Genomic DNA, 112,597 nt, shown 5'->3' with positions numbered 1-112,597 from the left:
CCCGCGCCCAGTGTGGCGGCGCCGGCGGTCCCGTCAGCGCCTTCGGCGGCGAAGGCTCCTGCCGCGACTTCGGCCCCGGCCGAGCCGGATCCGCCCGCGCAGGAGCCGCAGGCGGTACAGGGCTCCGTAGCTCCGCGGCCCGGGCCGACGTCCTCGGCCGCGGCCTCGGCCTCCACCGCTCCCGGTCCCGCGCCCTCCTCGTCCTCCTCGCCTTCGCCTTCGTCCTCGCCGAGTCGGGAGAAGGCCTCCCCCACGCCGTCCCCGGAACGGCCCTCACCGAAGCCGACACCGACACCGACGCCGCCCCCGAAGCCGCCGCAGGGGTTCCAGCTGGCCGGGCTCGCCCACTCGGTCCACGGGGACCACAGCGGCCCGGAACTGCAGACCTGGCGCAGCGGCTGGGTGTGGCAGCGGCACGGGTTGGAGGTGGGCGGCCGGCGCTTCGCGCACGGCATCACCGTGAACTCGCGGTCCTCGGTGGAAGTCACCCTCAACCGGCAGTGCACGAGCTTCTCGGCACGAGCGGGGGTGGACGGCCTGTCGCTGTTCACGGACGGTGCGGTGCGCTTCTCGGTGTACGCCGACGGGGAGCGGGTGTGGCAGTCCGGCGCCCTCGGGCACGAGGACCCGCCCGCATCCGTGCAGGTCTCCCTCGCGGGACGCAAGTCGCTGCGGCTGGTGGTCGAGAAGGCCGGGCCGGGCAGACTGCCGACGCTGGCGAGTTGGGCCGACGCCGTGATCAGCTGCCGCTGAACGCCGTGGTCAGCGTCGCGGCGAGGGCGGCCGGGGTGAGCGCGGCGCCGGCCTCCTCCTCCCGGCCGTAGCGGTCCGGGCCGAGCAGGGCGCGGGTCCGCTCCGGGAGGCCGTCCACGGCGCCGTGCTCCGGCACCGAGCGCGGATGCCCCGCACGCCAGGCGGTGGCCGCCGCGAGGGCCCGTACGGCCTCGGCCGGCCGGTCGGCGTCGGCCAGCAGCAGGGCCGCGGCCTCGGCCATGCCGGCCAGGACCCGCTCGGCGCACCGGGCCTCGACGGCGTCGGCCAAGGCCGGGCCGATCCTGGTCAGAGCGGGCACCGGGCCCTGTTCGCGGCCGGTGAGGACGGCGTCGACGGTCGCCAGGCCGGCGGTGAGCTGGGCGGGCACGGTGAACCGTTCGGCCTCGGCGCGGGCCCGGTCGCACTCCCGGCGGGCCCGGGCCCCGTCGCCGCGCTGGAGGGCGACGAGGGCGGCGAGGAGCCGGGCGAAGGTGCTGACGTCGTACACCCCGCCGTACCGGTCGGATTCCTTCTCGGCCGCCGCCAGCAGCCGCTCGGCGTCGTCGAGGTCCCCCGCGCAGTAGGCGGTCTCGGCGATCCGGGCCATGGCGAAGGGCGCCTCGACGCTGGCCCCGACCTCGCGGGCCAGGCGCAGGCACTCCTCGTACTCGATGCGCGCGTCGGCGTACCGGCCGCGCGAGAGGGCGACTTCCCCGGCGGCGCTCGCCACCTGGGCACGGGTCCAGCGGTCACCGACGCGATGGGCGAGCTCGTGGAGCTCGGCCAGGTCGGCGTCGACGTCGGCGAGGCCTCCGGTGACGTCGATGGCGACGTGGGCGCGGAGCATGAGGACGATGCCCAGTTCCCATTCCCCGGCGTGGACACGGCAGTTCGCGACGGACCGGTCGAGGTCGGCGTGGAAGTCGAGGGAGGTGCCGGTGAGGAAGGTCGTCGCGGGCCAGAGCATCCCGGGGAAGCGGGTGGTCTCCGGGGAGCCGTGCCGGAAGGTTTCCTTGATGCGGGTGGCGAGGTCCCGGTAGTCGGATGTACGGAACTTCTCGGCGGAATTACTCTCCGCGAGAAGGAACATGTCGAGGACGAGCAGGCGCATGAAGCGCCAGTACGCGGGGGTGCCCTCGGGAGGAACCTCGGGCGTGAGGGCGAGGGTCCGGGTGGTCCACTCGGCGCCTTCGGCGCGGTAGTTGCGCAGCCACCAGAACCAGCCGAGGGCGAAGACGAGGCGCTCGCCGGCCTCGGTGTCGGCGTTCTCGACGACGGTGCTGTGGAGGGCGGCCCGGAGGTTGTCGAGCTCGGTCTCGACGCGCCGGATCCAGGGGAGCTGGGCGGCGGAGCGGATCAGGGGTTCGGCTTCCTCGGCGAAGGCGAGGTAGTGGGCGGCGTGGCGGCGGGCGGTGGCCCGGGCGTCGGCGGGGTGGGCGGCGGCGCGCTCGGCGGCGTACTCGTGGATGGTTTCGAGCATGCGGTAGCGCATGCCGGGGCCGCCGTGGTCGCCGTGGCCCTGGTCCGGTTCGGCCAGGACGAGGGACTTGTCGACGAGGGAGCCGAGGACGTCGGCGGGGTCGTACGAGGCGTCGCGGGCGGGGTCGGACGGGTCGGCGCAGACGGCCTCGGCGGCGGCGAGGTCGCAGCCGCCGGCGAAGACGGACAGCCGGCGCAGGACGGTGCGCTCGGCCTCGTCGAGCAGCTCCCAGGACCAGTCGACGACCGCGCGCAAGGTCTGCTGGCGGGGCAGGACGGTACGGGCGCCGCTGGTCAGGAGCCGGAAGCGGTCGTCGAGGCGGTCGGCGATCTGGCGCGGGGTGAGCAGCCGCAGCCGGGCCGCGGCCAGCTCGATCGCCAGCGGCAGACCGTCGAGTCGGGCGCAGATCTCGGCCACGGCGGCCGGGTCGTCGGTGGGGCTGAAACCGGGGCGGGCGGCGGCACCGCGGTCGGCGAAGAGCTGGTGGGCGGGGTCGGGCGGCAGGGGCTCGACGGGGCGGACCGTCTCCCCCGGGACGCCGAGGGGTTCGCGGCTGGTGGCCAGGATCCGCACACCGGGGCAGTGCGTGAGCAGCCGCTCGGCGAGCTCGGCGGCGGCGCCGATGACGTGCTCGCAGTTGTCGAGGACGAGCAGCAGGCTGCGGTGGGCGCAGTGTTCGACGAGGCGGGCCGTGGGGTCGGTGGCGGCCGGGGTCGGGGTCTCGCGGGTGACGAGGGAGCTCTCGCGCAGACCGAGGGCGCTGAGGACGGCGCCGGGAACGGCGGCGGGCTGGTCCAGGCGGGCGAGTTCGACGATCCAGCCGGCTTCGGGATGGGCTGCGGCGGCGTGCTCGGCGAGGCGGGTCTTGCCCGAACCTCCGGGGCCGGTGAGGGTGACGAGGCGCAGGCGGGCCAGATCGCCGCGGAGGGCGGCCAGTTCGGGTTCGCGGCCGACGAAGGAGGTCAGGCGGGGGCGGAGGTTCCCGCGGGGCGCCGCGGGGGCGTCGATGACGCCGGACGCCTCGGGCCGGGGCTGCGGGGCCTGCGGAGGCAGGGACTGCGGCTGGAAGGGCTGCGGGGGCAGGGACTGCGGCTGGAAGGGCTGCGGCTTGAGGAGTTCCGCGTGCAGGGCGGCGAGTTCGGGACCCGGGTCGGTGCCGAGGCCGTCGGCGAGGACCCGGCGCGTGCGCTCGTACGCGGCGAGCGCCTCCGCGGGGCGGCCGGCGGCGCGCAGGGCACGGAGCTGCTGCGCGCGGAGCGATTCGTCGTACGGGGACTCGTCGACCAGCGTCTCGATCTCCGGCAGGAGCGCGGCCGGGGCTGCGGCGCCGCTGCGCAGGTCCGCCTCGATGCGGTGGCGGACGGCGCCGGAGCGGCGGGCCTCGGCGACGGCCGCATGGGCGGCGCGGGCGGGCTCGGGCAGGTCGGCGAAGGCGGGTCCGCGCCAGAGGGCGAGCGCGGTGCGCAGGGTGCGGGAGGCGGCGGCCGGGTCGGTGGCCAGTTCCTGGCCGCCCTGGACCGCCAGCCGGTCGAAACGGTGCAGGTCGATGTCGTCGCGGGCGGCGGCCAGGAGATAGCCGCCGGTGGGGGCGGAGTGGACGGCGTCGCGGCTGCCGAGGGCGCGGCGGAGCCGGGCGACGAGTGCCTGGAGGGCGGCGGGGGCGTCTTGGGGCGGGTCGTCGCCCCAGACGTCGTCGACGAGTTCGGCGACCGAGGCCGGGCGGCCGGCCCGGAGGGCGAGGGCGGCGAGGAGCGCGCGCAACCGGGCGCCGCCCACGGGGAGGGCGGCGCCGCTCTCGTCGCGCGCCTCGGTGACACCAAGGATGAGATACCTCACCGGGCAATTCTGCCCGGCGCGTTGGGGTGAGCGGCGCCCGGCCGGGGCCTCAGGTGATCGAGGTGTCCCCGTTCTCCTCCAGGAGCGTGCGCAGGGCCTCGGCGACCGTGGCGCACGTGGCGGGATCCAGCGGGGCGAGCAGCTCCGCGTAGCGGCCCAGGTGCTCGGTGATCATCGAGTTCGTCAGTGCGAGGCTCCGCTCGGTCAGCCGGATCCGCACCGTGCGGCGGTCCTGACCGTCCCTCACCCGCTCGACCAGGCCTTTGGCCTCCATGCGGTCGATGCGGTTGGTGATCGCGCCGGAGGTGACCATGGCGGCCGGGATGAGGGCGCCGGCGGTCAGCGCGTACGGGGGGCCGGAGCGGCAGAGGGTGAAGAGGATGTCGAGCTCACCCACCTCCAACTCGTGCTCGGCCGCGAAGGCCTTCAGGTGCTTGTCGATGACGCGGTTCATCCGCTGGATGCGGGCCACCACCTCCACCGGCCACAGCCCGGCAGCCAGATCCGGGCGCTCCGCCGTCCACTGGCCGACGATCGCGTCCACTGCGTCGCTCATGCGCTGTTCCTCCGTCGCTCGCTCGCGTCCCTCGCGCCCACCGCAGAATATCTCAACGTTGAGACACTTGACGTTGAGAGGACTCGATGTTTTTATCTTAACGTTGAGATTCTCAGCCTTGAGATGGATCGGAGCGGGCGCCACCATGACCACCACCAACGCCACCACGGCCAAGGCCACGGCCGCCACGGCCGCCACAGCCGCCAAGGCCACGACCACAGCCAAGGCCACCGCCGCCGCTCCCCGTACCGCGCCCCGGGTCGGCCCCGTTCCCGTCTTATGGCTGGCGCTGATGGCCACCCCCATGGCCGCCGGGGCCAACGCCCCCGTCCTGATCCTTCCGGACATGGCCCGCTCCCTCGGGGTGAGCGCCTCGACCGCCACCTGGCTCGTCGCCTCCTACGCCTGGGCCATGGCGGTCGGCACCCCCCTGCTGGCCGGACTGCTGCGCCGCCGGGGCCTGCGGGCAGCGCTCCACCTGGCCGGCGCCCTCCTCGTCGGCGGCACCCTCCTCGTCGCCGCGTCCCCCTGGCTGCCGCTCACCCTCGCCGGACGGGCCACGCAGGCCGCCGGTGGCGCCGGTCTGGCGGCGGTCGCCATGAGCCTGGCCGGCTCGGCGCGCCGGATGGGCGTGATCAGCGCCGGCTTCGGCATCCTCGGTGCGTCCGGCCCGCTCCTCGGCGCCCAGCTCTCCGAGGCCGTCTCGTGGCGGCTCTCGCTCTCCGTGTCCGTGATCGCGATCCTGGCGGTGCCCATGGTGGGCCGGTACGCGGCGGCCCCGTCGGCCCCGGCGGCCCCGGTGGCCGCTCCTCAGGACACGTTCGACGCCCGCGGCGCCGCTCTGCTGACGGCGCTCGCCACCGCCCTGGTCCTGCTGCCCCACGCACCGGCCGCAGCCCTCGGCTCCTCGGCACTCGCCGCCACCCTGCTCGTACTCCACGTACGCCGGCGCCCCGACGGTTTCGTACCGGCCGCGCTGATCCGGCGGCCCCTCTTCCTCGGCTCCGCGCTGCTCGCCCTCGCGCTCTCGGGCTCGTACTTCACCCTGCTGTTCTCCGTACCCCGGCTGCTCACCGAGCGGGCGGGCTGGGACGCCACCACCGCGGGCACCGGTCAGCTCGTGGCACTGCTCACCGGATCCGCGCTCTCCTGGCTGCTGGCCGCCGCCTCGGCGCGCATGAGCCGGGCGGCCGTCCGCGCCGTGCTCGTCGGCGTCGGAGCACTGGCCGCGACGATCGCGGTGTTCGCGAGCTGGGGCCCACTGCTGCTGGTCGCCACCCTGGGCGGGATATTCGCGGCGACCGGGTCCAACGCCGTGCTGTCGATGCACGCCGCGTCGAGCGCCCCCGAGCCCCAGCGCCCCACGGCCATCGGCCTGTTCGCCCTCTGCTACCAGCTGGGCGGGGCCTTCGGCCCGGCGATCGCGACCGCTCTGGTGCTCACCGCCTGAGCCGGGACCGGCGGCCCTGGCCGCCAGTCCGGGCGACCGATCCGGAGCCACCCACCCGGGGCCACCGGCCCCCTCCGGAGAACAGGACCGTCAGGACAGCGCCGGGCGGTGCACGGGGACTCCCTCCGGCACCGCCCGGCGCCGCGCCGTGGAAGTACCCGTCCAGCAGGTGCCGCGCCGGGCCAGCAGACGGCCCAGCCACAGCTCCATCGAGACCAGTTCCGCCAGGCCGTCCAGCGGGACCGGACGCCCTTCGGCCGCGTCAAGCAAGGCCTGGCGCACGACCCGGGCCTCGATCAGCCCGGCGTCCGCGAGCAGCGGCGACGCGAACAGGTCCAGCAGGTCGCTCAGGGCGGCGCGCAGCCCCAGCCGGGTCGCCGTCTCGTTCGGCACGCGGTCCGTGACACCCCAGCCCGGCGGGAACTCCCGCACCCCAGCCGAGGACAGGACGCTGCGCAAGATCGCGGCCCGGGCCCCTGGCTGGACCCGCAGGGACTCGGGCAGGGCGCGGGCGGCCCGTACGACCTGGTTGTCCAGGAAGGGGGCGTGCAGCCGCTGGCTACGGACCTCCACCGCCTGCTCGAAGACCCGGTGGTCGGCGGCGTGGCGGGCGAGCAGCGAGCGGGCGCGGGCCTCCCCCGGCCGCAGCGAGAGCGGCGGGCGGCCGGCCGCGACCGTCAGGCGGATCGATACTTCCGCCAGTGCCTCCCCCGTGAGCCAGCCCGCCGCCGGTCCCGGGCGGGACCAGGTCAGGGCGGCGAGGGAAGCGTCCACCGGACCGGAGGACCTCTCGGTGACCCCGCCCGCGCGGAGCCGGGCCGCGGCGGCCTCCATGCCCGCGCGGTACGTCGTACGGGCAAGTCTTCGGGCCGCCGAGTACACGGTGAGCGGGACCAGCAGGGACTCCCCGGGAGCTCCGGAGGCGGAGGCCGAACGGGCCAGCGCCGCCACCGGGCGCAACAGGTGCCGCCGCCGGCGGTCCATCAGGAGGTCGGCCATGCGGGCCGGGTGGGCGTCGAGGACCTGGCGGGCGCCGTGGCCGGTGAAGTGGTCGGCCGAGCCGGAGGCCAGCCGGCGCCGCTCGCGGGCGGCGAAGACCAGCGAGGGGCCTGGCTCGTCGGTGAGCGGGCCGTCGAGTTCGGCGTACGGGAGGGCTTCCGCGGCGGCGGCCACCACGACGTGGTGCAGGCGCGGGTCGGCCGCGATGGCCCTGGCCCGTTCCAGTTCGGCCTCGCGCCCCTGCGGGGTGGCCAGGTCGTTGAAGGTGACGGCCAGCAGCCGCGCCCCGGCGGGACTCAGCAGGCTGCCCGGCGCCCCCGGTAGACCGGCCGCCAGCAGCGCAAGCGTCGCGGAGGCGCTGCCGCCGGAGAGGTCGGCGCCCACCCCGGGGGCCGGGGCGCCGCGGGCCGCGCGCCGGTCGGCGGGGCCCATTCCGGGCACGGGGCCGGGATCGTACGGCGGAGCTGCGTCGGGAGCATGCCGCGGAGCCGTGAGCCGGGCGCGCACGGCGTCCACCAACGCTTCCCGTACGCCCTCCACCGCGCGCTCGGCATCGACCTCGGGGGCGGCCACGGCGAGCGAGGCGACCTGCTCGTAGCCGGTGATCTCGCGGGAGCCCTCGCGCAGGATGAGCGCGTGCCCGGGCGGGATGCGCCGGACCCCGGCGTACGGTGTGCCGTCGCCCAGCGCTTCGGGACTGTCCGGGCAGGCCAGCAGGGCGGCGAGGTGACCGATGTCGAGCTGGGCCTCGATGAGGTCGGCGAGCGGGAGGGCGGCGGTGGCGTACGCCGTGCCGCTCGCCCAGGGGGTGTAGAAGACGGGCCGGGCGCCCGCGAGGTCGCCGACGACGGTGATGCGGCGGCCGGCCTGGACGACGGCGGTGTAGCTGCCGGACCACTGGGTGAGGTGGCGCAGCGCGCCGCCGCGGGCGGCGTAGAGGGCGCGGCGCAGTTCGGCGTCGGTCGCGCCGCAGCAGCCGAGGACGGCGAGCCGGGTGAAGGGATCGGCGGGGTCGGCGGTGAGCGTGCGGATCTCGTCGGGGCGCCAGTCGCCGACGGCCCAGAGGGGGTCGGGGTCGCCCCAGAGCAGTTGTGCGCCGACGGGGTGGACGGTGCGTTCCGCGTCCGCGCCGGGGTCGTCCGGATGGGCGGCGTCCGCGAGGCCGCCGTGCAGGGGCGCGCCGCCGTCGCCGTAGACGCCGTAGCCGCTCTGGCCGTATCCGCCCTGGCCGGAGGCCTGCGCGGAGGTCTGACCGGAGACCCTTCCGGCCGTGCCGAAGCTCGCGGCGATACTGCTCCAACCCACCAACCAGCGCACCGCCGCCTCCCCAGCCCGTGGGCACATGACCGGGGCACAGGCAGCACGGACAGCGCTGAGGGCGCGGCCGCGGGACCCCGGGTGGCTCGGGGTCCATGCTGCCACGGGACAGGCGTGCGAGAGGGGCAAAAGGGGGCGCACATGCAAACGAACACGCGCCGGCTACTCGGTATTTGACGTTCCGTTCCCACCGCCCCATAGGTCGCTTTCAGCCATTCTTCGGCCGCCGGAGGGGCCGTCACGGGCCGCCGGCGCCCCCGCGCGGGGGCGCGGTCCGGAGGGCGCAATCCGCCCCCCGGACCGTTCCGCCACCCGCGGGGATTGGGGCAGCGGCGTCCCCCGACCCGCCCGGTCAGGCGGCGGGCCGACCCACGCACCGCACATCGAATCGCCGGGTCCGGGGACCGGCCAGAGCGCACGGGCGGGCGCACGGCCACACGGACGGAGCACGCGATGACACGTGCGCCCCGGCTCCGGGCCCGGGGCGGACTGTGCAAACGGACAACAATCCCGCCATACGGAAGTAAGGGCCTTAACGCTTGGGAGGCGGGGAACTACGCTGGGTTTACGAAATGCCGGGCGCCTATGCCCCGGCGGCGTCTGCGTTCCGCGTGTGACGAGGGGTGGCGCATGTCCAGGGAGCTCCGCGAGCCCAATGAGAAGCTCGGCGCCGTCCTCGCCCTCGCGGGCATCAGCAACGCAGGGCTGGCCCGGCGGGTCAACGACCTCGGCGCACAGCGCGGCCTGACGCTTCGGTACGACAAGACGTCGGTGGCCCGGTGGGTGTCGAAGGGGATGGTGCCCCAGGGCGCCGCCCCGCACCTGATCGCCGCCGCCATCGGCGCGAAGCTGGGGCGGCCGGTGCCGCTGCACGAGATCGGGCTGGCGGACGCCGACCCCGCACCCGAGGTCGGGCTGGCCTTCCCGCGCGACGTGGGCGCGGCGGTGCGCTCGGCGACCGACCTGTACCGGCTCGACCTCGCCGGGCGGCGCGGCGGCGGCGGGATCTGGCAGTCGCTCGCGGGCTCGTTCTCCGTGGCGGCGTACGCGACGCCCGCCTCGCGCTGGCTGATATCTCCCGCCGACAGCTCGGTGGCCAGGGAGCCGGCGGGCAGCCGGGCTGCGCACCTCACGGCCGGTGACGCGGCAACCGCCGGCGCGACGACGGACAACGCGACGACGACCGGTGCCGGAGCAACCGGTGGCGCGGCAACCGCCGACGCGGCAACCGACAGCCCAGCGACCGGCAGCGCGACGATCGCCGACCCGACGGCCGGCAGCGCCACGGCCGGCACCTCCGCGGCGCTCGACCGCGCGGCGCGGCACTCCATGGTCCAGAGCCCCGTATCAACGCCCCCCTCGCCTCACGGCGCGCCGGCGCGCGAGGCGACGGCAGCACCAGGTCCCCGGACCTCCCCGGACGGCCGCACGACCGGCCCGATGACAGGTCTGGCGGGCCCGATGGTGGGACCGTCGACAGGCCCGCCGTCCACCGTTGTGCCCGCCCAGCCCGGCCCCGAAACGCCGCGCGACCACGGCCAGCGCGTGGGCCACAGCGACGTGTCGAAGTTGCGCGAGGCGGCCGAGGACGCACGCCGCTGGGACTCCAAGTACGGCGGCGGGGACTGGCGTTCGTCGATGGTCCCCGAGTGCCTGCGGGTGGACGCGGCGCCGCTGCTGCTCGGCTCGTACACCGACGAGGTGGGCCGCGCGCTGTTCGGCGCGACCGCCGAGCTGACCCGGCTGGCCGGGTGGATGGCCTTCGACACCGGCCAGCAGGAAGCGGCCCAGCGCTACTACATCCAGGCGCTGCGGCTCGCCCGCGCGGCCGCGGACGTACCGCTCGGCGGCTACGTGCTGGCCTCGATGTCCCTGCAGGCGACCTACCGGGACTTCCCCGACGAGGGGGTGGACCTCGCGCAGGCGGCCGTCGAGCGCAACCGCGGCCTGGCCACCGCCCGCACCATGAGCTTCTTCCGGCTGGTCGAGGCACGGGCGCACGCGAAGGCCGGCGATTCGACGGCCGCCGGGGCCGCGCTGCGGGCGGCGGAGGGGTGGCTGGAGCGGTCCCGGGAGGGCGATCCGGATCCGACCTGGCTGGGTTTCTACTCGTACGACCGTTTCGCGGCAGATGCCGCAGAATGCTACCGGGACCTGAAACTGCCCCGGCAGGTGCGGCGGTTCACCGAGCAAGCCCTGTCGCGCCCCACCGAGGAGTACGTACGGTCGCACGGGCTGCGGCTGGTGGTGAGCGCGGTCGCCGAGCTGGAGTCGGGCAATCTCGACGCGGCGTGCGCGGCGGGCACCCGGGCGGTGGAGGTGGCGGGGAGGATCTCCTCGGCACGGACGACCGAATACGTACGGGACCTGCTGCACCGCCTGGAACCGTACGGGGACGAGCCGCGTGTAGCAGAGCTGCGGGAACGGGCCCGGCCGCTGTTGGTGGCGCCGGCGTAAGACCCGACTTCCGGGGGGCCGCGTGGCCGCATTGTCGGTGCCGGGGTGCAGTATGCAGGGGTGGGAGGTGTCAGCGTGGGTGGCGGCGTGGACTGCGATGTGCTGGTGATCGGCGGCGGGATCGTCGGCCTGTCGACGGCGCATGCATTGTCGCGCCTGGCTCCGGGGACCAGGATCGTGGTCCTGGAGAAGGAGTCGGGCCCGGCCCGGCACCAGACGGGCCGCAACAGCGGGGTGATCCACAGCGGGATCTACTACCGCCCGGGTTCCCTGAAGGCGCGCTTCGCGGTGAGCGGGGCCGCGGAGATGGTCAAGTTCTGTGCGGAGCACGGGATTCCGCACGAGGTGACGGGCAAGCTCATCGTCGCCACGGAGCGGGAGGAGCTGCCTCGGCTGCACGCCCTGGTCCAGCGCGGCCGGGAAAACGGCATTCCGGTGCGCGAGCTCGGCCCGGCGCAGATCACGGAGTACGAGCCGGAGGTGCGGGGGCTGGCGGCGATCCACGTCGGCAGCACCGGGATCGTCGACTACGGACGGGTGAGCGCCCAGCTCGCGGAGTCCTCCGGCGCCGAGATCGTCTACGGCGGCGCCGTGGACCTGATCTCCCGGCGCGCCTCGGCCGTGGCGGTCCGCACGACGTCCGGCCTGGTGGTCAGGGCGCGGGTGCTGGTGAACTGCGCGGGCCTCCAGTGCGACCGGGTCGCCCGCCTCGCCGGGGACGACCCGGGCATGCGGATCATCCCCTTCCGTGGCGAGTACTACGACCTGGCGCGGCCGGACTTGGTCCGGGGCCTGGTGTACCCGGTGCCCGACCCGGCGTTCCCCTTCCTCGGGGTGCACCTGACCCGGGGCATCGGCGGCGGCGTCCACGTCGGCCCCAACGCCGTGCCCGCGCTGGCCCGCGAGGGCTACGCCTGGTCGACGGTGCGGCCCGGGGACATCGCCGACGAGCTCGCCTGGCCGGGCTCCTGGCGCATGGCCGCACGGCACTGGCGGTACGGGACGGGCGAGATCCACCGCTCGCTGTCGAAGCAGGCCTTCACCCGGGCGGTGCGGCGCCTGCTGCCGGCCGTCACCGCCGCCGACCTGCGGCCCGCCGAGGCCGGGGTCCGCGCCCAGGCCGTGCTGCGCGACGGCACCCTGGTGGACGACTTCCTGATCCGCGACGCCCCGCGTACGGTCCACGTCCTCAACGCCCCCTCGCCCGCCGCGACCGCGTCCCTCCCGATCGGCAGGGAGATCGCCACCCGCGCCCTGCGGACCCTGGGCTCGGCCTGAGCGGACCCGAAGCCCGGGCCGCCGGCCGCGAACCTCCCGCTGCGCGGAGCCTTCTCCCCGACCCGGTCCTCGAGCGACGGACGGGCTGGATTTCAGCCCGTCCGGCGTTCGAGGACCGGGGACCGGCCGGAGCCCCAGGACGGGCGACCGCGCTGACCCCCGTCGTAGAATCAGCGCATTGTGTCTGAGTCCCTGAACCCCCAGTCGCCCCGCCTCCCGGACGCCGCACCGGAGACGAACGCGTACGTGCCGCCCAAGTGGCGCACCGAGCCCCGCTTCCCCGACGGGCCTTCGCCGGACCCGGCCGGCTCGCACCACGAGCGGCGGATCCGCAGCTTCCAGCCCCGGCGCAGCCGGGTCACCACCGGCCAGGGCGAGGCCCTGAAGCGCCTGTGGGGCACCTGGGGCCTGGACATCGACGGCCACCGGGTCCTCGACCTCGAGGAGCTCTTCGACGGCCTCCCGGTCGTCCTGGAGATCGGCTTCGGCATGGGCGAGGCCACGGCCCAGATGGCCGCCGACGACCCCGGCACCGGGATCCTCGCCGCCGACGTGCACACCCCCGGGCAGGGCAACCTGCTCGCCCTCGCCGAGCGCGGCGGGATGACCAACGTCCGGGTGGCCAACGGCGACGCCATCATCCTGCTCCGCGAGATGCTGCCGCCCGACTCGCTGGCCGGCATCCGCGTGTACTTCCCGGACCCGTGGCCCAAGGCCCGCCACCACAAGCGCCGGCTGATCCAGCCCGACTTCCTGACGCTGGCCGCCACTCGTCTGGCGCCCGGGGCCGTACTGCACTGCGCGACCGACTGGGAGCCGTACGCCGAGCAGATGCTCGAAGTGCTCACCGCGCACCAGGACTTCGAGAACACCCAGCCCGACGGCGGCTTCTCCCCGCGGCCCGCCTTCCGGCCGCTGACCCGCTTCGAGGGCCAGGGCCTCGACAAGGGCCACCTCGTACACGACTTGCTCTTCCGTCGCACGGAGAACTGACAAGGTCACCGCGCGTGTCAGACCGGATCGCTAGGGTCATGGTGTGTACCGAGCGCTCCAACTCGTGCTCCCACGTCCGTCCGGCACGGTCCGCACGTGCGTGCTCCTCGCCCTGCTCGCCGCGACCGGGGTCGCCATCCTCGAACTCGTGCGGGAACAGACCGGCACCTCGGGCTTCTTCGTCGGTCTCGGTCTGGCCCTGCTACCGGTGCCGCCGCTCATGGCGGCCTTCCGGTGGCTGGGCCGGGCCGCGCCCGCGCCCTGGTCTCAGCTGCTGTTCTGCTTCGGCTGGGGTGCCTGCACCGCGGCGCTGATCGCGATACTGGCCAACAACTTCGCCACCGAGTGGATAGCCGCGGCCACCACCGACGCCTCCGCCGCCGATCACCTCGGCTCGGTGGCCATCGCCCCGGTGGTGGAGGAGAGCGCCAAGGCGGCCGCCCTGCTGCTGGTGTTCTCGTTCCGAAGACGCCATTTCACCGGCCCCGCCGACGGGTTCGTGGTGGCCGGCTTCACCGCCACCGGCTTCGCCTTCACCGAGAACATCCTCTACCTCGGCAACGCCTTCGTGGAGGACCTGGCCGACCGCAGCGGCGTGCTCGAATCGGTGACGATGGCGACCTTCTTCGTGCGGATAGTGCTGTCGCCGTTCGCGCACCCGCTGTTCACCGTGCTCACCGGGCTGGGCTTCGGCGTGGCCGCCGTCAGTGCCCGCCGCTCGCGCAGGATCTTCCTGCCGCTGCTCGGCCTGGCGCTGGCCATGGGCATGCACGCGCTGTGGAACGGCTCCTCGCAGTTCGGGGAGCACGGGTTCTACGTGGTCTACAGCTGCGTGATGGTCCCGGTGTTCGGGCTGCTGGTGTGGCTGGCGGTGCGGATACGGCGCAACCGGTTGCGGGCCGTCGAGGGTGAACTCGCGCTGTACGCGGCCGCGGGCTGGCTCGGTGCGGCCGAGGTCCCGGCCCTGGCTTCGATGCCGGCCCGGTCGCTGGCCCGCGCCCTGGCCCGGCGCAGCGGGGGCCGGGCGGCCGGACGCACGGTCGCCCGCTACGAGGCGGACGCGGCGGCCCTGGCCCTCCTACGGAACCGGGCGCGCCGCGGCGGCCCCGTGCGGGAGCGGGATTTCGCGGGCCGGGAGCTGGAGTTGCTGCACCGGCTCTGGCAGTCCCGGGCGACGGCGGGTCCCGCACTGGCCCGGGCGGCGGTCATGGAGGAGCTGGTTCCACCGTGGTTCGACCCTCTGGACCCGGAACCGGACCCGGACCCGGCGGCCGCACGGACGGACGTACCCGGGCCGCGGCGGGCGGACCAGGACCGTGGCGCGCCGGACCCGATCCGGGGAACGGGCCCGGGGCCGACCCGGGGAACGGGCCCGGGGCCGACCCTGGAACCGGCCCCGGGAGCAACTCCGGGAACGGCCCGGGAGCCGGGTCTCAGACGTTCAGGCCCTTGGAGTTCAGCCACGCCAGCGGGTCCTGCGTCGATCCGCCCTTGCGTACTTCCAGGTGGAGATGAGGTCCGGTGACGTTGCCGGTGGCGCCGACGCGGCCGATGGTCTCGCCGGCGCCGACGGCGCCTGAGGTCACCGACATCGAGGAGAGGTGGCAGTACCAGATCTCCGTGCCGTCCGGGAGCTCCAGCACGATCCGGTAGCCGTACGCGCCGGACCAGCCGGCCGAGGTGATCTTTCCGGCGGCCACGGCCTTGACCGGGGTGCCGGTCGGGGCCGCGAAGTCGAGGCCGGTGTGGTGGCCGGAGGACCACATGGAGCCGGAGGCCCCGTAGTGCGAGGTGAGGGTGTAGGCGGAGGTGGGCAGGGAGTAGCTGCCGGACGGCTTGGCGACGCGCTCCTGCTCGGCCTTGGCCGCAGCCGCAGCCGCCGCCGCTTCCGCAGCCTTCGCCTCGGCCTCTTCCTTGGCCTTCACCTCCGCCTGCGTCTTCGCTTCCTCGGCGGCCTTGCGGGCCTCCTCCAGCTTCTCCTTGGCCTCCTGGGCGGCAGCCTGCTGCGCGGCCCGCTCGGCCTCCGCCCGGGCGGTCGCTTCAGCGGCGCCCTGCTGGGCCTCGGCCTGCTGGAGGATGCGGTTGCGCAACGCCTCGCCCGCGTCCGCGCCCTGGGCGGACTGCTGCGCGATGATCCCCGTCCGCTCGCCCGTCGAGGCCGCCGGTCCGGAACCGCCGTCCTCCTGCTGGGCCTTGTTCCCGGTCATCATGTCGGGCAGCGCCGGCAGGGATATCGCGACCTGGGGCCGGTCCTGTGCCGTGGCGATGCCGCCGGCGCCGACCGCCGCGATGACACCGACGCCGAGCACGGTGGAGCTGCGGGCAAGTCCCCCGCGCTGCTTGGCGACCCGGTGCTTGCCGCGGACCGGCCGCACCGAATCCTCGGTGGGATTCCACTCGCCCCAGGCACCCGCGGTGGGCGACTCCTGGATCTCGATGCCTTCAGGGGCAGGCAAGTTGGAGGCCACCAGGGCACGCTCCTCATCGACGCGCGGGGACGCGCGCGCGCACGGTGCCGTCTCTTGCGACGGCTGGGACGACCGCACTGCGTTATCGAAAGGTAATAGACGTAGGGGAGTGATTCCAAGCTGCCCCGCTTGATCGTTCCGACCAATCAGCCACGCACCGACGACCTTTGGCCATCCCTTTCTCCAGCAAATCACCTCAATTGAGGTGATAACCAAAGACCTCCCCCACCTCTTCAGCCACAGGCCGAAAATGACGGTCCGCCAATCCCCTTGCGGAGAGCACCCCCTCGACTACCCACCGTCACATCGCGTCGCCGCGGGGCACCACCGGCACGGTCCGCCGCCGCTCCGGCTCCCGCTCCCCCGGTCGGCCCACCGCGAGCAGCGCCATGTCGTCCGTCGCCCCGCCGCCCGTATGCCGGCGCACATCGCTGCTGAGCGCGCTGAGCAGCGCCTGCGGTCCGGGGAAGATCCGCCCGCGCAGCCGGTCCGCCGGATCGTAGAAGTCCCCCGCCCCGTCCCGGGCCTCGGTCAGCCCGTCCGTGTAGAGGAGCAGGGTGGTCCCCGCCGGGAAGGCCCACTCCTGCACCCGGTCCGGCCAGCCGCCCAGCTCCCCCATGCCGAGCGGCAGGGCCGGCTCCGCCGGGGCGAGGACCGCCAGCTGGCCGTCGGCGTGCAGCAGCAGCGGCTCGGGGTGGCCCCGGTTGAGCAGCCTCAGCACACCCGTGCCCGGCGGGATCTCCCCGAGCACGCACGTCGTGAACCCCTCCACCACGTCCAGGCTGTCGCGCCGGGTGCCCTCCCGGGCCAGCGCCCGCTCCAGCCGCTGCGCCAGCTCCTCCAGCGTGGGCTCGGTGTCCGCCGCCTCCCGGAACGCCCCGAGGACCACCGCGACGGCCTCCACCGCCCCCAGCCCCTTGCCCCGTACGTCGCCGACCGCCAGCCGCACTCCGTACGGGGTGTCCTGGACCGCGTACAGGTCGCCGCCGATGAAGGCGTCCGCCTGCGCGGCCTCGTACCAGGCGGAGACGTGCAACCCCCCGATGCGCTCGGCGGGCTTCGGCAGCACCGCCCGCTGCGCCGCCTCGGCGATCCCGCGCGCCGAGGCGAGCCGCTCGCCGCTGCGCCGCACCATGCGGTTGATCAGGAGCGCCAACCCGGCGACGGTCAGTACGGTCACCAGCTCGGTCAGCGCCTCGACCTTCCAGCTGGAGCCGTTGAGGAGGTGCAGCACGAACACCGCGAACACGGCCAGCGAGCCGGTCAGGGCGGTGGCCCAGAGGGTGAACAGCGGGGCGGCGATCAGCGGGGCCGCCGTGAAGAACGGGGACCCCGTGAAGCTGGGCGGGGTCAGCACGTCGAAGACCATTCCGAGGGCGATCAGCGCGACCGGCAGCACCCGGACCACGCGAGGGGTCACACCGCTCCTGCTCCCGTCCGCGCGCCCACCGCCGTTGCCCTGCCGGCCCAGCCCCACCACGTGCTCTCCTGCCGCCCGGTCCGCCGCACGGGTCGGGCCCGCCGCCTCCTCGCCCCTCAAGGCTGGCGGCAGGAGATCCGTGCGGCGACCTGACGGCAGCCGGACGGGTGACGGGGCGGCAGAAGGGGCCCGGCGGGCCGGAACACGACGAAGGCCCGGTTCCTCAAGAGGAACCGGGCCTTCGTACTGAGTAGCGGGGACAGGATTTGAACCTGCGACCTCTGGGTTATGAGCCCAGCGAGCTACCGAGCTGCTCCACCCCGCGTCGGTAAACACAACTGTACGCCATCCGGGGAGGGCCCTTTACCAATGAGGCGTCAGGGCCCTTCGCGTACCGCGTACGGCCGTCAGGCGACGGGATCCCGGCGGCGGGTCAGCACCCGGGTGGTGCTCCCGTCGTCCTCCCGCACGTCCCGGACGTGGGCGAAGCCGATGCGCTCCAGCAGGACCAGGGAGGCGGCATTGGCATCGGCGACGGTGGCGTGCACCTCGGTCAGGCCGAGGGCGCCGAAGCCGTATGCGACGACCGCCTCGGCGATCTCGGTACCGAGGCCCGCTCCCCAGGCCTCGGGGGCCAGGGCGTAGATGATCTCGTGGCCGTCGACCTCGTCGGTCCGCTTGATCTCGGCGTGCCCGACCAGCCGGCCGTCCCGGCGCACGGCCCACACGTCGAAGAGGTCCTCGGCGTAGACCTTGGTGAAGACCCGCCCGAAGAGCGCCCGGTCCTCGGCCTCGGACGTGGGACCGTCCCCCATCCACCGGGACACCCGGGCGTCCTGGAAGAGCGCGACGAAACCTTCCTCGTCCTCGGGAACGTACGGGTCGAGGACGAGGCGTTCGGTACGGAGTACGGGCGTCATGGTCGGCGACGCTACCCTCACCGGCCTGCGGGGTCACCGGATTTAGCGGTACGGCGAAGCGACGGAGCAGTGCGGGGAGCGCGTGCCCGAACTCAGGCAACGGCTGCGTCACTTCAGCGGGCGCGAGCGGGTACGGGCGGGCACGGGCCCGCGGCGGTCGGGCGGGCCGGGTTGACGGTGCACGCCACCACCGGCTTCGCCCCGGTCACGTGCGCGTGCCGGGTCAGAGTGCCCGTCTCCGACCGCGGGGCTCCGGGAGACGGGACGTCCGCCCACGCCCGGGCCCGGAAATGCCTCAGCGCCCCACCCGGCCGAAGCCGGGTGAGGCGCTGAGAAGCAGGTCAGGCGGGTCAACCCCGCTGCCTGCGAGCGGTAGGCCATGTCGGACTCGAACCGACAACCAACGGATTAAAAGTCCGCTGCTCTGCCAATTGAGCTAATGGCCCTCCAGGTGCTCACCCCAGAGCATAGCCGGACCGCGCCGGTCAGCCGATCGGGTATCCGCCGGCCGGCCTGTCGCCGCCGGTGCGGTGGGGCTCGGTAGGGGCTCGGGCCGGCCCCCGGAGGGGCGTTACGCACCATCAGTTCCCTGGAGCGAGGAAAGGGCCCGTACGACACCTAGGCGTCGTACGGGCCCTTTCTCAGGGGTTCAGCTCAACTGCGATCAGCCGTTGCGCTTCCAGCGCGGCTTGTCGTCGCGGCGGCCGCCGAAGCCGCCGGTGGAACCGGAACCGGAACCGGACGGACGGTGGTCGTCACGGCGGCCGTACGGGCGGTCGCCGCCGCCGGAGCGGAAGCCGCCGGCCGGACGGTCGTCACGACGGTCGCGGTTGAACGGGCGGTCGCCGCCACCGGAGCGGAAGCCACCGGAAGAGCGGTCGTCGCGGTTGAAGCCGCCCGAGGAGCGGTCGTCACGGTTGAAGCCGCCGGAGGGACGGTCGTCGCGGCGGAAGCCACCACGGTCGCCACCACGGTCATCACGGTTGAAGCCACCCGACGGACGGTCGTCACGACGGAAGCCACCACCGGACGGACGGTCGCCACCGGAGCGGAAGCCACCCGACGGACGGTCGTCGCGGCGGAAACCACCACGGTCGCCACCACGGTCATCACGGTTGAAGCCACCCGACGGACGGTCGTCACGACGGAAACCACCACCGGACGGACGGTCGCCACCGGAGCGGAAGCCACCCGACGGACGGTCGTCGCGGCGGAAACCACCACGGTCGCCACCACGGTCATCACGGTTGAAGCCACCCGACGGACGGCCACCGCGGTCACCGCGGTCGTCGCGGCGGAAGCCACCACGGTCGCCGCCACGGTCGCCGCCACGGTTGTCGCGACGCTCGAAGTTGCCACGGTCGTCGCGCTGGGCGCGGTGCTCCTCGCGGCGCTCCTGCGCCGCGATCTCGGCGGCAGCGGCGGCGGCAGCAGCCGCGACCTCGGCCTCGGCGGCCTCGGCCACCTCGGCGACAGCGGCCTCCGGGTCCTCGCCGCGCTCACGGGCGGAGCGGGCGACGAGGCGATCGGCCTCCTCGCGCAGCTCCACGGCACGCCGCGACAGGCGCTCGAGCTGCTTGGTCAGCTCGGCGACCTCACGCTCGGCCTGCTTGGCGGCGTTGTTCGCGGAGTCGGCCTGGACCTCGGTCAGCGAACGGGCACCGGTGATCTCGGCGACCTCCGGCTCGAAGGCGCCGGCGCCCTGGACGATGTGACGCGAGGCGTCGACGCCCGCGTCCTCCATCAGGCGGAAGATCTGGCGACGCTGGTGCGGCAGCGCGAGGGAGACCACGACACCGGACTTGCCGGCGCGGGCGGTACGGCCCGAGCGGTGCAGGTAGTCCTTGTGGTCGCCGGCCGGGTCCACGTTCAGGACCAGGTCGATGCCGTCGACGTGGATACCGCGGGCGGCGACGTCGGTGGCGACGAGCGCGTTGACGTAGCCGTCCTTGAAGTCGGCGAGGACGCGGGTACGGGCACCCTGCGTCATGCCGCCGTGCAGCGCGTCGGCCTTCACGCCGGCCTCGACGAGCTGCTCGGCGATGCGGTCGGCGCCCAGCTGGGTGCGGACGAAGATGATGGTGCGGCCCTTGCGGGCGGCGATGGCGGCCGTGACCGGCGCCTTGTCCTTCGGCTTCACGACGAGGACGTGGTGCGTCATGGTCGTGACGTTGCCCTGCGCGCTGTCGACCTCGTGCGTGACGGGGTTGGACAGGTAGCGCTTGACCAGGGTGCCGATCTCGTTCTCCATGGTGGCGGAGAAGAGCATGCGCTGGCCGCCGCCGGGGATCTGGTCGAGCAGCTCGGTGACCTCGGGCAGGAAGCCCAGGTCGGCCATCTGGTCGGCCTCGTCGAGGACCGCGACCTGGACGTTCTCCAGGGAGCAGGCGCCGCGGTTGATGATGTCGCGCAGACGGCCCGGGGTGGCGACGAGGACGTCGACACCGCGCTCCAGGGCGTAGATCTGGTTGCTCATGGAGGTACCGCCGCAGACGACCTTCATCTTCAGGCCGAGCACGTCGCCGTACGGCTGGAGGGCGTCCGCGACCTGCATCGCGAGCTCACGCGTCGGCGTGAGGATGATGGCGCGGGGCTTCTTCTTCTCGGTGAAACCGCCGGCGAGCTGCGCCAGGGTCGGCAGACCGAAGGAGAGGGTCTTGCCGGAGCCGGTGCGGCCACGGCCGAGGATGTCCTTGCCGGCCAGGGCGTCCGGGATGGTCGCGGCCTGGATCGGGAAGGGGGAGGTGACGCCGTTCTGCGCGAGCTTGCGCACGACGCCCTCGGGGAGACCGAGGTCGCCGAAGGTGATCGAGGGCTCCGCGTCAGCGTCAGCGTCCGCGTCGGTGTCGTCGTCGAAGTCGGTGGTCGAGTCCTCGAAGGACCCGTCGGTGTTCACGTCGGCCTCAAGAGCCTCGATGATCTCGTTGGCCTCAGCGGCCTCGATCGCCTCGGTGACCACGAGGGCCTCGGCGTCGATCATCTCGTTGGAGTCGTTCTCGGGCATGACGGAACGGTCAGAGCTGGAAATGGACATGCGAAATGCGAAACCTTCCGGAGTCTCGGCACGCGCCCAAACTCCGTGAATCGCAAATCGACCGCCTCAATGCGGTCAGCCACGGCTAGGGAGAGTACGCGCCACACGGCGCTCTTCGGATTCGGCGCCGGGCAATGGGATCAAACGATCTATAACCATACGCACCCTCCCCGGGGTCTGGCAAGTCGCTCCCGCAGAAACGTCCCTGACCTGCAAAGACGCCTCCGACATCGGTACCGGACCGGGCCCCGCCGGACCCGGCCGGGCGCCCGCCGGGCCTAGAGCTCGGGGACCGGCGGGGTGGTCGGCTCCGGCTGCGGACTCGGCGGCGGCGACGTGGGTTCCGTCACAGGGGGAGTCGTGGCCGGGGGCACCGGGGTCGGGCTCGCCGACTGCTGCCCGCCGGCCGAACCGCCCGAGCCACCGGATCCACCGCCCGACCCGCCCGACCCGCCCGTGGTGGGTTGCTGCGGGCCCTGCCCGCCCGCGCCGCCGCCCGGTCCCACTGACGGCGCGGGCACCCCCGGCCGACCGGTCGGCGCGCCCGGGCTCGGCGAGGCCCCGGTCGCACCGGAGGCCTTGCCGTCCTCCTTGTGCTTGCCGTCCTGGCTCCCCGTACCGTCCTTCGCGCCGTGCCCATTGCCGCGGACCCCGGAGCCCCGTCCGGCGGCGGTCCCCGCGCCCGCCTCGGCGCCGCTGCGGCGGTCCCCCGGAGCGGAGGGCCCGGGCTTCGCCGCGTCCTCACCGACACTCATGCAGCCGGCCGTTGCCGCGACCGCGAGCGCGGTGACGGCCAGTCGGAGGGAAGCGGACAACTGGCGCACGGGGGCACCTCCGGAGCCTGAGGGTGAACATTCCGCATGAGCGGGTCAATGTGCCCAACTCCCTTTGACCCGTAAGGGACACGCCCTCCGACGAACACCCGGGCCGGAGCCCGGGCCGAACCCCTCAGCCGAAGAGCTGCCGCGCCACCTGCGACCCGAGGTGCACCGCGCCGAGCCCGACCAGCACCGACATCCCCACGTTCGCCGCGGCCAGGAACCCCCGACCGCGCTCGGCCAGCCGCAGCGTCTCGTACGAGAAGGTCGAATACGTGCTGAGCGCCCCGCACAACCCGGTCCCGAGCAGCAACTGCAGCCGCGAGGAGGCGGCCCCCGCCAACGCCGCCCCGGCCAGCGCCCCGAGCACCAGGCAGGCGACCGCGTTGACCACGAAGGTCCCCCAGGGGAAGAGGGAGTCGTGCCGCGCCTGCACCGCACGGTCCAGCAGGTAGCGCAGCGGCGCGCCGACGGCCGCGCCCACCACCACGAGCAGCCAGTTCACCGCGGAACGCGCCCGCGTCCGGGCCCGCGTCCGGGCCCGCGTCCGGTCCCGTGTCCGGTCCCGCGTCCTGGCCCGCGACCGCCGACCACGAGCCGGGTCGCCGTGGCCGCCGTCCACACCGCGCCGAGCGCCGCCACCACCGTGAGCCCGCCGTAGGCCAGGGCGGTCCCCGTTTCCCCCTCGTCCAGGAGCCTCGAGAAGTCCACCGCGTAGGTGGAGAAGGTGGTGAAGCCGCCGAGCACGCCGACCCCGACGAAGGGCCGCAACAGCGGATGCGGGGCCGTCCGGCCGGCCTCGCTGATCAGCACCATGAGCACGCCGATCAGCGCGCTGCCGGAGGTGTTGATCCACAGGGTCGCCCACGGGAAGGCCCCGGGCCCGGCCGGCCACAGCAGGGAGATCCCGTACCGCGCCGCGCCCCCGACCGCGCCGCCCGCCGCCACCGCCGCGAGCACCCGGCCCTGCGGCTCGGCGCGCTGTGCGGGTACGTGCAGGTCGACGTCCGGATCGATCGCCTCCGCCGCCTGCGCCGCCCGCTCCGCCCCGTCACCCGGAACCGGGGCCGGGGTCGGCGAGGTCACCCGTACCCCAGCGCGTGCAGCCGCTCGTCGTCGATCCCGAAGTGGTGGGCGATCTCGTGCACCACGGTGACCTCCGTCTCCGCGACCACGCTCTCCCGGTCCTCGCACATGCGCAACGTGGGATTGCGGTAGATCGTGATCCGGTCCGGCAGCACCCCGGCGTACCACTCGCCGCGGTCCGTCAGCGGAGTCCCCTCGTACAGACCGAGCAGCTCGGGGTCGTCGGCGGGCGGCTCGTCCTCGACGAACACCGCCACGTTGTCCATCAGCCGCGTCAGCTCCGGCGGGATCCGGTCCAGGGCCTCTGCGACGAGCTCTTCGAACTCCTCGCGCGTCATCTCCAGCACCCGGCCATTGTCGCTCCGGGGGAAACCGTTTTGGCGATAGCTCCCCGGATCCCATATGCTTCTCACGTCCCCGACGCGCTGAGAAGTGCCCGGCGGGCCTTTAGCCCTCATCGTCTAGTGGCCCAGGACGCCGCCCTTTCAAGGCGGTAGCACGGGTTCGAATCCCGTTGGGGGTACGCATTACTGTGTGCAAGACTTGTTCTCGCACACTGCAAGGTCCTGTGGAGCAGTTGGTTAGCTCGCCACCCTGTCAAGGTGGAGGTCGCGGGTTCAAGTCCCGTCAGGATCGCTGAAGCCGGAAACGGTTTCGTGGCTGGGTAGCTCAGTTGGTACGAGCGATCGCCTGAAAAGCGATAGGTCGCCGGTTCGACCCCGGCCCCAGCCACCATCAAGAAGGCCCCGTCCATCGGACGGGGCCTTCTGTGGTTACTCCCCTTCGGTCTCGGCCGCCGCCGCCCGCTCCCTGCGGCGCCACTGCACCACGCCGACGGCCGCCGCCCCGGCGGCGATCAGCCCGAGCAGCGCCCCGTCCGGAACCGCGTCGGCCAGCGAGCGGACCCGCTGCTCCACGGCGAACGAGTCGTCCACGTCCAGCAGCCCCGGCAGCGCGCTCGCCCCGTCGTAGACGAGGAACAGCACGCCCAGGGTGATGAAGAACAGCCCGGACAGCAGCGAGGTGGTGTGCAGCTCGAAGCGGCCGACGCGCAGGGCCCGCCCGCGCAGCCAGCGCCGCCCGCCCAGGTCGAACCGCTCCCACAGCAGCGCCAGTACGAACAGCGGTACGGCCATCCCCAGGGCGTAGACCGCGAGCAGCAGGCCGCCGTAGACGGGGCTGCCGCTGACCGCCGCGACCGTCAGGACGCTGCCCAGGATCGGGCCGGCGCAGAAGCCGGCCAGCCCGTAGACCGCGCCGAGCGCGTACACCGACAGGGCGGTGGTCGGCCGGATCCGGCCCGACAGCTCCGAGATCCGCTTCGGGGCGAAGCCGAGGCCCAGGATCTGCGCGAGGCCGAGCGCGATGATCAGCCAGCCGCCGGCGAGGACGAGCTGGTCGCGGTTGCCGTGGAAGAACCGCCCGGCGTACGAGCCGGCCGCCCCCAGCGGTACCAGGGTGCTCGCGAGGCCCGCGTAGAAGATCCCGGTACGCGCCAGGAGCCGCGAGGTGGAGTCGATGGAGTACGCGAAGAAGGCCGGCAGCAGTAGGGCGCTGCAGGGGCTGAGCAGCGCGAGGAGGCCGCCCAGCAGGGCGGCCAGGTATCCGATGTCGGTCACTGCTTCGCCGCCTCGGCCTTCGCCCGTGCGATGGCGGCGGTGAAGGTGTCGAGCGGCTGGGCACCGGCGATGGGCTTGCCGTTCAGCAGGAAGGACGGGGTGGAGGTGACGCCGATGCGGTAGCCCTCCTCCTGGTCCTTCTTCAGGGCCGCCGCGGCCTGCTCGCCGGTCATGTCCGCCTTGAAGCGCTCCAGATCGGGCACCCCGGCCTCCCGGGCCAGCTCCACGAGCCGGGGCTCGGCGAAGCCCTTCTCCTTCGAGCCGCCGGCGTAGGCGGCGGCGTGGAAGGCGTCGAAGCGGTCCTGCTGCCCGGCCGCCCAGGCGGCCTTGGCGGCGGCCTCGGACTCGGCGCCGAAGATCGGGAAGTTGCGCCACTCGATGCGCAGGGTGCCGTCTTCGACGTACTTCTTCACCAGTTCGGGCTCGGTGTCCCGGGCGAACTTGCCGCAGTAGCCGCACTTGAAGTCGGAGTACTCGATGAGCACGACGGGCGCGTCGGCGCGGCCGACCGCGAGCTTGTCGCCGGACTCGCGCCGGGCCAGTGCCTTGAGCTCGGCGGCGGGGTCGGTCCGGGGCGCGGCGGCGGCGCCGGAACCGGAACCGTCGCCGGAACCGGCCGAAGCGGTCTCGGCGGGAGCGGTGGCCTGCCAGGAGACGAGGCCGAGGGTGATCGCGGCGAGGGCCACCCCGGCGGAGATCAGCAGGGGCTTCGCGGAGGACTTCTTGGTGGAGGTCTTCTTGGGCGTCTTGGAAGAGGGCATGCGGGTGCTCCGGTGCTGGGGCGGGCGGGCGGGACGGGACCGGTGGGACCGGTCCCGTCTGGGTCGTCTGTTTCGGATCTTGCCGGTGAGGCCCGCGGCGTCCGGTGCCCCGCCAACCCGGGGGTCGCCCCGGACGGAGTCCGGGGGATGAGGTGCGGTGCCGGCCGGCACGGGTCAGGCAAGATCCGGAGGAGACGGCCTAGACCCGCATCACGCAGAGCTCCAGCCGGTCGGGGGCCGGGCGGTCGGGGCCGCGTACGGGAGTCCGTACGGGCACGGCCGCGGCCGGACCGGCCTCCTCGGGCACCGCCCGGACCGGCGGGACCTGGGCGTGCTCACCGAAGGCGCGCGCGGGGACGGCGGGGACACCGCCGCGCTCGGGGCCCACCGGCGCGCAGGCGGGCCCCCCGGCATCGCCGGCGGCCGGGGCCAGGGCGGAAACCGAGGCCAGGGCCGAAGCCGTGACCGAGGCCAGAGCGGAGGCCGAAGTGGGAGCCAGAGCCGGGGCCGAGTCCACGGCGGAAGCCGGGGCCGGGGCCGAAGCGGGAGTACGGGCCGAGGTCGAGTCCGCCGCCGGGGCCGGGGCCAAAGCCGGAGCCGGGGGCGAGGTCGTTTGGGGTGTCGGGGCGGCCGCGCAGCCCAGGAGCACCGCCAGGACGACGCCTAGCAGGCGCCAGACGTGACGGGGGCGGGACAAGGTGGGCTGCCTCTCACTCGTACGACCGACGGACTCGTCCCGAAATGGTACGGGTCCACCCGACAAATGCGTTCGCCACCCGGAGGGCCCAGGTGAGATCCTCGATCAGGTATGTCTACTTCCTTCGCCGCCCTGCAGACGCTTCTCGGTGAGATCTCCCTCCGTGACGCGCACCGCCTCGGCCGCCGCCTCGAAGGCGCCCGCCGTATCCGCAAGCCCGAGGCCAAGCAGGCCGTGCTCGACGAGATCGCAGCGGAGGCCACCAAGGCCGCCGAGCGACTGGCCGGCCGTGCCTCGCGGATGCCGGAGGTCACGTATCCAGAGAACCTCCCCGTCAGCCAGAAGAAGGACGAGATCGCCGAGGCGATACGCGACCACCAGGTCGTGATCGTCGCGGGCGAGACCGGGTCCGGCAAGACCACGCAGATCCCCAAGATCTGCATGGAGCTGGGCCGCGGCGTCCGGGGCATGATCGGGCACACCCAGCCCCGCCGGATCGCCGCCCGCACGGTCGCGGAGCGCATCGCCGAGGAGCTGAGGTCCGAGATCGGTCAGACCGTCGGCTGGAAGGTCCGCTTCACCGACCAGGTGGACCAGGACGCGACCTTCGTAAAGCTGATGACGGACGGCATCCTGCTCGCCGAGATCCAGACGGACCGCGAGCTGCGCGCCTACGACACGATCATCATCGACGAGGCCCACGAGCGGTCGCTGAACATCGACTTCCTGCTGGGCTACCTGGCCACGCTGTTGCCCAAGCGTCCCGACCTCAAGGTCGTCATCACCTCGGCGACCATCGACCCCGAGCGCTTCTCCCGGCACTTCGGCGAGGCGCCGATCGTCGAGGTCAGCGGGCGCACGTATCCGGTGGAGGTGCGCTACCGGCCGCTCCTGGAAGAGGACGCCGAGGACGGCGACGACTCCGACCGGGACCAGATCACCGCGATCTGCGAGGCCGTGGACGAGCTCCAGTCCGAGGGGCCGGGCGACATCCTGGTCTTCCTCTCCGGCGAGCGCGAGATCCGCGACACGGCGGACGCCCTCAACAAGCGGAATCTGCGCTTCACTGAGGTCCTCCCCCTCTACGCACGCCTCTCGCACGCCGAACAGCACCGCGTCTTCCAGCAGCACACCGGCCGCCGGATCGTCCTCGCCACCAACGTCGCCGAGACCTCCCTCACCGTCCCCGGCATCAAGTACGTGATCGACCCGGGCACCGCCCGGATCTCCCGCTACAGCCACCGCACCAAGGTCCAGCGCCTGCCGATCGAGCGGATCTCGCAGGCCAGCGCCAACCAGCGCAAGGGCCGCTGCGGCCGTACCAGCGACGGCATCTGCATCCGGCTGTACTCCGAGGCCGACTTCGACGCGCGTCCCGAGTTCACCGACGCCGAGATCCTGCGGACGAACCTGGCCTCCGTCATCCTCCAGATGACCGCGGCCGGACTCGGCGAGATCGAGAAGTTCCCCTTCATCGACCCGCCGGACCACCGCAACATCCGCGACGGCGTGCAGCTCCTCCAGGAGCTCGGCGCGCTCGAGACGGGCGAGAAGTCCTCCCCGGAGGGGAAGAAGGGGCAGCGCCTGACCCAGATGGGCCGCCAGCTCTCCCAGCTCCCGGTGGACCCGCGCCTGGCCCGCATGGTCATCGAGGCCGACAAGAACAACTGCGTCCGCGAGGTCATGGTCATCGCGGCGGCCCTGTCCATCCAGGACCCGCGCGAGCGGCCCTCGGACAAGCAGACCCAGGCCGACCAGAACCACGCCCGCTTCAAGGACGAGACCAGCGACTTCCTGTCCTTCCTCAACATGTGGCGCTACATCCGCGAGCAGCAAAAGGAGCGCGGCTCGTCCTCCTTCCGCCGGATGTGCAAGCAGGAGTACCTGAACTTCCTGCGGATCCGCGAGTGGCAGGACATCTACTCCCAGCTGCGCACGGTCGCCAAGGGCATGGGCATCCACGTCAACGAGGCCGACGCCCCGGAGCAGGTCGTCCACGTCTCGCTGCTGGCCGGCCTGCTCTCGCACATCGGGCTCAAGGACACCGACAAGAACGAGTACCTCGGTGCCCGCAGCGCCAAGTTCGCGATCTTCCCGGGATCCTCGCTCTTCAAGAAGCAGCCGAAGTTCGTGATGTCGGCCGAACTGGTGGAGACCTCGCGGCTGTGGGCCCGGGTGAACGCCAAGGTGGAGCCCGAGTGGGTGGAGCCGCTGGCGCAGCACCTGGTCAAGCGCACGTACAGCGAGCCGCACTGGGAGAAGGACCAGGCGGCCGTGATGGCGTACGAGAAGGTCACGCTGTACGGCGTACCGATCGTGGCCCAGCGGAAGATCAACTACGGCCGGATCGACGCCGAGGTCTCGCGCGAGCTGTTCATCCGCAACGCGCTGGTCGAGGGCGACTGGCGCACCCACCACAAGTTCTACGCCGACAACCGCAAGCTCCTCACCGAGGTGGAGGAGCTGGAGAACCGGGCCCGGCGCCGCGACATCGTGGTGGACGACGAGACGCTCTTCGACTTCTACGACCAGAAGATCCCCGCCCACGTGGTGTCGGGGGCGCACTTCGACTCCTGGTGGAAGCACAAGAAGCGCGAGGAGCCCGAACTCCTCGACTTCGAGCGCGAGATGCTGCTGACCGAGAAGGCGGCCGGGGTCACCAAGGCCGACTACCCGGACTCCTGGCGTCAGGGTCAGCTGAAGTTCCGCGTGACCTACCAGTTCGAACCGGGCGCGGACGCCGACGGCGTGACCGTCCACATCCCGCTCCAGGTGCTGAACCAGGTCACCGACGAGGGTTTCGACTGGCAGATCCCGGGCCTGCGCGAGGAGGTCGTCACCGAGCTGATCCGCTCGCTGCCGAAACCGATCCGCCGGCACTACGTGCCCGCGCCGAACTTCGCCGGCCGCTTCCTGGACACGGCGGTGCCCCAGCAGGAGCCGCTGCCGGTCACCCTGGCGCGCGAGCTCCAGCGGATGGTGGGGGTCCCGGTCTCGGCCGAGGACTTCGACCTCACCCGGATCCCGGACCACCTGAAGATCACCTTCCGGATCGTCGACGAGCGCCGCAAGAACCTCGCCGAGGACAAGGACCTGGAGGCCCTGCGCCTGAGGCTGAAGCCGAAGGCCCGCCAGGCCCTCTCCAAGGCCGCCGCGGCCACCGCCGAGCGGGCGGGCGGGGAGTCGGTGGAGCGGACCGGGCTGACCGACTGGACGATCGGCACGCTGACCAAGGTCTTCGAGACCCGGCGTGCGGGCCAGCCGGTGAAGGCGTACCCGGCGCTGGTGGACGAGGGCTCGACCGTCTCCGTACGGCTCTTCGACACCGAGGCCGAGCAGCAGCGGGCCATGTGGCTGGGCACCCGGCGGCTCATCCTGCTGAACATCCCGGTGAACCCGGCGAAGTTCGCCTCGGACCACCTGACCAACCAGCAGAAGCTGGCCCTGTCCAGGAACCCGCACGGTTCCATCCAGGCGCTCTTCGACGACTGCGCGACCGCGGCGACCGACAAGCTGATCGCCGACCACGGCGGCCCCGCGTGGGACGAGGCGGGCTTCCGGAAGCTCTACGAGGCCGTCCGCGCCGACCTGGTGGACACGACCGTGCGCACGGTGAGCCAGGTTCAGCAGGTGCTGGCCGCATGGCAGGCCTGCGAGCGCCGCCTGAAGGCCACGGGCAGCCTGGCGCTGGTCGCGAACATCCAGGACGTCAAGACGCAGCTGGCGGCCCTCGTGCCGGCCGGCTTCGTGACGCTCACGGGGCTGCGCCGACTGGCGGACCTGATGCGCTACCTGGTGGCGGTGGACCGGCGGCTCCAGCAGATGCCCACGGGCGTCCAGCGCGACACGACGCGCATGGAGAAGGTCCACGAGATGCAGGACGAGTACGCCTGGCTGCTGGAGCAGTTGCCGAAGGGGCGGCCGGTCCCGTCCGCGGTCACCGACATCCGCTGGATGATCGAGGAACTGCGCGTCAGTTACTTCGCGCACGCGCTCGGGACGGCGTACCCGATCTCCGACAAGCGGATCGTGAAGGCGGTGGATGCGGCGGCTCCATGACCGGCTCGGTGACCGGCTCCCTGACCGGCTCCGTGGTCCGGTTCGACTGCACCCCCTGAGCTGCGGTACAGTCTGATTCGCAGCCGCCGAGCGGCCGCAAATCAAGGACCTGTGGAGCAGTTGGTTAGCTCGCCACCCTGTCAAGGTGGAGGTCGCGGGTTCAAGTCCCGTCAGGTTCGCAGAAACGTCAGGGCCCGTATCCCTCTGGGGATACGGGCCCTGACGCGTTGGCGGGTGACACCGCCCTGGCGGCCTTGGAGGCCGCCAGGGGGCCGTGGAGCGGCCGTGGTGCCCGTGGGCACCTCCGGGTCACGTCCGCAGCGCCTACGGGGCGTCCGCGAGCGCGCCCCGGGCCCCCTCCGGACCCGTCCCGGACCCGCCCCGGCCTCTCCGCGGCCCCTCTGAACCCGCTCCGGCCCCTCCGAACCCCTTCCGCAGCCCTTCCGGCGCCCCTCCGGGGCCTTCCCGGGCCGACCGTCACCCGGAATCCCCCCTTCGCATGATGCGCCTCGCGCTGCGGGTCCCCTTTACGGGGTGCAATACCGGATATACAAGAGTGATCATCTGTGACGGGAGTCACCGGATGAGTTTTTGAGACTCGTACTTTTATCGCACCCATACGCCTGCTCGATAGAATATGTGCAATGGCACCTACCCCGCCGGTGCTCCGGTGCGCGCTCAAGACCGCCCTGACCTGGGCATAAAAAGATCGCGCTGGACCCGGCGGAGTCCAGCGCGATCGAACGGCCTTGAACCTGTTGGGGCAGGCCCGACCGTATGAAGCTATGTGGGTTTCATCGGATTGGGGGACCCGATATAAACCCGTTAAAGCGGGGTGTTTACGCGACCTCAGGCCTCGCTGCGCTGCTGCGGAATTCCCGCGAGCAGTGCGCGAACCTCGGCCTCGCGGTACCGGCGGTGTCCACCCAGGGTGCGGATGGACGTGAGCTTGCCAGCCTTGGCCCAGCGGGTGACCGTCTTCGGGTCCACGCGGAACATCGTGGCAACCTCAGCCGGGGTCAGCAGCGGCTCGGCATCAGGGGTGCGAGCGGTCATGAGCGGCCTCCTCGGGAGAACCGAACCATCTCGGTTCTTTCCTCTAAATTCTGCACCTTGGCCCGCGTTGCCCGAAATGGACATACGCGGGCCGAGTCGGTTATAGGACGAACGGCTTGTCCTCGGCACTACAACTACACCATCCGTCCAGCCTCGACGGCCAAACCGACGGAATTGCCCTCCGAGGTGTTCATCAGCGGCGGAAGCCGATGGACCGTCCCATAACGGACAGTCACCCCACTGTGACGATCAGTCACAGAGCGATCAGGAGTCGTCAGACCCCCCGTAGAGTGCAATGCCGAGCATTCCGCCCTTAGTTGGGCGGAAGGAACCCTCCCCGGACTCCTTGTCCTATTTTGGCACGAGGGTAGGGGAAGGGCGCAAGGGTGTAGTTAGTGCGGTCCGTCACGCTTGGGCCAATGGCCCGTATCGGGACGTAGGTCCTGGCACTACGTCCCAAATGCCATGATCAAGCCTCTGATCAGCCAGTATTGGCTGATCGACCGATACCGGACGATACGCACTAACCCCTCCTGGGTGAAACCAGCCACACAGGCACCTTTCGGCCTAATTCGCGAAAAGCCGCTCCCGGACCGCCCGCCATCGCTCCGCCAACTCCTCGTAGACCTCGGTCGCGCCCTGCACGTCCCCGGCCCGCAGGGCCGCGATGCCCGCCGCGAGGTCCCCGGCCGAGCGGTCGGCCGCCAGCCGGTCCGCCGGCAGCGCGTGCAGCAGCCCCGCGTAGTCCAGCTCGACCATCGAGCGCGGGTGGAACTCCTCCAGCCAGCTCCCCACCTCCACCAGTCCGTCGGCGAGCACCCCGTACCCCTCCGCGTCCCGCAGGGTCCGCAGCGCGCGGGCGAGCCGCCGCCGGGCCTGGACCATCGGCGTGCGGTAGCGCAGCCGCTCGCCCGGCACGTGCTCCCGCTCCTCGTCCGCCACCAACACGAACCAGCGCAGCGGAACCTGCCACACCCCGGTACGGATCCAGGGGCGCGCGTCCGGGTTCCGTTCGCGCCAGCGCTCGTAGTCCTCGGCCGCCCGGCGGCGCGCTCCCGGCGGGAGGGCGGCGTCCAGCACCGAACGCGGGAACCACTCGACGAGTTCCTGGAGGGCCAGCCAGCCGCGGAGCCGGGTGCGCCACGGGCAGACCAGCAGCACCCCGTCGACCACCGCGGTGAAGGCGTCCGCGCTCTCGTGGGACGGCACCCCCACCAGCGGCACCCGCACCAAGTCCGACAGTGACCGGCGCAGTTCGTCCTGGGCGGTCGGGGTCGCCCCGCGCCGGGCGTAGTCGGCCCAGTGCGTGCGCTCCGGCTCGGCGAAGGCCGCCAGGGGCTCGTAGACGCGCAGGTAGGAGGCGTACGGGACGGTCGGCGCCGAGCGCGCGGACGGCAGCGGGAGATCGGAGGATTCGCTCACGCTCTCGTACTGCCCCTCCGCGGGGTCGGGTTCACCTCCGGGGCGCCCCCGCACCCAGGGGGCGTCTTGCCGATCAGCCCGGGCCCGACCGGCAAAACACCCCCTCGCACCACGGGAGTGTTTCGATCCTCGGACAGGTCACCTACGGGCGGCTCCCAGGTCTTACTCTGCTCCCAGCACGCCCTCCCCCACCCGCAGGGCGGGCGTCTTTCCGCCGCATCTCTTCCATGGGAGTCACCACCGTGACCGAAATGACCGACGGCGTCCTGCACACCCTGTTCCGTACGGAGCAGGGCGGCCACGAGCAAGTCGTGCTGTGCCAGGACCGCGCCACCGGCCTGAAGGCCGTCATCGCCATCCACTCCACCGCCCTGGGCCCCGCCCTCGGCGGTACGCGCTTCCACGCGTACGCCTCCGACGAGGAGGCCGTCCTCGACGCGCTGAACCTCTCGCGCGGCATGTCGTACAAGAACGCCCTCGCCGGTCTCGACCTCGGCGGCGGCAAGGCCGTGATCATCGGTGACCCGGACGTCCTCAAGAGCGAGGAACTGCTCCAGGCCTACGGCCGGTTCGTGGAATCCCTCGGCGGCCGCTACGTGACCGCCTGCGACGTCGGCACCTACGTGGCCGACATGGACGTCGTGGCCCGCGAGACCCGCTGGGCGACCGGCCGCTCCCCCGAGAACGGCGGCGCGGGCGACTCCTCGGTCCTCACCGCCTTCGGCGTCTTCCAGGGCATGCGCGCCAGCGCCCAGCACCTGTGGGGCGACCCGACCCTGCGCGGTCGCAAGGTCGGCGTGGCCGGTGTCGGCAAGGTCGGCCACTACCTGGTCGAGCACCTGCTGGAGGACGGCGCCGAGGTCGTGATCACGGACGTGCGGGAAGAGTCCGTCCGCCGGATCCTGGACAAGCACCCCGGCAAAGTCACCGCCGTCGCCGACACGGACGCGCTGATCCGCACCGAGGGCCTGGACATCTACGCCCCCTGCGCGCTCGGCGGCGCCCTGAACGACGAGACCGTCCCGGCGCTCACCGCGACGATCGTCTGCGGCGCGGCGAACAACCAGCTCGCCCACCCGGGCATCGAGAAGGACCTCTCGGACCGCGGGATCCTCTACGCGCCCGACTACGTGGTCAACGCGGGCGGTGTCATCCAGGTCGCCGACGAGCTGCGCGGCTTCGACTTCGACCGCTGCAAGGCCAAGGCCACGAAGATCTTCGACACCACGCTGGAGATCTTTGCTCGTGCGAAGGCGGACGGCATTCCGCCGGCCGCTGCGGCCGACCGGATCGCCGAGCAGCGGATGGCCGACGGCCGCGCCGCGCGCGCCGTCTAGGCCCTTCCCGGGGGCTTCCGGGTGCGCCCGCCGGGGTGCGGCGAGACGGAACTCACTGCACTTCGGCGGGTCGCCCGCCAGGAAAAGGTTAAAATCGCAGCTGACCAGCGAGGACGGGGCGCCTTGTTGGTTCTGCACCGGGGCGCGTCATGCGGGCGGCGTACCGTATGGCCGCGGAAGCAGGTACCGTTAAACCCCTACGGACGGTCTCTCCACGGAGAGCCCGCTCCGAACCATGAACGCGTGTCAGACTCTGGGGCCGTCGAGCCCCGTCACCGAGGGGGTCGAGCCATGGGGCGCGGCCGGGCAAAGGCCAAGCAGACGAAGGTCGCCCGCCAGCTGAAGTACAGCAGCGGCGGGACTGACCTCTCGCGTCTGGCCAACGAGCTGGGCGCATCGACCGTAGAACCGCTGCCTGTCAGCGAGCCGGTCGAGGTAGACGACGACGAGCTGGACGAGGACGACCCGTACGCTCGGTACGCGGACCTCTACAACACGGATGACGACGACGAGGACGAAGAGTCCGGGCCGTCGTCACAGCGTCGCGGCGCTTGACGCCCTGAGGCGTCTGCACGACAGACAAAAAGACTGAAACCCGGTCCAGGGCATCGCCCCGGGCCGGGTTTCAGTGCTGCTCAGCTCGCGTAGGTGCCGGTCATGGTCGCGCCCTCGGTGTGGTCGCCGCGGTCCAGGATCTCTCCCGCGACCCATGCGTCGACACCCCGGTCGGCCAGCGCGGTCAGCGCCACGTCCACCGACTCCTGCGGAACGACGGCCATCATGCCGACGCCCATGTTCAGGGTCTTCTCCAGTTCCAGCTGCTCCACCTGACCGGCCTTGCCGACCAGGTCGAAGATGGCGCCGGGGGTCCAGGTCGAACGGTCGACCGTGGCGTGCAGGTGGTCCGGGATGACCCGGGCCAGGTTCGCCGCGAGGCCGCCGCCGGTGATGTGCGAGTAGGCGTGCACCTCGGCCGTACGGGTGAGGGCCATGCAGTCCAGCGAGTAGATCTTGGTGGGCTCCAGGAGCTCCTCGCCGAGGGTGCGGCCGAGCTCCTCCACGTGGCTCTCCAGCGACATCTTGGCGCGCTCGAAGAGGACGTGGCGGACCAGCGAGTACCCGTTCGAGTGAAGGCCGGACGACGCCATCGCGATGACGGCGTCACCCGTACGGATGCGATCCGCGCCGAGCAGGCGGTCGTACTCGACGACGCCCGTTCCGGCACCGGCCACGTCGAAGTCGTCCGGACCCAGCAGGCCGGGGTGCTCGGCGGTCTCGCCGCCCACCAGGGCGCAGCCGGCGAGGACGCAGCCCTCGGCGATGCCCTTGACGATCGCCGCGACACGCTCGGGGTGCACCTTGCCGACGCAGATGTAGTCGGTCATGAAGAGCGGCTCGGCACCACAGACGACGATGTCGTCCATGACCATCGCCACCAGGTCGTGGCCGATGGTGTCGTACACGCCGAGCTGGCGGGCGATGTCCACCTTGGTGCCGACGCCGTCGGTGGCCGAGGCGAGCAGCGGGCGCTCGTAGCGCTTGAGGGCGGAGGCGTCGAAGAGGCCGGCGAAGCCGCCGAGGCCACCGAGGACCTCGGGGCGCTGCGTCTTCTTCACCCACTCCTTCATCAGCTCGACGGCGCGGTCGCCCGCTTCGATGTCCACGCCTGCGGCTGCGTAGCTGGCACCGGTGGTCTTCTCTGTCATGACAGGAGAGAGCTTTCGTGTCGTTACTGCGTGTGGTGCCGGGCCCTGGGAGAAGCCTCAAAGACAGGGCCCGGCGCAGGTTGAGCCAGGGCTACGGGCGGCGGAGCGCGTCGGCGGCGTCCGTACCGCCGGCGAGCTCGGACTCCAGCAGCTGCTTGCCCAGGAGCTGCGGGTCGGGCAGCTCCATCGGGTACTCGCCGTCGAAGCAGGCACGGCAGAGGTTGGGCTTCTGGATCGTGGTCGCCTCGACCATCGCGTCGAGCGAGATGTACGAGAGCGAGTCCGCGCCCAGGGAGGTGGCGATCTCGTCGACCGTCATGCCGTTGGCGATCAGCTCGGCCCGGGTGGCGAAGTCGATGCCGAAGAAGCACGGCCACTTCACCGGCGGCGAGGAGATCCGGATGTGGACCTCCGCCGCGCCGGCCTCGCGGAGCATCTTGACCAGGGCGCGCTGGGTGTTGCCGCGGACGATCGAGTCGTCGACGACCACCAGGCGCTTGCCCCGGATGACTTCCTTGAGGGGGTTGAGCTTGAGCCGGATGCCGAGCTGGCGGATCGTCTGCGAGGGCTGGATGAAGGTCCGGCCCACGTAGGCGTTCTTGACCAGGCCCGATCCGTACGGAATCCCGCTGGCTTCGGCGTATCCGACGGCGGCGGGCGTGCCGGATTCCGGCGTCGCTATCACCAGATCGGCGTCGACCGGGGCTTCCTTGGCCAGGCGCCGGCCCATCTCGACACGCGAGAGGTAGACGTTCCGGCCGGCGATGTCGGTGTCCGGGCGCGCCAGGTAGACGTACTCGAAGACACAGCCCTTGGGCTTCGCTTCCGCGAATCGAGAGGTGCGCAGACCGTTCTCGTCGATCGCGATGAGCTCGCCCGGCTCGACCTCGCGGACGAAGCTGGCGCCGCAGATGTCGAGGGCGGCGGTCTCGCTCGCGACCACCCAGCCGCGCTCCAGGCGGCCGAGGACCAGCGGGCGGATGCCCTGCGGGTCACGGGCGGTGTAGAGGGTCCCCTCGTCCATGAAGACGAGGGAGAAGGCGCCCTTGACCTGAGGCAGGACCTTGGCGGCCGACTCCTCGATGGTCAGGGGCTTGCCCTCGTCGTCGGTCTGACCGGCGAGCAGGGCGGTGACCAGGTCGGTGTCATTGGTGGCGGCCACCTGGGTGGCACGGCCGTCCTGACGGGGGAGGTCGGCGACCATCTCGGCAAGCTCGGCGGTGTTCACCAGGTTGCCGTTGTGACCCAGGGCAATGGAGCCGTGGGCGGTCGCACGGAAGGTCGGCTGGGCGTTCTCCCAGACGGAGGCCCCGGTGGTCGAATAGCGGGCGTGACCGACCGCGATATGACCTTGGAGCGAGCCGAGAGAGGTTTCGTCGAAGACTTGGGAAACGAGGCCCATGTCCTTGAAGACGAGGATCTGGGAACCGTTGCTCACAGCGATTCCCGCGGACTCTTGTCCACGGTGCTGCAGGGCATACAGTCCGAAGTAGGTGAGCTTGGCGACCTCTTCACCCGGAGCCCAGACACCGAAGACGCCGCAAGCGTCCTGGGGGCCCTTTTCGCCGGGGAGCAGGTCGTGGTTGAGTCGTCCATCACCACGAGGCACGCTCCCGAGTGTAGGCGAGATCGACCACTGGTCCGAATTGGGGACGGCCGGGAAATGTCACAGCACAGAGGGTGACCGATCCATTCCGTCTCGGTATCCGGAATGCCCTTGTTGACAGGCGCATGGGCATTCGTACAGGCTCTCGCCCCATGCAGCCTCTCGGTGACCGTACCGTCACCCTCGTCGAGCGCCGGCACGTGGACCTTGTCCGTGTCGCGAGCGCCATCTGTCGCTGTTCTGCGTAGTCACACGCCGCTTTGCGTTCTTTTCTTTTCCTGACCCCTGCCCGAAAGCCCGCCCTGCCGTGCCGCGCGCCGTCCCGCGCCGCCCGGGGCGGGCCGGCGGGCCGTGCCTTGGAGTACCTGTGACCTCGTACGAACCCAACCTGTCCCGGCGCGCCTTCGGCGGTGCGGTCGGCGTGAGCGCGGCCGCCGCGACGGTGGGGCTGGGCGCCGCCCCGGCCGCCGCCGCCCCGGCCGCCGGGGACGGGCAGGACCTGCCGCAGGAACGGGAGTTCCGGGCCGGGCGGCCCCGGCCGTCCCGCCGGCCGAACATCCTGTTCGTCCTCGGCGACGACCTCGGCTGGGCCGATCTCTCCTCGTACGGCTCGCCGCACATCAAGACCCCGAACCTGGACCGCCTCGCCCGCCAGGGCGTCCGGTTCACGGACGCCTACTCGGGCTCCGCGACCTGCTCGCCGACCCGGTTCAGCCTCTATACCGGGCGCTACCCGGGCCGGACCAAGGGCGGACTGGCCGAACCGATCGCCGACAAGTCCGTCGGCCTGGACCCCACGCACCCGACGCTGGCCTCGCTGCTGAAGTCCGCCGGCTACGCCACCGCGCTGATCGGCAAGTGGCACGCGGGCTACCTGCCCGACTACAGCCCGACCAGGTCCGGCTGGGACGAGTTCTTCGGCAACTTCGGCGGCGCCCTGGAGTACTACTCCAAGCTGGGCCTGGGCGGTGAGTACGACCTGTACGAGGGCGACGCCGCGTACAAGGACCTGCGCTACTACACCCGGATCATCACCGAGCGGGCCAGCGAGTACGTCTCCCGCGACCACCGCGGCAAGCCGTGGCTGCTGAACCTCAACTTCACCACCCCGCACTGGCCGTGGATCGCCGACGGGGACACCGAGCAGAGCGCCGAGATCGTCCGCCGGATCAAGGCGGGCGACGGGCGCGCCCTGTGGCACCAGGACGGCGGCTCGGTCGAGAAGTACAAGGAGATGGTCGAGGACCTCGACCGCTCGATCGGCAAGGTGCTGGCGGCGCTGAAGCGTTCCGGCCAGGAGGAGGACACCCTCGTGGTCTTCTCCAGCGACAACGGCGGCGAGCGCTTCTCGTACAACTGGCCGCTGTCCGGCAACAAGGCCTCCCTCCAGGAGGGCGGGATCCGGGTGCCCACCATCGCGCGCTGGCCCGCCCGGCTGGACGGCGGGCAGGTCAGCCACGTCCCGGTGTTCAGCCCGGACTGGACGGCGACGCTGCTGGAGCTGGCCGGGGCGCGGCCCGACCGGGCCCACCCGCTGGACGGGGTGAGCCTGGCCGGGTACCTGCTGCGCGGCGAGAAGGTCGCCGAGCGGGACCTGTTCTGGCGGGTCCGGGGCGAGCGGGCGCTGCGCCGCGGGGACTGGAAGTACTACCGCGGCAAGGCGGGCCGGGACCAGCTGTTCAACCTGGCCGGGGACGTCCGCGAGCAGGCCGACAAGGCCGCCGTGGAGCCGGCCCGGCTGGCGCAGCTGCGGGCGGCCTGGGAGAAGGTGGACGCCGGGCTGCTGCCCTATCCGGGATGACCGCCCGCGGGGTCACTCGGCGGCGGAGGCCGCCTTCGCGGTCAGGCCCTTGCCGTCGGGTGCGGTGAGGGTGAGGGTCCGGCCCTCGGTCTTCGCGGTGAGCGGGCCGCTGCCGAACAGCTCGGTCAGCGTCCGCTCCACCTCGCCCACCGGTCCCTCGCAGGCCATCTTGGTCGAGGTCAGCGGCCCGAAGGTGACCGTGGAGCCGTCGACGGTGGCCCGGGTGCTGAACCGGTTGCAGCCGAGGTTGCCGCTCACGGCGAGGTCCGGGGCGATGGTGAACCGTGCCTTCCCGGCCGCCTCGGTGGGCAGGGAGGCCGCGGTCCCACCGCTGACCAGGGACTCTACGGTCCACTCGGTCGTGGTGAGCGGGGCGTCCGTGACCGCGGGCGCGGACGTCATGGCGATGGTGCTCCCGTCGGCGGTCTTCAGGGTGAGCCGGTCGGGTCCCCGGTCGATCGTCAACTTGCCCTGGAACAGCTTGGCGAAGGCCGTCTCGAACTCCATGTCCGCGCAGGCCATGGTGGTCGAGGCGCCGGGCGTGACGGTCACCGCGGAGGGACCGGCGAAGGCCGCCACCGCGGTGAAGCCGTTGCAGCCGTAGTTGCCCTTGACCTGGTTCGGGCCGATGTCGAGGTGGGCGGTCTCGGGCGCGTGCAGGGTGCGGCCACCCGTGGTCAGGGACTCGACGGCCCAGGAACCCACGGGGTCGGGCAGCCGGGCGCGGCCGTCCTCGGCCCGGCCGCAGCCGGCCAGGGCGAGCGCGAGGACGAGGGCCAGGGCCGTGGGGGCGGGAACGTGCCGGAAGGTGGGCATGTCCCTGGGACGGACCGGGTGTCGCGGTGGTTCCACCATGGTTGTTCCCCTCAGCTCATCAGCGGGAGCAGCGCCGACAGATCGGCCCGCTCGCCACTGGCCCGTACCTGGGCCCCGTCGACGGCGGTGGCCCATCCCGTACGGCCGGTGGCGAGCCGGATCCAGGTCAGCGGGTCGGTCTCCACCACGTTCGGCGGGGTGCCGCGGGTGTGCCGCGGGCCCTGGACGCACTGGACGACCGCGAAGGGCGGGACGCGGACCTCGACGGAGCCGCCCGGTGCCTTGAGGGCGAGGGCGTCGGCGAGCAGCCGGGTGCAGGCGGCCAGCGCCTGTCGGTCGATCGGGACGTCCAGTCCGGCGGCCCGGTTCAGGTCGTCGGTGTGGACCACCAGTTCCACGGTCCGGGTGACCAGGAAGTCGGCCAGGGTCATGTCCCCGATCCACAGGTCCAGCACGCGGTCGCCCGGATTGGCCGCGAGCGCCTGCGCCATCCGGGCGGCCGCCCGTTCGTACAGCTCGGGCAGCGGGGCCCCGGTCAGGGTCTCCCGGGCCGCCTCGGAGATCTTCCCGGCGAGGGAGGCGGTCGCAAAGGGCCACTCGACCGCCGACAGCTCCGCGACGGCGGCGGGCGGCCGGGCCAGGCCCCCCGCCAGCGAGTCGGCGATCCAGGCGATGTGCCCGGCGAGTTCGGCCACGGTCCAGTCCCCGAGCCCGCTGGGCCGGGCCAGCTGTTCGGGTCCGAGGTCCGCCACGGCCCCGACGACGTGCGCGAACTGTGCGGTGACGGCCGCGCGGATCTTCGCGGGGTCGTACGTTCGGGTGCGGGTCCTGGATGCCATGCGGCGAGTCTGCCGGATCAGTCGCCGCCGCCGCAGCCGCCGCCGCAGCTGCTTCCACAACTGCTGCTGCCGCAGCCGCTGGAGGAGGTCCCGCAGCCGGAACCGCCGGAACCGCTCTCGGCGGCCTTGGCCCGGTGCGCCGCCCGCCCCTCGCGTTCCTTGAGGGTGGCCGAGCGCCCGGCCGCGCGCCACGGCTTGAGGCCGTGCCGGCGGCGCGGGTGCAGCGGTACGGCCAGCACGCTGGTGGTGATCCGGGTGTTGCCGTAGAACGCCGCGTGCTCCAGGACGACCTCCGCGCCCTCGAACGGAGCGCCGTACAGGACGGCCTCGATCGGCTCGGAGAACCAGTTGACGTCGTGGTGCTCGGTGCGCAGCCGCTCCTCGGAGCCGCCGAGCAGGGTCCGTACGTGGTCGGCGGTGTTCTCGACGTGGTCGCGGAAGGCGATCAGGGGCTGGCCCGACCTGTCCCGGACGTCCGCGTACAGCCAGCTGTACGTGAGGGAGTCGGCCCGGATCCCGACGCGGAGGGCGGGCTGCGGTCCGGCGTGCAGGCGCCGGGCGGCGCGGCGGGCGCCGATGCCCCGGCCGAGCAGCGCCGTCGCGGGCACCAGCAGCAGGAGGGCCAGGACCTGTTGTCCCGTGGCGTCGTACGGGTGCTCCGGGGCCGCGCCGAGGTCCCGGGCCAGGGCCCACCAGAGGAGGGCGGCCGCGGCGAGGCAGAGCCCGCCGCCGGTCAGGATCATCGCCAGGCCGCGGCGGTGGTGGCGCCGGGGCAGTGCGTCGGGGAGTTCCCGGCGGCCGTCCCCGGCGGCGGCCAGCGCGAGGGCGCACTGCCCGCGGCGGGCCCGCAGCCGCAGCAGCGCCCCCGTGAAGGCCGCGCCGCACAGGGCGACGACCAGCCAGGACCCGACCCGGCCCGGACCGTCCGACTCGGGCAGACCGGCCAGCTCAAACAGCGTGTACCCGACCAGGACGGGCGTGGCCAGGACGGTCCCGGCCGGGATCATCCGGTACCAGAGGGGCAGGCCGACCAGCAGGACGGCGGCCGGGTACCCCTCCCAGGAGGTACCGCGGTCCGGCGCCTGCGGATCGCTCCACCCCAGCAGGACGACCGCGCCGAACACCAGCAGGACCAGCGCCCACGCGCCGAAGACCGGCCCGAACACGGCCGGGACGGCCGCCTTCCGCCATCGTTCGGCGTCCTCGGTGCGCCAGACGGGAACGTCTGCGTCAGGTATCGCGGCCTGTGGCAGGTACTTCACCTTGTCGCTCACGGCGCCAGTATGCGGGCGGGATCCCGCAGGTCAGAAGGGTTTTGCGGGCTACGGAATCGCTACGGCCAGTTGCTGCGGGCCCCCACGCCGAAGCCCCGCACGGCACTGCGTGCGGGGCTTCGACAGGGCTGTCGCCGGGGATCAGGCCAGCAGCGCCGGGATGGTCGTCTCGTGGGCCTCGCGGAGCTCGGCCAGGGGGAGGGTGAACTCGCCCTGGATCTCGATCTCCTCGCCGTCCACCACACCGATGCGGGCGACCGGCAGGCCGCGCGCACCGCACATGTCGGTGAAGCGGAGCTCCTCGCTGCGCGAGACGGCCACGATGGCCCGGCCCGCGGACTCGGAGAACAGGAAGGTGAAGGCGTCCAGGCCCTCGGGCACCACGATCCGGGCACCGTTGCCGCCGCGCAGGCAGGACTCGGTGAGCGCCTGGATCACGCCGCCGTCGGACAGGTCGTGCGCGGCGTCGATCATGCCGTCGCGCGAGGCGGAGATCAGGATCTCGGCGAGCAGCTTCTCGCGGCCCAGGTCCACCTTCGGCGGCATGCCGCCGAGGTGGTCGTGGACGACCTGGGACCAGGCCGAGCCGCCGAACTCCTCGGCCGTGTCGCCCAGCAGGTACAGCAGCTGGCCGGCCTCCTTGAAGGCCATCGGCGTACGGCGGTTGACGTCGTCGATCACACCGAGGACCGCCACGACCGGGGTCGGGTGGATCGCGGTGTCGCCCGTCTGGTTGTAGAGCGAGACGTTGCCGCCGGTCACCGGGGTGCCCAGCTCCAGGCAGCCGTCCGCCAGACCGCGGCAGGCCTCGGCGAACTGCCACATGACGTCCGGGTCCTCGGGGGAACCGAAGTTCAGGCAGTCGGAGATGGCCAGCGGCTTGGCGCCGGTCGCCGCCACGTTGCGGTACGACTCCGCCAGCGCCAGCTGCGCGCCCGTGTACGGGTCGAGCTTGGCGAAGCGGCCGTTGCCGTCGGTGGCCATGGCGACGCCGAGGTTGGATTCCTCGTCGATGCGGACCATGCCGGCGTCCTCGGGCTGGGAGAGCACCGTGTTGCCCTGTACGAAGCGGTCGTACTGGTCGGTGACCCACGACTTGGACGCCTGGTTCGGGGACGAGACCAGGGCCAGGACCTGCGCGCGCAGCTCCTCGGAGGTCTGCGGCCGCGGCAGCTTGCCGGCGTCGTCCGCCTGGAGCGCGTCCTGCCAGGAGGGGCGCGCGTAGGGGCGGTTGTAGACGGGGCCCTCGTGGGCGACGGTGCCCGGGGGCACGTCCACGATCTGCTCGCCGTGCCAGAAGATCTCCAGGCGCTCGCCCTCGGTCACCTCACCGATGACGGTGGCGATGACGTCCCACTTCTCGCAGATCTCCATGAAGCGGTCGACGTGCTGCGGCTCGACGATCGCGCACATGCGCTCCTGCGACTCGCTCATGAGGATTTCCTCGGGCGAGAGCGTCGCGTCGCGCAGCGGCACGGTGTCCAGCTCGACCCGCATGCCGCCGGAACCGGCGGAGGCGAGCTCGGAGGTCGCGCAGGAGAGCCCGGCGCCGCCGAGGTCCTGGATGCCCGCGACCAGCTTCTCCTTGAAGATCTCCAGGGTGCACTCGATGAGGAGCTTCTCCTGGAAGGGGTCGCCGACCTGCACGGCGGGGCGCTTCTTGGGCTTGCCCGTGCCATCGGCACTGTCAGACGCAGCGTCGAAGGTCTCGGACGCGAGGACCGAGACGCCGCCGATGCCGTCGCCGCCGGTGCGGGCGCCGTAGAGGATGACCTTGTTGCCGGGGCCGGAGGCCTTGGCGAGGTGGATGTCCTCGTGCTTCATCACGCCGATGCAGCCGGCGTTGACCAGCGGGTTGCCCTGGTAGCAGGCGTCGAAGACGACCTCGCCGCCGATGTTGGGCAGGCCCAGGCAGTTGCCGTAGCCGCCGATGCCCGCGACGACGCCGGGCAGGACGCGCCGGGTGTCGGGGTGGTCGGCAGCGCCGAAGCGCAGCGGGTCCACGACCGCGACCGGGCGGGCGCCCATCGCGAGGATGTCGCGGACGATGCCGCCGATGCCGGTGGCCGCGCCCTGGTAGGGCTCGATGTACGACGGGTGGTTGTGCGACTCGACCTTGAAGGTGACCGCGTAGCCCTGGCCGACGTCGACGACGCCGGCGTTCTCGCCGATGCCGACGAGCATGGCGTCGTTCTGGGGGGCCTTCTCACCGAACTGCTTCAGGTGGACCTTGCTGCTCTTGTACGAGCAGTGCTCGGACCACATGACCGAGTACATGGCGAGCTCGGCGCCCGTGGGGCGGCGGCCGAGGATCTCCCGGATCCGGGCGTACTCGTCCTCCTTGAGGCCGAGTTCCTTCCAGGGCTGGGAGGCGTCCGGGGTTTCGGAGGCGTTCTTGACGGTGTCGAGGCTCATGCGCTGACCAGCTTCTTCAGGACCGAGGTGAAGAACGGGAGGCCGTCGGTGCGGCCCGTCCCGATCAGCGGCTCGACCGCGTGCTCGGGGTGCGGCATGAGGCCGACGATGTTGCCCGCGGCGTTGGTGATGCCTGCGATGTCGCGCAGCGAACCGTTCGGGTTGCCGTCCAGGTAGCGGAAGGCCACTCGACCTTCGGCCTCCAGTTCGTCGAGCGTGCGCTCGTCGGCGGTGTAGCGGCCGTCCATGTTCTTGAGCGGTACGGAGATCTCCTGGCCGGCGGTGTAGTCGCCGGTCCACGCGGTCTCCGCGTTCTCCACCCGCAGCTTCTGGTCGCGGCAGATGAAGTGCAGGTGGTTGTTCCGGAGCATCGCCCCCGGCAGCAGGTGGGCCTCGGTGAGGACCTGGAAGCCGTTGCAGATGCCCAGGACGGGCATGCCGCCCTTGGCCTGCTCGATGATGGTCTCCATCACCGGCGAGAAGCGGGAGATGGCCCCGGCGCGCAGGTAGTCCCCGTAGGAGAAGCCGCCCGCGAGGACGACCGCGTCGACCTGGTGCAGGTCCTTGTCGCGGTGCCACAGCGAGACCGGCTCCGCCCCCGCGAGGCGGACGGCGCGCAGCGAGTCACGGTCGTCGAGCGTTCCGGGGAACGTGACGACTCCGATGCGAGTGGTCACCGTCAGGCCTCGACCTTCACGGTGAAGTCTTCGATGACGGTGTTGGCGAGGAACGTTTCGGCCATCTTGTGGATGCGGTCGAGGGCGGCCTGGTCGACCGGTCCCTCCACCTCGAGCTCGAAGCGCTTCCCCTGGCGGACGTCGGCGATCCCTTCGAATCCCAGGCGCGGCAGTGCACGCTGCACCGCCTGGCCCTGGGGGTCGAGGATCTCCGGCTTGAGCATGACGTCGACTACGACGCGTGCCATCGGGCACTCCCGTGTGTGGTTGGTGCGAAGGCGGTTCCATCAGCGTACCCGGCGGAAATTTCTACGCGGGTAGATATCCCGGGGCCGTGATCACCGGGGCGTTTCGGCTTCACCAACGCTTCGCAAAATCCGCCGGAAAACCACGCGCCCAGCATTGCGGCGGGACACGCGGAGAGAATTAACTGGGCTTCGCATTGCAATGGGAATCGCGGTACAAAGGAATCACTCCGGATTCCGGATGAAAGTTGCATTGCCCCGAAACATCCACACAGGCGACATCACCGCACGTCAGCAGGTGGCGACGTCGCACGAAGGGACCGATATCCGTGGCGCAGCGCGTAGTAGTCACGTTCTCCGACGACATCGATGGCGGAGAAGCGGCGGAAACGGTCGTGTTCGCTCTGGACGGAAAGTCCTACGAGATCGACCTCAATGCGGCGAACGCAAAGAAACTGCGGAAGGGCCTCGCCCCCTTCGTGGCCGCCGGCCGTCGCCAGTCGCGCTCGGGGAAGGCCTTCCGGCACACCGCCGTCGCCCCGGACCCGGCGGTCGTCCGCGCCTGGGCCCGGTCGAACCAGTTCGAGGTGCCCCCGCGCGGGCGCATCCCGAAGAAGATCTACGAGGCCTACAACGAGGCCCACTGAGCGTCGATTTGCCATGCACCCCCATCCATCGGCTAGTGTGTGGATCACGCCGAGGGGCCAGACCGCAGGTCAAAGCCCCAGAGGTCGTGCGGGTGTAGTTCAGTAGCAGAACATCCCTCTTCCAGAGGGAAGGCGCAGTGTGCAATTCCTGTCACCCGCTCTGCATCACTTCCGGACCACTGCTGTGGATCGGGTAGAGTGATGCACGCATCGCCTCACGGCGGTGCAGTGCATGCGGACGTAGCTCAGTTGGTAGAGCACCACCTTGCCAAGGTGGATGTCGCGCGTTCGAGTCGCGTCGTCCGCTCTGTATGCAGAAGGCCCCGATCATTGCGATCGGGGCCTTCTTCGCATATCCCCTATCCCCACCTCCGGCCACGGGCACCCTGACAAATGTCATCGCCGGTCATGACAGCGCGCACTGCCGACCCGGTCCGGGCGCCGCGACGCTTGAGTCATGACTGACACCGTGATCGAAGCCCGGGACCTGCGCCGCGGCTACACCGGAGGATTCGAGGCCGTACGGGGCGTCTCCTTCTCCGTGGCGCGGGGCGAGATCTTCGCCCTGCTCGGCACCAACGGCGCGGGCAAGACCTCCACCGTCGAGCTGCTGGAGGGACTGGCCGCGCCGAGCGGCGGGCAGGTCCGCGTCTTCGGCCTCGACCCCCTCACCCGGCGGGCCGAGGTCCGGCCGCGCACCGGGGTCATGCTCCAGGAGGGCGGCTTCCCCTCCGACCTCTCGGTCACCGAGACGGTCCGGATGTGGGGCGGGGTCACCACCGGCGCCCGCCCGGCGGCCGAGGTGCTGGAGCTGGTCGGCCTGGCCGCACGGTCCTCCGTACGCGTGAAGCAGCTGTCCGGCGGTGAGCGGCGGCGCCTGGACCTGGCGCTGGCCCTGCTCGGCCGGCCCGAGGTGCTCTTCCTGGACGAGCCCACCACCGGCATGGACCCCGAAGGCCGCCGGGACACCTGGGCCCTGGTGCGCGAGCTGCGGGAGCAGGGCACCACGGTGCTGCTGACCACGCACTACCTGGAAGAGGCCGAGGAGCTCGCGGACCGCCTCGCGATCCTCCACGAGGGCGAGCTGGTCCTGACCGGCACTCCGGCCGAGGTGACCGCCACCCGGCCGGCCCGGATCCACTTCACCCTGCCCGACGGGGTGCCCGCCGCACGGCTGCCGCTGTCGTTGCGGGCGGCCGCCTTCGGGCAGCGCATGGAGATCCGTACCGAACGGCTCCAGGAGGACCTGACCGAACTGCTCGGCTGGGCCCGGGAGAACGGCGTGGAACTGGCCGGGCTCGACGCCCGGTCCGCCTCCCTGGAGGAGGCCTTCCTGGAGATCGCCCAGAACCGCCGCAGCGCCGGCGACCGCACCGACGACGACACGATGGCGGGGACCCGATGAACACGCTCACCCTGAACGCCGGCCGGATCACCGCGCTCGGCCGCTCCGAACTCACCCTGCTGGTGCGCAACCGGGCCACGCTCGGCGTGGCCCTCCTGATGCCCCTGCTGATGGTGTTCATCCTGCGCTCCTCCCTCAGCGGTGTCGAAGGCGCCGAGGCCATCGGCGAGGCCACCTTGACCGGCGGGATCGGCATGGTGCTGCTCCTCGTCGTCTACATGAACCTGGTCTCCGCCTACGTCGCCCGGCGCGAGGAGCTCGTCCTCAAGCGGCTGCGCACCGGCGAAGCCCGGGACCTGGAGATCCTGGCCGGGACCGCGCTGCCCGCCGCCTGCCTGGCCCTCGGCCAGATCGCCGTCCTCGCGGTCGCCGGGGCGGTCGCCCTGGACGTGCGCATGCCGCAGAACCCGCTGCTGCTCGTGGCGGCCGTCCTCGCCGGCGTCCTGCTGCTCGCCGCGCTGTCCGCGGTGACCAGCTCCTTCACCCGCACGGTGGAGACCGCGGGCCTCACCACGCTGCCGCTGTTCCTGGCGACCGTGGTCGGCGCGGGGCTGTTCGCGCCGACGGACTCGCTGCCCGACCTGGCGGCCTCCCTGTGCGAACTGCTGCCGCTGAGCGGCGTGATGACCCTCGTACGGGCCGGCTGGAGCGGCGGCGCGGAGGGCGGGGACCTCATGGGGGCCGGGCTCAACACGCTGGCCTGGATCGTGATCAGCGTGTTTGCTGTCCAGCGGTGGTTCCGCTGGGAACCGCGTCGCTAGAACGAGTCGGGGGACGGGAACCGTGTCGAAGCTGACCGGGTGGTGGAAGAACCGCAGCAGTGCGGGGAAGGTCGAGCTCTACACACGGGGGTCGTTCCACCTGTTCGTGCTGATCGAGATCATGTCGTTCGGAATGCCGGCGTTGGGCGCCGCCGCCGAGAACTCCTCCGATCTGGCGCTGCCCTTCTCGCTCTTCCTGCTGCTGTGCGCCCACGCGGTGCTGTGCGGGGTGCTTTCCTCCAAGGCGCTCACCTGGGTGGTGGGGCGGCGCGAACGCCCCACCCGGCCGGCGGCGGCCACGGCCGCCCTTTCGGCCGCGGCCGTCCTGGTGATCCTCGCCCTGAAGGCGACCGGGAAGATCGACGCGCCGGCGTTGGCTCCGACGCTGGTGCTGGGGCTCACCTGTTTCACCGCCGGATCGCTGGTGCTCTGCATGCGGTCGGTCCGGAACATGCGGTACGTCGCCCCGGTCGCGGCGGCCGGGACGGGGGTGGCCGCGCTCGCCCTGGGCCTGCCGGCCGCACATGCTCTGGCGTACTTCGGCGGGGTGCTGCTGTGCTGCCTGTTCTTCAGCGCCACCAGCGGGTTCTCGGCCTGGCTGCTGAGGACCGTCCACGAACTCGACCGGGCCCGCGAGGTCCAGGCACGCCTTGCGGTGGCGGAGGAACGCCTGCGGTTCGGCCGTGACCTGCACGACGTGATGGGCCGCAACCTGGCGGTGATCGCGCTCAAGAGCGAGCTGGCGATACAGCTGGCCCGGCGCGAACGGCCGGAGGCGGTGGAGCAGATGATCGAGGTGCAGCGGATCGCCCAGGACTCCCAGCGGGAGGTACGGGACGTGGTGCGGGGCTACCGGGAGGCGGACCTCGCGGTGGAACTGGAAGGCGCGCGCGGGGTGCTCAGCGCGGCCGGGATGGACTGCCGCGTGGATTTCCGGGCGGACCGGGAGCTGCCCTCCGAGGTCCAGTCGGCGCTCGGCTGGGTGGTCCGCGAGGCCACGACGAACGTGCTGCGGCACGGGGACGCACAGCGCTGCCGGATCCGGCTGGCGGCTCCGGAGAGCGGCCCCGTGACGCTGGTGGTGGAGAACGACGGCGCGCCGGAGGCCCCCGCGGGGCCGCCCGGCTCGGGACTGGCCGGGCTGCGGGAACGGCTCGCGGTGCTGGAAGGGACGCTGGAGGCGGGACTGGTCGGCGACGGCCGGTTCCGGCTGCGTGCGGAGATACCGGGCGGACGGCTCGAGGGACTGGAGGTGCGGGCATGAGCCCCGTACGCGTACTGCTCGCCGACGACGAGCACTTGATCCGCGGGGCGCTGGCCGCGCTCCTCGCGCTGGAGGACGACCTGCTGGTCGTCGCGGAGGCGGCCTCGGGCCCCGAGGCGCTGGCGATGGCGCGGGCCCACCGGCCGGACGTGGCGGTGCTGGACCTGCAGATGCCGGGGGCGGACGGTGTGAATGTCGCCACATCCCTGCGGGCCGAACTGCCCGGCTGCAAGACGATGATCGTGACCAGTCACGGCCGTCCCGGACACCTGAAGCGGGCCCTGGCGGCGGGGGTGCGGGCCTTCGCCCCGAAGACGGTCTCGGCGCAGCGGCTGGCCGAGCTGATCCGGACCGTGCACGCCGGAGGCCGTTATGTCGACCCGGAGTTGGCGGCCGACGCGATCAGCGCCGGGGACTCCCCGCTGACCGCCCGGGAGGCCGAAGTGCTGGAGCTGGCGGGGGACGGGGCGCCGATCGCGGAGATCGCGGAGCGCGCCTCGCTCTCGCAGGGGACCGTCCGCAACTACCTGTCCTCGGCGGCCACGAAGCTGGGTGCCGAGAACCGGCACACGGCAGTGCGTCTCGCGAGGGAGCGGGGTTGGGTATAGTAGGTCTCGCCTTACGGCGCTTGCGGACATAGCTCAGTTGGTAGAGCACCACCTTGCCAAGGTGGATGTCGCGCGTTCGAGTCGCGTTGTCCGCTCTGTAAGGAAGAAGCCCCGGTCCTCGGACCGGGGCTTCTTCGTTCCCCTACGACCAGTCCAGGCCGGTCAGGCGCTCGTACGCCTCGATGTACTTCGCACGGGTCTGCGCGACGACCTGCGTCGGGAGGGCCGGCGGGGGCAGTTCGCCCTTCCGGTCCCAGCCGGAGGCTTCCGAGGCCAGCCAGTCGCGGACGTACTGCTTGTCGAAGGAGGGCTGCGAACGGCCCGGCTCCCACTGGTCGGCCGGCCAGAAGCGGGAGGAGTCCGGGGTCAGCACCTCGTCCGCGGCGACCAGGGTGCCGTCCTTCGGGTCGAACCCGAACTCGAACTTGGTGTCGGCCAGGATGATCCCACGCCCACGGGCGATGTCCCGGGCGCGGCTGTAGACGGCGAGGGTGGTCTGGCGCAGCAGCGCGGCCGTCTCGACGCCGGTGGTGCGCGCGACCTCCTCGTAGGTGACGTTCTCGTCGTGCTCGCCGACCTCGGCCTTGGCGGCCGGGGTGAAGATCGGGCCCGGCAGCTCGGAGCCGTCCACGAGGCCCTCGGGGAGGCCGAGGCCGCAGACCGTGCGGGTCTGGTTGTACTCGGCGAGGCCCGAGCCGGTGAGGTAGCCGCGGGCCACGCACTCGACCGGGACCATGTCGAGGTTCTTGCAGATCAGGGTGCGGCCGGCCCAGTCGGCAGGGGCGCCGGCGGGCAGGTCGGTGGAGATGACGTGGTTCGGGACGAGGTCCGCGAGCTGGTCGAACCACCACAGGGAGAGCTGCGTCAGGACGCGGCCCTTGTCCGGGATCTCCGTGGGCAGCACCCAGTCGAAGGCGGACATGCGGTCGCTGGCGACCATGACGAGGCGGCCGTCCTCGTCACGGTAGAGGTCGCGCACCTTGCCGGTGTGGAGGTGGACGAGGCCCGGAACCTGAACCGGCTCGGGCTTTTCGACGAATCCGGACACGGGGTCTCCCTGTAGATCTGTATGAAGCGCACCCCGATTCTCCCGCACCGGACCCGCCCCGGCGGACGCGGGTGGTCCGGCCCCGGGTCCGCGGCGGGTCAGTCGTGCTTGCAGATCCGGTCGAGGAGATTGGCCGTGGCCCGCTGCACGCGCTCGTCGACGTGGCCGGGGCGGTCGAGGGCCGGGGACCAGGCGAACGTGCCGGACGCGAAGACCAGCGCGCCGCTGGGCGCCCGGTAGAGGGAGGTCTCCTGGTGGCGGCGGTGACCCTCGCTGTCGAGGTACGGAGAGTGCGCCAGCAGGATCCGGTCCTGGTGCTCGGGGAGCTGGGTGCGCGGGAAGTAGCGGTCGGCCTCACCCGCCACCAGGCCGGGCAGCTCGTCGTTCTCGCCCGCGCCGGTGGAGTCCCAGAGCCAGTGGGTGGCGTTGCGCACGATCAGCGGCGCGGGTTCGGGGACCCGGCCCGCGTACTGGATGCCGAGCAGCTGCTGCTCCGGGCGGTCGACCTCGCGCCACAAGCTGGGGCGGCCCGGGCCGCGCCGTTTTCGGCAGGTCAGGAGCCGGTCGGCGACCCCGGAGGGCGACGGGCCGAGCTCGACCTGCCAGTACATGGTGTTGGCGGAGAGGAAGACGAGCGAGGTGCCGTGCCGGCGGGCGCGCTCGACGGTGCGGCGCATGGGAGCCGACCAGTACTCGTCGTGGCCGGGGAAGACCAGGCCGCGGTAGCGGGTCGGGTCGACGCGGCCGGCGTGCAGGTCGCGGGTGTCGGCGTAGGCGATGTCGTAGCCGTAGCGCTCGGCCCAGCGGATGAAGTCGTAGGCGTGGCCGACGTGCAGGGGCAGGCCGGCGCCCGCGTAGGGGCGGTCGAAGGACACGGTGACGGCGGCGTCCTGCTCGCCGAGCAGCCGGCCCTCCTCGTCCCAGGCGTGGTAGAGGCTGGCGCCGCTGCGGCCGTCCTCCGGATAGAGGTTGTAGGCCTGCCAGGTGATGTCGGGGAGCAGGAGCAGGAGGTCGGCGGGGTGGTCGTCGCGGACCGTGAAGGGGATGTGGGAGCGGTAGCCGTCGGCGGTGGTGAGCACGGCGACGTACGCGCCGACGCTCCAGTAGGAGGGCACCTGGAGGCGCCAGGACAGCCACCAGTGGTGGCAGGAGACCGTGCGGTCGGCGGCGAGGGGGGCCGGCTGGACGATGCCGGAGAGCCGGGGGCTGGTGGTGATCTTGGAGGCTCCGTCGCCGCCGTAGTGGCCGATCCGGTAGACGTCGACGGAGAACTGCTGGGGCGGGTCGACGGTGATGTGGAAGTCGATGGCCTCACCGGGGGCCACGCCGCCGGTGGAGGCGAAGCCCTTGATCTGGCGGTGCACGTCGTCGGCGGTGCGGGGGCCGCCGTTTCCGCGGGCGCGGGGGATCTGGCCGGTGCCGGCGGCCGCGGCGGCCGGGTCCACGTACCAGGGCACGACCTGGCCGGTGTCGTCGAAGTAGAGCTCGCTGCCCCGGAACCAGGGCAGGGGGCCCTGCCCGAAGGGGTCGGACACCGCGTGCGCGAGCGCACCTGACTCCCAGCGACGGATCTGGTCCGCACCCATGACCGCTCCCCTCCCTCGATCCCCCGAACGGGCGTACACCGCGCCTCGGCGCGCGGCTCCTGGCTGAGCTGAGGCGGTGTTTCTCGGCGCCCGCCTCGGGACGTCCAGCCGCGACCGGTCCCAGCACATCACATAACGCACGCAGTCCGTCACTGTTCGTCGTGAATTGACGTGATCGGAACATTGACATCCGGTTGCTCGTACGCGCCGTAGCGCTCCCCGGGGCGGCCCTCCTCGGCCCGCCTCAGACCAGGCGGACCGGCTTCTCCGGGCGGACGCCGAGGGCCGAGAGCCAGTCCCGCAGCGGCTCCGGATTCCCCTCCTCGATCAGGCACAGCACGCGCGGCGCCAGGTCGGAACGGCGGTCGCCGCCCACCAGCAGGACCGGCCCGTCGAGCCAGTCCAGCCCGGGGGTGGCCCCGGCCGAATCCACGGCCGCGCAGCACACCATCGCCGTGACGTGGTCGGCCAGCAGGTCCCGGCCGCTGCGCGGCGGCTGGAGCGGGAACAGCGGGACGGCGTCCGCGCCGCGTGCCTTCCCGGCCCGGGCGGCCGGGCCGGCGGCCCGCTCCTCGCGGGCCAGCTCGCCGGTGATCCGGCCGGCCAGCGCCTCGCCGGCCGCGCCCTCGCCGCCGAGGTCGGTGAGGTAGCCGAGCACCCGCTCCAGGGTGGGCCCGGCGAAGGCGTCCGCGCCGGGCGAGGACGAGTCGGCGGCCGCGAGCGTGGCGGGGCCCGCCGCTCCGGCCGCTCCGGCCGCTCCTGAGGAGCCGGAGCGGGCCGCGGGCCCGGCGGAGCCGCTCGGGGCGGCAGGGGCCGCGGGGGCGGCCGGAGCGGGGGAGCTTGAAGGACCCCCGGGCACCCCCGCCGGGACGGCCAGGGCGTCCAGCGCCACGTGCAGGCGGGCCGCCTCCGTCCGCCACTTGCGGTCCACGACCTCCTCCGGATACGCCGCCCAGTCCACCGGGGACCAGTCCGGCCCGGCCTCGGCCGGACCTCCGTGGAAGAGCCGCGCGGCCAGCAGCGAGGTCGCCTCGTCGATCAGCCCGGGCTGTTCCAGCAGGTCGCAGGCGGGGCGCTCGCCCAGCCGCGAGGTGAACCCCTCGGCCAGCCGGTCCCGCCGGGAGAGCTCGGTCAGCGCGGAGACCACCCCGGCGTCGAGGTGCGCCGGCCAGCGGCCCATCCGCCAGGCGGGCAGCGCGACCCGGGTCAGCAGCCGGTCCCAGCCCGCGTAGGCCAGCCCGACCTGCTCCTGGGCGACGATGCGCAGCCCGTAGTCCACACCCTGTGCACGCTCCGAGGCGGCCGCGGCCACCCCGCGCTCCATCTCGGCGGCGTCCGTCCGGCACAGCCGCAGCAGCAGCCGGGCCGGCGGGGCGATCCAGCCGAGGCCGCGCCGGCCGCCCACGTCCACGGCCGCGTCCAGGCCGCGCACGAAGCCGCGCGCGTCGGCTATGTCCGGGTGCGCGGAAGGGCCCGTACCGGCGACGACGGGCGCGAGGACCGCCCGTAGCTCGGCGACCCGCATCCACCACAGGAAGGGCGAGCCGATCACCAGCACCGGGGCCGCGCCCGGCTCGGACTCCGGCCCGACGGCTCCGGGTGCGGCCCCGAAGACGCGGGCGGCGCCGCGGCGGTGGGCCGCGTGGCTGCGGTCCTCCAGCCAGCTGTCGCAGTCCGGCGTCAGCGCTATTGCGGAGGGCGGCGGCACGTCCATCCGGTCGGCCAGGTCCCGCACCAGCCGGTAGAGATCGGGCGCGGCAGCTTCCGAGAGGGGCACCGTCGGCGTCACGGCGGGGCTCGCCCGCAGCACCACCGCGGCGAAGGCGCCGCCGACGAGCAGCACGATCGCGGCGACCACGCACACGACGAGGGTCACCGCGGGCCAGGGCGCACCGGCCAGCCGGCCCGTCGCCCGGGCGGCCACCAGGACCACCGCGAGGGCGGCGGGCAGCAGCCCGACGGCCAAGGCCCGGCTGCGCACGCGCAGCACGGCCAAAGCGCGGGACCGCGCGGACGGTGCACCCGCTTCCATGATCGAACCCGTTCCGGACACGGCCGGACCTCACCCCCTCTGCCCTGCGGCGACGTTGCTCACTCCCCCACTGTGACACCCGCCACTGACATCGCAATGCCGGTGGGCCAAGTGCCGGAATGCTTGCGCCGCACCCTAGTTGGGGCACGCGCGGGCGTCAGGCAGACCGGAGGACGATCACCCGATGGAATGTCTTTGGGTAAAGCTGGCTGCGTTCGAACGCGGCCGGATGCAGTCGCACGCGGACACGCCCGCGGGCCCGGGCGCACGAGATGCGCACCGGGCCCGCGGGTCTGCGGAGCCGCTGGTCAGCGGCCCTCGGCCGCCTTGGCCGCAATATCCGTACGGTGCTGCGAGCCGTCGAGACGGATGCGCGCCACCGCCTTATACGCCTTCTCGCGCGCCTGCGCCAGGTCGGAACCGGTCGCCGTCACCGACAGCACACGGCCGCCCGCGCTGACCACCGCGTCGCCCTCGTGCCGGGTCCCCGCGTGCAGCACGTAGGCGTCCGGCCCGTCCTCGGCGGCCACCTCGGCCAGGCCCTCGATCGGGTCCCCGGTGCGGGGGGTCTCGGGGTAGTTGTGGGAGGCGATGACCACCGTGACGGCCGCGTCCTCGCGCCAGACCAGCGGGGGTACGGCTTCCAGGGTGCCCTTGGCGGCACCCAGCAGCACGCCTGCGAGCGGCGTGCGCAACCGGGCCAGGACCACCTGGGTCTCGGGGTCGCCGAAGCGCGCGTTGAACTCGATGACGCGGGTACCGCGGCTGGTGATCGCGAGGCCCGCGTAGAGCAGCCCGGAGAAGGGGGTGCCGCGGCGGCGGAGCTCGTCGACGGTCGGCTGGAGGACCAGCTCCATGACCTCGTCGACCAGCTTCGGGTCGGCCCAGGGCAGCGGGGAGTACGCGCCCATGCCGCCCGTGTTGGGGCCCTCGTCGCCGTCCAGGGCGCGCTTGAAGTCCTGCGCCGGCTGGAGCGGGACCACGGTGACGCCGTCGGTGATGGCGAAGAGGGAGACCTCGGGCCCGTCGAGGTACTCCTCGATGACCACCCGGTCGCAGCCGAGCGCGTGCGCGCGGGCGACGGCCAGGTCCTCGGTGACCACGACGCCCTTGCCGGCGGCGAGGCCGTCGTCCTTGACGACGTACGGGGCGCCGAAGGCGTCGAGGGCCTCGTCCACCTCTTCGGGAGTGGTGCAGACGTAGCTGCGCGCGGTCGGGACCCCGGCCGCGGCCATCACGTCCTTGGCGAAGGCCTTGGAGCCTTCGAGCTGCGCCGCCTCGGCCGACGGGCCGAAGACGGGGATCCCGGCGGCACGCACGGCGTCGGCGACGCCGGCGACCAGCGGGGCCTCCGGGCCGACGACGACCAGGTCGGCTTCGAGTTCGGTGGCGAGAGCGGCGACGGCAGCGCCGTCGAGGGCGTCGACCGGGCGGAGCTCGGCCACCTCGGCGATGCCGGCGTTGCCGGGAGCGCAGTACAGCGCAGAGACGGCGGAGTCGAGGGACAGAGAGCGGCACAGGGCATGTTCGCGGGCGCCGCCGCCGATGACGAGGACCTTCACGCTGCTCAGCCTAGCCGGGACCGAGCGGTCACCTTCGTGCGGCCACCCAATCAGGACCGGCTACTCGTTTGTGTATTCCTCCACAACGGTGGCTCCGAGCTCGCGCACGATCAGGTCGTGTCCGGTCAGCGCGCTCTCGACGAGGTCGGGGTCGTCCTCCTCGGCGAAGTCGTCCTCGGGGGCGACCGGCGGGGGCGCCTGCTGTACGGGGGGCTGCGGGGCGGGAGCCGACTGCTGGGGCGGCTGCTGCGGCGTGTACTGCGGGGCGGGCGGGGTCTGCGGGGCCGGGGCCTGCTGCTGCGCCGGGGCCGGCGGCGGGCTGTAGGCGGGGGCGGGCGCGGCCGGGGCCCCGTACGAGGAGCCGTACGAGGAGGTCGGGACCGGGGCCGGGGATCCGCCGCCGACGACGGCCTCGATCTTCCAGTTGACCTGGAACTGCTCGGCCAGGACCGCCTTCAGGACGTCCTCGCTACCGCTGCTGGCGAAGTTGTCGCGGGCCCCGACATTGGGGAAGCCCAGCTGGAGGGTGGTCCCGTCGAAGCCGGTGACCTGGGCGTTCTGGCTGAGCAGGATCCAGGTGAAGCGGCGGCGGTTCTTGACGGCCTCCAGCACGCCGGGCCACATCGCCTGCACCTGCCCGGCTCCGGCGGCCATGCCGGGGGAGGGCGCGGGGGCCGCGGGGGCCGCGGCGGGGGCGGCGGCAGCCGGGGCGGCGGGCGCGGGGGGCGGGGCGGACGCGGCCGCGCTGGGCCAGGCACCGGCGGCGGCCGGTGCCGCCGCCCCGGGCCAGGCACCGGGCGCACCGCTCCCGGGCTGCGCGGCTCCCGGCCAAGCGCCGGGGGCGGGAGCGGGAGCGGGAGCAGGAGCAGGGGTCGGTGCGGGAGCGGCAGCAGGCGCGGGGGCCGGGGCGGCCCGGACCGGCTCGGGAGCCTGCACCGGAGCGGGGACGGGCGCGGGAGCGGCGGCGCGCGCGGCGGCCGCACCCCCACCGGGACCGGCGGGGGCCATGGCATGCGCCTCGGGCCCGGGCACGTAGCCCATGGCGGGCGCGGTGGCCGGCGGCGCGGCGAAGGCCGCAGCGGCGGGCGGGCCGCTGCGCTCCAGCCGGTCGAGCCGGGCCTGGAAGGACCGCTCGTCGTCGAAGGCGGCGGGCAGCAGCACCCGGGCGCAGATCAGCTCCAGCTGCAGCCGCGGCGAGGTCGCGCCCCGCATCTCGGTGAGCCCGGCGTTGACCAGATCGGCGGCGCGCGACAGCTCGGCGGCCCCGAACACGGACGCCTGGGCCTGCATCCGCTCCACGACGTCGGCGGGGGCGTCGATCAGCCCCTTCTCCCCGGCGTCCGGCACGGCGGCCAGGATCACCAGGTCGCGCAGCCGCTCCAGCAGGTCGGCGACGAACCGGCGCGGGTCGTTCCCGCCCTCGACGACCCGGTCGACGACCTCGAACGCGGCGGCCCCGTCCCCGGCGGCGAAGGCGTCGACGACGGAGTCGAGCAGCGAACCCTCGGTGTAGCCGAGCAGCGAGGTGGCCATGGCGTACGTCACACCCTCCTCGCCGGCGCCGGCGAGGAGCTGGTCCATGACGGACATCGAGTCGCGCACGGACCCGGCGCCGGCGCGCACGACCAGCGGCAGGACGCCGTCCTCGACCGTGGCGCCCTCGCGCCCGCAGACCTCGCCGAGGTACTCCCGCAGGGTGCCGGGAGGCACGAGCCGGAAGGGATAGTGGTGCGTCCTGGACCGGATGGTCCCGATCACCTTCTCCGGCTCCGTGGTGGCGAAGATGAACTTGAGGTGCTCCGGCGGCTCCTCGACCACCTTCAGCAGGGCGTTGAAGCCCGCCGAGGTGACCATGTGGGCCTCGTCGATGATGTAGATCTTGTAGCGGCTGGACGCGGGCCCGAAGAAGGCCTTCTCGCGCAGGTCACGGGCGTCGTCCACACCACCGTGCGAGGCGGCGTCGATCTCGATGACGTCGATGGACCCCGGCCCGTTCCTGGCCAGGTCCCGGCAGGACTGGCACTCCCCGCAGGGGGTGGGGGTGGGACCCTGCTCACAGTTCAGACACCGGGCGAGGATGCGCGCGCTGGTGGTCTTGCCGCAGCCGCGCGGCCCGCTGAACAGGTACGCGTGATTGACCCGGTTGTTCCGCAGGGCCTGCATCAGCGGGGCAGTGACATGCTCCTGCCCGATGACCTCGGCGAACGACTCGGGGCGATAGCGGCGGTACAGCGCAAGGGACGACACGTATACGAGGTTATCCGGGCCCACCGACATCAGCGGCCCGCCGAAGCCCTTCCAGGGCATCCCGTACGGCGCCCGGAACGCAAAGCGCCCCCCACGCACCCGCCAGAGCCCACTTACCCTTGCTGCCTTCCGGCCCTGGGGGAGTTGGGTGAGATAGCGCCACGTGAGGGGCTGGCCCCACCCTAGCGGATGGAGGGCCCCGGAATCGAGCCGGACCCCGACCCGCTCTCCGCCCGACGATCACGTTCGCGAGCACCCCTCAACGTCTTGTATTGTTTGCCGCGGAGGATTCGCCTAGTGGCCTAGGGCGCACGCTTGGAAAGCGTGTTGGGGGCAACCCCTCACGAGTTCGAATCTCGTATCCTCCGCCAGTGCCTCACCGGGCACGATGTCGAAAAGCCCCGCTGCTTGCAGCGGGGCTTTTCGCTTGTCCCGTCTCAGTTTCCGTCTCAGTTGGGGTCAGGAGCCTCCTCGGCGGCGCCCCAGAGCGCGTCACCGATCTGCCTCGCGACGTTCTTCAGCATGGGCCCGGTCACGTGCATGTAGCGGGCGCGCATCCGCGCCGACCCTCCCGGCTCCCAGCCCATGATCGCGTCGACCACCACGTCGGGAACCCCCAGCAGCAAGAGCACCGTCCCGGCGGTGTGGCGTGCATCATGCAGCCGCCCGTCCCGGACGCCGGCATCCCCCAGGAGCTTCTTCCAGTGGTGGTAGTCCGTGTTCGGGATGAGGGGCCCGCCGGTGGGCTGGGCGAAGACGTACCCCTTGTCCTCCCACTCGTCTCCAGCGTGCTTCCGCTCCCGCGCCTGCTCTTCCTGGTGCTTGCGGAGGAGCTTCGTGACCGGCTCCGGCAGACCGATGGTGCGGCGGCCGGCGCGGGACTTAGTGTTCTTGACCTCGCGCCGCGTCTCCTTGCGGGCCGGGCAGTACCCGGGCTTCCGGCCGCAACTCTCCCGGCACCCGTGCTCGTACTTCGGGCGCAGGCGGTTCTTCCGGACGCGGATGTACCCAGCGTCCAGGTACACGTCCTCCCACATGAGGCCCAGGGCCTCCCCCTGGCGCAGCCCGAGGGCCAGGGCGATGACCCACCGGGCGCTGTTCCGGAGCTTCGAGGCCTCCAGGAGGATGCTCTGAATCTCCTCGATCGTGTACGGCTCGATCTCCTCCTCTTCGAGCCGCGGGGCCTTGGCGATCTCGGCGACGTTCTTCGGGGCGTGTCCCCGCCGGACCGCCTCGGTGAGGGCCACCCGAATCGTGCGGTGCACGTGGTGCGCCGTCCCGGCCGCGCTGCCGTTCTTCTGCATGCGGGCGTAGAACTCTTCCAGGTGCTCCGGCTCCAGCCGCTCCAGCTTGTGGGCGCCCAGACCCGGTACGAGGTGGACCCGAACGTCCACCTCGTACCCGTCATAGCTGTTCTCGCTCACGTACTTCTTGGCAATGTTCTCGACCCAGTGCTCCAGCCAGGTCTTGACCGTCCACTGCTGGCCAATCTTCCGTACGGTCCCCGCGTCGCGCTGCTGCTCCAGAGCACGGACGGCCTTCGTGACCGCGGCCTGTGTCTTCCGCTCGACGTGCCGGCGGTCGGGCTTGCCGTCCGGCCGCACGCCGACGGTCACGCGGCCGTGCCACTTGCCGTCCTTCCCCAGGTAGATGGTCGACGCCCCGTTGGGCTGGCGGGTGCGCTTGCTCTTCTCTTCCACGGATTCCTCTCAGGCGGCCGGCGCGGCAGTTCCGCGTGCGGCTCGGAGTCGGGCGACGTACTCGTGTACGGCGGCGACGGGGACCCTGCGCAGGCGACCCACGGGCACAGATTCCAGCTCGCCGGTGCCGATCAGCCGGAAGCAGAACGTTCGGCCGATCCTGAGGCGGCGAGCGGCCTCCTCGACCGTCAGCAGGACGACGGTGGGGTCGATGGCCGGTTCCGACTCGTAGGTGGTCATGCGTCCGGCTCCTTCAGCTCGGTCCGGGGCGCGGAAACCCCGGAAAGTACTGACAGAACTGACAGAACCTCGCCGTGTGGCCCTTGACCTGCTGTTTTGGCCGGTTCGGGCCGCGTGACAAAACCTCAAAAAACTCTGACAGAACCTCGAAAACCTCGGTTCTGTCAGACCGGGCGGCTCGCCCGCGGCGAGGTTTTTTGGGTTCTGTCAGAGTTTCCGGAGGTTTTGTCAGAGCTCCGAAAGTGCTCGTTTGTGCAGGTCACAGGGCTGGTCGGGAGGTTCTGTCAGTTCTGTCAGTGGGTTGGGGGGTTCAGGCGGCGGGGGTGATGCGGGGGTGGGTCTCGTAGCGGGGGGAGGGCGGCCGGCCGCCGCGTGTGGTGCGGGGTGGCGGGGGTTGCTGGCGGACCCAGCCGTGTTCCTCCAGGAGGTCCAGGGCGGGGTCGAGGTCGCTCATGGCGGGGAACTCGCTGCGGGGCATCGCGCGGAAGAGGTCGCGTTTCGTGAAGGTGGCTGTGCGGGTCTCGTTCAGGTGGGTCAGGACCGTGTGGGCGGCCGCCTGGGCGGGGTCGGCCTTCATGGCGTTGAAGACGTCGAGAGCGTGGGCGGTGAAGTAGTCCCCGAGCTCGGTGGCGGCGGCCATGGTGGCGGCGGCGATCGGCCGGGTCCATGCGTCCTCGGGGTGGGCAGCCAGGTGGAGGAGCCCGGCGATGCGGGCGACGGCGCCATCGCGCTTGCTGGCCCAGTTCACGATCGGTGCGAGGCTCCCGTCCTTGCGCAGGCGGGATTCCGTGACGCGCTGGTAGGCAAGGAGGACGGCGTCGGCCTCGGGGGTGAGAGTGAGCTCGGCGGTCTCGGTCCAGGCCGCGAGGGTCAGGGCCAGGCTCCCGAGCTTGCGCGCGTAGGTTTCGGCGGTGTCGGGGCTGAGGAGTTCGGGCGTGAGGTTGCGGTAGCCGACGAGGGATTCGGGCCTGGAGTAGAGGAACCGGGCGAGCAGACCGCGGCCGTCGGCACCCTTGATCTGCCCGATGGAGTCCAGGACATCCGGCTGGATGGCCAGGCCCATGGTGATGGCGGGGTTCTCGATGTACTGGGGATCTCGGGCCTGGCGGTTGACGCGGGCCATGTCGCCGGCATGGCCCTTGAGGAAGATCCCCATGTTCGGGACGCCGGAATAGCGTCCAGCGATGATCTCGAAGATCTCGCCCTCTGGGGACAGGATCGAGATGCGTCCGTCCTGCTGGTCGAGGAGGGTGGTCAGGCTTTCGGCAGTGACGTCGTCCGCGACGAGCTGGGGCTTGGCTGGGACGACGGCCGCCTCGGCAGCCTCGGAAAGGGAGACAGCCTGAGCAGTCAGGTCAGCCAGCTTGTCCGCCTCGGCGTTCGCAGCCAGCTTCTCCGCCCTTTCCGCCGCGGCCTTGGCGATGCGCGCGGAAGCGGCGGCCTCTGTCCGCTGCGGTGCGGTGAGCTCGATAAGGGCCTTCTCAGTGGCGAGGAGTGGCTTGACCATGAGCCCGAAAACCGCGCTCTTGCGGCTGCCGGGCGGCATGGCGACGGCGGTATAGAGGTTGACGGGTTCGCTCCACTGCCCGCGCACGGTCACGGTGAGGCGCCCGCCGGCAGCGGTGCCGATGACGGCGAGAGCGAGGCACCCGGCGAGGTCGACGGGCGTCTGCGTCTCTTCCGCGACTCCGGCTGTCATGGCGGCGAGCCAGTCGGGCAGGGCGTCCACGGGGAAGGTGGGGAGCTGCCCGCGCGGGTTGAGGGGTACGGGCTCGTCCCACCCACCCCCGGTGATGTCCTCCGGGGTCATCTGGTCGAACCCTTCCCACAGCTCAGGGTCGTGCGGACTCATGCGGCTTCCCTTCGCTGATCGAGGAGCGGGCAGACGATGCGGTGCTGTTCGTGGTCGGCGATGAGCGCGAGGGCGCGGGCGCGTCCGGCGGCGAAGATGTCGCGGCCGCAGGAGCACCAGGAGCGGGCGCTTGGGCTGGCGCTGTAGGAGGGCGGGGCGACGATGTGGAGCCAGGCGACGGGCCGGCGTCCGTCGTCGGCGTGGGGGTCAGGGCGAACAGATGAAGGGACGCCTTCGGCGACGACCTTCGGGGCGCCTGCCAGCTGCTGTGTCGGCGGTTGTTTGGCGTCCTCGGCGACGCGTTGGTCGAGAGGGCTCTTAGAGGGAGCAGGGGGCGGGGTGGTCATGCCGCGCGCCGGCCGCTGGTGGGGTTGTTGGCAATCGACCAGTCCAGCCCTCGGGTGATGACGTCGTCGTAGTAGCGCTCCGACTCGGTGGCGTTGCCCGCCGCTGCGCTACTAAGAGCCTGCTCAACCTCCACGCGGGTCAGGTCGCCCGACGCGACGAACCTCCCCAGAGCCCTTGCGGCCCTGAGCAGTGTGTCGTTGCGGGTCCCGTCCCCGGCATGGGCGACGTTGCGCACTTCGCTGTCCAGGGCCGCTTTCGCGTACCGGGACCCTTTCACCGTCAGGGGTGCCGGCACGTCCCTGACCCGTTTAGGCCTGGCTGTGAGCGCGGTGGCGAGCCATTCGGGGAGCGGGGCAGGGCTGGTGCTGTCCAGCACCGTGTAGGCGCCGTCCGGGGTGCTGCTGCCGGGGGCGACGACGTACCCGCCCCAGCCCCGGGTGTCGATGTGCTTGCCGAGGCGTCCGGCGGTGTTGCCGAGCCGGGCCCCTTCGGGCTGGGTGAAGTACAGGTGCTGCCCGCCGCGGGCGGTCCGGACCCGGTAGGTGGTGGGGACGGCCTGTCCGGCGCGCTCGCAGAGCGCCTCAAAGGTGGTTACGCCGTCAGGTGTTCCCTCTTTGTCTGTTGGCTTGAGCATGTCGAGGTCGACGACGAGCAACCCGGACGGGCCGGTCGCGATCCCGATGTTGTACGGAGCGTGGGTCCACGCGGCGATGAGCAGCTCCGGGTCGGTCGTCGCGCGCTGCTCGGGGGTGCGGTGGCCGCTTGCGCAGCGGCCGGTGCCCGGGCAGGACCGTTCACGGTGGCCGGCGGGCCGCTTGTCCTTCGGACGCACGGGGAAGACATGCCAGCCGCGCTCGGCGGCGGCGATGGCGTAGGCAAGCAGATCCAGGCCGGGCAGGTCGAGGGGCGGCAGATCGCCGCGCTCTCGCCCGGCGGGGGCAGGATGCGTCATGCTGGATACCTCCACAGGTCTGTTGATGGGTTGTGGACGAGGGCGGCCCGCTTCATTGGCGTGAGTGGGGGCCGCCCTCGGCGTAGCTAGCGCCCGTGCTGCTGACGGGTGTCGAGGAGCGTGAAGGTGAGCGCGAATTCGGCGATCTGGCCGTAGGTGAACGCGGCGTCGGGGAAGGCGTCGAGGGCGTCGGGCAGGTTGAAGGTGTCGGGGATGTCCGGCGAGTCGATGTCGTTGACGTAGGCCCAGAGCTCGCCCAGACGCTCCAGCTCCTGACGGGCCTGCTCAAAGCGCTGCTGTCCGTCCCACCGGTCCAGTCCCTTGAAGGCCGGCGGGACGGGGAACAGCTCGTCGGGGATGGCGTTACGGCCGTCGGGCTTGCAGCCCAGCTCGACAAGCGGGGGCTGCTGCCCGTCCAGAACTTGGAGGATGGCCCAGGCTGCGCCGTAGGCGTATCCGGCAGCCGCGTCGTCGTAGAGGTCGGCCATTCGCTGCTCGTGCCGGAGGTGGGAATGCCCGATGGCGGACAGGGCCCGGTCGTGGGGGCGGGACGGAATGGTGGAGAGGAGACCGGGGACGGTGATCTCACCGTCGAAGGGCCGGAGCCGGCCGAGGTCGTACTGGGCGGCGGCGGCCTGCGCGGCCCGGTGGGCGATGCGGGCCTCGCGGGCGGCGGCCCCGAGCGCGGACACGCTGTCAGTCAGGGTCTCGAACCACCAGATCGTGGTGCTGGTCATGGGGTTTCTCCTCAGCGGTTGTTGATGGTGCCGGTGGCGCGGCCGAACATCCCGGACGCGTTGATGTGCTGGGTGATGTGCTGGACCGGCGCCGCTCCCCGGCCGCGCGTACCGCGGCCGGTGCGGAGGATCAGGGGGAGGGCGGCGCCGGCGGCGATGAGGGCGACGAGGGCCCAGAGGGCTTCGGCCATGGCGAGGAGTCCGGGGGCGGCGTAGGAGATTCCGATTCCTGCCGCCCCGATGCCTCCCCCGACGGTCGGGGCGAGGAGCGCGGTCGTCTTGGCCCACGCGGGGACCGGCTGTGCGGCCGGCGGTGACACCGCGGGCATGGCCTGGTGCGTGTAGGCGAGGGTGCGGGTGCCGTCGGGGAGGGTGACGTACTGGACGCCGGGCGGTATCTCGGCGGGCAGCATCCGCGGTTCGGGAACGGCCGGCGGGTAGAGGACCGCGTCGCCGTACCGGAGCGGCGCCGGGGTGGTCGGGTGGGCGGGTTCATTGGTCACAGCGGACTCCAGGGACGGCTGACAGGGCCCGAGCCGGGGTGGCTTGGGCTCTGTCTGGGCGGGGTGTCTGGGGTGTCAGGACGGGTGTCTGGTGGGGGTGTCAGACGCGTCAGACACCCGTCTGACACCCCTCGCGCGCACGTATGACCTGTGTTTCGGGCTGTTCACTGTCAGGGGTGTCAGACACCGTCTGACGCGTCAGGCCGCTTGCTGGTACGGGACGATCCGGTAGCGTCCGACCTCGCTGGTCTCGGCGAGACGGCCGGCCATGACGAACTGGGCGACCTGTCCGGAGACCCAGGAACGGCCGCGTCCGTAGCGGTCGCAGTACTCCATGAAGTCCGCAGGGCCCACCACGTCCCGGCCCTCGTCCTCGAACTCGTCGAGGACTTCCTCCATCGCGGCGCGGGCTTCGGCGGTGCTGATCTTCGGACGCGGTTCGTCCGCCGGCGGCCGGGCCGCGAGCTGGACGACCTGCTCGACTTCGGGGAGTTCCTGCTCCGCGTCGATGAACTCCCCCTCCACGTAATCGTCCTCCTCATCGACCCCACTCGCCGGGTCCTGGTCGTAGTCGTCCTTGCCGCGGTAGTAGCTGTCCTGGTCGTCCTCGTCGGGGCCGTAGTGGTTGGGCATGGTGGTCTCCGGCTGGTTGGTGGTGCCGGGTAGGGGGTAGCGGGTGCGGCCGGTGAAGGCCCGGTCGGCGGAGCGGGCGGCCGCGCCGGCGGTGACGGGGTCGATCGCGGCCCGGGTGTCGGCGAAGGTGACGACGACCCAGTTGAGGTAGTCGACGCTGCACAGGTAGTCCCGCATGGGGGTGGCCCACTGGTCGTCGGGGACGCCGTTGGCGACGAGGTAGGAGTAGCCGGGCTTCTTGTCCTTCCACACGTGCGGAGCCGCGCCCGCGTCGAGGACCTCGTCGTCGAGGGCGAACCGGGCGTCCTGCTCGGTGCGGACGCCGTGGCACCAGGAGGAGCCGAGGGAGGCGCGGGTGTCGGTGGAGACCTGATTGCCAGAGGCCCGCTGCATCGACAGGACGAGGGAGACACCGGCGGAGCGGGCTTCTTGGGAGAGGCCGGTGAACACGTCGTCGTCGATCTCACGGATCGTCTTCGCCGCTTCCTCGAACCAGGCCAACAGGTAGGGCATGCCGGGGGAGCCGTCAGCCTGGGTGCCGGCGCATGCGGGGACCCACTGCTTGTATCCGTACTTCGCCAGCCACGCGGTGCGGGCCGGGATGACGGCGGTGAGGGCTTTGATCATGGCTTTGGTGGAGGGCATGTCGAGGGCGGCCCAGTCGATCGCGGGCAGGAGCGGGCCGAGGGTCTGTTCTGCCTTGGAAGGGTCCGAGGCCCAAACGATCACGTCGCGGCGGGTGAGGATCTCCGCGAGGACGGTCAGGCCGCCCTCGGACTTCCCGGAGCCGGTCATGCCCATGAGGAGGAGCATCATGGCGTTGCGGGCCGCGTCCGGGTCCCCGGGGAACCACATGACCGCCGGGGTCCCGTCCTCATAGATCCCGACCACCACGGGGAAGCTGATCGACTCCCCGGGCGCACTGGGACCCGGGCAGGGGACCGTGTTCTTGAGCAGGTCCAGCGGGACCACGGTGAGCATGACCCGCGAGGCCGAGTCTGGGTTCTCCTGGATCCGGATTGCTGTCTTCGGCACGTCGAGGGCTCCGGCGATGCGGGTCAGGTTCTTCGACACGTCGTCCGGGGTGAGTTCGCCGCGGGGGAGCTGGAGGTCGAAGGAGGCCTTGTTCGGGCCGACCTCCGTACGGAGCACCTGGGTCTTGGCCAAGCCGACTTTCTCCAGGAACCCGCCATCCACGCCGGTGGCGGGGCCTTCGACGTTCTTGCGGAGGATCTGGCGGATGTTCCACGACAGGGCGAGCGCGGGGGCGCCGATGAAGTACAGCTCCCCCAGCGGCCCCGCCCCGGGCCCTGCGATCGCCGCTGCGGTGAACCAGGTGGATGCGGCGGCGACGGTGACGGCGGAGTGCAGGCGACGCTGCTGGGTGGTCGACTTGCCCGCCCACCAGGTCAGGCCGGTCAGGGCGACGGAGGCGAGGGTGAGGCCGGCGGTGACGCCGGGTTCGCCGGACCAGAAGTAGTGGGCGGGCAGGGAGGCCAGGCCCGCACCGGCTCCGGCGAGCCACGGTGGCAGGTGGGGCTTTGCGCGGTGGAGCAGGTACTCGCCGATCCCGCCGCCCTCGCCGTGGGCGTCGTACTGCTGCCGGTTCTCTTCGGCCGTGGTGGTACGTGGCATGTTCTGACCTCCCTGCGATCAGGTGTGGGTTAGCCGTTGAAGTCGAAGCGGCGGCCCTGGCGCGGGCGGGCGTGCGGGGCGAGCTGGGGGTCGAACTCCCGCTGGAACGCGGCGTAGGTGGCGGCGAGGTTCTTCGCGGTACCGAGGGCGTCTTCAGCGGCCTTCTTCATCCGCCGCGACACCCTGCGCGCCCGGGCCCGAGAGCCGAAGGGACGACCGTCGGGGTCGGGGATCTCCTTCAAGACGGCGTTGAGTACCTCGGCGGCGTTGGCCAGCTCGAATGACATCTGCAAGAACAGCCCACGGCCGCCCTCGCAGTAGTTGCGGATGTCCACGTTGGAGAAGAACTCCGGGTCACCCAACGGCGAGTGCATCCGCCCACCGGCTCCCTGGCCCCGGCCGCCGCCCTGCTGGAAACCGCCCTGCTGGCCACCGGCACCGGCGTGGCCGCCGCCGTTGTCGTTGATGTGGAAGTGGTACTCCCGCGTGCGGTTCGACGTCCGCGACCGCGACGCACCACCCTGCCCGCCGGGTGCGCCGGCCGGGCCCGGCTGCTGCCACGGACCCTGCTGCGGGCCGCCCTGCTGCCATCCGCCCTGCTGCGGGCCGGGCTGCTGGCCGCCGGGGGTGCCGTTGTTGGGCACCCAGGTGTTGTTGGACATCAGCGGGTCCCCTTCGTGGTGTGGCTGGTGCGCAGTCGGGCGAACAGCCAGGTGATCTGGGCGTGGAGGGTGATCAGCGACCACAGGCCCATCAGCACCGGCGCGGCGGGGCCGAACCAGAGCGCCAAGGAGAACCAGGTCAGCGAAGTCAGGGCGAGGACTGCCAGGGAGGCGCGGCGGGCGCGCTCGGCGGGCGTGCAGGCCGCCGCCGCCCTGTTGGCCTTCCACCCCAGGACCGCCAACGGAACGGCGACGGCCGGGGCCGCGACGAGCGCGGCCCACGGCGTGATCAAGTGAACGACGCCCGTGACAGGCAGCAACAGAATCGCGAGGCCCGTCGGGGCCCAGGTCCGGCGGTGCTTCCACACCCAGCGGCCCGTCGCGGCCGTGACCCGGGCGGTCAGGGTCGGCTCGTCGGAGACCACCACGATGATCTGCGGCCCGTGGCGGTGGCCGCGCTGGCGGGGGATGTGAACGTTGGGCGCGGCGCCCATTGCGGTGTGTGTGCGGGTACGGCGAGACACAGCAGAACTCCTTCAGGCAGCAGAGAGGGTTCGGGCGGCGCGCTGTTCAGGGAAGTCGTGGCAGGCCACGCACATGCCGAGCGAGGCCGGGATCACGTACGGGAGGTGATCGCGGCAGACCGGGCACCGGCGGCGGGCGGCATCCGCCTTGGCCAGGGCCGCCCACCGGTTCGGCGTCATCGGTCGGACCGGCTTCGCGAGGTCGATCCGGTAGAGGTAGGCGATCAGCGGAGCCCGTCGGCGGCGGGGGCGCTCCAGCTGGGCGGCGACGTCCTGGCCGCCGGGGCGGAGTCCGGCGGCGCGGAGCTGCCGGCGGGTGGCCAACCCCTCGGGGGCGAGGCGCCACCGGTAGACGGGCAGGGTGCTCATGCGCCGGCTCCGACAGTAAGTGCGTCGCTGGCTTGGCGGTCGTCGTTGAGGCGTTGGTAGAGCTTGTGGACGTAGGAGGTGGAACGGGTGGAAAGTCGGGCCGCCTCGGGGAGGTTCTTGCCCTGCACCCAGCACGCACGGATCACGTTCGCGGCCTCTTCGGCCGACAACCGTGCGGGCTCCAGCTCCGCCCGAGGGATCCGGGGGGACGTGAGGGGGAAGGCGGGGTGGAACACCTGCTGGTCACCGCAGATGACCAGCGACACCCGGGACCAGGCCCCTGGAACGGGCTCCGTCAGGGCATCCACCGGGGCCGCAGTGGAGCGGGTGGGGACCGGGGTGGTGTCCACCTCGTCCACCACCGTGTCCACCAGGGCTCGCAGTTCGGTGACTTTGGCAAGGATCTGGTGCCGGTAGTGGCTGATTGCCTCGGCGAGGACGATCAGGAGGACCGGGGGAATGGAGTGGAGGACGAGCCCGGCCGGATCCACCTCGCGGGGGATCCCGAAACCGGTTCCGGCGGGCCACAGGGAGGTCCAGCAGTTCATCACCCAGGTGCCGAGCCCGGCGAACCAGCGGAGCACGGACGCCCACCCGGACGGGTAAAGGCCGTACTCGGAGAGGCGGCCGTCGAAGATCAGGACCGTGCCGAGCGCGACCGCGACCATGGGGTCGAGGAGCCAGGCGATCCACGGCGAGACGTGGTGGTCGATGGCGAACATCGTCACGTTCGACGCGGTGAAGACCAGCGCCACCACGGCAACAGCCACCAGGACCCGCGTCAGCTTCGACAGCATCCCCTCAAGCGCGGCGATCTGCTCCAGCGGCAGCCGCGCCATCACCGGCCATCCCCCGAACGGACACGGCGGACATCGAGTGCGGCACCACCCCGCATCGAGGCGGCGGCCTGGTTGGTCAGGTCCCGGCGGACGGCGAGCATCCGCCGACGGGCCCGGCGAATCCGCTGCTCGTCCAGCTCCGACGGCACCCGGTCCAGAACAGCGATCTCTGCGTCGAGGAGGTCGACGCCCGCCAGGATCAGCGGCATCTCCCGCTCGATCGCGTCCAGCTCCGCGTCCGACGGCTCCAAGCCGTCAGACCACGGGGTAACGAGGTTCTGAAGTGCAGCGATGGACTTCACGGGTCTTGCTCCTTCTACAGAGGAACGGGACTCAGCAGCCCTCGGCGCGGGAACGCCGGGGGCTGCACTCATTGGGGCGAAGCAGGAAGCGATCCGGCTCCGTTCACGCAGGTCAGAGCGTGCATAGGCCCCCTCAGCAACTATCGCTTAGGGGGTCTATGCGCTGACCTGATAGCCAAGGTAGGCACCCGCGTCCGTCGCCGTCAAGCCCCCCTCGCGGTATGGTTGCTAGACCCCCTAAGCGCGGAGGTTGTACGTGCACGAAGAGATTGAACGGGTGGCCCAAGTCGAGGTCCCTGTAGAGCGAGCCAAGGCAGCGATCGCGTTGATGGCTGACTACCAGGGCCGAGTCACCGAGCTGTCCCGCATTCGACGCGAGGCGATCGAGGAGGCAGCCGCGGGTGGCATGTCTCAGTCAGAGATCGCGGTCCTGCTCGGCGTCAGTCGAGGTCGGGTAGGCCAGCTGGCCGCCCAGGGGCCGCCTCCGGAGCGCGCCTTCTTCGGTACCGACCTCATGACCATTTCGCTCGGTGGCAAGTACGAAGCCGGCAAGGCGCCGGGAGAAGCGGGAGAGGTCGTCACACGTGAGGACTTCGGGAACTTCGAGCACCTGCGGAAGCTGCTCGGAACGCTGAAGCTGGACGCGCAATACGAGGTGATCCCGCCGACGGGAATCGTGAACCTCAACCGAGACAATCACGTCGTGGTCTGCGGGCCGCGCCTGTCGCCAATCATCGCCCAGGTTCTGGAGGGTGACGACCACCTCCGCTTCCAGAAAGACCGGGCTTGGCACCTGGTAGATCTGAAGACCCAGGATGTTCATCGCTCGCCGATGGATGAGGGCGGCGAGGCGGGAGACGTCGGGTACCTTGCCCGGCTCCCGCGGTTGGATGGCAAGGGAACGTTCATCTACATCGCAGGCATCCACTCCATTGGAGCCAACGGGGTGGTCCACTACCTCGAAAACCACCTGGCGGAGCTATACCGCGATGTCCGCACCCGCCGGTTCTCCACGCTGATTTCGTGCCGCTACGACCCCAAGACGCTTGAGGTCTTGGAGAGCAAGCGCGTCAGCCCGATCTACCGACACGAGGCATGACATGTACGTCAGCGTTGCAACCGAACCTGGGGGATCCGCTCCCAACGAAGACTGGGTAGGCGGCACCTCATCCCTTGCCCTGGTGCTGGATGGCCTCAGCACTGCGGGTCTGGAAACGGGCTGTCGGCACGGCGTGCCCTGGTATGTCGCCCAACTCGGCGCCCATCTCATCGCAGCGCTGGCGACATACGACCGGCCACTCGCAGATGGGCTGGCCGAGGCTCTGGAGAGAGTGGGTCAGCTGCACCCCGAGTGCGACCTCAGGAACCCTGGCACCCCATCCTCGACCGTGGCCATCCTCCGCGAGCGGCCGGGGCACTTCGATCACCTTGTGCTCGCGGACTCGCCCGTGGTCCTGGAGGGCACCGGCGGGATCACGGTCCTCACTGACCTCCGGGTGGATGACGTGTGTCAGGACCTGCGGGCCGAGACGGAGCGGTACCAGACGGGAACTCTGGAGCACCGCGCCAGTGTCGCGCGGCTGGTGGCGGCGCAGCGGGAAATCCGGAACACGGATGAGGGCTATTGGGTGGCTGCGGCCACACCCGATGCAGCAGCCCACGCGCTGACAGGCACGGCCCCGGCCGCCAGCATTCAGTCAGCAGCCGTCATGTCGGATGGCATCTCGCGTCTGGTCACCGAGTACGAGATGGCCACCTGGGACGCAGTGCTAGCCCAGCTGCGGGACCACGGTCCCGCTTCTCTCATCAGAACGGTTCGCGAGGTGGAAGCGACCGACCCCCACGGCCAACGGTGGCCGCGCTACAAGGCGGGAGACGACGCGGCGGTGGCCTACTGCTCGCTGCCCTCGGCTCCTAGCTGATGGCTCGGACGCGCTAAATCTGCGTGCCGCCTTGGTGGACTGACTCTGAGGATTCTGGGCCAGTCGAGGACTCACCGCTCCGGAAGCGCATAGAGATCCTCACGGTGGGGAGAGCAGTTCGAAGGGCGCATACCAGGGAGGGGACATCACGTGTTCGATTGGCAGAAGAAGGCTAGTTCGCTGGCCACGCGCGCCGAGAATCACACTGGAGAAGCACACCTGACGGACGCGGTCGGCGAAGGGTTGGCAGCGGTTGTTTATGCCGCGCTCGGGGCCGCCAAGCAGGGGCCGCGCGTCTGGTTGGAGACACACGCACCGTTCGACTCATTGGTGCCGCACGAGAGCATCCTGAGTGCTCGCGTGCGGAAGGAAGCTCAGGAAGAGTCTCCGGGATTCGTCCTCGAGGTCTTCGTCCCCGGCTTGGCAACGGCTGAACAGTGGCTGACCGTCGCCACCGGCGCCAGTGAGTGGTTTGAGCTGAATGCCGCTGAGCGACTAGTCGAATTGTTGGAGACGGTGGCGCGCACAAAGGGCGAGGAGCTGCCTGCGGTGTGCGTGAGCATCTACGGTGAGGATGCCGACAAAAGGGCACTTTCGTGGGATCGCAGCTACTGATGCCTACCGGCCAAGTGGAGGCCACAGCATCAGAAGGAAGCGCCTCCAACCGTCTCAGTTTCCGTCTCATTCACCCCCGTACGCCGACGTTCACAGGCGTCCACGCTTCGGCCTTCCCTAAGGTTTCGAACACCCGCGAACGCAGGTGAACAACCCCGAATCGGGGCTTTACCTGCGCCAACAGACTTGGAAAGCGTGTTGGGGGCAACCCCTCACGAGTTCGAATCTCGTATCCTCCGCCATCAGACCCCTGATCTGCGACTTCGCGGATCAGGGGTCTTATGTTTGGTGCTGCGACTCTCGATCCGCACGCCGCTAGACAAGACGCTTCGGTGATCAGAACTTGTCTAGCCTCGATCTTTCGTGACGGTCCGTCGGCTTCTTCGGCGGGCCGTTTCGGTTGTTCGGGTCGGTGGCGGGCACGCTGATGGCCCGGCTGTCGCGTCGGGTGGGCGCCGGATTCCACGGCTCCGGTCGGGGTGATGCTGCTCGCAGGGACGGGAACGTGCTGGTCAGTCGGGGTTTGGGAGAGCTTCGAGCCGCGCCAGCGCGTCGGTGATCACGTCGGTCCAGGGCCAGTGGCGTGCGAACCTCAGGTGCCGGCGGCGGGCGGTCGTGACGATCTGGGCGGCGGCGGAGAGAAGGCGGAACCGGAGACGGCGGGGCTCCCACCTGCGGATTTCGCCGGTCAGAGCGAGCATCGGCATCCAGGCCAGCAGGTCCAGGGCGAGCTGGACGATCTCCAGCCAGATCTGGTTCTGTGCGGTGTCGTGCAGGGGCAGGTTGCGCAGGCCGGTGGCCCGCGCGGCCCGAATGCGGTCCTCGGCTCGCGCTCGCTGGCGGTGCCGCAGCTCCAGTGCCGCGATCGGCATGTCGGTGGTGTTGGTGGCGAAGCAGGTCAGCCGCAGTCCGTCAGCGTCGGTGATGCGCAACTGGGCGCCGGGATGGGGCCGTTCCTTGCGGACGATCAGCCGCATTCCCTTCGGCCAGCCCTTGAGGCAGTCGCCGGTGATCTCGGCGACCCAGGCCCCGTCCCGGATCTCGCCGCCGGGCTCGATCGCTGCCGTCCAGGCCGGGGCGGGGACCTTGAGTACGGCCTGGTGGATCTGTTCGGTGAGGGTCATGCCGACCGAGTACGACAGCCACCGTCCGCGCTGGGCGAGCCAGGCGACGAACTCGTGGGTGCCGCCGCCGGAGTCGGTACGGATCAGCGTCCGGCGTCCGCGCCGGTACTTCTTCGGCAGTTGCGCCAAGGCGAGCCCAGCCGTGGTGATGTGGTCGGCGGCGGTGTTACTGCCTGCGTTGCCCGGTCTGAGCAGGCTGGCGACCGGCTCACCGCTCCCGCCGCTTCCGTGATCGACGAAGCCCATCAGGGGGTGGTGTCCGAAGGTCTTCTTCCAGGTCGCGGTGGCGTCCTGCTTCTCGGAGTGGGCCAGCACGAGCACCCCGTCCAGGTCCACGATCACCTGCCCCGCGGCATCCGGCGCCGCAGCGCCGGCCAGCTTCCAGACGCGCTCACGCGCTTCGGCCCGAGCGGCCCTTATAGCGGACAGGGCCTTCGGCCCGGCTGCGGCGAGGGCGTCGACGAGCCGGGAGACCGTCGGGTCGGAGGCCACCGGCCCGAACACGCCGGGCTCGGCCCGCAGCGTCCCGACATCCGCGAGGCAGTCCCCGCCCAGCGCGACCGCGAGGGCCACGTCCAGCAGGATCTTGCCCGGATCGTGCACCGCCCGCGGCCGTCGCCACGGCGCGAGCGCCGCCGATATCGCCTGGTCCAGCCCGGCCTTGCGGACCGTCTCGACCAGCAGCACGGCCCCGGCCTGTGACACCACCCCACGGCCACCGCCCTCGATGCGGACGCGTGGGTAGGACCCGATACGCTTCTTCACCTGGGAAGTGCCTCCGGCGGTGGCAGGAACAAGGACCTCGACAATCCTCATTCTTGCTGGTCAGAGGCACTTCTCGCTTACCTGACCACCCGTCGGACAGCCCGCTTCATGAAAGCGCGAGGCTAGCGGCTGACCAAGGGAGTCAGCAGACCCGTGGCCCAGAAGAAGATGAGCGCGCCGGCACTCGCCGCGAGCAGGAACCCGCTGCGATCACAGCAGCGCGTCTCGGCGCCTGTGAGCACGCAGACGACACAGAGCACGCGCACGCTCTCATCGGCGCCAGTACACGCGCTCAGGAGCGCCGAGGACGTACGCACAGCGCTGATCGCAGAGCTTGAGTTGCACCTGAGCACCACGACGAACAAGAAGGGCCGCCCCTTCCAGCGCCGCACGGTCAACGCCTACAAGTACGCGGCAACCCAGCTCCACCACTGGCTCACCGACTCACCCCAGATCAACGCGGTGGGTGTGGGAGTCACCAGCTTCACCGACGTGGACACCGCCACGCTGAACCGGTACTTCCGCTGGTACTACGAGACCCACGACGTGCCCAAGAGCCAGGACGGCAAGGGCGGGTACACCGGCGGCACGAACACGACCCAGCGCAACCTGCGGGCGATGTTCGCCTACCTCGCCGAGGAGTACGAGCACCCCGACCCGTACGCGGACCCGAAGCTCCAGCGTTACGCGACGCCGCCCATGGGCAAGCCCAAGACCCTGTCCGAGGAGTTCGTGAACGAGACCCTGGCCGTCACCGCCTGGGGCCCGGAGCCACGACGGAAGGAGTTCCACTGCGTGCGTGATCACGCGCTCCTCCGCTGCCTGACCGAGGGCCTTCGGTCGGACGAGCTGCTGAACCTCCGGCTCCAGGACCTCGACCTACGGAGCGGCACCCTCGTGGTCCTGCCGATCAAGATGGACCGCAACAGCCTGGACGGCCGCGTGATCCCGCTCCAGCCGAAGACCGTCCGCGCCCTGACCCGGTACCTGCGGACGCGAGCCCTGCACAAGCGGGCGGCCGATGCCTGGCTCTGGCTCGGGACACGGAACCGCTCGCGCCTGCTGTACGCCGGGCTGCACCGGATGGTGAAGAGGAGGGCCGAGGAAGCAGGCTTCGACCCCTCGGTCGTCTCGCCCCACTCCTTCTGTCACACATGGGCCGACGACCTGAAAGCGCGGGGCGTCAGCGGCGAGCACATCATGGCTGTGCGCGGCTGGAAGTCCCCCGCGATGCTCCGGCGGTACGGCGCAGACATGGCCTCGCAGCGCGCGGTGACAGCCGTCCAGGCCCTGGGCGACCGCTACTGAGCTAAGCCACGTCAGAGGTCGTTAGTACAGACGTCTGGTCGTGGCTGAGCGAGCACACGAACGGTGGGTGTGGAACGGTCCATGTTCCACACCCACCGGGGTCATCGGCCGAGGTACTGGCGGAGGGCCTTGAGCCTGATGTCTCGCTCACCGGGCGTGTCGCCCTGGTGGAACTGGAAGCAGGCCGTGCCCTCGCCGCAGACCGCAGTGGCCTTGAGGCCCTGCGCCCTGGCCTGTCTCCGCACCACCTTGACGAAGACCTCGGGCGAGACGGAGAAGTCGCGGCCTTGCTCGACCCGCCACATCCTGCCGTCGGTCCACTCGCTCCACGGGTAGCTCGATCGAGGCTCTGACACGGCACGTTCTGTCATGGGATCCACTTCACTAGGTGGCCACCCGCGCACTCGGGGCAGGGGACCTTGAACGAGTAGCGGCAGGTCTCGCAGCCGAAGAAGCCCGCGCAGTCTGGGCACCAGACGGCACGCCATCCAGCGCAGTAACCGCAGTAGCTCGTGGGCTGACCCACGGGCACGACCACCACCGGCTTCGCCTGCTTCACCAGCGGGCGTACCTGCCGCTTGGCCTTCATGGCGCCGTCAGTGCCCGACCGGGTGGCGGCGGATGTAGATGTTGCAGTCGGTCACGGTGGTCATGTCGCCCACCGCGTACGCGCGGTCTCGCACGGCCGCCAGCTCCATGCAGCCCGCGCAGTCCTCCACGGGATCAGGGTCGTCGGAGTTGCCCCACGCGCGGAGCGGCAGTTCCTCGGTGAGTGCTTGGTACGTCCTGGGTTCGGTGCTCGACTCGGCCATGCCAGCTCCTCGCGTCGTCTGCGTGGCGACAACGCTAGGAATTGATCATGACCGGGCCCAACCCAGTTCTACGCAGTTGCACGCGAGTTCTCAGCCCAGCGCCGCGAGGGCGTCAGCCACGCACGCACGAGCGTCCGAGCCGTACACGGCCAGGTCTCGAAGATCCCCGAAGGCTCGTACGTACATGCCCACTTCGCCGGGCGCCGTGAGGGTCACCTGAGCGGTCAGAAGTTCCACATGGACCCGCTCGTCGTCGAAGATGTCAAAGGTCTCCAGGGTCCACATGCTGCGCTCTCGGGCCGCGAAGGGGATCACGCCGACCGAGACGGCGGGCAGCGACATGACCGACAGCAGGTGCCCGAGCTGACCGGCCATGCACTCGGCGTCGCCGATCTGGTACCGGAGGACGGACTCCTCAATCAGGAACGTGAAGCGGTGGTCTCCCTCGTACAGGACCCGGGCCCGTGCCGTCCGAGCGGCGACGGCTTCGGGGATGTCCCTGATCGCCTGATGGAACCGGCCGACGACGCCCAGCAGGGCGGTTGCGTATGCCGGCGTCTGGAACAGACCGGGCATCACGTGCGAGGCGTAGCCGCGGTGGAGCTTGGTCTTCTCGTACAGCGGGACGCGGGACTCCTGGAGACGGCGCATCCCAGTGCGCTGGAGCCGCTTCCACTCCAGGTACATGGAGTCAGCAGAGCGGGACGTGGCGATGATGTCCGGGGCCTGGTCGTCAGCACCACACCCAGCGCACCAGTCGCGGATATCCACGTCGGCCGGGGGCGTGATCGCGTTCTCGATCCGCGACACCTTGGACTTGTGCCACCCACAGCGCTCCGCCAGCTCATGCCCTTTCAGCCCAGCGTCTAGACGGACCTCTCGCAGACGTGCCGCGACGGCCTTACGCGCGTTCTCGACGCTGGACGACTGGTAGCTGGGCATGGGCTGGCGGGGCTGACGGCGTCAGACCGTGAACTCCTCGTGGGGTGTGGAACGGTCCCAGACTGACTCGAACGCGTCGGCGCACATCTTGATCACCTGGGGGTCGTCGTTCAGCTCGTGGCTCACGAACGCCCCGTCCCCGGCGAAGTGCCCGAAGCGGATCAGGTGGTCATCGAACAGCCAGAAGTCGGCACCGGGCAGAGCCAGGGTCGCGGCCTCGGGACGGGGGAGCCAGCGGATCAGCTCACCGGCCTCGACGTTCATGAAGGTGCTGGCGTGCTCGTAGCGGATGTACTCGCTGATCGGCACGGAGACGATCCGGGCACGGCGCATGACGACGCCGCGAGCGGTGGCCTGGCGCACCAGGTCGAGCCAGTCACGGCTTCGCTCGGCGGACGCGGGGCTGATCTCTCCCAGCTCCCGCCACTCGGCGAAGTCCTCATCCTCTGCGGCGATGCCGTACCAGTCGCGGAGCTCCAGGTGCACGGCGGAGCGCTGGCACCCGGCGATCAGCTCACTGAACGGCGGCACGACGCTCGGCTTCATCACACGCCTTCCTGATCTGGGCCACCATGCTCGCGGGGACACGGACGACGCCCTCACAGTCGGGGATGCCACCCACCTTGAGGCATTCCGCTTCCGTGGCCTGGTCGGCCTTCACGCCCTGGAAGACGAGATCGGCCGACGTGTCGTCCACCCATACGCTCGGGCAGTTGTCGCCGTTGCTGTTCGGGTCCTTGCCGAAGAAGGTTAGGGCCATGATGCGCTCTCCTGACTAGTCAGTTGCGTCTGGTTGCACGAGCGTCGCCCGCACGTCGAGACATCGTCAAGAGCGCAGCAGATGACGCAACAGCGCTACGCCACACAGCAGTTCACTTCGAGCCAAGTACCTGCTAGTCGGCCATGTTCAACTTCTGCCGGGCGTTCGCGGCCCACTCCCTAATCCCCGTCTTCAACGCCTCTCGTGAGGCTTCGGCCCTGTCCTGGGGCGGCCCGACGTTGTGGTCCGTGTAGATCGCTTCCATCAGATCACGAACGTCCTCTATGGCCCGCCCGGCAAGACGCCGAAGCGCTTCGGCCTGCTCGGCCTCTTCCTCATTGACGGCCAGGTGGAGAGCCGACTCACGGAAGTACAGGTCCGTGAAGCGTTCGATGAGTTGATCCCTGGGCCCCATCAGATCCGGAGTCTCGCCGGGGCTACCGCCGAGCTGTTCAACGGCCACCATGCAGAGTGAAGTCAGATGCAAGATGCCCATATGCACAGCCTGTATCTGCCCCAGGTACGTCGCGTATGCCTCCCGCCGGACCTGCCAGAGCGACTCCTGACGCTGGCCTGATAGCTGCGCTCGCACGCCAGCCAGGGCCGCATCAACCTGCGCTGCTGCCTGCTCTCGGGCTCCTGCGATCTGAGCCGCCGCCGTCTCCTTGGCCCCTGCAATCTGCGCGGCCGCCGTCTTGTGCGCCGCCCACAGGGCCCCGCCAGCAGTTGCCACCACGCCGAAGACGCCGATACCCGCCGCCCATACGGCTGCTACCCCTTGATCCATGCAGCGTGATTATGCCGACGACCAGAGACATGCGGCAGGTAGTTCGAGCACTCGTCTCGCGCTGCGCGCTGACGCTCTCGCTCGTGCATGCCGGTTAGGAGCGCAGAACGACGCCGCTCGGGAGCTGTGAGCGCTCGCGCGTCTCTCTGTTCGTCTGCGCTCACCGATCTCTCCAGACGCGCGCACAGCGTTTCGGCAGGTCAGCGCATGCCGGCGCGACCACCGAGAAGCCCCCGACTCAGTGAGCCGAGGGCGTCTCTGCTGGCAGCCGCTCGCAGGAGCAGGCTGGTGTGGGACGTCAGACGGTGACGCGCTCAACCGTCGTCGCGGGGATGCGGCGCTTGGCACCCTCGACGTCAACGAACTGGAGGAACTTGATGGAGTAGCCGGTGATGGCCTGGGCGGCGAAGGGCTCTTCCACACCCACCACGAAGATGCTCGCGGGCTCGTTCGTGTGGTCGCGCCAGGTGTCGGGGGTCACCTCGACGGCAGCACCGGACAGGGCGGCGACGCAGGGGTCGCACAGCGGGTCAACGTCGATGCTCTCGGGAGCCGTCGTCACGTACGCCTTGCCGCACTTCCCACAGACCTCTTCGCGGGCAACGGCGACGGGAGCGGCGGGGGCAGTCTCAGCGGCCGGAGAGGCGGCTACGCGGGGCTTGTCGGCCTTCGCCTTCGACGCGGTGTCGGCGGGTGCAGCGGCGGCGCGCAGAGCTGCCCGGCACTTCGCACGAGCGGCCTTCGTGGACGGGTGGGGGCACTGAGCGTGTGAGAAGCGGGCGGTCGTCATCGTGGGCTCCTGGGGTTGCTGTCGTGCTGACACGGCAGACGCTCTCGGAGTTCACGGGTCAGTCCGTAGGGGTACAGCGGCTCTCCGTGGCAAAGCGTTATGAAGGCATGGCCTCGGGCTCACGGGCTGCTCGGCTCGGACGCTCCAGGGTCAGGTGCTCGGGGTTCACGCACAGAGGATTCCGGCAGGTCGCGTACACGGGCTGATAGCGCCTCAGAGCCAGTCCCGTGACGTACTCGAATATCCAATGGGTGGCCATGACCGTCTTGGTGGCAGTGAGCCTGAAGACGGGCCGCCCCTCAGTGATCGAACCTCCCCACCACCAACACTCGGCAAGACCCTGCGGGGTGCTGATCTTTGCCATGAAGCGCCCGTGGAGGGTCAGCCGCGCCTTGGACTCATCACCAGAGCGGCAAGCGGTTCGACCCGCCGCAGTTCTCGGATGCTGACAGTCAGCATGGCTCATACGCATGATCGCTACCTTGGAGGGATGGTGGCGGCGAGGCTGGCCAGGGAGATCAGGACGGCACCACTCACGCCGTAGCGCCAGTGCTCCAGGCGGTTCAGCCGCTTCTCCGTTTCGGCCGGCACCTGGGTGATCTTGTCCTCGGCTGCCTGGGCGAGCAGGGCGTCCACCTTGGCTTCGATCCGCGCCATCCGCTCCAGGTGCTCGCGGGATATCTCGCTCATAGATTCGGCTCCTGCCAGGACAGCCAGTTCACCACGGTGTCCGCGTCGTTGGTGCGGTAGATGTAGATGGTCACACCCGTGGTGGAGGAGAAGCGGGTACCGAGTTCACGGATCCTGGTCCACGGCTCTTGCGAGATGGCTGTGAGCATCACGTTCGGTAGGGGTTGGGGCAGTGGGTTGACCTGGCCCATGAGGGACGGCCTCGGGTGGTTGAACAGCACGTCCACGGAGGTCGGCGTGTTCGTCTCGGGGCTCATCACGACGGAGCCCATGAGGATGTTCCCGGCCGATACGGCGCCGGTGACGATCAGGTCGTCAGTGATCACGGTCGTCATGGTCGGCTCCTCTCGTCACGGCATCCCACAAGGCTTCGAACATCGCCACCCGGCGGAGGGCCTTGTCCTCGGTCGGCTTCTTCTGGGCCAGCAACCGCTTGAAGGTGCGGTTCTTCTTCTTGGTCACCGCACCTCCCCGGGCGGGTGTGGGACAGCCAGATAGAGAGAAGCCCTGTCCCACACCCACCAGCCTTGAGTGCCGGCTAGGAAGCCGCGGTGATGTCGGCGATCACGGCAGCCACCTTCGCGGCGGCGGTGTTGTGGTCGCGGACCAGGACCTCCGAGACGTCCGTGATCGCGGCCTTGCCGTTCTTCACCCGGAGGGCGTTGTAGACGTCGATGCCCCGGGACTTGCGGGCCTGGCCCACTAGGAGCCAGCCGACGACGGTCTCAAGCTCGGCAGTGTCGATGGATGCGGTGGCCATGATCGGCCCCTTTCGGTGAGTCCCGCACACGTCGTGTACGGGTCTTTGATGGGTGGTGTGGAACAGGGGTCAGGACTTGGTGCGGATCTCGGCCAGGACGGCGTCCACGAGGCGCTGGAAGCCCTCTTCGGACCGGCGCGGGGCGGCGGTCTGCCGGACCTCTTCGCCCAGGCGCTTCGTGGACTTCGCTTCGGACTCCGCCCGGTTGCTGGCGACCATCTGGTCGTAGGCTCGGCGCTGGTTGTCCTGGTAGTGCTTGTGGTCCAGCTCGGCGGCGAGCTGGCGACGGGCCTTGGCCTCGGCGTAGTGGCTCGTCATGCCCTCGCCCTGGAGCTTCGCGGTGCGCTGGCGGAGGGCGGCCTCGTGCTCCCGCTGGCCCTTGGCGTTGCTCTCGTGGACGTGGCTGTAATCGGTGTCGCCGTGGAGCCTGTCCAGAATCTCGGCGGACCGGCGGTCGCCCTTGGGCTTCGGGGTCTCGAACCGGCTCGGAGCGGTGCCGTCCATCAGACGGTCCCAGAGCCGCTGAGTGGTGCTGTCGGTCATGTCTATGCCTCTTCCTCGGGCTCGGTGGCGACGCGGCGGGTGGTGGCTCCCTGGGCGTGGCGCGCCATGTGCTCCAGGTACAGACGGCGCGCAAACTCGCGCGGCGACGGTTCGGTCTCGGTCGCAGGCTCTTCCGTGGTCATTCCATCTCCTCGAATTCGGGGACGGCGTCGCCGTAGCCCTCGCGAACGTCTTGGGTGTGCTTCGGGAACCGGCGCGGTGAGTTCACCCAGGTCTCAAGGGCTCCGGCGAGCTTGCGCCGTAGCTCGTCGTCCTGGGCCAGGACCTTGATGTGGGCGGCTCTCTCGACTGCACGTCGCTGCCTGGCGGCGGGGCCCTCACGGCGGATGAGGTCGTACAGCTCCGCTTCCCGAGTGGCTTCCCACGGAACGGGCGGCGGAGGAGGATTCCTCCGCTTGAATTCCGCCTCCTTCGCCTGCCGCGCCCACTCGAACCGATGGTTGATCTCCTCGGGCGAAAGCCTGCGGGGCTTGCAGGGCTGGGGCTTTCTCACTGGCTCGCCGGGGAAGTGCCGGCATAGGTCGTACGTCTCGAAGAAGAGGCGCACTCGCTCACCAGGGGGCGACTCCAGAACTCTCGGAATGAACTCCCCAGGCAGCTCGTAACCCGCCGCACGAAGGTCGTCCATCTTCTGGAGGAGACGACCATCACGGATCATCTCCATGAGTTCTTGGTCTACACCCCCAACAGAGGCCCGCTCTCGCTCCGCCTGCTTTCGGACCTGCGGATGGTCGGGGTACTTCTCGCAGAGCACGCCATGGGTGACACACACCTGCACCCCGGACTTGGACTTACCGTCCTGGTTCGCCAGAACCTTAATGGGCATCGTCCGACCCCCATCCACCACGTTCCAGCTCGTGAACCATCTTGCTCGGAGCCTCTATCCCGAGGAGCCGAGACTTCTTCATGGCCGTATCGGATATGACCTTGAGGAGAGCCGCCTTCTCACGGGCCTCCAGGTCGCCACCCTCGATCAGGTCATAAGCCTGGCGGATCACGTCATCCAGCAGTGTCTCCACGTCCGTGCGCATCTGCTGACTGGTGAAGTCTCCCAGATCATTGCGCGCCATGTTCAGGCGGTGGGAAATCTGTGTCCGACTCAAGCCGGTAACTCGCGCTATCTCAGCCAGGCTGTGGCCACGAGCCTTGAGCTTGTGGACTAGCTCGGCCTCGTTCTGGCGCTTGCGCCGACGGTCAACCTCAAGCGAACTCATTTCCCCCCCTTCAAACCATGTGCACGCAGAGCACGTACCGCATTCACGGAGTGCTGAATTCATGGATTCAGAATGCACGCACTCTGAATTGATGGGAAGTAACTCGAAGCCACGCACAACAGAATCCGTGGCAAGCCGTTACATTCGAGCGCCCGCGAGGGCGACCCTTTGGAGCGCGGGAAATCGACACGCTAAGATGACGGTATCTGTCCCGCTCAATTCAAACTGTCCGGTGGCGGAGAGCGAGAACCCCCGACTGCGTGCTGTCAGTCGGGGGTTTTCCTTTGGAGCATCAAGAAGCCCCGGGGAAGTAGAGGAGCCCGGGGCTTCTTGGTAGGCGCTGGTGACAGAACGCTTGACCAGATGTCACAGAACGCATGACCAAACGTCATGCCACCCTTGCCAGCAGCGGTCAGCTCGTGGCACGTTCCACACCAGCCGAGACACGCTCGGCGCCGAGGGAGGCCCCACTACCGCTCGCACTTCGCGGAGCTATCAGCACGCTTCTGGCGCTGCCGTAGCTCTCACACGTCTCGTTCATCACGCGCACGCTACTGACGCCCTACAGGCGCCTTTCTGTGCTCCGTACGCGTATGCGCGACGCACGCGCTCATCTCTCGCTCGCCGGCAGAGACAGACAGCCCCGCATTCTCATTTTCGAGGTGCGGGGCTTTGTCGTGTCGAGTTGTGAAGATTTCGTGACGGAATTCACCCACGTGGATACACAGGACATTGCCGTTCATTGTCGAAAATCGCTAGCTTTCATTTAGTCGAAAACGGCTTAGCTCTCGAAAGGAAATAGCGATGGCCGAAATCGTAGCATCAATGCCGCAGGCAAAGAGGGGTCGCCCGGCAAAGTATCCGTGGGCCGAATGGATCACCCCTGAGACCACTTGGAAGGCGACCCAGGGTCTGGACTTCACCGCCGAGCCGCGCAACTTCGCCAACCAGCTCCACAAGCGGGCCGCTCGCATGCGGTTGAAGGTCCGGACTCGCATCGTGGGCAAGACCGTGTGGTTCGAGTTCTACGAGCTACCGGACAGCAGGGCGGAGCTATGAGCGCCCGGGTTCTCGACTTCTCGCCGCCGCTCAAGGTCTACCGCCAGCACCGCTGTATGCGGCACCACCGGAACTACCTCTCCTTTGCCCGCTGCGCTTGGCGAAACGCCGAATGGGTCGATGCCTTCGAAGAGGCCGACGAACTGCCTTACGCCCTCGTGGTGAATTGCCGCAAGCGCTACCGACGCGGCGATCAGCGGACTGTGAGCCTCTGGGCCACTCGCGACAGGGCAGAACTCCAGAAAGCCTGGATAGACCGCTACGGCTGCGGCGGAGGGTGCTACCTAGCCCACGAGCTGATTCTCCTAGAGCCTGACCATGAGAAAAGCCCCTGTCGCGCAACAGAGGCTTTCTCGAACACCAACCACATGAGCACTGCAATGGAAAGGAACTGACGTGACGATAACACGACGTAATGCGGCTCGGGAATTCTTCATTTCCACGTACGGAAACAAGTACGCCAACCTCAAGTTCACGGTGGTTCTGGCTACTCGACTGGCGAACGGTGAGCTGGACTGGAAGAACCGTAGGGTCCTTCTCCTCGCGATGAACCGGGCCACGCTGTCCAAGCTCATCAGCTACTCGGACGAGCCTGGCACCGAGGTCTTCTACACGCCGGTACCCCGCACGGCGAAGGGAGACCCGTCGGTCGACAACTCAGGCGATGGCTACTCGATCTACGCCGACGTGGACAAGCGGGTTCTAGACGCGGCAGTCCGCAACTGGCTACGGATGAACGGGTTCTCCCTCATCAGGTCCGGCGGTGTGGTGGTCGGTGAGGACGGCCAGAAGTACCCGCGCTTCCACGTGCACCTGGGCCTGTCGTCTTCCACACCACCCCGAGAAGTCGAGGAGCTGAACGCGGCCCTGGCAGCCAAGCTTGGTGCGGACAGCAAGACCAGCTCGGCGGCTCTGCTCCGTGTGCCGGGCACGAGGAACTGGAAGCCCGAGAACATCGGGGCGAACGGCCGGGGCGCGCTCGTGGCCGTCGCGTCGCTCTCGTATCGCTCACTGAGCGTCTCCGAACTGCACCAGGCGCTCGGTACGGACGCCAGCAGCACGAGCGCGCCGGTTCGTACGCAGAGCAAGCACGAGGCGCCCACAGAGCCCGTCAAGACCTCTCGCCGTGAGCGGGGCGGCCGGGTCAACGCGACCTTGACCGGCTTCAACGGCATGTACAAGGAGGGCACCCGGACCAACAGGCACGGGCTGCTGATGGGCCTGGTAAAGGACTGCATCCGGGCGGGGCTCACCCTGGAACAGACCTGGGGCGTGGCTGAGGAGCTGGACGCGGCGCAGGACAAGGCCGCCGAGGAAGGCACCACTGTGCTCTCCCAGGTCATCAAGGCGTGGAACTCCACCCCGGCCGAGCAGGTACGAGCCGAGCTGGCCACCGCGGATTCGGTCGCGGAGCGGCTCGCCGGCACTCAGGCGGCCGAGCCCAAGCGCAGCACGAGCCGGTTCCTCACCCGCCAGCAGCTCCGAGAGCGGCCCGAGCCTCGGTGGCTGATCGAGCGCCTGTTGCCGGAGTACGGCGTCGGCCAGCTCTTCGGCCCCTCGTACGGCGGCAAGACTTACGCGGCCGTGGACCTGTCCATGCGGCTCTGCACCGGGATGGACGACTGGATCGGCCAGAAGATCAACGGCAAGGGGTCCGTGTTCTACGTCCTCATGGAGGGCGGGTTCGACTTCGCCAAGCGGCTCGACGCTTGGGAGATGAAGTACGGGCGCACCTCGGACGAGCTGTCCGTGATGGTGGAAGAGGAACTGAACCTCGCCGACCCGGACAGTGTGGAGGCGCTGGCGGCCGACGTGGAGGCCACCTCTTCCACACCCGCCCTGCTGGTTATCGACACCCAGAGCCTCGCCGTCCGGGGCGTGGACGAGAACGACAACACCGGCATGAACGAGGTCATGCAGAGCCTCAAGGCCCTCTCCAAGCGGCTGAACTGCTTCATCCTCCTGGTGCACCACACGGGCCACGAGAACGGCGACAGGGCGCGCGGTGCGTCCTCACAGCCCGCCGCGCTGGACGTGATCATCCGCATCCGCAGCTCGGAGGACAAGGGGCGGCACATCGACGTGACGAAGGTCAAGGCCGGGCGCGAGATCAAGGCCGTGGAGTTCAGGCTGGAGGAGCAGCGGAACGGCGCGCCCGCCTTCACGGTGATGACGGCCGCTGAGTCCGTCGCGGCTCACCTGAGCAACGAGGACCGGATAGTCGCGTACATCCGGGAGAACGCTACGGACGGACCAGTGCATCCGAACGACATCGCCAAGGCCCTGGGGCTGGGTGAGAGCACCGTACGGGCGCACTGCGGCACCTTGGCCGACGAGGCGAAGTGCATGAAGGGGCAGCGCCCGCCGCTCGTGGTCCACAAGATCAGGCGCCAGGTTCTGTACGCCGTCGCGGAGTAGCCGAGCGGCAAGCCGTAGCGGGTTCGAACGCGTCGCTCCGACTACTGCTGAGCGAACTGCTGAGCATGATCGGTGCTGAGTTACTGCTGAGCACTGCTGAGCACTGCTGAGCGACGCGTTTCCGCAGGTACGGACCTGATGAGCACTGCTGAACAAGATCACTGACTTCTGCTGCTGAGCGCGTCTCTCTAAGAGACGCACAGCTCAGCAGTTCGACAGAACGAAAGCAGCACGGGACTCAGAGATGAAAGGGGTGGTGTGGGACATGACGCTGATAGCGGCTGTGCCGGGTACGTGGTTCGCCAGGTTCGAGGGGCGCGAGGGTGACGACGAGTGGGGAGAGCTTGATGGCGGGCTGATGCACTCCGAGGTGATCGCGTGGGACGGCGAGGGGTTCGCGCTCGTGGTGGATCGGGAGACGGGGCGACTGGGCCGCGCTGCTGAGCGGGAGGGGTTCGCGGGGATGTGCGACGCGGTGGAGAAAGCCGAGGCGGAGACCACGGAGGAAGAGGTCCTGGAGCGCGTGCAGCGGGGTAAGGCTGAGAGGGAGAAGCGGGAGCGGAAGACGGGCGGGTGAGCCTGCGCTGTCGTCGCTGAGTGATCCGAAGCCTAGTGGCCTAGGGCGCACGCTTGGAGGAGCGGGCGAGCGAAGCGAGACCGAGCCGCATCTCAGGCCATGTCCACGGGGAAGGCACGTGCTGAGCTGTGCACCGGGCGGTGTGGAACATGCACGCACTCAGATGGACTCCGCGTCTGCTGGCGACAAGCCCGCCGTGAGGCTGAGGAGAAGCCGTACGTGCCTCTCGCTGTGTGTCCCCGTTCTCGCGGGTGCGCGTGACGGTAGGGGTTCGCTAGACAAGACGCTGCAATAGCCGCAAACGCCTGACAAGCTGCATAACCGCAGGTCAGACTGTACGTGTCGCAGCACTTGGACGATACGCTTGGAAAGCGTGTTGGGGGCAACCCCTCACGAGTTCGAATCTCGTATCCTCCGCAGTCGCCTGAAGGCGGAACGAAGGCCCCGATCGCATTGCGGTCGGGGCCTTCGGCGTTCACGTGGCCAGCGCGGCGCCCTCGCCGATGCGCAGTGGCGATCACCGCTCGGCACACACTCCCAGACTCCGAGGTGCCCGCACCCGCCGCGGACCACCACCTCCTTACCGTCTGCGATCGACCCTCCACCGCTTGTCATCGACCCGCGCCCGGGGAGCCCGGCCGATCAGGGGTGGACCAGGGCTCCGCGACAACCTGCTCCCGTCCCGCCCGAGTTGTGCGCGCGCATCTCCAAACCGGCCACAACGGCTCCGCGGGCGTGAGTAGGATCACGTTTCATCTGCGCGGCCGGATAGGGCCGCCCGTAGTGTCTGCGCACCCGCTCCCCAGCTTGTGAAGGTGGATGGATGACGGCTCCCACAATCGGGACATTACTTCTGCAGAACAGGTACGAGATCACCGCGGGCCCGCACCCAGGCGATGGCGAATCCCAGGTCTGGGAGGCTTTCAGCGACGGCTACACGTACCTGCTCAAGACCTGGACCTACGAGGGTGAGCAACCGGACAGGGTGCAGCGCGCCCTCTGGGACCACGAACTGCGCACCCTGTACAAGATCGCGAGCAGCCCCAGGGCTGACGATGCCCTGGTCGTACTGAAGGACGCCGGCCTCGACCGGGGACACCACTGCTTCGTCATGGTCCTGGAGGCGCCGGGCTACGAGCGCGTCGCCACCGCGCTGCGCCGCCGGGCACGCTACTCGTGGCTCTCGAACCGCGGAACAGCCGCACGCGAACAGTTGTGGAACGGCTTACGGCGCGTCGCCACAGGGCTGAACCTGCTGCACGAGCGACAGGTCCTGCACCGGGGCGTGGACCTCGACTCCCTCTTCTTCGACGAGGACCTGGGTGCCGAGTCCCTGCGCCTCGGCGGCTTCGAGTGGTCCGTCAAACTGGGCCGTCCGGTGGGGACCCAGCCCCCTGTCGGCTGGCCGGTTCCACCCGAACGCACCACGGGGGGGCGTGACGGCCTGGCGTCAGGACGACGACTGGTTCGCCTTCGGCATCCTCTGCGCACGGCTGCTCCTCGACCTTGAACGCTTCACCACCAATCCCCCGCCCGAGCGTCACGCACGGGTGCTCAAGACCATCGACACCGCCAAGGCCGAGCTGACCGAGGCCGAACGCAAGCTACTGCTGGACCTCGTCGCCGAAGACCCGCTGGAGCGCCTGACCGCGCCGTACGACATCATCGGCCGGATCCAGGACATCGCGCGCGCCCTGGCGAACCCCCTGCGCACCCAGCAGGAGGACGCCCAGTACGTCCTGGCCCTCGACCTGCGGCGGCCGGAGTTCATCGATCACCTGATGGACAGCGGGCTGCGCGACCACCTGCGCCTCGACCCCATGGGGACCTTCATCCCCGGGGACCCGATCCACCGCAAGGAGGCGTGTGAGTTCGTCCGCCAGGACCTACAGAAGCCCCTTCTCTACGCCGTCCCCAACAGGCCGTACTTCATCCTCGTAGGCGGCAGGCTCAGCCTGAAGATCACGCCGCACCGGGGGAAGGACGGCACGTCCAGCTGGCAGGTCGCGGACTGCCGGTCCGCCCAGCCACTGCTCTACAGCGAGGGCGACGACAGCTTCCGCGAACTCCCGCCTGGCCGCGTGTTCGCCTATGCCCGGGACGAGGTGGCCCGCGACCGGACGATCGCGCAGAACGCCACGTCGTGGGAGCTCGCACTACCGAAGATCGATCGCAGCGCACAGGTCTCACGCGAGCTCGGCCGCTTCCACGAGTTCGTCCGCGTGAGCAATCAGATCGAACTGCTCCTCCTCGACTCACAGATCTTCCCGTACGAAGTCGTCCGCGCCCCGTGGCAGGAGGACGGCGTGGAGCGGGCCGTGGTCAAGGAGCGCGCGCGCCCCGAAGGACACGAAATCTTCGAGCCGTTCCGCGTGGACCTGATCGACTTCCTGCAGAAGGAGGTACGGGGGAGCGACCGCAAGGTGATCCTGTCGGGAGCTCGCGACGGCGCCCGACTGAAGCTCCCGCCCCGGGACCCCCAGTCCGACGACGACGGCAACGTGTGGCAGGTCGACGCCATGGACCAGGCGACCGAGTGCATCACGCTCAGCCGCCCGGGCCTGAGCAGAGGCCGGGTGAAGCTGGAGAAGGAGGGGTTCCTCCGCAGCGCTGGCATGCCCGGGCAGATCAGTCTGTTCCGGCGTCGTAAGAAGGCCATCGACGCCCTCGACCAGCACGGGTACCTCCTGCGCTCTCTGGCCACCCCGAGTCACGTCCGCATGGACACCGGCGCCTCCGAGCTCCCCGTCGAACTCGACCACGAACGGGTCGACGAGCCCAAGCGGGCCAGCATCGAGGACATCCTGCGGGTACGACCCATCTACACGCTGCAAGGGCCGCCCGGCACGGGCAAGACCACCCTCGTCGCCTGGCTGCTGCGCGAGATCATCACCGAGGATCCCGTCGTCCAGGTGCTGGTCACGGCCCAGGCCCACGGAGCCGTCGACGTGCTCAGGTCGAAGGTGGGTGAGGCGTTCCAGGACGTGCCCGAAGCCGACAGGCCGCTACAGATCCGGCTGCGGGGTCCGCACAAGGCAGGAACCACGCTGCCGGAGGACGGCGTCGAGGGCGTGGCCAGGCAGGTGCTCCAGCGCAGCATCTTCCAGCTCGAAGCGATGAGTTCACCCAGCGAGGTGCAGCTCGCCTGGCTGGACGACGCGAAGGCCATGGTCAGCGAGATCAACATGATGCAGGAGCAGGGGGACCTCGGCCCCCGCTCGTCGGACTTCGTCGAGCTGGTCAAACGCGGCGCGAACCTCACGTACTGCACCACCAGCGCCGGCGACCTGGTCGCCCTCGCCGCTGGTCAGGCGTTCGACTGGTCGATCGTCGAGGAGGCGGGCAAGGCGCACGCATTCGACCTCGCGCTACCACTGCAGGCGGGTCATCGCTGGCTGCTGATCGGTGACCACAAGCAGCTGGATCCCTACCGGTACGAGGACTACCACAAGGGGATCGACAAGCTGGACCCGGTGGCACACATCCTCGGCCGCCTCAAACCACGGGCGTCCGGCATGCTCGACCAGGAATGGCTCGACTCGTGGGAGCGCCGCAGCCAGGCTGACCGGGACGAGTTCCGCGAGTACTCGAAGGAATGGCTCAAGACCTTCCACCGTCTGTACGAGTACTGCGCCGTGGCCACGGGTGCGGACCGTCTGGTCACGGACACGGAGGCGAAGGGAGCGTCCGCGGGGCAGTTGATCGGTCAGCACCGCATGCACCCGGACATCGGCCGGCTGATCTCCGAGGCGTACTACCAGGGGCGGTTGATGAACCGCACCCTGAACAAGGAGGGCGAACCGGTCGAACGGGTGCGTCACGGTTTCCACACCCCGAGCGGCCTTCGTGACCGTGCGGTGGTCTGGCTCGACGTGCCGTGGTGCCGCGACGACGCCGCCACCCATGAGGTCGGCCCGAACAGCGGCCAGTCCAAGTACACCAATCCGTCGGAGGCGCGCGCGCTCGCCAACTTCCTACGGACCCTCGGACCGGACGGCGGGTGTCAGGGCAAGCTCGCGGTGCTGGCCCCGTACTCACGGCAGGTGAGCCTGCTCAGCCAGCAGTTGCGGGACACGCCCCTCCCCGCCGGACTGCAGGTCCAGCTGGGTCTCAAGGCCGAAGCGAACAACAGCAACCGGTTCCCCGCCCACACGGTCGACTCCTTCCAGGGCAACCAGGCGGACGTCGTCGCCATCAGCCTGGTCCGCAACAACGAGAAGGAGATCGGCCACGGTCTGGGCTTCCTCGACGACCCGGGCCGGATGAACGTGCTCCTCTCGCGGGCGGAGCGCCTGCTGATCCTCGTCGGGTCCTGGGACTTCTTCCTCCACCAGGTGCAGGCCGTACGTCTCGAGGACGAGTCCCAGCCGCTGTGGTCCTTCAAGAAGATCGTCACCCTGCTCGACGAATGGTTCCTGGATGGCAGGGCTCTACGTATCCCGGCTGACCTCAGGGAGCACTCGTGATCGTTCTCGTACCCGTGAGCATGTTCAGCGTCAACTTCAGCGTGGCCCGGGGCCGCCCGTACAGCCGTCTGGAGCGGCGGGTTCTGGAGCAGATCGCCGCTCAGGCAGGTGTCGCCCCCGACCAGGGCGCGACCCTGACCTCTCTGTGCGACACCTTTCGCGTCCACGAACGTCTGATGGTCGAAGCCGTGGTGACCCTGGTCGGTGCAGGATGGGTCGCCGTCACCAGCGGCCGGGAGGCCACTTTCGTCCTCACCGACGAAGGGCAGCAGGCGTGCTTGTCCGGCAAGGACCCGGCATCGGTCGTGGTGGCTCCGGCCGCGCCCTGCACCGTGGTTCTCGATCGCACGGCAGGACAGCTGGCCAGGCGAGGTGAAGTGCTGACCGTCTCGAAGCAGGAGGCACGGCCGGACCTCAACCCGTCCACACCCTTGCGCATCGTGCGCAACGCGCTGGACGAGTCCCAGATCCAGAAGCTACTGCCCCGAGCCAGCGGCGAGTGGGTGCGCAGCATCGGACGGCCCCGGCTCGTGACGGTCGACCGCTTCCTCCCCGTGCGCGTCGACCTCGTCGACCGGTTCATCACGGGGCTTCCGCGGGGCTGGCACCAGGCTCTGTCCACCGAGATCCTGGCGGTGGCACAGGCCAGGAAGGAGGAGTTGGAGAGCGTCCCGGACGTCCAGCCGGCGCCACAGGCGATCGCCGTGAAGGTGGCACCTCCGGTACAGGCTCAGGTGCCGGCCACCGGCCCCGGGCGCCGGCCGACACCGCTGAGCATCCCGGGCCGGAAGCCTGCGGCCGCCGCGCTCGGGACGGCAGCGGCACCCCAGACGAGCGCCTCCTTCCCCTGGCTCTACGGCACAGAACCCTTCGGAAGCAGCGATGACGGTCCCACGGACCAGTCGACCGAGGCGGCCCTCTTCTCGGAGGTGTCCGGCGAAGAGGCCCACCGACTCGTGATCGCCGAGGCACTGGCCACGGCGGCGAACCACGTCCTGATCGCCTCACCCACGGTCAACATGGAGAGCCTGTCGAAGCTCGGCGACGCCATCCAGGCTGCGGTGGCGCGCGGGGTGCGCGTGGACATCCTCTACGGCGACACGGACGGGGGAACCAACGCGCAGGAGGTCGTCGAGGTGCTCCACCGGATCGGCTACCACGCCGCAGAACGACTGGGCAGGGATCTCCTGAAGCCGGCCAGGGAACGAACGGGCAGCGGTGCGAGCCTCCTGATCTTCGACGGGAGGGACGGAACGCTCGAAGCGGTCATCGGCAACTACCAGTGGGTCGGGGCACCCGGTCCCGGGCGGACACGCTCCGTCCACATGGGCGGAAGCGAGTTCATGGCCCAAGTGGCACGTGCAGCCGCAGGCCTGTGGACGTGGAGCGGCGATCCGGATTCCGCCGACCGCTGGCGACACGTGGCGGACCGCTGCCAGGACGACACCGCCGTCTCCGCAGCCCGGGGGGACCGTTTGAAGGATCAGGTCCTCGCCGAGCTGATCGTGGACGACGAGCACGCCCAAGTCGGGCAGAGCCCCGAAGACGGCGCCCTGCGGGTCGGCGGCGCCTGCCGCCACCAGACGGGGTTTGCGACGGGCATCCGCGGGATCTCGGTGGTGATCCGCCGCCCGGACGGTTCGGCCACGCCGTAGGCCTACGGGAGTGCCGGAAGGACACCGGCACCCTCCCGGGCCCGACGTCGGCTCGGCCCGGAGCCCGGCTCGTGATGCGGCGGTGTTTGCCCGCTGCTGGCAGCGGGGTCCTTCTGGGTTTCCCGCTTCCGTCCCCATCCCGGCAGGCAGGCAGGCCGGCCGCCGCATCATGGCCGAATGACGGATGAGGTGTTTCTGATACCGGCCCGGCCGACCGCCACGGCCGGGCTGCTCGCCGAGGCTGCCGCGCGCCGGGGGATGACCGTCCGGGGCCTCGGCCCCGGCTTCGGTGAACTGGCCGGCCGGGCCGTGCACTGGTGCGGTGGTCCGCACGCCGCCGCGCGGGTGGCCGGGGTGCTCGGGCTGGGGCTGCTGGAGCCGCCCGACGACTGGCTCACGCGGCTGCCCGAGCGGTTCACGGGCCGCCGGATCGAGCTGACCACCTTGGGCCGGGCGGCGCGGGAGCTGACCGGATCCGGGCGGCCGGCGTTCGTGAAGCCGCCGCGCGAGAAGTCCTTCCCGCCCGCCGTGTACGGGCCCGGCACGCCGCTGCCCCGGTCCCTGCCCGCCGCCACCCCCGTGCTGGTCTCGGAGGTGGTGGACTTCGCCGCCGAGTACCGGCTGTTCCTGCTCGACGGAGAGGTCGCCGCCGGGAGCCGGTACGCCGTCCACGGGCACCTGGACCCCGCCCCCCTCGACGAGGACGCGCGCGGGGCGGACGTACGCGGCTTCGCGGCCGCGCTGCTCGCCGCGACGGGCACCGGGCTGCCCAGCGCCGTCACCGTCGACGTCGGCCTCGTCGGTGCGACGGGCCGGTACGCCGTGGTCGAGGCCAACATGCCGTGGTTCTCGAACAGTTACGCCGCCCGGCCCGGGGCCGTCCTGGACGTGGTGCTGCGCGCGGCCGGCCCGCTGCACCGCGTCCGCGCCGCCGACCTGCCCTACGTGACCCCGTAGGGGGAGGCCGCGGGCCGGCCTCCCCCGTTCTCGCGCCCGCTCCCCCTCAGCCGTTGAAGCCGAGGGCCAGGGCCACGACCGCCGGGGCCGCGTAGATCACCGGGAAGGCCGCGTGGGCGTAGGACTTCGCCCGCAGCACCGTGATCACGGCGCCCGCGAAGTACAGGCCGACCCCGATCGCCGCAGCGATGCCGATCGCCGGGACGAAGACACCCACCGCCAGGCCCGCCGCGCCGGCCGCCTTCGCGGTGGCGAGCCAGGTCCACCACGAGCGCGGAACCCCGTACTCGGCCAGCGGCTCCACGACCCACTTCGCCCCGAGGAACATCGAGGCCGCCGAGAATCCGACCATGAACGCGCCGACCAGGGCGAAAACAACAGCGGTGGTGGACATCCGAGCTCCCCTCGGGCGGGCGCCGGTGCGGACCCGCTCCGGTCTGTCTCCCGCCTGCTTCACTCCACTGACCCGCCCCGCCGCACCGATGTGACGGGCCGCGCGAAAATCTTTCGCCCGCGCTCAGGGACTGCCGGGGACGTAGACGTCGAGGGTGGGGAAGCAGACGGCGTTGTCCGCGCTGCAGATCTCCCGGTCACCCGGCAAGATCTGGCCGGCGGGGCGTTCGTAGGTGAGCAGGCTCAGCGTCCGGCCCGAGGCGAAGGCGGCCGTGGCATCGCGGACCGGGCCCCAGCCCGGGCTCTTCGGCCCGCGTCCGGCGTACGCGTACGGGGCGTGGCCGCCGTCCACGACGGCGAAGTAGACCGTGGACCCCTCGCGGTACGCGACGGCCTCGATCACCAGCCGGATCCCGATCCGCGCCCAGGACTTCGGCAGGGGGTTGCAGATGGTGCTCGCGCGGGCGGCGCGGACCACGGCCAGGCAGTAGTTCTGGTCGTCGGGCATCCAGGCGAACTCGCCCGCGTCGCCCGCCGGTTCGCGGTGGATCACGATGACGGATCCGTCGTCCGGAACACGGGCTCCGCCCTCCGCGCGGGCGACCTCCAGCAGAGCGCGGTCGGCGGCCGTGACCCTCGCGTCCCCGACCGGCTCAGCGGGCCCGGACGGCCCCGACGGCCCGGACGGCCCCGACGGCTCGGACGCCCGCGGTGGCTCGGACCCCGTCGGGGCAGGTGCCGGAGGTGACGTCACTGGCGCCGACGTCACGGGCGCCGACGTCACGGGCACCGGTGAGGGCTTCGCCGGGACCGCGGACGGCGAGAGCGCCGGCGCGGGCGGCAGGGTGCACCCGGCCGTCGCAAGAATCGCCAGTCCGCATCCCGCGGCTGCGAGCATCGTCCCGCGTCTCATTGAAATCCGCCCCCCGTACAGCTGGAACCCATCTGTCGGGGGCAGTCTGCCGTGTCGCCGGGCCCGGCGACACGGCGGGACCTCGCTCAGCCGAAGCTCGGCATCTCACCCACTGTTGTCGACATGTCGATCACGGCGAAGGCGGCGCCCTGCGGGTCGGCGACCGCCGCGAACCGGCCGAACGGGCTGTCCATCGGGCCGAAGTGCAGCTTCCCGCCGTGCTTCTGGGTCTTCGACACCGCCTCGTCGCAGTCCGGCACCCCGAAGAAGACCTGGATGTACGGCGGCAGGTCCGGCGGGAAGTCGTCGTCCATCTTCATCCGGCCCAGCACCGGCTCCCCGGCACCGCCGACGCTGAAGACCTTGAAGTCCATGTCGGCCATCTCGGGGTCCTCGCCCGGGTCCATCTGCTGGGCGCCGTACGGGAAGACCTTCGGCAGGAAGGCGTCCGCCTTGGCCGGGTCCCGGGTGAAGACCTCCGCCCACGCGTACGAGCCCGGCTCGCCCATCTTCTCGAAGCCCTTGTGCTCGCCCGGCTGCCAGACGCCGAAGACCGCGCCGCTCGGCTCCTTCGCGAGCACCATCGTGCCGAAGGCGCCCACCTGCATCGGGCCCATCAGCACCTCGCCGCCGTTGGCCGTCACCTTCTCGGCGGTGGCCGCCGCGTCGGGCGAGGCGAAGTACAGACACCACTGGGACGGTGCGTCGGCCCCCGGCATCGGCGGGACCACGGCCGCGACGGCCTTGCCGTCGGAGTAGGCCTGCGTGTAGTTGCCGTACTCGCTGCTGGCCTCGCCGAAGGTCCAGCCCAGCACGTCTGCGTAGAAGGTCTTGGCCCCCTCCACGTCGGCGAACATCGCGTCCACCCAGCAGGGAGCACCTTCGGGGAACTCGGACATGATCGATCGACTCCTCGTCTCGTACCTGTCGTCGTCGTAGACGGTCGTACTCACGCTAGGCGCGCGGTGCGGCGACCGCGCGGGGAGCGCGCCCAGGCGGGACGCTGGAGCCATGGACAAGGACATCACCATCCGGCTGGCACAGCAGCCGGAGGCCGACGCGCTGCTCGGCCGGAGCCCGCTCGCCGCGCTCGTCGGAATGCTGCTGGACCAGCAGGTGCCGATGGAGTGGGCGTTCTCCGGGCCCTGGACGATCGCCCAGCGGCTGGGCGCCGACGATCTCGACGCGCACACCATCGCCGCGTACGACCCGGAGGCCTTCGCGGCCCTGCTCTCCGAGAAGCCCGCCGTCCACCGGTACCCGGGATCGATGGCGACGCGCGTCCAGCAGCTGTGCGCGTACCTCGTCGAGCACTACGACGGGAACGCGGAGGCGGTCTGGGCCGACGCCGCGACGGGCCAGGAGCTGCTGAAGCGCCTCAAGGCGCTGCCGGGCTTCGGGGAGCAGAAGGCACAGATCTTCCTCGCCCTGCTGGGCAAGCGGTTCGGCGTGCGTCCGACGGGCTGGCGGGAAGCCGCGGGCGGGTACGGCCAGGCGAACGTCTACCGTTCGGCGGCCGACATCACCGGCCCGGAGTCCCTGGCCAAGGTGCGGGCGCACAAGCAGGAGATGAAGGCCGCCGCGAAGGCCGCGAAAGCCACCGGGGCCGCGGGCGGCTCCTGATTCCGGCGCGCAGAATTGACCGGCCGCACACGCCTTCGATTGACCCCTGATTCCGGTCGCTCAAGATCATAGATTGGTGGACATGACAGAGATCGCGACCCGCGCCGCCACCGCCGAAGCCATTTACGACGCCCCCGGCAGCCTCATCACCCTGCTCACCGACACCGCCGAGCTCACCTGCAACACCGCCACCTTCGAGGAGGGCGCGGCGGGCGCCCCGGTGCACTTCCACACCAAGGCCACCGAGTTCTTCCACGTCACCGCCGGCCGGCTCGACATCCTCGTCGACGACGAGATCCACACCCTGGACGCCGGCGACTTCATCGCGGTCCCGCCGGGCGTGAAGCACGCCTTCGCCCCCGCCGCCGGCCACACCGCGGCCGTCTTCGTCGGCTTCACCCCCGGCATGGGCCGCTTCGACTACTACCGGCTCCTCGGCCGGGTCAACGCGGGCGAGGCCACCGTGCAGGACATCAAGGACAGCTCGGCTACCTACGACAACCACTACGCGGAGAGCCCCGTCTGGAGCGGCCGCCGCCGCAGCGCGGAACCGTAGACCACGTCCGCGTCGAGGCGGCGCAGTTCCTCCGCGATCAGTTCGGCGCCGCTGCGGATCTTCAGTGCCACCCTGCGGTCGGGGCTCTCCGGCAGGCTCAAGGTGGCCAACACGCCCGCGGGGCGGTCCACCCGGATCTCCCCGGCCGCGGTCTGCAGGCTGACCCCGGTGATCACCGGGCCCTCGCTCGCCACCCGGGCCACCGGCACCCCCAGCCGGTCCTCCAGCCAGCGCGCCAGCAGCTCCGCGCTCGCGTTGTCGGGCTCGCTCTCCACCGCCGCGCCGGTCACCGGCAGCGGCTTCTGGTCCAGGGCCGCCGCCAGCAGCGAGCGCCACGGCGTGAGGCGGGTCCAGGCGAGATCGGTATCACCGGGCTGGTAGCCGGCCGCCCGCTCGTCGAGCACGCCGACCGGATCGAAGGCGGCGGCCGCGTCCGTGATCCGGCGCTGCGCGAGCGCGCCCAACGGATCCCGTGCCAGGTCGGTGGGCGCGCCGGCCGGCCACCAGGCCACCACCGGCGCGTCCGGCAGGAGCAGCGGCAGGACGACCGAGCCGGCGTGCTCGGTCAACGCCCCGTGCAGGCGCAGCAGCACGATCTCGCCGGTCCCGGCGTCGGAACCGACCCGCAGTTCGGCGTCAACGCGGTTCGCGCGGAGCTTGTGCGGGCCGCGCGAGGACCGCCTGATGACCGCGATGATGCGGCAGGGGTGTTCGCGCGAGGCCTCGGAGGCGGCGCGTACGGCGTCGTAGGCGTTCTCCTCGTCGGTGGCGAGGACGAGGGTCAGCACCAGCCCCATGGTCGGGCTGCCTATCGCCCGCCGGGCTTCGAGCAGGGCCCGGTTGACCTTGCTGGACGTGGTGTCGGTGAGTTCGGTCCGCATGCACCGAGTCTGTCACCGCGTCAGCGGCGCCGGCGCGCCGTCCCGAAGATCGAGCGCGAGATCTCCCGGCCCAGCTGTGTCCCGATCGACCGGGCCAGCGAGCGGAACAGCCCGCTCCCCACCACCTGCTCGGCCAGCGAGGGATCCGGCTCCGGGGCGCTGCGCGCGGCCCGCGCGGCCTCCTTCTGTGCCGCCTTGGCCTCCTTCTCGGCCTCGGCGGCGGCCGCGGCGGCCTCCGCCCGCGCCTCCGCGGCGACCTGTTCGGCGCTGATCTTCTCGTACGCCGACTCTCGGTCGACCGGCTCCGCGTAGCGCGACCAGAGCGGCGAGGACTTCACGGCCTGCTCCAGGTCGGCCGCCGCGACCGGTCCCATCAGCGACTGCGGGGCGCGCAACCGGGTCGCCGCGACCGGGGTGGGGGCGCCCCTCTCGCTGAGTACGGTGATGACCGCCTCGCCGGTGCCCAGCCGGGTGAGCAGCTCCTCCAGGTCGTAGGCAGAGTGGGGGAAGGTCTTCGCCGTCGCCTTCAAGGCCTTGGCGTCGTCGGGGGTGAAGGCGCGCAGCGCGTGCTGCACCCGGTTGCCGAGCTGGGCGAGGACGTCCGACGGCACGTCCTTGGGGGTCTGGGTGACGAAGAAGACGCCGACGCCCTTGGAGCGGATGAGCCGGACCGTCTGGGTGATGGACGCGAGGAAGGCCTTCGAGGCCCCGCTGAAGAGCAGGTGCGCCTCGTCGAAGAAGAAGACGAGCCGCGGCTTCTCCAGGTCGCCGACCTCCGGCAGGTCGTTGTAGAGGTCGGCGAGCAGCCACATCAGGAAGGTGGAGAAGAGCTGCGGCTTGTCCTGCACCGCCGGGAGTTCCAGTACGGAGACCAGTCCGCGCCCGTCGGCGGCCGTCCGCAGGAACTCACCGGTGTCGAACTCGGGCTCGCCGAAGAACTCCGACGCCCCCTGCTGCTCGAAGGCGGTGAGCGCCCGCAGGATCACCCCGGCCGTCACCGTGGACAGGCCGCCGATCCGCTTGAGTTCGGGTTTGCCCTGGTCGGAGACGAGGAAGGCGACGACCGCGCGCAGGTCCTTGAGGTCGATCAGCTCCAGGCCCTTGGTGTCGGCGTAGTGGAAGATCAGGCCGAGGGACTGCTCCTGCGTCTGGTTGAGCTCGAGCACCTTCGACATCAGCACCGGGCCGAAGCTGGTCACCGTGGACCGGAGCGGGATCCCCGGGCCGATCCCGCCCAGCGAGTAGAAGGCGCAGGGGTATCCGGTGGGCTCCCACGACTGGGCCACGTCCCGGGCCCGTTCGTCGATCCTGTCGCCCGCCGTCCCGGGCGCCGAGATCCCCGAGAGGTCGCCCTTGACGTCCGCGAGGAAGACGGGGACGCCGCCCGCCGACAGCTGTTCGGTGATGAGCTGGAGCGTCTTGGTCTTGCCGGTCCCGGTGGCTCCGGCGACCAGTCCGTGGCGGCCCAGCATGGCCAGGGGGATGCGGATCTGACGGTCGGGCAGGCAGACGTCGTCCCAGAGGAGGGCCCCGAGATCGAGCGCGGGCCCGGTGAAGGCGTACCCGGCGGCGATCTCTTCGGCCGGGCCCGGCGGGCCCGTCCGGCCCTCCGCGAGGGCGGGGTCGGTGCTCTCACTCATGATTCACTCCCCAAATAGCGCTGTTCGCCACCTTTGCACCACCGTCACGAGGCTGCGCCCGCACGCACCGGCCCGGTAGGCTTTCCGTGTGATCTTCAAGCGCATCGGAAGCGGACGGCCCTACCCGGACCACGGCAGGGAAACCACCCGGCAGTGGGCGGACGTCGCGCCGCGCCCGGTCCGGCTCGACCAGCTCGTGACGACCAAGGGCCAGCTGGACCTCGAAACGCTGCTCGCCGAGGACTCCACGTTCTACGGCGACCTGTTCGCGCACGTCGTGAAGTGGCGGGGCGACCTCTACCTGGAGGACGGGCTGCACCGCGCCGTGCGCGCCGCCCTCCAGCAGCGCCAGGTGCTGCACGCGCGCGTCCTCGAGATGGACTGACACCGCCTGACGGCTTCGTCTGGATTGCGCCTTTCGGGTCACCATTGACCTATCAGCAGATCATTTAGTAGGCATCGACACCGGGCCGCATTACGCTGCGCCCATGAGCATGCTCACTCCCCCCGGCATGGGCGGAAAGTACCGCGTCACGGGAGCCGCCTACCCCCGTATGAGTCGTAAGCGGAGCCGTACCCGGATCGTCCTCGCCGTGCTCGGCTCGATCCTTGCGCTGGCCCTGGTCGGCTACGGGGCCCTGCAGCTCATCGACGTGTTCCGGGGCGACAGCCCCAAACGGAACACGGCTGCGGGTGCCAAGGACTGCCCGACGACGCCTCCCGGTACCGCCGCCAAGGGCGGCCCCGGCGCCGCCTCCACCGCCCCGGCCGCCGCCAAACCGGCCGTCGTGCTCCCCCCGCCCGGGGAGATCACGGTCAACGTCTACAACGCGACGCCGCGCGCGGGCCTGGCCAAGGCCGTCGGTGACGAGCTGGCCAAACGCGGCTTCGTGATCGGCCACGTGGGCAACGCCCCGGCCGACTTCGACAAGAAGGTCCCCGGCACGGGGATACTGCTGGGCTCCCCCACGACCGACAAGGCGGTCTTCGCCGTACTCGGCACGCAGCTCGCCGGCACCACCCAGCAGACCGACACCCGCGAGACCGCGGACGTCGACCTGATCCTGGGCGACGCCTTCAAGGAGCTGAGCACGAAGGAGGACGCGGACAAGGCGCTGGCCCTCCTGGCCAACCCCGTGCCCGCGTCCAAGAACTGCTGAGGCGCCGGCGGTCCGGACGCGCCGGACCGCCGCGCCGCTCTACTCCGCCGAGCCGTACATCCGGTCGCCGGCGTCACCCAGGCCCGGCACGATGTAGCCGTGCTCGTTGAGCCGCTCGTCCACCGCGGCCGTCACCACCGTCACCGGCGTGCCCGCCAGCTCGCGCTCCATGATCTCGACGCCCTCGGGCGCGGCCAGCAGCACCACGGCCGTGACGTCGTCGGCGCCGCGCTTGATCAGCTCCTGGATCGCCGCGACCAGCGTGCCGCCGGTGGCGAGCATCGGGTCGACGACGTAGACCTGGCGACCCGAGAGGTCCTCCGGCATGCGCGTCGCGTACGTGGAGGCCTCCAGGGTCTCCTCGTTGCGGACCATGCCCATGAAGCCCACCTCGGCGGTCGGCAGCAGCCGCACCATGCCGTCCAGCATGCCCAGGCCCGCCCGCAGGATCGGGACGATCAGCGGCCGGGGGGCCGAGAGCTTCACGCCGGTGGTCGGGGCGACCGGCGTCTCGATGTCTGCCTGCTCCGTGCGCACGTCCCGGGTGGCCTCGTACGCGAGCAGGGTCACCAGCTCGTCGGCGAGCCGCCGGAAGGTGGCGGAGTCGGTGCGCTTGTCGCGCAGGGTGGTGAGTTTGTGCGCCACCAAGGGGTGATCGACGACCTGCAAACGCACAACATCCTCCAAAACTCAGCCTGCGACCTGCAAAAACGGTCGCACGACGCGACCTGCACCCAAAAGGCTACGCGCTGACGCGGCTCCTTCGCGTCCGAAGCGGCGGCCGGACCCGCCGCTTCCTTGCGGATGCGACCCGCGCGGACGCCCAGCAGGCTGGACGGATGAGCAACACACCGGTGATCGCGGCCGTCGACGGTTCGGAACACAGCCTGCGGGCCCTGGAGTGGGCGCGGAAGGAGGCCGTCCGACACGACTGCGGGCTCCTGGTCGCCCATGTACTGCCCGACCACGCCCAGTTGTACGCCGGGCGCCGGGCCTCGCTGCACGACGCCTCCGAGCCGCAGGAGATCCCCGACCCCGTACGCGACTGGGTCCGGTCCCTGCTCGGCGCCGACGGCCCCGGGCTGCCCGAGGGGGTCGCGTACGAGGCCCTGGAGGGCTCCGTGCCCGAGGCGCTGCGGGTGATCGGCTCACGGGCCCGGATGCTGGTGATGGGCTCCCGGGGCCGCGGCGGCTTCGCCAGCCTGCTGCTCGGCTCCAGCAGCCGGGCGGTGGCCAGCACGGCCGCCTGCCCGGTGGTCGTGGTCCCGCACGCGGAGCGCGGCGCCGCGGACACCGATGCGGACACCGACACCGATGCCGACGCCGATGCCGAGCAGTCGGCCGGGCGGGTGGTGGTCGGGCTGCACGCCGCCGAGACGCCCGAGGACGTACTGACCTTCGCGTTCACCGAGGCCGCCGTGCGGGGGACCACCGTCCAGGTGGTCTCCGCGTACGCCATCCCGCCCTCGCCGACCCTGGTGATCGACAGCCCCTTCGCGGTGATCCCGCCGGAAGGACTGGCCGACGAGGGGGACGGCGTACCGGCCGAACGGGAGATGCTGCGGTCCCAGACGGAGCGGCTGGCGCCGCTGCGCGAGCGGTTTCCGGACGTCCCGGTCGAGCAGGCCGCGGTGCCCGGGGACCCGGCGGGCCGGCTGGTCATCGCCTCCCGCGCGGCGGCACTGGTCGTGGTGGGCCGCCACCACCCGCGGCGCACCGCCATGTCGCTGGCGATCGGCTCGGTGGCCCATGCGGTGCTCCACCACGCGCACGGCCCGGTGGCGGTGGTCCCGACCCTCAAGGACGACGTCTGACCTGCGGCGGGGTGGCATCAAACGAGCCGTCCGGGGGAAGGTGGGTGCAGGGGGGACGACCGACCAGCCAGGTGGTGGCCGATGCCCGACAGGCAGCCGAAGGACGATGTGCCGGAGACCGCGGCGCAGCGCCGAGCACGCCGCGCGCAGTTCCTGCGCGACCTGATGGAGGCGCGCGAGCTGCGCGATCGCGTCCAGCCCCGCCGCGCCCGAGCGGCCCGTATGCGCCAGCAGATGCGCATGCGCACCTTCCGTTGGTGATCCGGGGCCCGCCGCGCCGCGACACGTCCGGGCCGCACCACCCGCCCCACACCCCTCCCCACGACCCCGCCGCCCCCGCGCCGCAACCCCGTACAGCCCCTGCCGCTCCACGGCGCGGCACGACGCAAGCGCGGAAGACCTCTCGCAAAGCCGCTGTTTCTGCCACGATGCCGATTGGGCGGGGTACGGACGGCGAGCAGCACGGCCGCTGTGCCCCAACCTCCGGCCGGGGGGACCTCCAACCGGCACGCCTAAGACCAGTGGGAGAGTCACGGTGTATTTCGCCGCACTGCTCGCGCGCACCGAAGACGGGTGGGAAGCGAGCGACATGGAACTCGACGACGTCGAGTCCCTCAGTGATCTGATCGATCTCGCCCGGTCCGCCGCTGTCGACGACGACACGGTGGTCGCCCTCATCGAGCAGGAGGACGCCTGGTTCGGCGTCGTCCGCGTGGACGGCGAGGAGGACCCGCGGTACTTCGTATCGAACGCCTCCGCGGCCGCCCGCAGCTCCTACGGCTCGATGCTGACCAAAGAGCTGCTGGGCAGCGACGAGGAGGACGACGAACTCGACGACCTGGACCTGGACGGCACCGAGGACGGCGAGGAGGATGCCGTCGCCGCGTTCACGGACGAGGACGCCGACGAGGACGAGGTGGGCGGGACCGGTGCGGAACCGGTACCGGCCGGTCCGCTCGGTGACCCCCGGCTGCTGGACGATCTCGGGGTGACCAACAAACAACTGATGACCCTGGACGGGGACGCCCTCTCGGAGATCGCCGACTCCCTCGGCGCCACCGAGGTCCTGGAGGCCGTCCGCTAGTGCTCCCTGCGAACACCGACGGTCCCGATCCCGTACGGGACCCGTGGCGGGACTCCATGCGCCTGGCGCTCCAGGAGGCCGCCCGGGCGGTGCCGGCCGGCGATGTGCCGGTCGGCGCCGTCGTGCTGGGCCCGGACGGGCGGATCCTCGCCACCGGGTACAACGAACGCGAGGCGACCGGCGACCCCACCGCGCACGCCGAGGTCGTGGCACTGCGCCGGGCGGCCGCCGAGCTCGGGGAATGGCGCCTTCCGGGGTGCACCCTCGTGGTGACCCTGGAGCCGTGCGTCATGTGCGCGGGCGCGCTCGTCCAGTCGCGCGTCGCCCGGGTCGTCTACGGCGCGGACGACGAGAAGGCGGGCGCCGCCGGGTCGCTGTGGGACCTCGTACGGGACCGCAGGCTCAACCACCGTCCCGAGGTGGTCCGCGGCGTCCTGGCCGACGAGTGCGCGCGGCAGCTGACGGACTTCTTCCGCGACCTCTGAGCCGGCGGACCGGCGTCTGAGCTCGTCACCGTCACCCGGCACTCGTCACCTGGCACTCGTCACCTGGCACTCGTCACCCGGCACCCCGGCACCCCGGCACCCCGGCAGGGCACTCGGTACGTGGGGTCCAAGGTCCACGGTCCGGAAAAGGCCTGCTTGCGGCCGCCGCGACGCCCCCGGACCTACCGATTTCAGCGGATGGGGTTCCTTAGGCTAGGATCCATCTCGGTAGTGTGTCCGAGTGGCCGAAGGAGCTCGCCTCGAAAGCGAGTATGGGGCAACCCATCGGGGGTTCAAATCCCTCCACTACCGCTTCGATCGAGAGCCCCGCCCCGCAAGGGTCGGGGCTCTCGGCGTATTCCGATCGCCTCTCCGGAGGACACCCGCGTGACCGCCCGCCCCTTCGGCCGTTGTCACGGCATGACCAAGACCCAGCGCATGCTCGCCGCCCTCGCCCTCGCGGGGGCCGCCGCGGGCCTCGCCGCACCCGCCGCCTCGGCCGCCCCGGTCTCCCCCCTCACCCTCCCGGACCTGCCGGCGGCCGCTCCGGGGATGCCGGCCGGGGCGCAGCCCACGTCGGTCCAGGAGATCGGGTCGCAGCTCAGCGCCGGGGCGAACCAGCTCAACGCGCTGATGGAGCTGCCCAACCACCTGGCCCCCGTCATCGCGCCCGTACAGCCCCTCACCGACCTGGCCGGCGGCCTGGAGTAGTCACGGGGCCGGAACCCGTCCCCGTACGCCTCTCGTACGCCCCCTGTACGCCCCCGAGCGCGCCCGAGCACCCGTACGCCCCTGCGGCCCCCGCACGCAGGCGCGGGGGCCGCAGGGGTGCAACGCGAAGAAGGCCCCGACCGGAGTCGGGACCTTCGACACGTGGCACGGGGGAAGTGGCATCGGGGGACGAGCCACTTCCCCCGACGAGGACGGACCTGCCGGTCCGGGCCGCGGTCAGGGGGAAGCTCGCGGCCCGGACCCCGCAGTGAGGCCCTGTCCCTCACCCACCGGTTTCCTGCCAGAACCGGTGGGCTCACCCCCATCCTGCGCCCGCCGCAGCCGCACGCTCCGCGGCAAAGGACCCGGAGTACCGGGCCATTGGTCCTTAAAGGACAGGTCAGTGTCCAATCTTGACCGGTTAGACTCACCCGACTTGCTCGGACCGGTTGGGGAGGCCGCCCGCACGTGGACACCAAGAAGCTCATCACGGGTGCCCTCACCGTGTTCGCCCTCTTCGTGATCATCACCCAACCGAAGAGAGCGGCCGAGATCGTGGAAATAGGCTTTCAGGGGATATCGGATGCCGCCTCCGGCATCGGCGAGTTCATGACCGAACTGGTGCGCTGACCCGTACGCTGAAGCGGTTCCCGGACTTCCGGCCCCCCACTCCGACGGGTGGGGGGCTTTCGTATACCCACCATCGGGCATATTGCCCTGATATGCCCAACTTGCCGTCAACACGGCGATATACGGTGCTTGCACACAGTGCACATCTCTTGTGATGCTATGACCGCTTTTGATGGATGAGATGACTGAAGGGGTGGCGTGACCGTGCCGGCCAGTACTGCGCCTCAAGTGCCACCCCAGCAGGACCCCCAGGTGCCGCCCCAGTCGGAGCCCCAGCGGGAACACCGTCAAGAACACCGCCAGGAGTCCCGTCAGGAGTCCCGTCAGGAGTCCCGCCAGGAGTCCCGCCAGGAGCCGCCCGAGGAGCCCCCGGTCGCGCCGAGGCCCCCGAGCAGGGGCGCGGACACCCGGGCGCTCACCCAGGTCCTCTTCGGCCAGCTGAAGGGCCTCCAGCCGGGGACCAGCGAACACAACCGGGTGCGCGGGGCCCTCATCGAGGCCAACCTCCCGCTCGTCCGGTACGCGGCCGCCCGCTTCCGCAGCCGCAACGAGCCGATGGAGGACGTGGTCCAGGTCGGCACCATCGGCCTGATCAACGCCATCGACCGGTTCGACCCGGACCGGGGCGTGCAGTTCCCGACCTTCGCGATGCCGACCGTCGTGGGCGAGATCAAGCGGTACTTCCGCGACAACGTCCGTACCGTCCACGTGCCGCGCCGCCTCCACGAGCTCTGGGTCCAGGTCAACGCCGCCACCGAGGACCTCACGACCCTCCACGGCCGCACCCCGACCACCGCCGAGATCGCCGAGCGGCTGCGCATCACCGAGGACGAGGTGCTGTCCTGCATCGAGGCCGGACGCAGCTACCACGCGACCTCCCTGGAGGCCGCCCAGGAGGGCGACGGCATGCCCGGGCTACTGGACCGCCTCGGCTACGAGGACCCGGAGCTGGCCGGGGTCGAGCACCGCGACCTCGTCCGCCACCTCCTCGTACAGCTGCCGGAACGCGAGCAACGGATCCTGCTCCTGCGGTACTACAACAATCTGACGCAGTCACAGATCAGCGTGGAGCTCGGCGTCTCCCAGATGCACGTCTCCCGACTCCTCGCCCGGAGCTTCGCCCGACTGAGATCCGCAAACAGGATCGAGGCGTAACCGGAACGAGTGGAGATCATTCACAAGTTTCCCGACATATCGGGCTGATCGCCCTCTACTCCTCTCTGTCGCTGGAGATATATGTCGACATGGCGCTACAGCGCGTTGCCGACATGTGACATTCTGCGTGAACCGCGTTTGCCGCAGCCCCGCCTCCGGTATTCAGGTGGAGGCTGCGTTCCTCCGACGGGCGCGCAGTACGCGACCGTCCGCGACCTCAAGGGGGTGGCATGTCCGTAGACCAGGGCAGCTCCAAGGTGCTCACGCTCGTCAAGAGCGTGCCAGCGCCCGCAGCACCTGCAGCGTCCGACCGCTCGGAAGCCATCGACACCCGGACCCTCTCCCGCTCCCTCTTCCAGCGGCTCGCCGCCCTGGACGCGGACAGCCCCGAACGGGCGTACGTACGCGACACCCTGATCGAGCTGAACCTGCCCCTCGTGCGCTACGCGGCCGCCCGGTTCCGCAGCCGCAACGAGCCGATGGAAGACATCGTCCAGGTCGGAACCATCGGCCTGATCAAGGCGATCGACCGCTTCGACTGCGAACGCGGCGTCGAGTTCCCGACGTTCGCGATGCCGACCGTCGTGGGCGAAATCAAACGATTCTTCCGGGACACCTCCTGGTCCGTCCGCGTCCCGCGCCGGCTCCAGGAACTGCGCCTGGCGCTGACCAAGGCCAGTGACGAGCTCGCCCAGAAACTGGACCGCTCGCCGACCGTGCCGGAGCTCGCCGCCGTGCTCGGGGTCTCGGAGGAGGACGTCGTCGACGGCCTCGCCGTCGGCAACGCCTACACCGCCTCCTCGCTCGACTCGCCCTCCCCCGAGGACGAGGGCGGCGAGGGCTCCCTCGCGGACCGCCTCGGCTACGAGGACACCGCGCTGGAGGGCGTCGAGTACCGCGAGTCCCTGAAGCCGCTGCTCGCCAAACTCCCGCCCCGGGAACGGCAGATCATCATGCTGCGCTTCTTCGCGAACATGACGCAGTCGCAGATCGGCGAGGAGGTCGGCATCTCCCAGATGCACGTCTCCCGACTGCTGACCCGCACCCTCGCGCAACTGCGCGTAGGACTCATCGGGGAGTGATCCGGCGCCTCGCGCTTCCCAATTGACGATCCGTCAGGAAAACTGGCGCGATGCGAAAGGGAGCGCGAGCGGCCACCACCCTGTTCGCCCTGTGCTGCACGGCCGCCGCCGGCCTCACCGGCTGCGGCGGCCCGGCGCGGGACGGCTACGTCGCCGTGGGCGCCGCGGCCCCGGGCCCCGAACGGGGCGCAGGGGAGAACGTGGCACCGCGGGGTCAGGTGGAGTTCCAGCAGCTCGGCGGCCCGGACGTGGCGGGCGGAGCCGCGCAGTCGCCCACGACCTCCAGTACGTCGACCGGTACCGCGGGATCCGGAACCCCTGGCGGATCCACCGCGGGCGGAGCCACGACCACGGGACCCGGCGGCTCCGCAGGCGCCGCCGGCACCTCCGCGGGGCCGGGCAGGACCCCACCGCATCCCGGCACCCCCGGCACGCCGGCGACGCCCGCCGCGCCGACCTCACCGACCTCGCCGACCTCACCGGGCACCCCGACGGGCCCGCCCGGCAGGCCCGGGACGACGCCGCCGGCCCCGCCCGCCTCCACACCGGCCCGGCTGACGCTGTCCGCGCCGGTCAGGGCGGCCGCGGCCGACCGCTGGTGCGAGCGGGTCACCGTGACCTTCACCAACACCGGAACCACCCCGGCCCGCTCGGGCACGGTCAGCTTCGCGACGCACATCATCGGCGCCCTCGGGGTCGACTGGGCCACGATCACCACGAGCCAGCCCCTGCCGGCACCCCTGGCGGGCGGGGCTTCGAAGACGCAGACCTACACGGTGTGCGTGGAGTCCTGGCGGGTGCCGCTGGGCATGCACGTGGACACCCAGAAGGTCACCGCGACCTGGAGCTGAGTCCCGTGCCCCCGGCCCGCGCCGGGCGCCGTCAGCGCATGACCACCCAGGCAGCCGCGCCGATCACGAGGACGAGCGCGACGATCAGTCCGATCTTCGCGGTCGACTTCGAGGACCCGGCCTGCTGCTCGGCGCGCCGCTGCTGACGGGCTCCCGGACCCGCCTGGCGTGCGGGTGCGGCCTCCTCGACGAAGGCCTTGAACATCTGCGTGCTGCCCGCGGGGTCGTAGTTGCCCTCGGGGACCTGTGAGTTGTGGTTGTCAGCCATGGAGCAGGACCCTAGCCGGTTTTCCGATTCCTTTACCGCCCCACCCCCCAGATTCATTTGCCTGTAGCAACCATGCGCTTCTATGGTTGCCTCAAGCAACGAGATGGGGGACCCGGTGACCGCGCAGACCGCTCCGACCTTGCAGGGCGCCCCGACCACTCCGGTAGCCCTGGCAGCTCCGACCGGCCCGGTCACTCCGGCAGCTCCGGCAGCTCCGGCCGGCCCGGTCACTCCGGCAGCGCCGACCGCTGCGTACGCGGAGCTGGCCCGCCAGCTCACCGGAATCGGCGCGGTCAAGCGCGAGCTCGCCCGCAGCCTCCCCCCGGACTGCCCGCCCGGCGCCGCCGTCGTCCTCACCCTGCTCGACCGGCACGGGGAGATGCGGCTGAGCCGGCTGACCGAGTTCATGGGGGTCGACATCTCGGTGACCAGCCGGCACGTCACGCACATCGCCGACCGCGGCTGGATCGAGCGGGAGACCGACCCGGGCGACGGGCGCTGCCGGATCCTGCGCATCACCCCGGCCGGCCGGGCGCTCCTCTCCGAGATCGGCGCCCGCTGCACGGCCTCGCTGGAAAGAGCCCTCCACGACTGGTCCCCCCAGGACATCGACGTGCTCAACACCCTGCTGGCCCGACTCCGATCGAGCTTCTAGAAGTAAGGAAAGACATGGCCCAGTCGGAGACGACGACCGATACCCCATCCGCATCCACGGACACGTCCGTGACCATGACCCACCCGCAGATCATGAAGGCGCTGTCCGGGCTGATGCTCGGCATGTTCGTGGCGATCCTGTCGTCCACGATCGTCTCCAACGCCCTCCCCCAGATCATCAGCGACCTCGGCGGCACCCAGTCCTCGTACACCTGGGTGGTCACCGCCGCCCTGCTGTCGATGACGGCCGCCACGCCGTTGTGGGGCAAGCTGTCCGACCTGTTCAGCAAGAAGCTGCTGGTCCAGATATCCCTCGTGATCTACGTCCTCGGCTCCGTGGTCGCGGGCCTGTCCCAGAACACCGGGACGCTGATCGCCTGCCGCGTGGTCCAGGGCATCGGCGTCGGCGGTCTGTCCGCCCTGGCGCAGATCGTGATGGCCGCGATGATCTCCCCGCGCGAGCGCGGCCGGTACAGCGGCTACCTGGGCGCGGTCTTCGCCGTCGCCACCGTCGGCGGCCCGCTGCTGGGCGGTGTCATCACCGACACCGAGTGGCTGGGCTGGCGCTGGTGCTTCTACGTCGGCGTGCCGTTCGCGATCATCGCGCTGATCGTGCTCCAGCGCACCCTGCACCTCCCGGTCGTGCGCCGCGACGTCAAGGTCGACTGGCTGGGCGCCTTCCTGATCAGCGGCGCCGTCTCGCTGCTGCTGATCTGGGTCACGCAGGCCGGTGACTCCTACGCGTGGATCTCCTGGCAGACCTGGGCGATGACGGGCGGTGCGCTCGTGCTCGGCCTGCTCTTCCTCCTCGTCGAGTCCCGCGCGAGCGACCCGATCATCCCGCTGCGGCTGTTCCGCAACAAGACCATCAGCCTGGCCTCGGCGGCCTCCCTGTTCGTGGGCATCGCAATGTTCTCGGGGACCGTGTTTTTCAGCCAGTTCTTCCAGTTGGCCCGCGGTGAGTCCCCGACGATGTCCGGAATCCTCACGATTCCGATGATCGCCGGCCTCTTCGTCTCCTCCACCCTTTCCGGTCAGGTGATCACCAAGACCGGCAAGTGGAAGGCCTGGCTCGTCTCCGGCGGCGTCCTGCTGACGGCCGGTCTGGGTCTGCTCGGCACCCTCCGCTACGACACCCCCTACTGGCACATCGCGATCTACATGGCGGTGACGGGCCTCGGTCTCGGCATGATGATGCAGAACCTCGTCCTCGCCACCCAGAACCAGGTGGCCCCCGAGGACCTGGGCGCGGCCAGCTCGGTCGTCACCTTCTTCCGCTCGCTCGGCGGCGCCATGGGCGTCTCCGCGCTGGGCGCGGTCATGGCCAACCGGGTCACCCACTACGTCCAGGACGGCCTCACCGCCCTCGGGCCGAAGGCCGCGGCCCTGGGCCACGGCGGCACCGGCGGGGGCGGGATCCCCGACCTGGACAAGCTGCCCGCGCCGTTCCGCGAGGTCATCGAGTCCGCGTACGGGCACGGCGTCGGCGACGTCTTCCTGTACGCCGCCCCGTTCGCGCTGCTCGGCCTGGTCCTGGTGGTGTTCATCAAGGAAGTCGCCCTGAAGTCGAAGCCGGCGGCCCACGCCCCGGCCGCGGCCTCGAACGAGGCGGCCCCCGCCGAGGCCGTCATCAAGGCCTAGTCGGCGCCCGACCGGTCGGGGCCTTGGCCTCGATGCCCGCGATCAGGACGTCGAGCGCGAGGCAGAAGTCGCCCTCCGGCGCCCGCCGGACCGTCCCGCCGCATCCGTGCAGGAACTGCGAGACGGCCAGGTGGGCGCCGGTCCGTGCGGCGTCCACCAGGCCGGTGGCGTCCAACAGCCGCTGGAGGGCGGCGTCGAAGGCCCGCGCGTGCGGGCCGATGTTCGGGAACGCGGCGGTGAGCGGAGCCACCCACGGGTGGTCCGCCAGCACCCGCCGGTAGCCGCGGGCCAGCGCCTGCAGCTGGCCCGGCCAGCCCGTCCCGCCGCCCTCCACCGCACCCGCCGCGGCTGCGGTCGGCGGCCTGAGCTCGCCGAACGCGCGGTCGAGGGCGAGTTCGAGCAGGTCCTGCTTGGTGTCCACGTACCAGTACAGGGACATCGCGGTCACGCCGAGCCCGGCGGCGAGCCGCCGCATGGAGAACCGGGCCAGCCCGTCGGCGTCGAGCAGCCGCACGGTGGCGGCGGTGATCCGGTCCCGGTCCAACACGGAGGGTGCCTCGCTGCGGCGTCGGGCGGGTGCGGCAGGTCTGGCGGCCAGCCACACGCTGGTCCGGGTCTCGCCGGGATCGGCCGCGGTCACCATGCAGGCACCCTCCTCACGACAGGCGGATCGGTCCGGAATGCCCGATCCGCCCTCTTGATGCTAGGGGGTGTCCTGCCGATCGTGCCGGATCAGGTCGTCGGGGCCGTCAGGTCGTAGAAGGTGGTTCCGCCGACCGTGGTCTCCTTGAAGTTGGCCTTGATCCAGGTCTCGATCTCCGTGCTGGTGCCACCGCCCGGACCTCCCGGACCGCCGCCGGCTCCGCCCCGACCGCCGCCCCCCGGCATGCCGCCCTCGGCGCCGCCGCCGGCGCCGGTGCTCTGACCGATGAACCAGTGGATCTTCCCGTCCCGCACGTACTTCTGGAACTGCTCCAGGGTCGGCGAGGGGTCGCTGCCGTTGAAGCCTCCGATCGGCATGACGGGCACCCCGGAGGCCAGTTGGTAGCTCGCCGCGTTCTGGGAACCGATCGCGGCCGCCGCCCAGGTGTACCCGTCGGCGCCGGTGGTGAGGGCCTTCTTGGCTTCCGCGCTCACCCGGGCACCGTTCAGCAGGCCGCCCGGACCACCCTGGCCGCCGCCACCGAACCGCTCGCCACCACGTCCGTTCTGGCCCTGCG

General features: G+C 71.0%; 111 protein-coding genes, 11 tRNA genes and 1 other RNA gene (2 of these 123 running past the window's edge). 52 read left to right on the top strand and 71 right to left on the bottom strand.

Translation table 11 applies throughout. From position 1 onward, the window contains the following. On the top strand, positions 1-753 hold the 3' end of the coding sequence (locus OG594_RS03085; RefSeq protein ID WP_266594941.1) for a sigma-70 family RNA polymerase sigma factor. The gene continues 1,278 nt to the left of window position 1, outside the view; only the last 753 of its 2,031 coding nucleotides appear in the window; its start codon lies beyond the left edge, outside the window; it ends in the stop codon at positions 751-753. Here OG594_RS03085 and OG594_RS03080 read toward each other — a convergent pair. Together OG594_RS03080 and OG594_RS03075 are read right to left on the bottom strand one after the other, a co-directional pair. Then, the gene (locus OG594_RS03080; RefSeq protein WP_266594940.1) at positions 740-4,069 is read right to left on the bottom strand and encodes a BTAD domain-containing putative transcriptional regulator; all 3,330 of its coding nucleotides are present in this window, start codon (positions 4,067-4,069) and stop codon (positions 740-742) included. The two genes, OG594_RS03085 and OG594_RS03080, sit on opposite strands and share 14 nt — an antisense overlap. A 49-nt stretch (positions 4,070-4,118) precedes the next feature. Then, the gene (locus OG594_RS03075) at positions 4,119-4,625 is read right to left on the bottom strand and encodes a MarR family winged helix-turn-helix transcriptional regulator (RefSeq protein WP_266594939.1); all 507 of its coding nucleotides are present in this window, start codon (positions 4,623-4,625) and stop codon (positions 4,119-4,121) included. Between the two features lie 145 nt (positions 4,626-4,770). Here OG594_RS03075 and OG594_RS03070 point away from each other — a divergent pair, with 145 nt between their 5' ends. Then, positions 4,771-6,075: an MFS transporter gene (locus OG594_RS03070; RefSeq protein WP_266594938.1), complete on the top strand. Its 1,305-nt coding sequence runs from the start codon at positions 4,771-4,773 to the stop codon at positions 6,073-6,075. 90 nt (positions 6,076-6,165) lie between these two features. Here the strand turns inward: OG594_RS03070 and OG594_RS03065 are convergent, their stop codons facing one another. Beyond that, the gene (locus OG594_RS03065; RefSeq protein WP_266594937.1) at positions 6,166-8,391 is read right to left on the bottom strand and encodes an asparagine synthase-related protein; all 2,226 of its coding nucleotides are present in this window, start codon (positions 8,389-8,391) and stop codon (positions 6,166-6,168) included. Between the two features lie 630 nt (positions 8,392-9,021). Between OG594_RS03065 and OG594_RS03060 the strand changes: the two genes are divergently transcribed. From OG594_RS03060 to OG594_RS03045, 4 genes are all read left to right on the top strand, one after another. Continuing rightward, on the top strand, positions 9,022-10,848 hold the full coding sequence (locus OG594_RS03060; RefSeq protein WP_266594936.1) for a sporulation protein: 1,827 nt from the start codon (positions 9,022-9,024) through the stop codon (positions 10,846-10,848). A 45-nt stretch (positions 10,849-10,893) separates the two neighbouring features. Continuing rightward, positions 10,894-12,126, top strand: coding sequence for an L-2-hydroxyglutarate oxidase (gene lhgO, locus OG594_RS03055; protein ID WP_266594935.1), 1,233 nt, complete (start codon positions 10,894-10,896; stop codon positions 12,124-12,126). Positions 12,127-12,372: 246 nt separating this feature from the next. Then, entirely contained in the window at positions 12,373-13,119 is a 747-nt protein-coding gene (gene trmB / locus OG594_RS03050) for a tRNA (guanosine(46)-N7)-methyltransferase TrmB (RefSeq protein ID WP_266602550.1), read from the top strand. 43 nt (positions 13,120-13,162) lie between these two features. Continuing rightward, positions 13,163-14,644, top strand: a complete 1,482-nt coding sequence (locus OG594_RS03045; RefSeq protein ID WP_323185159.1) for a PrsW family glutamic-type intramembrane protease — start codon at positions 13,163-13,165, stop codon at positions 14,642-14,644. On the opposite strand, the gene OG594_RS03040 is transcribed toward OG594_RS03045, so the two are convergent. From OG594_RS03040 to OG594_RS02995, 10 genes are all read right to left on the bottom strand, one after another. Further along, a complete protein-coding gene (locus OG594_RS03040) occupies positions 14,553-15,587 on the bottom strand; it encodes a M23 family metallopeptidase (protein ID WP_266594934.1) in 1,035 nt (344 codons plus the stop codon). The genes OG594_RS03045 and OG594_RS03040 overlap by 92 nt on opposite strands. A gap of 301 nt (positions 15,588-15,888) precedes the next feature. Beyond that, a complete protein-coding gene (locus OG594_RS03035; protein ID WP_266594933.1) occupies positions 15,889-17,007 on the bottom strand; it encodes a PP2C family protein-serine/threonine phosphatase in 1,119 nt (372 codons plus the stop codon). 251 nt (positions 17,008-17,258) lie between these two features. Beyond that, positions 17,259-17,332, bottom strand: a tRNA-Met gene (locus tag OG594_RS03030). 82 nt (positions 17,333-17,414) lie between these two features. Continuing rightward, on the bottom strand, positions 17,415-17,927 hold the full coding sequence (locus OG594_RS03025) for a GNAT family N-acetyltransferase (protein ID WP_266594932.1): 513 nt from the start codon (positions 17,925-17,927) through the stop codon (positions 17,415-17,417). 373 nt (positions 17,928-18,300) lie between these two features. Further along, positions 18,301-18,373, bottom strand: a tRNA-Lys gene (locus OG594_RS03020). A gap of 218 nt (positions 18,374-18,591) precedes the next feature. Further along, positions 18,592-20,961, bottom strand: coding sequence for a DEAD/DEAH box helicase (locus tag OG594_RS03015; protein WP_266594931.1), 2,370 nt, complete (start codon positions 20,959-20,961; stop codon positions 18,592-18,594). A gap of 278 nt (positions 20,962-21,239) precedes the next feature. Next, positions 21,240-21,785: a hypothetical protein gene (locus OG594_RS03010; protein ID WP_266594930.1), complete on the bottom strand. Its 546-nt coding sequence runs from the start codon at positions 21,783-21,785 to the stop codon at positions 21,240-21,242. A 124-nt stretch (positions 21,786-21,909) separates the two neighbouring features. Continuing rightward, entirely contained in the window at positions 21,910-22,284 is a 375-nt protein-coding gene (gene crcB, locus OG594_RS03005) for a fluoride efflux transporter CrcB (protein ID WP_266594929.1), read from the bottom strand. Beyond that, positions 22,281-22,796 (bottom strand): CrcB family protein, encoded by a 516-nt coding sequence (locus OG594_RS03000; protein WP_266602546.1) that lies wholly within the window; start codon positions 22,794-22,796, stop codon positions 22,281-22,283. Before OG594_RS03000 ends, crcB begins: the two co-directional genes overlap by 4 nt. Before the next feature lie 65 nt (positions 22,797-22,861). Further along, positions 22,862-23,212, bottom strand: coding sequence for a metallopeptidase family protein (locus OG594_RS02995; protein ID WP_030012899.1), 351 nt, complete (start codon positions 23,210-23,212; stop codon positions 22,862-22,864). A gap of 103 nt (positions 23,213-23,315) precedes the next feature. Between OG594_RS02995 and OG594_RS02990 the strand changes: the two genes are divergently transcribed. From OG594_RS02990 to OG594_RS02980, 3 genes are all read left to right on the top strand, one after another. Next, positions 23,316-23,388 (top strand) — tRNA-Glu (locus OG594_RS02990). A gap of 39 nt (positions 23,389-23,427) precedes the next feature. After that, positions 23,428-23,501: transfer RNA gene (locus OG594_RS02985), tRNA-Asp, on the top strand. A gap of 22 nt (positions 23,502-23,523) precedes the next feature. Then, positions 23,524-23,600, top strand: a tRNA-Phe gene (locus OG594_RS02980). 38 nt (positions 23,601-23,638) lie between these two features. Here the strand turns inward: OG594_RS02980 and OG594_RS02975 are convergent. The 3 genes from OG594_RS02975 to OG594_RS02965 form a co-directional block, all read right to left on the bottom strand. Continuing rightward, positions 23,639-24,484 (bottom strand): cytochrome c biogenesis CcdA family protein, encoded by an 846-nt coding sequence (locus OG594_RS02975; protein WP_266594928.1) that lies wholly within the window; start codon positions 24,482-24,484, stop codon positions 23,639-23,641. Beyond that, positions 24,481-25,245, bottom strand: coding sequence for a thioredoxin domain-containing protein (locus OG594_RS02970; protein ID WP_266594927.1), 765 nt, complete (start codon positions 25,243-25,245; stop codon positions 24,481-24,483). The genes OG594_RS02975 and OG594_RS02970 overlap by 4 nt, the downstream gene beginning before the upstream one ends. 199 nt (positions 25,246-25,444) lie before the next feature. Further along, positions 25,445-25,942 (bottom strand): hypothetical protein, encoded by a 498-nt coding sequence (locus OG594_RS02965; protein WP_266594926.1) that lies wholly within the window; start codon positions 25,940-25,942, stop codon positions 25,445-25,447. Between the two features lie 111 nt (positions 25,943-26,053). Here OG594_RS02965 and hrpA point away from each other — a divergent pair, with 111 nt between their 5' ends. Together hrpA and OG594_RS02955 are read left to right on the top strand one after the other, a co-directional pair. Beyond that, positions 26,054-30,001, top strand: a complete 3,948-nt coding sequence (hrpA, locus tag OG594_RS02960; RefSeq protein ID WP_266594925.1) for an ATP-dependent RNA helicase HrpA — start codon at positions 26,054-26,056, stop codon at positions 29,999-30,001. Between the two features lie 105 nt (positions 30,002-30,106). After that, positions 30,107-30,180: transfer RNA gene (locus OG594_RS02955), tRNA-Asp, on the top strand. A gap of 670 nt (positions 30,181-30,850) precedes the next feature. Here OG594_RS02955 and bldC read toward each other — a convergent pair. Together bldC and OG594_RS02945 are read right to left on the bottom strand one after the other, a co-directional pair. After that, complete coding sequence (gene bldC, locus OG594_RS02950; RefSeq protein WP_003949541.1) at positions 30,851-31,057, bottom strand: developmental transcriptional regulator BldC; 207 nt, start codon at positions 31,055-31,057, stop codon at positions 30,851-30,853. 567 nt (positions 31,058-31,624) lie between these two features. Further along, positions 31,625-32,479 carry a hypothetical protein gene (locus OG594_RS02945; protein WP_266594924.1) on the bottom strand — a complete coding sequence of 285 codons (855 nt, stop codon included), beginning with the start codon at positions 32,477-32,479 and terminating at the stop codon, positions 31,625-31,627. Positions 32,480-32,706: 227 nt separating this feature from the next. Between OG594_RS02945 and OG594_RS02940 the strand changes: the two genes are divergently transcribed. After that, a complete protein-coding gene (locus OG594_RS02940) occupies positions 32,707-33,816 on the top strand; it encodes a Glu/Leu/Phe/Val dehydrogenase dimerization domain-containing protein (RefSeq protein ID WP_314243460.1) in 1,110 nt (369 codons plus the stop codon). A 291-nt stretch (positions 33,817-34,107) separates the two neighbouring features. Next, entirely contained in the window at positions 34,108-34,371 is a 264-nt protein-coding gene (locus OG594_RS02935) for a DUF3073 domain-containing protein (protein WP_150261950.1), read from the top strand. A gap of 80 nt (positions 34,372-34,451) precedes the next feature. On the opposite strand, the gene purM is transcribed toward OG594_RS02935, so the two are convergent. Both purM and purF read right to left on the bottom strand, forming a co-directional pair. Further along, the gene (gene purM / locus OG594_RS02930; protein WP_266594923.1) at positions 34,452-35,522 is read right to left on the bottom strand and encodes a phosphoribosylformylglycinamidine cyclo-ligase; all 1,071 of its coding nucleotides are present in this window, start codon (positions 35,520-35,522) and stop codon (positions 34,452-34,454) included. 91 nt (positions 35,523-35,613) lie between these two features. Beyond that, the gene (gene purF, locus OG594_RS02925) at positions 35,614-37,131 is read right to left on the bottom strand and encodes an amidophosphoribosyltransferase (protein WP_030009390.1); all 1,518 of its coding nucleotides are present in this window, start codon (positions 37,129-37,131) and stop codon (positions 35,614-35,616) included. Positions 37,132-37,253: 122 nt separating this feature from the next. On the opposite strand from purF, the gene OG594_RS47340 reads away from it, so the two are divergent. Together OG594_RS47340 and OG594_RS02920 are read left to right on the top strand one after the other, a co-directional pair. Continuing rightward, a complete protein-coding gene (locus OG594_RS47340; protein ID WP_351150916.1) occupies positions 37,254-37,376 on the top strand; it encodes a putative leader peptide in 123 nt (40 codons plus the stop codon). A 119-nt stretch (positions 37,377-37,495) separates the two neighbouring features. Beyond that, positions 37,496-38,929 (top strand): sulfatase, encoded by a 1,434-nt coding sequence (locus tag OG594_RS02920; protein ID WP_266594922.1) that lies wholly within the window; start codon positions 37,496-37,498, stop codon positions 38,927-38,929. Positions 38,930-38,941: 12 nt separating this feature from the next. Here OG594_RS02920 and OG594_RS02915 read toward each other — a convergent pair whose 3' ends face one another. The 6 genes from OG594_RS02915 to purS form a co-directional block, all read right to left on the bottom strand. Then, complete coding sequence (locus tag OG594_RS02915; RefSeq protein WP_266594921.1) at positions 38,942-39,745, bottom strand: META domain-containing protein; 804 nt, start codon at positions 39,743-39,745, stop codon at positions 38,942-38,944. A gap of 50 nt (positions 39,746-39,795) precedes the next feature. Continuing rightward, entirely contained in the window at positions 39,796-40,584 is a 789-nt protein-coding gene (locus OG594_RS02910) for a maleylpyruvate isomerase family mycothiol-dependent enzyme (RefSeq protein ID WP_266594920.1), read from the bottom strand. A gap of 17 nt (positions 40,585-40,601) precedes the next feature. After that, positions 40,602-41,858, bottom strand: coding sequence for a hypothetical protein (locus OG594_RS02905; RefSeq protein ID WP_266594919.1), 1,257 nt, complete (start codon positions 41,856-41,858; stop codon positions 40,602-40,604). A 141-nt stretch (positions 41,859-41,999) separates the two neighbouring features. Continuing rightward, positions 42,000-44,273 (bottom strand): phosphoribosylformylglycinamidine synthase subunit PurL, encoded by a 2,274-nt coding sequence (gene purL / locus OG594_RS02900; RefSeq protein WP_266594918.1) that lies wholly within the window; start codon positions 44,271-44,273, stop codon positions 42,000-42,002. After that, positions 44,270-44,950 carry a phosphoribosylformylglycinamidine synthase subunit PurQ gene (gene purQ, locus OG594_RS02895; protein WP_266594917.1) on the bottom strand — a complete coding sequence of 227 codons (681 nt, stop codon included), beginning with the start codon at positions 44,948-44,950 and terminating at the stop codon, positions 44,270-44,272. Before purQ ends, purL begins: the two co-directional genes overlap by 4 nt. Before the next feature lie 2 nt (positions 44,951-44,952). After that, the gene (purS, locus tag OG594_RS02890) at positions 44,953-45,198 is read right to left on the bottom strand and encodes a phosphoribosylformylglycinamidine synthase subunit PurS (protein ID WP_030009438.1); all 246 of its coding nucleotides are present in this window, start codon (positions 45,196-45,198) and stop codon (positions 44,953-44,955) included. A gap of 326 nt (positions 45,199-45,524) precedes the next feature. Here purS and OG594_RS02885 point away from each other — a divergent pair, with 326 nt between their 5' ends. From OG594_RS02885 to OG594_RS02850, 8 genes are all read left to right on the top strand, one after another. After that, positions 45,525-45,842 (top strand): Lsr2 family protein, encoded by a 318-nt coding sequence (locus OG594_RS02885; RefSeq protein WP_266594916.1) that lies wholly within the window; start codon positions 45,525-45,527, stop codon positions 45,840-45,842. Between the two features lie 88 nt (positions 45,843-45,930). Continuing rightward, a tRNA-Gly gene (locus OG594_RS02880) sits at positions 45,931-46,002 on the top strand. 74 nt (positions 46,003-46,076) lie between these two features. Beyond that, positions 46,077-46,149: transfer RNA gene (locus tag OG594_RS02875), tRNA-Gly, on the top strand. 150 nt (positions 46,150-46,299) lie between these two features. Beyond that, positions 46,300-47,247, top strand: a complete 948-nt coding sequence (locus OG594_RS02870) for an ABC transporter ATP-binding protein (RefSeq protein ID WP_266594915.1) — start codon at positions 46,300-46,302, stop codon at positions 47,245-47,247. Next, complete coding sequence (locus OG594_RS02865) at positions 47,244-48,008, top strand: ABC transporter permease (protein WP_266594914.1); 765 nt, start codon at positions 47,244-47,246, stop codon at positions 48,006-48,008. Before OG594_RS02870 ends, OG594_RS02865 begins: the two co-directional genes overlap by 4 nt. A 22-nt stretch (positions 48,009-48,030) precedes the next feature. Next, positions 48,031-49,272 (top strand): sensor histidine kinase, encoded by a 1,242-nt coding sequence (locus OG594_RS02860; RefSeq protein ID WP_266594913.1) that lies wholly within the window; start codon positions 48,031-48,033, stop codon positions 49,270-49,272. Then, entirely contained in the window at positions 49,269-49,880 is a 612-nt protein-coding gene (locus OG594_RS02855) for a response regulator (protein WP_266594912.1), read from the top strand. The genes OG594_RS02860 and OG594_RS02855 overlap by 4 nt, the downstream gene beginning before the upstream one ends. 22 nt (positions 49,881-49,902) lie before the next feature. Next, positions 49,903-49,975 (top strand) — tRNA-Gly (locus OG594_RS02850). A gap of 47 nt (positions 49,976-50,022) precedes the next feature. Here OG594_RS02850 and OG594_RS02845 read toward each other — a convergent pair. From OG594_RS02845 to ffs, 6 genes are all read right to left on the bottom strand, one after another. Beyond that, positions 50,023-50,928 carry a phosphoribosylaminoimidazolesuccinocarboxamide synthase gene (locus tag OG594_RS02845; protein ID WP_266594911.1) on the bottom strand — a complete coding sequence of 302 codons (906 nt, stop codon included), beginning with the start codon at positions 50,926-50,928 and terminating at the stop codon, positions 50,023-50,025. A gap of 98 nt (positions 50,929-51,026) precedes the next feature. Next, entirely contained in the window at positions 51,027-52,514 is a 1,488-nt protein-coding gene (locus OG594_RS02840) for a N,N-dimethylformamidase beta subunit family domain-containing protein (RefSeq protein ID WP_266594910.1), read from the bottom strand. 244 nt (positions 52,515-52,758) lie between these two features. Next, a complete protein-coding gene (locus OG594_RS02835; RefSeq protein WP_266594909.1) occupies positions 52,759-54,546 on the bottom strand; it encodes a hypothetical protein in 1,788 nt (595 codons plus the stop codon). A gap of 308 nt (positions 54,547-54,854) precedes the next feature. Next, positions 54,855-56,108 carry a phosphoribosylamine--glycine ligase gene (gene purD / locus OG594_RS02830; RefSeq protein ID WP_266594908.1) on the bottom strand — a complete coding sequence of 418 codons (1,254 nt, stop codon included), beginning with the start codon at positions 56,106-56,108 and terminating at the stop codon, positions 54,855-54,857. Positions 56,109-56,168: 60 nt separating this feature from the next. Further along, positions 56,169-58,355, bottom strand: coding sequence for a DNA polymerase III subunit gamma and tau (locus OG594_RS02825; RefSeq protein WP_266594907.1), 2,187 nt, complete (start codon positions 58,353-58,355; stop codon positions 56,169-56,171). 77 nt (positions 58,356-58,432) lie between these two features. Continuing rightward, positions 58,433-58,531: signal recognition particle sRNA small type (gene ffs, locus OG594_RS02820), an RNA gene on the bottom strand. 107 nt (positions 58,532-58,638) lie between these two features. Between ffs and OG594_RS02815 the strand changes: the two genes are divergently transcribed. Then, a tRNA-Ser gene (locus tag OG594_RS02815) sits at positions 58,639-58,726 on the top strand. Between the two features lie 78 nt (positions 58,727-58,804). Here OG594_RS02815 and OG594_RS02810 read toward each other — a convergent pair. The 13 genes from OG594_RS02810 to OG594_RS02750 all read right to left on the bottom strand — a co-directional run bounded on the left by OG594_RS02810 (position 58,805) and on the right by OG594_RS02750 (position 69,651). Further along, complete coding sequence (locus OG594_RS02810; protein WP_266594906.1) at positions 58,805-60,055, bottom strand: tyrosine-type recombinase/integrase; 1,251 nt, start codon at positions 60,053-60,055, stop codon at positions 58,805-58,807. Positions 60,056-60,064: 9 nt separating this feature from the next. Next, positions 60,065-60,295, bottom strand: a complete 231-nt coding sequence (locus OG594_RS02805) for an excisionase family DNA-binding protein (protein ID WP_266594905.1) — start codon at positions 60,293-60,295, stop codon at positions 60,065-60,067. A gap of 310 nt (positions 60,296-60,605) precedes the next feature. Then, positions 60,606-62,147 carry a YfjI family protein gene (locus OG594_RS02800; RefSeq protein ID WP_266594904.1) on the bottom strand — a complete coding sequence of 514 codons (1,542 nt, stop codon included), beginning with the start codon at positions 62,145-62,147 and terminating at the stop codon, positions 60,606-60,608. After that, positions 62,144-62,494, bottom strand: coding sequence for a hypothetical protein (locus tag OG594_RS02795; RefSeq protein ID WP_266594903.1), 351 nt, complete (start codon positions 62,492-62,494; stop codon positions 62,144-62,146). The genes OG594_RS02800 and OG594_RS02795 overlap by 4 nt, the downstream gene beginning before the upstream one ends. Further along, complete coding sequence (locus OG594_RS02790; RefSeq protein WP_266594902.1) at positions 62,491-63,447, bottom strand: bifunctional DNA primase/polymerase; 957 nt, start codon at positions 63,445-63,447, stop codon at positions 62,491-62,493. Before OG594_RS02790 ends, OG594_RS02795 begins: the two co-directional genes overlap by 4 nt. 86 nt (positions 63,448-63,533) lie before the next feature. Next, complete coding sequence (locus OG594_RS02785) at positions 63,534-64,184, bottom strand: hypothetical protein (protein WP_266594901.1); 651 nt, start codon at positions 64,182-64,184, stop codon at positions 63,534-63,536. Between the two features lie 11 nt (positions 64,185-64,195). Further along, positions 64,196-64,597, bottom strand: coding sequence for a hypothetical protein (locus tag OG594_RS02780; protein WP_266602544.1), 402 nt, complete (start codon positions 64,595-64,597; stop codon positions 64,196-64,198). A gap of 288 nt (positions 64,598-64,885) precedes the next feature. Next, the gene (gene traB, locus OG594_RS02775) at positions 64,886-66,955 is read right to left on the bottom strand and encodes a plasmid transfer protein TraB (protein ID WP_266594900.1); all 2,070 of its coding nucleotides are present in this window, start codon (positions 66,953-66,955) and stop codon (positions 64,886-64,888) included. Between the two features lie 29 nt (positions 66,956-66,984). After that, positions 66,985-67,617, bottom strand: coding sequence for a plasmid transfer protein TraA (gene traA / locus OG594_RS02770; protein WP_266594899.1), 633 nt, complete (start codon positions 67,615-67,617; stop codon positions 66,985-66,987). Further along, on the bottom strand, positions 67,617-68,141 hold the full coding sequence (locus tag OG594_RS02765) for a hypothetical protein (protein WP_266594898.1): 525 nt from the start codon (positions 68,139-68,141) through the stop codon (positions 67,617-67,619). The genes traA and OG594_RS02765 overlap by 1 nt, the downstream gene beginning before the upstream one ends. 12 nt (positions 68,142-68,153) lie before the next feature. After that, the gene (locus tag OG594_RS02760; RefSeq protein ID WP_266594897.1) at positions 68,154-68,510 is read right to left on the bottom strand and encodes an RRQRL motif-containing zinc-binding protein; all 357 of its coding nucleotides are present in this window, start codon (positions 68,508-68,510) and stop codon (positions 68,154-68,156) included. Continuing rightward, the gene (locus OG594_RS02755; RefSeq protein ID WP_266594896.1) at positions 68,507-69,349 is read right to left on the bottom strand and encodes a hypothetical protein; all 843 of its coding nucleotides are present in this window, start codon (positions 69,347-69,349) and stop codon (positions 68,507-68,509) included. The genes OG594_RS02760 and OG594_RS02755 overlap by 4 nt, the downstream gene beginning before the upstream one ends. After that, on the bottom strand, positions 69,349-69,651 hold the full coding sequence (locus OG594_RS02750; RefSeq protein ID WP_266594895.1) for a DUF6284 family protein: 303 nt from the start codon (positions 69,649-69,651) through the stop codon (positions 69,349-69,351). Before OG594_RS02750 ends, OG594_RS02755 begins: the two co-directional genes overlap by 1 nt. A gap of 256 nt (positions 69,652-69,907) precedes the next feature. Here OG594_RS02750 and OG594_RS02745 point away from each other — a divergent pair, with 256 nt between their 5' ends. From OG594_RS02745 to OG594_RS02735, 3 genes are all read left to right on the top strand, one after another. After that, complete coding sequence (locus OG594_RS02745; protein ID WP_266594894.1) at positions 69,908-70,750, top strand: sigma factor-like helix-turn-helix DNA-binding protein; 843 nt, start codon at positions 69,908-69,910, stop codon at positions 70,748-70,750. 1 nt (position 70,751) lies between these two features. Beyond that, entirely contained in the window at positions 70,752-71,573 is an 822-nt protein-coding gene (locus OG594_RS02740) for a protein phosphatase 2C domain-containing protein (RefSeq protein ID WP_266594893.1), read from the top strand. Between the two features lie 150 nt (positions 71,574-71,723). After that, entirely contained in the window at positions 71,724-72,188 is a 465-nt protein-coding gene (locus tag OG594_RS02735) for a hypothetical protein (RefSeq protein WP_266594892.1), read from the top strand. A gap of 512 nt (positions 72,189-72,700) precedes the next feature. Here the strand turns inward: OG594_RS02735 and OG594_RS02730 are convergent. Next, entirely contained in the window at positions 72,701-74,077 is a 1,377-nt protein-coding gene (locus OG594_RS02730; RefSeq protein WP_266594891.1) for an IS1380 family transposase, read from the bottom strand. Between the two features lie 153 nt (positions 74,078-74,230). Here OG594_RS02730 and OG594_RS02725 point away from each other — a divergent pair, with 153 nt between their 5' ends. Next, positions 74,231-75,385: a site-specific integrase gene (locus tag OG594_RS02725; protein ID WP_266594890.1), complete on the top strand. Its 1,155-nt coding sequence runs from the start codon at positions 74,231-74,233 to the stop codon at positions 75,383-75,385. Between the two features lie 101 nt (positions 75,386-75,486). Here the strand turns inward: OG594_RS02725 and OG594_RS02720 are convergent, their stop codons facing one another. The 15 genes from OG594_RS02720 to OG594_RS02650 all read right to left on the bottom strand — a co-directional run bounded on the left by OG594_RS02720 (position 75,487) and on the right by OG594_RS02650 (position 82,704). Continuing rightward, positions 75,487-75,741 carry a hypothetical protein gene (locus OG594_RS02720; RefSeq protein WP_266594889.1) on the bottom strand — a complete coding sequence of 85 codons (255 nt, stop codon included), beginning with the start codon at positions 75,739-75,741 and terminating at the stop codon, positions 75,487-75,489. Between the two features lie 240 nt (positions 75,742-75,981). Then, on the bottom strand, positions 75,982-76,197 hold the full coding sequence (locus tag OG594_RS02715; protein ID WP_266594888.1) for a hypothetical protein: 216 nt from the start codon (positions 76,195-76,197) through the stop codon (positions 75,982-75,984). Between the two features lie 90 nt (positions 76,198-76,287). Beyond that, positions 76,288-77,139, bottom strand: a complete 852-nt coding sequence (locus tag OG594_RS02710) for a helix-turn-helix transcriptional regulator (RefSeq protein WP_266594887.1) — start codon at positions 77,137-77,139, stop codon at positions 76,288-76,290. A gap of 21 nt (positions 77,140-77,160) precedes the next feature. Beyond that, positions 77,161-77,685, bottom strand: a complete 525-nt coding sequence (locus tag OG594_RS02705; protein ID WP_266594886.1) for a DUF6879 family protein — start codon at positions 77,683-77,685, stop codon at positions 77,161-77,163. Further along, positions 77,654-77,899: a hypothetical protein gene (locus tag OG594_RS02700; RefSeq protein ID WP_266594885.1), complete on the bottom strand. Its 246-nt coding sequence runs from the start codon at positions 77,897-77,899 to the stop codon at positions 77,654-77,656. Before OG594_RS02700 ends, OG594_RS02705 begins: the two co-directional genes overlap by 32 nt. 133 nt (positions 77,900-78,032) lie before the next feature. Beyond that, positions 78,033-78,686: a hypothetical protein gene (locus OG594_RS02695; protein WP_266594884.1), complete on the bottom strand. Its 654-nt coding sequence runs from the start codon at positions 78,684-78,686 to the stop codon at positions 78,033-78,035. Positions 78,687-78,984: 298 nt separating this feature from the next. Further along, positions 78,985-79,476, bottom strand: a complete 492-nt coding sequence (locus OG594_RS02690) for a hypothetical protein (RefSeq protein ID WP_266594883.1) — start codon at positions 79,474-79,476, stop codon at positions 78,985-78,987. A 477-nt stretch (positions 79,477-79,953) separates the two neighbouring features. Further along, positions 79,954-80,166, bottom strand: coding sequence for a hypothetical protein (locus OG594_RS02685; RefSeq protein WP_266594882.1), 213 nt, complete (start codon positions 80,164-80,166; stop codon positions 79,954-79,956). Beyond that, positions 80,163-80,501: a hypothetical protein gene (locus tag OG594_RS02680; RefSeq protein ID WP_266594881.1), complete on the bottom strand. Its 339-nt coding sequence runs from the start codon at positions 80,499-80,501 to the stop codon at positions 80,163-80,165. The genes OG594_RS02685 and OG594_RS02680 overlap by 4 nt, the downstream gene beginning before the upstream one ends. Continuing rightward, positions 80,482-80,628, bottom strand: a complete 147-nt coding sequence (locus tag OG594_RS02675; protein WP_266594880.1) for a hypothetical protein — start codon at positions 80,626-80,628, stop codon at positions 80,482-80,484. Before OG594_RS02675 ends, OG594_RS02680 begins: the two co-directional genes overlap by 20 nt. A gap of 76 nt (positions 80,629-80,704) precedes the next feature. Then, positions 80,705-80,926 carry a hypothetical protein gene (locus tag OG594_RS02670; RefSeq protein WP_266594879.1) on the bottom strand — a complete coding sequence of 74 codons (222 nt, stop codon included), beginning with the start codon at positions 80,924-80,926 and terminating at the stop codon, positions 80,705-80,707. A 69-nt stretch (positions 80,927-80,995) separates the two neighbouring features. Then, positions 80,996-81,469 carry a hypothetical protein gene (locus tag OG594_RS02665; protein ID WP_266594878.1) on the bottom strand — a complete coding sequence of 158 codons (474 nt, stop codon included), beginning with the start codon at positions 81,467-81,469 and terminating at the stop codon, positions 80,996-80,998. Between the two features lie 2 nt (positions 81,470-81,471). Then, the gene (locus OG594_RS02660; RefSeq protein WP_266594877.1) at positions 81,472-81,612 is read right to left on the bottom strand and encodes a hypothetical protein; all 141 of its coding nucleotides are present in this window, start codon (positions 81,610-81,612) and stop codon (positions 81,472-81,474) included. After that, positions 81,609-82,316, bottom strand: coding sequence for a hypothetical protein (locus OG594_RS02655; RefSeq protein ID WP_266594876.1), 708 nt, complete (start codon positions 82,314-82,316; stop codon positions 81,609-81,611). Before OG594_RS02655 ends, OG594_RS02660 begins: the two co-directional genes overlap by 4 nt. After that, on the bottom strand, positions 82,306-82,704 hold the full coding sequence (locus tag OG594_RS02650) for a hypothetical protein (RefSeq protein ID WP_266594875.1): 399 nt from the start codon (positions 82,702-82,704) through the stop codon (positions 82,306-82,308). Before OG594_RS02650 ends, OG594_RS02655 begins: the two co-directional genes overlap by 11 nt. A gap of 804 nt (positions 82,705-83,508) precedes the next feature. Between OG594_RS02650 and OG594_RS02645 the strand changes: the two genes are divergently transcribed. The 8 genes from OG594_RS02645 to OG594_RS02610 all read left to right on the top strand — a co-directional run bounded on the left by OG594_RS02645 (position 83,509) and on the right by OG594_RS02610 (position 93,836). Further along, on the top strand, positions 83,509-83,763 hold the full coding sequence (locus tag OG594_RS02645) for a hypothetical protein (RefSeq protein WP_266594874.1): 255 nt from the start codon (positions 83,509-83,511) through the stop codon (positions 83,761-83,763). Continuing rightward, positions 83,760-84,158, top strand: coding sequence for a hypothetical protein (locus OG594_RS02640; protein ID WP_266594873.1), 399 nt, complete (start codon positions 83,760-83,762; stop codon positions 84,156-84,158). Before OG594_RS02645 ends, OG594_RS02640 begins: the two co-directional genes overlap by 4 nt. Position 84,159: 1 nt before the next feature. Beyond that, positions 84,160-86,181, top strand: a complete 2,022-nt coding sequence (locus OG594_RS02635) for an AAA family ATPase (RefSeq protein WP_266594872.1) — start codon at positions 84,160-84,162, stop codon at positions 86,179-86,181. A 265-nt stretch (positions 86,182-86,446) separates the two neighbouring features. Next, on the top strand, positions 86,447-86,758 hold the full coding sequence (locus OG594_RS02630) for a hypothetical protein (RefSeq protein ID WP_266594871.1): 312 nt from the start codon (positions 86,447-86,449) through the stop codon (positions 86,756-86,758). 823 nt (positions 86,759-87,581) lie between these two features. Then, positions 87,582-88,268: a hypothetical protein gene (locus OG594_RS02625; RefSeq protein ID WP_266594870.1), complete on the top strand. Its 687-nt coding sequence runs from the start codon at positions 87,582-87,584 to the stop codon at positions 88,266-88,268. Beyond that, positions 88,195-91,224, top strand: a complete 3,030-nt coding sequence (locus OG594_RS02620) for an AAA domain-containing protein (protein ID WP_266594869.1) — start codon at positions 88,195-88,197, stop codon at positions 91,222-91,224. Before OG594_RS02625 ends, OG594_RS02620 begins: the two co-directional genes overlap by 74 nt. Continuing rightward, positions 91,221-92,879: a hypothetical protein gene (locus OG594_RS02615; protein ID WP_266594868.1), complete on the top strand. Its 1,659-nt coding sequence runs from the start codon at positions 91,221-91,223 to the stop codon at positions 92,877-92,879. The genes OG594_RS02620 and OG594_RS02615 overlap by 4 nt, the downstream gene beginning before the upstream one ends. A 177-nt stretch (positions 92,880-93,056) precedes the next feature. Further along, positions 93,057-93,836, top strand: a complete 780-nt coding sequence (locus tag OG594_RS02610) for an ATP-grasp domain-containing protein (RefSeq protein ID WP_266594867.1) — start codon at positions 93,057-93,059, stop codon at positions 93,834-93,836. A gap of 46 nt (positions 93,837-93,882) precedes the next feature. Here the strand turns inward: OG594_RS02610 and OG594_RS02605 are convergent, their stop codons facing one another. From OG594_RS02605 to OG594_RS02590, 4 genes are all read right to left on the bottom strand, one after another. After that, a complete protein-coding gene (locus tag OG594_RS02605; protein ID WP_266594866.1) occupies positions 93,883-94,230 on the bottom strand; it encodes a DoxX family protein in 348 nt (115 codons plus the stop codon). Positions 94,231-94,353: 123 nt separating this feature from the next. Then, a complete protein-coding gene (locus OG594_RS02600; RefSeq protein WP_266594865.1) occupies positions 94,354-94,782 on the bottom strand; it encodes a hypothetical protein in 429 nt (142 codons plus the stop codon). A 100-nt stretch (positions 94,783-94,882) separates the two neighbouring features. Next, the gene (locus tag OG594_RS02595) at positions 94,883-95,080 is read right to left on the bottom strand and encodes a hypothetical protein (RefSeq protein WP_266594864.1); all 198 of its coding nucleotides are present in this window, start codon (positions 95,078-95,080) and stop codon (positions 94,883-94,885) included. Positions 95,081-95,228: 148 nt separating this feature from the next. After that, a complete protein-coding gene (locus OG594_RS02590; protein ID WP_266594863.1) occupies positions 95,229-96,041 on the bottom strand; it encodes a VOC family protein in 813 nt (270 codons plus the stop codon). A 112-nt stretch (positions 96,042-96,153) separates the two neighbouring features. Here OG594_RS02590 and OG594_RS02585 point away from each other — a divergent pair, with 112 nt between their 5' ends. Both OG594_RS02585 and OG594_RS02580 read left to right on the top strand, forming a co-directional pair. Then, positions 96,154-96,765: an HhH-GPD-type base excision DNA repair protein gene (locus OG594_RS02585; protein ID WP_266594862.1), complete on the top strand. Its 612-nt coding sequence runs from the start codon at positions 96,154-96,156 to the stop codon at positions 96,763-96,765. A gap of 82 nt (positions 96,766-96,847) precedes the next feature. Beyond that, positions 96,848-97,321: a cupin domain-containing protein gene (locus OG594_RS02580; protein WP_266594861.1), complete on the top strand. Its 474-nt coding sequence runs from the start codon at positions 96,848-96,850 to the stop codon at positions 97,319-97,321. On the opposite strand, the gene opcA is transcribed toward OG594_RS02580, so the two are convergent. Both opcA and OG594_RS02570 read right to left on the bottom strand, forming a co-directional pair. After that, a complete protein-coding gene (gene opcA / locus OG594_RS02575) occupies positions 97,270-98,202 on the bottom strand; it encodes a glucose-6-phosphate dehydrogenase assembly protein OpcA (protein ID WP_266594860.1) in 933 nt (310 codons plus the stop codon). The two genes, OG594_RS02580 and opcA, sit on opposite strands and share 52 nt — an antisense overlap. 20 nt (positions 98,203-98,222) lie before the next feature. After that, positions 98,223-99,842 (bottom strand): helicase HerA-like domain-containing protein, encoded by a 1,620-nt coding sequence (locus OG594_RS02570; RefSeq protein WP_266594859.1) that lies wholly within the window; start codon positions 99,840-99,842, stop codon positions 98,223-98,225. A gap of 88 nt (positions 99,843-99,930) precedes the next feature. On the opposite strand from OG594_RS02570, the gene OG594_RS02565 reads away from it, so the two are divergent. Beyond that, a complete protein-coding gene (locus OG594_RS02565; protein ID WP_030010424.1) occupies positions 99,931-100,227 on the top strand; it encodes a type II toxin-antitoxin system VapB family antitoxin in 297 nt (98 codons plus the stop codon). Positions 100,228-100,330: 103 nt separating this feature from the next. Further along, positions 100,331-101,002: a LytR C-terminal domain-containing protein gene (locus OG594_RS02560; RefSeq protein WP_266594858.1), complete on the top strand. Its 672-nt coding sequence runs from the start codon at positions 100,331-100,333 to the stop codon at positions 101,000-101,002. A gap of 39 nt (positions 101,003-101,041) precedes the next feature. Here OG594_RS02560 and upp read toward each other — a convergent pair whose 3' ends face one another. After that, positions 101,042-101,677 (bottom strand): uracil phosphoribosyltransferase, encoded by a 636-nt coding sequence (gene upp / locus OG594_RS02555; RefSeq protein WP_266594857.1) that lies wholly within the window; start codon positions 101,675-101,677, stop codon positions 101,042-101,044. A 164-nt stretch (positions 101,678-101,841) separates the two neighbouring features. On the opposite strand from upp, the gene OG594_RS02550 reads away from it, so the two are divergent. From OG594_RS02550 to OG594_RS02505, 10 genes are all read left to right on the top strand, one after another. Beyond that, positions 101,842-102,816, top strand: a complete 975-nt coding sequence (locus tag OG594_RS02550; protein WP_266594856.1) for a universal stress protein — start codon at positions 101,842-101,844, stop codon at positions 102,814-102,816. An 81-nt stretch (positions 102,817-102,897) separates the two neighbouring features. Then, on the top strand, positions 102,898-103,077 hold the full coding sequence (locus tag OG594_RS02545) for a hypothetical protein (protein WP_030010606.1): 180 nt from the start codon (positions 102,898-102,900) through the stop codon (positions 103,075-103,077). Positions 103,078-103,351: 274 nt separating this feature from the next. Beyond that, positions 103,352-103,900, top strand: a complete 549-nt coding sequence (locus OG594_RS02540) for a hypothetical protein (RefSeq protein ID WP_030010607.1) — start codon at positions 103,352-103,354, stop codon at positions 103,898-103,900. A gap of 56 nt (positions 103,901-103,956) precedes the next feature. Beyond that, complete coding sequence (gene tadA, locus OG594_RS02535; protein WP_030010608.1) at positions 103,957-104,385, top strand: tRNA adenosine(34) deaminase TadA; 429 nt, start codon at positions 103,957-103,959, stop codon at positions 104,383-104,385. Between the two features lie 227 nt (positions 104,386-104,612). Next, a tRNA-Ser gene (locus tag OG594_RS02530) sits at positions 104,613-104,697 on the top strand. A 75-nt stretch (positions 104,698-104,772) separates the two neighbouring features. Next, positions 104,773-105,096, top strand: coding sequence for a hypothetical protein (locus OG594_RS02525; RefSeq protein ID WP_266594855.1), 324 nt, complete (start codon positions 104,773-104,775; stop codon positions 105,094-105,096). Positions 105,097-105,564: 468 nt separating this feature from the next. After that, the gene (locus tag OG594_RS02520; protein ID WP_167745563.1) at positions 105,565-105,726 is read left to right on the top strand and encodes a hypothetical protein; all 162 of its coding nucleotides are present in this window, start codon (positions 105,565-105,567) and stop codon (positions 105,724-105,726) included. A gap of 252 nt (positions 105,727-105,978) precedes the next feature. Continuing rightward, entirely contained in the window at positions 105,979-106,881 is a 903-nt protein-coding gene (locus OG594_RS02515; protein ID WP_266602540.1) for an RNA polymerase sigma factor SigF, read from the top strand. A 230-nt stretch (positions 106,882-107,111) separates the two neighbouring features. Then, on the top strand, positions 107,112-107,963 hold the full coding sequence (locus OG594_RS02510; protein WP_266594854.1) for an RNA polymerase sigma factor SigF: 852 nt from the start codon (positions 107,112-107,114) through the stop codon (positions 107,961-107,963). A 50-nt stretch (positions 107,964-108,013) separates the two neighbouring features. Then, positions 108,014-108,814, top strand: coding sequence for a hypothetical protein (locus OG594_RS02505; protein ID WP_266594853.1), 801 nt, complete (start codon positions 108,014-108,016; stop codon positions 108,812-108,814). A gap of 31 nt (positions 108,815-108,845) precedes the next feature. Here the strand turns inward: OG594_RS02505 and OG594_RS02500 are convergent, their stop codons facing one another. After that, on the bottom strand, positions 108,846-109,082 hold the full coding sequence (locus OG594_RS02500; RefSeq protein ID WP_266594852.1) for a hypothetical protein: 237 nt from the start codon (positions 109,080-109,082) through the stop codon (positions 108,846-108,848). 262 nt (positions 109,083-109,344) lie between these two features. Between OG594_RS02500 and OG594_RS02495 the strand changes: the two genes are divergently transcribed. Together OG594_RS02495 and OG594_RS02490 are read left to right on the top strand one after the other, a co-directional pair. After that, a complete protein-coding gene (locus tag OG594_RS02495; RefSeq protein WP_266602538.1) occupies positions 109,345-109,737 on the top strand; it encodes a MarR family winged helix-turn-helix transcriptional regulator in 393 nt (130 codons plus the stop codon). A 74-nt stretch (positions 109,738-109,811) separates the two neighbouring features. Next, positions 109,812-111,377, top strand: a complete 1,566-nt coding sequence (locus OG594_RS02490; RefSeq protein WP_323185296.1) for an MDR family MFS transporter — start codon at positions 109,812-109,814, stop codon at positions 111,375-111,377. Here the strand turns inward: OG594_RS02490 and OG594_RS02485 are convergent. Then, on the bottom strand, positions 111,367-112,020 hold the full coding sequence (locus tag OG594_RS02485) for a TetR/AcrR family transcriptional regulator (protein ID WP_266594851.1): 654 nt from the start codon (positions 112,018-112,020) through the stop codon (positions 111,367-111,369). The two genes, OG594_RS02490 and OG594_RS02485, sit on opposite strands and share 11 nt — an antisense overlap. An 89-nt stretch (positions 112,021-112,109) precedes the next feature. Next, positions 112,110-112,597: the final stretch of a glycosyltransferase family 39 protein gene (locus tag OG594_RS02480; protein WP_266594850.1), read on the bottom strand. The gene runs 1,750 nt beyond the window's last position; 488 of the gene's 2,238 nt are visible here — the last part of the coding sequence; its start codon lies off the right edge, out of view; the stop codon is at positions 112,110-112,112.

This window comes from Streptomyces sp. NBC_01214 (genome assembly GCF_026340975.1).
GTDB lineage: Bacteria > Actinomycetota > Actinomycetes > Streptomycetales > Streptomycetaceae > Streptomyces.
This window is presented reverse-complemented; position numbering and strand designations above follow the sequence as displayed.

What these genes read in the sequence shown, in the direction of transcription:
- OG594_RS02665 (WP_266594878.1), bottom strand. Translation starts at nt 81,469, where the DNA reads ATGACCGACAGCACCACTCAGCGGCTCTGGGACCGTCTGATGGACGGC.
- OG594_RS02705 (WP_266594886.1), bottom strand. Translation starts at nt 77,685, where the DNA reads ATGAAGCCGAGCGTCGTGCCGCCGTTCAGTGAGCTGATCGCCGGGTGC.
- OG594_RS02835 (WP_266594909.1), bottom strand. Translation starts at nt 54,546, where the DNA reads ATGGAAGCGGGTGCACCGTCCGCGCGGTCCCGCGCTTTGGCCGTGCTG.
- OG594_RS02630 (WP_266594871.1), top strand. Translation starts at nt 86,447, where the DNA reads ATGACGCTGATAGCGGCTGTGCCGGGTACGTGGTTCGCCAGGTTCGAG.
- OG594_RS02785 (WP_266594901.1), bottom strand. Translation starts at nt 64,184, where the DNA reads ATGACCAGCACCACGATCTGGTGGTTCGAGACCCTGACTGACAGCGTG.
- traA (WP_266594899.1), bottom strand. Translation starts at nt 67,617, where the DNA reads ATGTCCAACAACACCTGGGTGCCCAACAACGGCACCCCCGGCGGCCAG.
- OG594_RS02490 (WP_323185296.1), top strand. Translation starts at nt 109,812, where the DNA reads ATGACCCACCCGCAGATCATGAAGGCGCTGTCCGGGCTGATGCTCGGC.
- OG594_RS02805 (WP_266594905.1), bottom strand. Translation starts at nt 60,295, where the DNA reads ATGACCACCTACGAGTCGGAACCGGCCATCGACCCCACCGTCGTCCTG.
- OG594_RS02935 (WP_150261950.1), top strand. Translation starts at nt 34,108, where the DNA reads ATGGGGCGCGGCCGGGCAAAGGCCAAGCAGACGAAGGTCGCCCGCCAG.
- OG594_RS02915 (WP_266594921.1), bottom strand. Translation starts at nt 39,745, where the DNA reads ATGCCCACCTTCCGGCACGTTCCCGCCCCCACGGCCCTGGCCCTCGTC.
- OG594_RS03060 (WP_266594936.1), top strand. Translation starts at nt 9,022, where the DNA reads ATGTCCAGGGAGCTCCGCGAGCCCAATGAGAAGCTCGGCGCCGTCCTC.
- OG594_RS02510 (WP_266594854.1), top strand. Translation starts at nt 107,112, where the DNA reads ATGTCCGTAGACCAGGGCAGCTCCAAGGTGCTCACGCTCGTCAAGAGC.
- OG594_RS02505 (WP_266594853.1), top strand. Translation starts at nt 108,014, where the DNA reads ATGCGAAAGGGAGCGCGAGCGGCCACCACCCTGTTCGCCCTGTGCTGC.
- OG594_RS02640 (WP_266594873.1), top strand. Translation starts at nt 83,760, where the DNA reads ATGAGCGCCCGGGTTCTCGACTTCTCGCCGCCGCTCAAGGTCTACCGC.
- OG594_RS02870 (WP_266594915.1), top strand. Translation starts at nt 46,300, where the DNA reads ATGACTGACACCGTGATCGAAGCCCGGGACCTGCGCCGCGGCTACACC.
- OG594_RS02790 (WP_266594902.1), bottom strand. Translation starts at nt 63,447, where the DNA reads ATGACGCATCCTGCCCCCGCCGGGCGAGAGCGCGGCGATCTGCCGCCC.
- OG594_RS02680 (WP_266594881.1), bottom strand. Translation starts at nt 80,501, where the DNA reads ATGACGACCGTGATCACTGACGACCTGATCGTCACCGGCGCCGTATCG.
- OG594_RS02855 (WP_266594912.1), top strand. Translation starts at nt 49,269, where the DNA reads ATGAGCCCCGTACGCGTACTGCTCGCCGACGACGAGCACTTGATCCGC.
- OG594_RS02645 (WP_266594874.1), top strand. Translation starts at nt 83,509, where the DNA reads ATGGCCGAAATCGTAGCATCAATGCCGCAGGCAAAGAGGGGTCGCCCG.
- OG594_RS02840 (WP_266594910.1), bottom strand. Translation starts at nt 52,514, where the DNA reads ATGGGTGCGGACCAGATCCGTCGCTGGGAGTCAGGTGCGCTCGCGCAC.
- hrpA (WP_266594925.1), top strand. Translation starts at nt 26,054, where the DNA reads ATGTCTACTTCCTTCGCCGCCCTGCAGACGCTTCTCGGTGAGATCTCC.
- OG594_RS03075 (WP_266594939.1), bottom strand. Translation starts at nt 4,625, where the DNA reads ATGAGCGACGCAGTGGACGCGATCGTCGGCCAGTGGACGGCGGAGCGC.
- OG594_RS02485 (WP_266594851.1), bottom strand. Translation starts at nt 112,020, where the DNA reads ATGGTGACCGCGGCCGATCCCGGCGAGACCCGGACCAGCGTGTGGCTG.
- OG594_RS02560 (WP_266594858.1), top strand. Translation starts at nt 100,331, where the DNA reads ATGAGCATGCTCACTCCCCCCGGCATGGGCGGAAAGTACCGCGTCACG.
- OG594_RS02865 (WP_266594914.1), top strand. Translation starts at nt 47,244, where the DNA reads ATGAACACGCTCACCCTGAACGCCGGCCGGATCACCGCGCTCGGCCGC.
- OG594_RS02690 (WP_266594883.1), bottom strand. Translation starts at nt 79,476, where the DNA reads ATGACGACCGCCCGCTTCTCACACGCTCAGTGCCCCCACCCGTCCACG.
- OG594_RS02590 (WP_266594863.1), bottom strand. Translation starts at nt 96,041, where the DNA reads ATGTCCGAGTTCCCCGAAGGTGCTCCCTGCTGGGTGGACGCGATGTTC.
- OG594_RS47340 (WP_351150916.1), top strand. Translation starts at nt 37,254, where the DNA reads ATGGGCATTCGTACAGGCTCTCGCCCCATGCAGCCTCTCGGTGACCGT.
- OG594_RS03070 (WP_266594938.1), top strand. Translation starts at nt 4,771, where the DNA reads ATGACCACCACCAACGCCACCACGGCCAAGGCCACGGCCGCCACGGCC.
- OG594_RS02970 (WP_266594927.1), bottom strand. Translation starts at nt 25,245, where the DNA reads ATGCCCTCTTCCAAGACGCCCAAGAAGACCTCCACCAAGAAGTCCTCC.
- tadA (WP_030010608.1), top strand. Translation starts at nt 103,957, where the DNA reads ATGCGCCTGGCGCTCCAGGAGGCCGCCCGGGCGGTGCCGGCCGGCGAT.
- OG594_RS02710 (WP_266594887.1), bottom strand. Translation starts at nt 77,139, where the DNA reads ATGCCCAGCTACCAGTCGTCCAGCGTCGAGAACGCGCGTAAGGCCGTC.
- OG594_RS02760 (WP_266594897.1), bottom strand. Translation starts at nt 68,510, where the DNA reads ATGAGCACCCTGCCCGTCTACCGGTGGCGCCTCGCCCCCGAGGGGTTG.
- OG594_RS02580 (WP_266594861.1), top strand. Translation starts at nt 96,848, where the DNA reads ATGACAGAGATCGCGACCCGCGCCGCCACCGCCGAAGCCATTTACGAC.
- OG594_RS02700 (WP_266594885.1), bottom strand. Translation starts at nt 77,899, where the DNA reads ATGGCCCTAACCTTCTTCGGCAAGGACCCGAACAGCAACGGCGACAAC.
- OG594_RS02650 (WP_266594875.1), bottom strand. Translation starts at nt 82,704, where the DNA reads ATGAGTTCGCTTGAGGTTGACCGTCGGCGCAAGCGCCAGAACGAGGCC.
- purM (WP_266594923.1), bottom strand. Translation starts at nt 35,522, where the DNA reads ATGACAGAGAAGACCACCGGTGCCAGCTACGCAGCCGCAGGCGTGGAC.
- OG594_RS02910 (WP_266594920.1), bottom strand. Translation starts at nt 40,584, where the DNA reads ATGGCATCCAGGACCCGCACCCGAACGTACGACCCCGCGAAGATCCGC.
- OG594_RS02545 (WP_030010606.1), top strand. Translation starts at nt 102,898, where the DNA reads ATGCCCGACAGGCAGCCGAAGGACGATGTGCCGGAGACCGCGGCGCAG.
- OG594_RS02550 (WP_266594856.1), top strand. Translation starts at nt 101,842, where the DNA reads ATGAGCAACACACCGGTGATCGCGGCCGTCGACGGTTCGGAACACAGC.
- OG594_RS02740 (WP_266594893.1), top strand. Translation starts at nt 70,752, where the DNA reads ATGTACGTCAGCGTTGCAACCGAACCTGGGGGATCCGCTCCCAACGAA.
- OG594_RS02610 (WP_266594867.1), top strand. Translation starts at nt 93,057, where the DNA reads ATGACGGATGAGGTGTTTCTGATACCGGCCCGGCCGACCGCCACGGCC.
- OG594_RS02695 (WP_266594884.1), bottom strand. Translation starts at nt 78,686, where the DNA reads ATGGATCAAGGGGTAGCAGCCGTATGGGCGGCGGGTATCGGCGTCTTC.
- OG594_RS02670 (WP_266594879.1), bottom strand. Translation starts at nt 80,926, where the DNA reads ATGGCCACCGCATCCATCGACACTGCCGAGCTTGAGACCGTCGTCGGC.
- OG594_RS02755 (WP_266594896.1), bottom strand. Translation starts at nt 69,349, where the DNA reads ATGGCGCGGCTGCCGCTGGAGCAGATCGCCGCGCTTGAGGGGATGCTG.
- purS (WP_030009438.1), bottom strand. Translation starts at nt 45,198, where the DNA reads ATGGCACGCGTCGTAGTCGACGTCATGCTCAAGCCGGAGATCCTCGAC.
- OG594_RS02940 (WP_314243460.1), top strand. Translation starts at nt 32,707, where the DNA reads ATGGGAGTCACCACCGTGACCGAAATGACCGACGGCGTCCTGCACACC.
- opcA (WP_266594860.1), bottom strand. Translation starts at nt 98,202, where the DNA reads ATGCGGACCGAACTCACCGACACCACGTCCAGCAAGGTCAACCGGGCC.
- OG594_RS02660 (WP_266594877.1), bottom strand. Translation starts at nt 81,612, where the DNA reads ATGACCACGGAAGAGCCTGCGACCGAGACCGAACCGTCGCCGCGCGAG.
- OG594_RS02780 (WP_266602544.1), bottom strand. Translation starts at nt 64,597, where the DNA reads ATGCTGCCCGCCGAGATACCGCCCGGCGTCCAGTACGTCACCCTCCCC.
- OG594_RS02715 (WP_266594888.1), bottom strand. Translation starts at nt 76,197, where the DNA reads ATGGCCGAGTCGAGCACCGAACCCAGGACGTACCAAGCACTCACCGAG.
- traB (WP_266594900.1), bottom strand. Translation starts at nt 66,955, where the DNA reads ATGCCACGTACCACCACGGCCGAAGAGAACCGGCAGCAGTACGACGCC.
- OG594_RS02570 (WP_266594859.1), bottom strand. Translation starts at nt 99,842, where the DNA reads ATGAGTGAGAGCACCGACCCCGCCCTCGCGGAGGGCCGGACGGGCCCG.
- OG594_RS02685 (WP_266594882.1), bottom strand. Translation starts at nt 80,166, where the DNA reads ATGAGCGAGATATCCCGCGAGCACCTGGAGCGGATGGCGCGGATCGAA.
- OG594_RS02655 (WP_266594876.1), bottom strand. Translation starts at nt 82,316, where the DNA reads ATGCCCATTAAGGTTCTGGCGAACCAGGACGGTAAGTCCAAGTCCGGG.
- OG594_RS02795 (WP_266594903.1), bottom strand. Translation starts at nt 62,494, where the DNA reads ATGACCACCCCGCCCCCTGCTCCCTCTAAGAGCCCTCTCGACCAACGC.
- OG594_RS03015 (WP_266594931.1), bottom strand. Translation starts at nt 20,961, where the DNA reads ATGTCCATTTCCAGCTCTGACCGTTCCGTCATGCCCGAGAACGACTCC.
- OG594_RS02800 (WP_266594904.1), bottom strand. Translation starts at nt 62,147, where the DNA reads ATGAGTCCGCACGACCCTGAGCTGTGGGAAGGGTTCGACCAGATGACC.
- bldC (WP_003949541.1), bottom strand. Translation starts at nt 31,057, where the DNA reads ATGACCGCTCGCACCCCTGATGCCGAGCCGCTGCTGACCCCGGCTGAG.
- OG594_RS02585 (WP_266594862.1), top strand. Translation starts at nt 96,154, where the DNA reads ATGGACAAGGACATCACCATCCGGCTGGCACAGCAGCCGGAGGCCGAC.
- OG594_RS02605 (WP_266594866.1), bottom strand. Translation starts at nt 94,230, where the DNA reads ATGTCCACCACCGCTGTTGTTTTCGCCCTGGTCGGCGCGTTCATGGTC.
- purL (WP_266594918.1), bottom strand. Translation starts at nt 44,273, where the DNA reads ATGAGCCTCGACACCGTCAAGAACGCCTCCGAAACCCCGGACGCCTCC.
- OG594_RS02625 (WP_266594870.1), top strand. Translation starts at nt 87,582, where the DNA reads ATGACGGCTCCCACAATCGGGACATTACTTCTGCAGAACAGGTACGAG.
- OG594_RS02500 (WP_266594852.1), bottom strand. Translation starts at nt 109,082, where the DNA reads ATGGCTGACAACCACAACTCACAGGTCCCCGAGGGCAACTACGACCCC.
- OG594_RS03025 (WP_266594932.1), bottom strand. Translation starts at nt 17,927, where the DNA reads ATGACGCCCGTACTCCGTACCGAACGCCTCGTCCTCGACCCGTACGTT.